At 42.8% G+C, this 105,238-nt stretch carries 91 protein-coding genes, 5 tRNA genes, 2 rRNA genes, 2 pseudogenes and 1 riboswitch; of the genes and pseudogenes, 68 read left to right on the top strand and 32 right to left on the bottom strand.

All coding sequences use genetic code 11. The features are described from left to right. The 6 genes from FTU71_RS05685 to FTU71_RS05660 form a co-directional block, all read left to right on the top strand. Positions 1 to 103 (top strand): 23S ribosomal RNA (locus tag FTU71_RS05685); the annotation flags it as partial. Positions 104 to 294: 191 nt separating this feature from the next. Next, positions 295 to 409: ribosomal RNA gene (gene rrf, locus FTU71_RS05680) — 5S ribosomal RNA — on the top strand. 283 nt (positions 410 to 692) lie between these two features. Then, positions 693 to 2,042: an MFS transporter gene (locus FTU71_RS05675; protein WP_096902259.1), complete on the top strand. Its 1,350-nt coding sequence runs from the start codon at positions 693 to 695 to the stop codon at positions 2,040 to 2,042. Between the two features lie 423 nt (positions 2,043 to 2,465). Continuing rightward, positions 2,466 to 3,674, top strand: coding sequence for an MFS transporter (locus tag FTU71_RS05670; RefSeq protein ID WP_180111636.1), 1,209 nt, complete (start codon positions 2,466 to 2,468; stop codon positions 3,672 to 3,674). Positions 3,675 to 3,868: 194 nt separating this feature from the next. Next, entirely contained in the window at positions 3,869 to 6,241 is a 2,373-nt protein-coding gene (locus tag FTU71_RS05665; RefSeq protein ID WP_180111634.1) for a YgiQ family radical SAM protein, read from the top strand. A gap of 345 nt (positions 6,242 to 6,586) precedes the next feature. Continuing rightward, on the top strand, positions 6,587 to 7,129 hold the full coding sequence (locus FTU71_RS05660) for a DUF2726 domain-containing protein (protein ID WP_004975614.1): 543 nt from the start codon (positions 6,587 to 6,589) through the stop codon (positions 7,127 to 7,129). 117 nt (positions 7,130 to 7,246) lie between these two features. Here the strand turns inward: FTU71_RS05660 and FTU71_RS05655 are convergent. The 5 genes and pseudogenes from FTU71_RS05655 to mdtD all read right to left on the bottom strand — a co-directional run bounded on the left by FTU71_RS05655 (position 7,247) and on the right by mdtD (position 12,475). Then, positions 7,247 to 7,603 (bottom strand): annotated as a pseudogene (locus FTU71_RS05655) (RidA family protein). A gap of 463 nt (positions 7,604 to 8,066) precedes the next feature. After that, positions 8,067 to 9,122, bottom strand: a complete 1,056-nt coding sequence (gene dinB, locus FTU71_RS05650; RefSeq protein ID WP_180111632.1) for a DNA polymerase IV — start codon at positions 9,120 to 9,122, stop codon at positions 8,067 to 8,069. Between the two features lie 45 nt (positions 9,123 to 9,167). Next, the gene (locus FTU71_RS05645) at positions 9,168 to 10,178 is read right to left on the bottom strand and encodes an MBL fold metallo-hydrolase (protein ID WP_179993468.1); all 1,011 of its coding nucleotides are present in this window, start codon (positions 10,176 to 10,178) and stop codon (positions 9,168 to 9,170) included. Positions 10,179 to 10,212: 34 nt separating this feature from the next. Beyond that, the gene (locus FTU71_RS05640; protein WP_180111624.1) at positions 10,213 to 11,004 is read right to left on the bottom strand and encodes a GH25 family lysozyme; all 792 of its coding nucleotides are present in this window, start codon (positions 11,002 to 11,004) and stop codon (positions 10,213 to 10,215) included. 79 nt (positions 11,005 to 11,083) lie between these two features. After that, positions 11,084 to 12,475 carry a multidrug transporter subunit MdtD gene (gene mdtD, locus FTU71_RS05635; protein WP_180111622.1) on the bottom strand — a complete coding sequence of 464 codons (1,392 nt, stop codon included), beginning with the start codon at positions 12,473 to 12,475 and terminating at the stop codon, positions 11,084 to 11,086. Between the two features lie 183 nt (positions 12,476 to 12,658). On the opposite strand from mdtD, the gene FTU71_RS05630 reads away from it, so the two are divergent. Next, positions 12,659 to 14,545, top strand: a complete 1,887-nt coding sequence (locus tag FTU71_RS05630; protein ID WP_180111621.1) for a choice-of-anchor I family protein — start codon at positions 12,659 to 12,661, stop codon at positions 14,543 to 14,545. 175 nt (positions 14,546 to 14,720) lie between these two features. On the opposite strand, the gene FTU71_RS05625 is transcribed toward FTU71_RS05630, so the two are convergent. Further along, on the bottom strand, positions 14,721 to 15,341 hold the full coding sequence (locus FTU71_RS05625; protein ID WP_218945609.1) for a TIGR00730 family Rossman fold protein: 621 nt from the start codon (positions 15,339 to 15,341) through the stop codon (positions 14,721 to 14,723). 124 nt (positions 15,342 to 15,465) lie between these two features. On the opposite strand from FTU71_RS05625, the gene FTU71_RS05620 reads away from it, so the two are divergent. The 7 genes from FTU71_RS05620 (at position 15,466) to FTU71_RS05590 (ending at position 24,272) form a co-directional block, all read left to right on the top strand. After that, positions 15,466 to 15,678, top strand: coding sequence for a hypothetical protein (locus FTU71_RS05620; RefSeq protein ID WP_165492541.1), 213 nt, complete (start codon positions 15,466 to 15,468; stop codon positions 15,676 to 15,678). Then, complete coding sequence (locus FTU71_RS05615; RefSeq protein ID WP_180111619.1) at positions 15,675 to 17,258, top strand: TerC family protein; 1,584 nt, start codon at positions 15,675 to 15,677, stop codon at positions 17,256 to 17,258. The genes FTU71_RS05620 and FTU71_RS05615 overlap by 4 nt, the downstream gene beginning before the upstream one ends. Positions 17,259 to 17,399: 141 nt before the next feature. Continuing rightward, positions 17,400 to 17,867 carry a YchJ family protein gene (locus FTU71_RS05610; protein ID WP_096902249.1) on the top strand — a complete coding sequence of 156 codons (468 nt, stop codon included), beginning with the start codon at positions 17,400 to 17,402 and terminating at the stop codon, positions 17,865 to 17,867. 65 nt (positions 17,868 to 17,932) lie between these two features. Continuing rightward, positions 17,933 to 18,577, top strand: a complete 645-nt coding sequence (locus FTU71_RS05605; protein WP_161419638.1) for a trimeric intracellular cation channel family protein — start codon at positions 17,933 to 17,935, stop codon at positions 18,575 to 18,577. A gap of 156 nt (positions 18,578 to 18,733) precedes the next feature. Continuing rightward, positions 18,734 to 20,053 (top strand): MFS transporter, encoded by a 1,320-nt coding sequence (locus FTU71_RS05600; protein ID WP_180062047.1) that lies wholly within the window; start codon positions 18,734 to 18,736, stop codon positions 20,051 to 20,053. A 174-nt stretch (positions 20,054 to 20,227) separates the two neighbouring features. Then, positions 20,228 to 22,447, top strand: a complete 2,220-nt coding sequence (gene parC, locus FTU71_RS05595) for a DNA topoisomerase IV subunit A (protein ID WP_096902245.1) — start codon at positions 20,228 to 20,230, stop codon at positions 22,445 to 22,447. Positions 22,448 to 22,595: 148 nt separating this feature from the next. Continuing rightward, positions 22,596 to 24,272, top strand: a complete 1,677-nt coding sequence (locus FTU71_RS05590) for an AMP-binding protein (protein WP_180111617.1) — start codon at positions 22,596 to 22,598, stop codon at positions 24,270 to 24,272. Positions 24,273 to 24,371: 99 nt separating this feature from the next. On the opposite strand, the gene FTU71_RS05585 is transcribed toward FTU71_RS05590, so the two are convergent. Beyond that, positions 24,372 to 24,752, bottom strand: coding sequence for a hypothetical protein (locus tag FTU71_RS05585; protein ID WP_004975646.1), 381 nt, complete (start codon positions 24,750 to 24,752; stop codon positions 24,372 to 24,374). A gap of 104 nt (positions 24,753 to 24,856) precedes the next feature. On the opposite strand from FTU71_RS05585, the gene FTU71_RS05580 reads away from it, so the two are divergent. Further along, positions 24,857 to 25,255, top strand: a complete 399-nt coding sequence (locus tag FTU71_RS05580; RefSeq protein ID WP_096902243.1) for an MAPEG family protein — start codon at positions 24,857 to 24,859, stop codon at positions 25,253 to 25,255. Positions 25,256 to 25,379: 124 nt separating this feature from the next. Beyond that, positions 25,380 to 25,916 carry an inorganic diphosphatase gene (gene ppa / locus FTU71_RS05575; protein ID WP_004975651.1) on the top strand — a complete coding sequence of 179 codons (537 nt, stop codon included), beginning with the start codon at positions 25,380 to 25,382 and terminating at the stop codon, positions 25,914 to 25,916. Between the two features lie 98 nt (positions 25,917 to 26,014). Here ppa and FTU71_RS05570 read toward each other — a convergent pair whose 3' ends face one another. Further along, positions 26,015 to 27,325 (bottom strand): OprD family outer membrane porin, encoded by a 1,311-nt coding sequence (locus tag FTU71_RS05570; RefSeq protein WP_179993473.1) that lies wholly within the window; start codon positions 27,323 to 27,325, stop codon positions 26,015 to 26,017. A 1,128-nt stretch (positions 27,326 to 28,453) separates the two neighbouring features. Here FTU71_RS05570 and FTU71_RS05565 point away from each other — a divergent pair. Further along, positions 28,454 to 29,206, top strand: a complete 753-nt coding sequence (locus FTU71_RS05565) for a TorF family putative porin (protein WP_026438393.1) — start codon at positions 28,454 to 28,456, stop codon at positions 29,204 to 29,206. A gap of 154 nt (positions 29,207 to 29,360) precedes the next feature. Here the strand turns inward: FTU71_RS05565 and FTU71_RS05560 are convergent, their stop codons facing one another. Both FTU71_RS05560 and FTU71_RS05555 read right to left on the bottom strand, forming a co-directional pair. Further along, the gene (locus tag FTU71_RS05560; RefSeq protein ID WP_180111615.1) at positions 29,361 to 30,848 is read right to left on the bottom strand and encodes a YifB family Mg chelatase-like AAA ATPase; all 1,488 of its coding nucleotides are present in this window, start codon (positions 30,846 to 30,848) and stop codon (positions 29,361 to 29,363) included. Between the two features lie 72 nt (positions 30,849 to 30,920). After that, positions 30,921 to 31,148, bottom strand: coding sequence for an accessory factor UbiK family protein (locus FTU71_RS05555; RefSeq protein ID WP_004975661.1), 228 nt, complete (start codon positions 31,146 to 31,148; stop codon positions 30,921 to 30,923). 276 nt (positions 31,149 to 31,424) lie between these two features. Between FTU71_RS05555 and glnK the strand changes: the two genes are divergently transcribed. The 7 genes from glnK to FTU71_RS05520 all read left to right on the top strand — a co-directional run bounded on the left by glnK (position 31,425) and on the right by FTU71_RS05520 (position 37,625). Then, positions 31,425 to 31,763, top strand: coding sequence for a P-II family nitrogen regulator (glnK, locus tag FTU71_RS05550; protein ID WP_004650081.1), 339 nt, complete (start codon positions 31,425 to 31,427; stop codon positions 31,761 to 31,763). 63 nt (positions 31,764 to 31,826) lie between these two features. Next, positions 31,827 to 33,236 (top strand): ammonium transporter, encoded by a 1,410-nt coding sequence (locus FTU71_RS05545; protein WP_180111612.1) that lies wholly within the window; start codon positions 31,827 to 31,829, stop codon positions 33,234 to 33,236. Between the two features lie 139 nt (positions 33,237 to 33,375). Next, complete coding sequence (nrdR, locus tag FTU71_RS05540; protein WP_096902237.1) at positions 33,376 to 33,834, top strand: transcriptional regulator NrdR; 459 nt, start codon at positions 33,376 to 33,378, stop codon at positions 33,832 to 33,834. 36 nt (positions 33,835 to 33,870) lie between these two features. Further along, complete coding sequence (gene ribD, locus FTU71_RS05535) at positions 33,871 to 34,974, top strand: bifunctional diaminohydroxyphosphoribosylaminopyrimidine deaminase/5-amino-6-(5-phosphoribosylamino)uracil reductase RibD (protein ID WP_136144443.1); 1,104 nt, start codon at positions 33,871 to 33,873, stop codon at positions 34,972 to 34,974. Continuing rightward, positions 34,971 to 36,263: a DNA adenine methylase gene (locus FTU71_RS05530; protein ID WP_180111610.1), complete on the top strand. Its 1,293-nt coding sequence runs from the start codon at positions 34,971 to 34,973 to the stop codon at positions 36,261 to 36,263. The genes ribD and FTU71_RS05530 overlap by 4 nt, the downstream gene beginning before the upstream one ends. 33 nt (positions 36,264 to 36,296) lie before the next feature. Beyond that, positions 36,297 to 36,956, top strand: coding sequence for a riboflavin synthase (locus FTU71_RS05525; protein WP_096902235.1), 660 nt, complete (start codon positions 36,297 to 36,299; stop codon positions 36,954 to 36,956). Positions 36,957 to 37,079: 123 nt separating this feature from the next. After that, positions 37,080 to 37,625: a VTT domain-containing protein gene (locus tag FTU71_RS05520; RefSeq protein ID WP_004975673.1), complete on the top strand. Its 546-nt coding sequence runs from the start codon at positions 37,080 to 37,082 to the stop codon at positions 37,623 to 37,625. A gap of 109 nt (positions 37,626 to 37,734) precedes the next feature. Here FTU71_RS05520 and FTU71_RS05515 read toward each other — a convergent pair whose 3' ends face one another. The 4 genes from FTU71_RS05515 to FTU71_RS05500 all read right to left on the bottom strand — a co-directional run bounded on the left by FTU71_RS05515 (position 37,735) and on the right by FTU71_RS05500 (position 40,616). After that, entirely contained in the window at positions 37,735 to 37,953 is a 219-nt protein-coding gene (locus FTU71_RS05515; RefSeq protein WP_096901968.1) for a hypothetical protein, read from the bottom strand. Positions 37,954 to 38,098: 145 nt separating this feature from the next. After that, positions 38,099 to 38,719, bottom strand: a complete 621-nt coding sequence (locus FTU71_RS05510) for a hypothetical protein (RefSeq protein ID WP_004975677.1) — start codon at positions 38,717 to 38,719, stop codon at positions 38,099 to 38,101. 48 nt (positions 38,720 to 38,767) lie between these two features. Next, positions 38,768 to 39,175 carry a DNA polymerase III subunit chi gene (locus FTU71_RS05505; protein WP_104852911.1) on the bottom strand — a complete coding sequence of 136 codons (408 nt, stop codon included), beginning with the start codon at positions 39,173 to 39,175 and terminating at the stop codon, positions 38,768 to 38,770. Continuing rightward, complete coding sequence (locus tag FTU71_RS05500) at positions 39,168 to 40,616, bottom strand: leucyl aminopeptidase (RefSeq protein ID WP_104853278.1); 1,449 nt, start codon at positions 40,614 to 40,616, stop codon at positions 39,168 to 39,170. Before FTU71_RS05500 ends, FTU71_RS05505 begins: the two co-directional genes overlap by 8 nt. Positions 40,617 to 40,774: 158 nt before the next feature. On the opposite strand from FTU71_RS05500, the gene lptF reads away from it, so the two are divergent. From lptF to FTU71_RS05480, 4 genes are all read left to right on the top strand, one after another. After that, a complete protein-coding gene (lptF, locus tag FTU71_RS05495) occupies positions 40,775 to 41,875 on the top strand; it encodes an LPS export ABC transporter permease LptF (RefSeq protein ID WP_004975682.1) in 1,101 nt (366 codons plus the stop codon). 1 nt (position 41,876) lies between these two features. Next, the gene (gene lptG / locus FTU71_RS05490) at positions 41,877 to 42,947 is read left to right on the top strand and encodes an LPS export ABC transporter permease LptG (RefSeq protein WP_004975683.1); all 1,071 of its coding nucleotides are present in this window, start codon (positions 41,877 to 41,879) and stop codon (positions 42,945 to 42,947) included. A gap of 145 nt (positions 42,948 to 43,092) precedes the next feature. Next, positions 43,093 to 44,640 carry a 2,3-bisphosphoglycerate-independent phosphoglycerate mutase gene (gene gpmI / locus FTU71_RS05485; protein WP_004975686.1) on the top strand — a complete coding sequence of 516 codons (1,548 nt, stop codon included), beginning with the start codon at positions 43,093 to 43,095 and terminating at the stop codon, positions 44,638 to 44,640. 24 nt (positions 44,641 to 44,664) lie between these two features. Further along, positions 44,665 to 45,828 (top strand): S41 family peptidase, encoded by a 1,164-nt coding sequence (locus FTU71_RS05480; RefSeq protein WP_004975690.1) that lies wholly within the window; start codon positions 44,665 to 44,667, stop codon positions 45,826 to 45,828. A gap of 49 nt (positions 45,829 to 45,877) precedes the next feature. Here the strand turns inward: FTU71_RS05480 and FTU71_RS05475 are convergent, their stop codons facing one another. The 3 genes from FTU71_RS05475 to FTU71_RS05465 form a co-directional block, all read right to left on the bottom strand. Further along, positions 45,878 to 47,311 (bottom strand): sigma-54 dependent transcriptional regulator, encoded by a 1,434-nt coding sequence (locus FTU71_RS05475; RefSeq protein ID WP_167845704.1) that lies wholly within the window; start codon positions 47,309 to 47,311, stop codon positions 45,878 to 45,880. 69 nt (positions 47,312 to 47,380) lie between these two features. After that, complete coding sequence (locus FTU71_RS05470; RefSeq protein WP_104852915.1) at positions 47,381 to 48,943, bottom strand: PAS domain-containing sensor histidine kinase; 1,563 nt, start codon at positions 48,941 to 48,943, stop codon at positions 47,381 to 47,383. Positions 48,944 to 48,983: 40 nt separating this feature from the next. After that, positions 48,984 to 49,619: a response regulator gene (locus FTU71_RS05465; RefSeq protein WP_104852916.1), complete on the bottom strand. Its 636-nt coding sequence runs from the start codon at positions 49,617 to 49,619 to the stop codon at positions 48,984 to 48,986. A gap of 215 nt (positions 49,620 to 49,834) precedes the next feature. Here FTU71_RS05465 and FTU71_RS05460 point away from each other — a divergent pair, with 215 nt between their 5' ends. Then, positions 49,835 to 50,926, top strand: a complete 1,092-nt coding sequence (locus tag FTU71_RS05460) for a serine hydrolase (RefSeq protein WP_131260992.1) — start codon at positions 49,835 to 49,837, stop codon at positions 50,924 to 50,926. 120 nt (positions 50,927 to 51,046) lie between these two features. Here FTU71_RS05460 and thrC read toward each other — a convergent pair whose 3' ends face one another. The 4 genes from thrC to xerD all read right to left on the bottom strand — a co-directional run bounded on the left by thrC (position 51,047) and on the right by xerD (position 55,630). Further along, the gene (thrC, locus tag FTU71_RS05455) at positions 51,047 to 52,186 is read right to left on the bottom strand and encodes a threonine synthase (protein WP_004975706.1); all 1,140 of its coding nucleotides are present in this window, start codon (positions 52,184 to 52,186) and stop codon (positions 51,047 to 51,049) included. 57 nt (positions 52,187 to 52,243) lie between these two features. Further along, positions 52,244 to 53,548, bottom strand: coding sequence for a homoserine dehydrogenase (locus FTU71_RS05450; protein WP_180111608.1), 1,305 nt, complete (start codon positions 53,546 to 53,548; stop codon positions 52,244 to 52,246). A 199-nt stretch (positions 53,549 to 53,747) separates the two neighbouring features. Then, positions 53,748 to 54,563, bottom strand: a complete 816-nt coding sequence (locus FTU71_RS05445; RefSeq protein ID WP_180111606.1) for a DsbC family protein — start codon at positions 54,561 to 54,563, stop codon at positions 53,748 to 53,750. Between the two features lie 149 nt (positions 54,564 to 54,712). Next, positions 54,713 to 55,630, bottom strand: a complete 918-nt coding sequence (xerD, locus tag FTU71_RS05440; RefSeq protein WP_004975712.1) for a site-specific tyrosine recombinase XerD — start codon at positions 55,628 to 55,630, stop codon at positions 54,713 to 54,715. 185 nt (positions 55,631 to 55,815) lie between these two features. On the opposite strand from xerD, the gene FTU71_RS05435 reads away from it, so the two are divergent. The 5 genes from FTU71_RS05435 (at position 55,816) to ftsW (ending at position 60,944) form a co-directional block, all read left to right on the top strand. Next, positions 55,816 to 56,076 (top strand): FeoA family protein, encoded by a 261-nt coding sequence (locus FTU71_RS05435; RefSeq protein WP_004975713.1) that lies wholly within the window; start codon positions 55,816 to 55,818, stop codon positions 56,074 to 56,076. Beyond that, on the top strand, positions 56,073 to 57,926 hold the full coding sequence (locus FTU71_RS05430; RefSeq protein WP_180111604.1) for a ferrous iron transporter B: 1,854 nt from the start codon (positions 56,073 to 56,075) through the stop codon (positions 57,924 to 57,926). Before FTU71_RS05435 ends, FTU71_RS05430 begins: the two co-directional genes overlap by 4 nt. A 32-nt stretch (positions 57,927 to 57,958) precedes the next feature. Then, positions 57,959 to 58,210, top strand: coding sequence for a DUF6587 family protein (locus FTU71_RS05425; RefSeq protein WP_004975717.1), 252 nt, complete (start codon positions 57,959 to 57,961; stop codon positions 58,208 to 58,210). A gap of 171 nt (positions 58,211 to 58,381) precedes the next feature. Next, the gene (murD, locus tag FTU71_RS05420) at positions 58,382 to 59,728 is read left to right on the top strand and encodes a UDP-N-acetylmuramoyl-L-alanine--D-glutamate ligase (protein ID WP_026438396.1); all 1,347 of its coding nucleotides are present in this window, start codon (positions 58,382 to 58,384) and stop codon (positions 59,726 to 59,728) included. A 19-nt stretch (positions 59,729 to 59,747) separates the two neighbouring features. Next, the gene (gene ftsW / locus FTU71_RS05415; protein WP_180111602.1) at positions 59,748 to 60,944 is read left to right on the top strand and encodes a putative lipid II flippase FtsW; all 1,197 of its coding nucleotides are present in this window, start codon (positions 59,748 to 59,750) and stop codon (positions 60,942 to 60,944) included. A 2-nt stretch (positions 60,945 to 60,946) separates the two neighbouring features. Here the strand turns inward: ftsW and FTU71_RS05410 are convergent, their stop codons facing one another. The 7 genes from FTU71_RS05410 to FTU71_RS05380 form a co-directional block, all read right to left on the bottom strand. Beyond that, positions 60,947 to 61,207 carry a zinc-ribbon domain-containing protein gene (locus tag FTU71_RS05410; RefSeq protein ID WP_168418384.1) on the bottom strand — a complete coding sequence of 87 codons (261 nt, stop codon included), beginning with the start codon at positions 61,205 to 61,207 and terminating at the stop codon, positions 60,947 to 60,949. A gap of 56 nt (positions 61,208 to 61,263) precedes the next feature. After that, positions 61,264 to 62,196: a tRNA glutamyl-Q(34) synthetase GluQRS gene (gene gluQRS / locus FTU71_RS05405; RefSeq protein WP_178865948.1), complete on the bottom strand. Its 933-nt coding sequence runs from the start codon at positions 62,194 to 62,196 to the stop codon at positions 61,264 to 61,266. A gap of 2 nt (positions 62,197 to 62,198) precedes the next feature. Continuing rightward, positions 62,199 to 62,726: an RNA polymerase-binding protein DksA gene (gene dksA / locus FTU71_RS05400; protein WP_004975725.1), complete on the bottom strand. Its 528-nt coding sequence runs from the start codon at positions 62,724 to 62,726 to the stop codon at positions 62,199 to 62,201. A 212-nt stretch (positions 62,727 to 62,938) separates the two neighbouring features. Continuing rightward, positions 62,939 to 63,745, bottom strand: coding sequence for a 3',5'-cyclic-AMP phosphodiesterase (gene cpdA / locus FTU71_RS05395; RefSeq protein ID WP_180111600.1), 807 nt, complete (start codon positions 63,743 to 63,745; stop codon positions 62,939 to 62,941). A gap of 10 nt (positions 63,746 to 63,755) precedes the next feature. Continuing rightward, on the bottom strand, positions 63,756 to 64,376 hold the full coding sequence (locus FTU71_RS05390; RefSeq protein WP_167845707.1) for an NUDIX domain-containing protein: 621 nt from the start codon (positions 64,374 to 64,376) through the stop codon (positions 63,756 to 63,758). Positions 64,377 to 64,453: 77 nt separating this feature from the next. Continuing rightward, the gene (thiC, locus tag FTU71_RS05385; protein WP_154321141.1) at positions 64,454 to 66,349 is read right to left on the bottom strand and encodes a phosphomethylpyrimidine synthase ThiC; all 1,896 of its coding nucleotides are present in this window, start codon (positions 66,347 to 66,349) and stop codon (positions 64,454 to 64,456) included. A gap of 102 nt (positions 66,350 to 66,451) precedes the next feature. Then, positions 66,452 to 66,599, bottom strand: a riboswitch (TPP riboswitch). A 99-nt stretch (positions 66,600 to 66,698) separates the two neighbouring features. Continuing rightward, complete coding sequence (locus FTU71_RS05380; RefSeq protein WP_180111598.1) at positions 66,699 to 67,763, bottom strand: hypothetical protein; 1,065 nt, start codon at positions 67,761 to 67,763, stop codon at positions 66,699 to 66,701. A 460-nt stretch (positions 67,764 to 68,223) separates the two neighbouring features. On the opposite strand from FTU71_RS05380, the gene FTU71_RS05375 reads away from it, so the two are divergent. From FTU71_RS05375 to FTU71_RS05365, 3 genes are all read left to right on the top strand, one after another. Beyond that, entirely contained in the window at positions 68,224 to 69,561 is a 1,338-nt protein-coding gene (locus FTU71_RS05375) for a TolC family outer membrane protein (protein ID WP_180111596.1), read from the top strand. 161 nt (positions 69,562 to 69,722) lie between these two features. Beyond that, positions 69,723 to 70,445 carry a phosphate signaling complex protein PhoU gene (gene phoU, locus FTU71_RS05370; RefSeq protein ID WP_180111594.1) on the top strand — a complete coding sequence of 241 codons (723 nt, stop codon included), beginning with the start codon at positions 69,723 to 69,725 and terminating at the stop codon, positions 70,443 to 70,445. A 587-nt stretch (positions 70,446 to 71,032) separates the two neighbouring features. Next, positions 71,033 to 72,184, top strand: a complete 1,152-nt coding sequence (locus tag FTU71_RS05365; RefSeq protein ID WP_180111592.1) for an IS4-like element ISAbe18 family transposase — start codon at positions 71,033 to 71,035, stop codon at positions 72,182 to 72,184. Positions 72,185 to 72,256: 72 nt separating this feature from the next. Here the strand turns inward: FTU71_RS05365 and FTU71_RS05360 are convergent, their stop codons facing one another. Together FTU71_RS05360 and argH are read right to left on the bottom strand one after the other, a co-directional pair. Further along, positions 72,257 to 72,529, bottom strand: a complete 273-nt coding sequence (locus FTU71_RS05360; RefSeq protein WP_026438236.1) for an oxidative damage protection protein — start codon at positions 72,527 to 72,529, stop codon at positions 72,257 to 72,259. Positions 72,530 to 72,542: 13 nt separating this feature from the next. Beyond that, positions 72,543 to 73,973, bottom strand: a complete 1,431-nt coding sequence (gene argH, locus FTU71_RS05355) for an argininosuccinate lyase (protein WP_180111591.1) — start codon at positions 73,971 to 73,973, stop codon at positions 72,543 to 72,545. On the opposite strand from argH, the gene FTU71_RS05350 reads away from it, so the two are divergent. From FTU71_RS05350 to FTU71_RS05205, 30 genes are all read left to right on the top strand, one after another. Further along, a complete protein-coding gene (locus FTU71_RS05350) occupies positions 73,964 to 75,118 on the top strand; it encodes a sensor histidine kinase (RefSeq protein ID WP_178318317.1) in 1,155 nt (384 codons plus the stop codon). The genes argH and FTU71_RS05350 overlap by 10 nt on opposite strands. Before the next feature lie 70 nt (positions 75,119 to 75,188). Then, on the top strand, positions 75,189 to 75,929 hold the full coding sequence (locus tag FTU71_RS05345) for a LytTR family DNA-binding domain-containing protein (protein WP_004975743.1): 741 nt from the start codon (positions 75,189 to 75,191) through the stop codon (positions 75,927 to 75,929). 122 nt (positions 75,930 to 76,051) lie between these two features. Continuing rightward, positions 76,052 to 76,972, top strand: a complete 921-nt coding sequence (hemC, locus tag FTU71_RS05340) for a hydroxymethylbilane synthase (RefSeq protein ID WP_096901970.1) — start codon at positions 76,052 to 76,054, stop codon at positions 76,970 to 76,972. A 21-nt stretch (positions 76,973 to 76,993) separates the two neighbouring features. Beyond that, on the top strand, positions 76,994 to 77,773 hold the full coding sequence (locus tag FTU71_RS05335; protein ID WP_004975746.1) for a uroporphyrinogen-III synthase: 780 nt from the start codon (positions 76,994 to 76,996) through the stop codon (positions 77,771 to 77,773). After that, on the top strand, positions 77,770 to 78,606 hold the full coding sequence (locus FTU71_RS05330) for a hypothetical protein (protein ID WP_004975747.1): 837 nt from the start codon (positions 77,770 to 77,772) through the stop codon (positions 78,604 to 78,606). The genes FTU71_RS05335 and FTU71_RS05330 overlap by 4 nt, the downstream gene beginning before the upstream one ends. Next, positions 78,607 to 79,800 carry a heme biosynthesis protein HemY gene (locus FTU71_RS05325; RefSeq protein WP_180111590.1) on the top strand — a complete coding sequence of 398 codons (1,194 nt, stop codon included), beginning with the start codon at positions 78,607 to 78,609 and terminating at the stop codon, positions 79,798 to 79,800. It abuts the gene before it with no gap. A gap of 9 nt (positions 79,801 to 79,809) precedes the next feature. Next, a complete protein-coding gene (locus FTU71_RS05320) occupies positions 79,810 to 80,241 on the top strand; it encodes a thioesterase family protein (protein ID WP_180006119.1) in 432 nt (143 codons plus the stop codon). A gap of 146 nt (positions 80,242 to 80,387) precedes the next feature. Further along, the gene (locus FTU71_RS05315; protein WP_180111589.1) at positions 80,388 to 80,714 is read left to right on the top strand and encodes an H-NS family nucleoid-associated regulatory protein; all 327 of its coding nucleotides are present in this window, start codon (positions 80,388 to 80,390) and stop codon (positions 80,712 to 80,714) included. A 162-nt stretch (positions 80,715 to 80,876) separates the two neighbouring features. Beyond that, complete coding sequence (gene gspN / locus FTU71_RS05310; RefSeq protein WP_178865960.1) at positions 80,877 to 81,617, top strand: type II secretion system protein N; 741 nt, start codon at positions 80,877 to 80,879, stop codon at positions 81,615 to 81,617. Beyond that, positions 81,617 to 82,456, top strand: coding sequence for a type II secretion system protein N (locus tag FTU71_RS05305; protein ID WP_180111588.1), 840 nt, complete (start codon positions 81,617 to 81,619; stop codon positions 82,454 to 82,456). The genes gspN and FTU71_RS05305 overlap by 1 nt, the downstream gene beginning before the upstream one ends. Before the next feature lie 59 nt (positions 82,457 to 82,515). Next, positions 82,516 to 84,771 carry a type II secretion system secretin GspD gene (gene gspD, locus FTU71_RS05300; protein ID WP_180111587.1) on the top strand — a complete coding sequence of 752 codons (2,256 nt, stop codon included), beginning with the start codon at positions 82,516 to 82,518 and terminating at the stop codon, positions 84,769 to 84,771. A gap of 69 nt (positions 84,772 to 84,840) precedes the next feature. Beyond that, positions 84,841 to 85,491: an FHA domain-containing protein gene (locus FTU71_RS05295; protein WP_168418402.1), complete on the top strand. Its 651-nt coding sequence runs from the start codon at positions 84,841 to 84,843 to the stop codon at positions 85,489 to 85,491. 62 nt (positions 85,492 to 85,553) lie between these two features. Then, positions 85,554 to 86,225, top strand: coding sequence for a phosphoglycolate phosphatase (locus FTU71_RS05290; protein ID WP_180111586.1), 672 nt, complete (start codon positions 85,554 to 85,556; stop codon positions 86,223 to 86,225). Between the two features lie 159 nt (positions 86,226 to 86,384). Then, positions 86,385 to 87,878 (top strand): anthranilate synthase component I, encoded by a 1,494-nt coding sequence (gene trpE, locus FTU71_RS05285; RefSeq protein ID WP_180111584.1) that lies wholly within the window; start codon positions 86,385 to 86,387, stop codon positions 87,876 to 87,878. Positions 87,879 to 87,976: 98 nt separating this feature from the next. Beyond that, a tRNA-Thr gene (locus FTU71_RS05280) sits at positions 87,977 to 88,052 on the top strand. 54 nt (positions 88,053 to 88,106) lie between these two features. Beyond that, positions 88,107 to 88,190: transfer RNA gene (locus FTU71_RS05275), tRNA-Tyr, on the top strand. Positions 88,191 to 88,226: 36 nt separating this feature from the next. After that, positions 88,227 to 88,302: transfer RNA gene (locus FTU71_RS05270), tRNA-Gly, on the top strand. Between the two features lie 14 nt (positions 88,303 to 88,316). Further along, positions 88,317 to 88,391 (top strand) — tRNA-Thr (locus tag FTU71_RS05265). A 148-nt stretch (positions 88,392 to 88,539) separates the two neighbouring features. Beyond that, positions 88,540 to 89,730 carry an elongation factor Tu gene (gene tuf / locus FTU71_RS05260; RefSeq protein WP_004975768.1) on the top strand — a complete coding sequence of 397 codons (1,191 nt, stop codon included), beginning with the start codon at positions 88,540 to 88,542 and terminating at the stop codon, positions 89,728 to 89,730. A 51-nt stretch (positions 89,731 to 89,781) separates the two neighbouring features. Further along, a tRNA-Trp gene (locus FTU71_RS05255) sits at positions 89,782 to 89,857 on the top strand. Positions 89,858 to 89,930: 73 nt separating this feature from the next. Next, positions 89,931 to 90,371 (top strand): preprotein translocase subunit SecE, encoded by a 441-nt coding sequence (secE, locus tag FTU71_RS05250; protein WP_004975769.1) that lies wholly within the window; start codon positions 89,931 to 89,933, stop codon positions 90,369 to 90,371. Between the two features lie 7 nt (positions 90,372 to 90,378). Next, positions 90,379 to 90,912, top strand: a complete 534-nt coding sequence (gene nusG / locus FTU71_RS05245) for a transcription termination/antitermination protein NusG (protein ID WP_004975770.1) — start codon at positions 90,379 to 90,381, stop codon at positions 90,910 to 90,912. 116 nt (positions 90,913 to 91,028) lie between these two features. After that, the gene (gene rplK / locus FTU71_RS05240) at positions 91,029 to 91,457 is read left to right on the top strand and encodes a 50S ribosomal protein L11 (RefSeq protein WP_004975771.1); all 429 of its coding nucleotides are present in this window, start codon (positions 91,029 to 91,031) and stop codon (positions 91,455 to 91,457) included. 3 nt (positions 91,458 to 91,460) lie between these two features. Next, positions 91,461 to 92,156 carry a 50S ribosomal protein L1 gene (gene rplA / locus FTU71_RS05235; RefSeq protein WP_004975774.1) on the top strand — a complete coding sequence of 232 codons (696 nt, stop codon included), beginning with the start codon at positions 91,461 to 91,463 and terminating at the stop codon, positions 92,154 to 92,156. 321 nt (positions 92,157 to 92,477) lie between these two features. Next, the gene (gene rplJ / locus FTU71_RS05230) at positions 92,478 to 92,984 is read left to right on the top strand and encodes a 50S ribosomal protein L10 (RefSeq protein WP_096902333.1); all 507 of its coding nucleotides are present in this window, start codon (positions 92,478 to 92,480) and stop codon (positions 92,982 to 92,984) included. Positions 92,985 to 93,032: 48 nt separating this feature from the next. Continuing rightward, positions 93,033 to 93,404, top strand: a complete 372-nt coding sequence (rplL, locus tag FTU71_RS05225) for a 50S ribosomal protein L7/L12 (protein ID WP_004975779.1) — start codon at positions 93,033 to 93,035, stop codon at positions 93,402 to 93,404. Positions 93,405 to 93,710: 306 nt separating this feature from the next. Then, positions 93,711 to 97,799: a DNA-directed RNA polymerase subunit beta gene (rpoB, locus tag FTU71_RS05220; protein WP_180111582.1), complete on the top strand. Its 4,089-nt coding sequence runs from the start codon at positions 93,711 to 93,713 to the stop codon at positions 97,797 to 97,799. A 158-nt stretch (positions 97,800 to 97,957) separates the two neighbouring features. Further along, positions 97,958 to 102,157, top strand: coding sequence for a DNA-directed RNA polymerase subunit beta' (gene rpoC / locus FTU71_RS05215; RefSeq protein WP_096902331.1), 4,200 nt, complete (start codon positions 97,958 to 97,960; stop codon positions 102,155 to 102,157). 151 nt (positions 102,158 to 102,308) lie between these two features. Next, positions 102,309 to 102,869 (top strand): hypothetical protein, encoded by a 561-nt coding sequence (locus tag FTU71_RS05210; protein WP_131260964.1) that lies wholly within the window; start codon positions 102,309 to 102,311, stop codon positions 102,867 to 102,869. 109 nt (positions 102,870 to 102,978) lie between these two features. Further along, positions 102,979 to 103,335, top strand: coding sequence for a DNA transfer protein p32 (locus FTU71_RS05205; RefSeq protein WP_096902329.1), 357 nt, complete (start codon positions 102,979 to 102,981; stop codon positions 103,333 to 103,335). Positions 103,336 to 103,437: 102 nt separating this feature from the next. Here the strand turns inward: FTU71_RS05205 and FTU71_RS05200 are convergent, their stop codons facing one another. Next, positions 103,438 to 104,289 (bottom strand): alpha/beta hydrolase, encoded by an 852-nt coding sequence (locus tag FTU71_RS05200; protein WP_180111580.1) that lies wholly within the window; start codon positions 104,287 to 104,289, stop codon positions 103,438 to 103,440. 208 nt (positions 104,290 to 104,497) lie between these two features. Then, positions 104,498 to 104,983 carry a DUF4442 domain-containing protein gene (locus FTU71_RS05195; protein WP_096902327.1) on the bottom strand — a complete coding sequence of 162 codons (486 nt, stop codon included), beginning with the start codon at positions 104,981 to 104,983 and terminating at the stop codon, positions 104,498 to 104,500. Positions 104,984 to 105,085: 102 nt separating this feature from the next. On the opposite strand from FTU71_RS05195, the pseudogene FTU71_RS05190 reads away from it, so the two are divergent. Further along, positions 105,086 to 105,238: pseudogene (locus FTU71_RS05190) on the top strand (IS982 family transposase); the annotation flags it as partial.

Raw genomic sequence — 105,238 nt, 5'->3', positions numbered from 1 at the left:
CCTCCTAAAGAGCCGTTGAAGACTACGACGTTGATAGGTTGGATGTGGAAGCATAGCGATATGTGAAGCTGACCAATACTAATTGCTCGTGAGGCTTGACTATACAACACCCAAACAGTTGGGGTTGTATGCTCAATCGATTCAAATCCAATCAGTCAATTCAGACTGATCTTGATTTAGTTAACGCTAAACAATAAAATTCAGACCCAATACAGCCCAATCTGTTACAGATTCGGAAAACGCAGTGCATCACCATCGTGAATAAGACCAATGCAAGTCTCCGTAAACAGTTGTGCTGGCGACCATAGCAAGAGTGAACCACCTGATCCCTTCCCGAACTCAGAAGTGAAACCTCTTCGCGCTGATGGTAGTGTGGGGTTACCCATGTGAGAGTAAGTCATCGCCAGCTCATTATTCTAAACACCCTCAACTCACGTTGGGGGTGTTTTTTTATGGATAAAATAAAATGTTAAGAATAATAATCACATTTTAATTTTGTAAAAACAACATTAAATCCATAATTAATAAAAGGATTTAGACTAATGTTGAATTTTTATTTCCCTTGTTTTGTGTGAAAGTTACAAAATCTACTTGAATAGCAAAGTGGACATGGATGACTGATAAAAATGAAAGTCTTCACTGTAAAAAACGCTATTTGAGTTCACTGAAACACAGCTCACAGGAGGTGAGGAATGGCACATCAAGCAATTAACGTGAATGATGTCATTGATCACGCAAAATTCAAACCATTTCATTTTAATGTCGTGGCATGGTGTCTACTGATCATTTTATTTGATGGCTACGACTTGGCAATTAATGGCGTTGTTTTGCCATTATTGATGGATGAATGGGGCTTGAGTGCTGTTCAGGCGGGGATGCTCGCGAGTACTGCATTGGCAGGTATGATGTTTGGCGCGATGATTTTTGGTTCTTTGGCCGATAAAATTGGTCGTAAGAAAGTCATCATGATCTGTATCGTTCTGTTTAGTGGTTTAACCTTTGCAGGTGGCTTCGCCTCTAATCCAACTGAGTTTGCGATTTTACGTTTCTTGGCGGGTTTAGGCATTGGTGGTGTAATGCCAAACCTTGTGGCCTTAACTTCTGAATATGCACCTAAAACCATGCGTAGCACCTTAGTGACTACTATGTTTAGTGGTTATGCTGTAGGTGGTGTAATGGCAGCCTTACTTGGCTCATGGTTTACCCCAAGTTTTGGCTGGGAAATCATGTTCTTTATTGCAGGTATCCCATTGTTTTTATTGCCTGTGATTTGGAAATTCTTGCCAGAATCTTTAACCTTTATTGTCAAAGAAAATAAGCAAGATCAAGCCCGTCCAATCGTAGCGCGTTTAGCACCAGATTTAAAAATTACCGAAGACACCACTTTTGAATTGTATCAGGTTGGTGTGCCTGAAGCTGCTAACGTGGTGAGCTTGTTCAAACGCGGTCGTGCAGTGAATACTTTATTGTTCTGGTTAGCGTTCTTTACTTGTCTATTAACCATGTATGCACTCAGCAGCTGGTTGCCAAAACTGATGATGGCGGCAGGCTATTCTATGGACAACAGCTTAATGTTCATGATGGTGATGAACGTAGGTGCAGTCGTTGGTATCGTGGGTGGTGGTATTTTAGCAGACCGTTTCCACTTAAAACCTGTATTGATGTTCTTGGGAATCATGGGTGCATTGGTGATGAGCCTCATGGGCTTCCAATCTAATCAATTCTTACTTTACATCTTAGTATTCTTGGCGGGTGCAGCATCTATTGGTTCACAAATGTTGTTGTATAGCTATGTGGCACAATATTACCCACTTGCGGTACGCTCAACAGGTATTGGCTGGTCATCTGCCATTGGTCGTATGGGTGCGATTGTGGGTCCAATTTTAATTGGCGGCTTATTGGGTATGAATTTACCTGCACACTTCAACTTTATGGCAGTAGGTTTGCCAGTGTTGATCACTGCAATTGCGGTTGCCTTGATTATGAGTGAAGATGAAGCTGAGCAAATTAAAGCAGGCAAAGCAGTTGCTGCCAAAGCTTAAACTTGTAATGTGCTAAGTTCAAAAGTCCTCAACCTTGTTTGGGGACTTTTTGATTACGGGGTGTGTAAATAGAAAGTGATGATAGATAAAGTTATATACTCAAGACACAGATAAAAAGAAACCCCATCATCCTGACGGGGTTTCTTTGTATTTCGTGTTTAGGTATAACTCCTGTCGTACCTCACGATCCTGGTGCTCAAACCTATTATTGTTGTTTTCTGTTTGGGAAACATCCTGTCTCCTTATGCTTTAAAGAATACCGTAAGCTCAAAATACTGCCTAGCCTCATTTTGCTTCAGTGCATGTAAGCAAAAACTGACAAAGTGATGAATGATACTGACGCTGTTTTTGAGCAAACGATAAAATACCGAGCTTATTTTTGTCCATAAACAGGCGTATACTGATTGCGTGATTGGAGTAAATATGTCTGATTTAGCTGCAGCATCTCATGTTCAGTATGGTACTAAGCCGTTTAAAGCCATTCTTTTTTCGTTGTTTCTAGCGGGTTTCGCTTCTTTTTCGACCTTGTACTGTGTGCAACCGATGATGCCAATTTTGGCCGATTTTTTTACGGTTACACCAACCCAAAGTAGTTTCCCGCTGTCATTTTCTACTGTGGCTTTGGCGATAGGTTTGCTTTTCACAGGTTTTATTTCAGATCGTTTTGGGCGTAAACCTATTATGGTTTTGGCTTTTTTTTTAGCTGCCATTTTATTAATTCTGAGTGCCTTACTTCCAATCTGGTCATTCTTTTTAACCACACGAATTTTTATTGGCATTGCTGTGAGTGGTGTAGCTGCGGTCGCCATGACCTATATTGGTGAAGAAATTCGACAGCAAGATATTGGTTTTGCTATGGGGCTGTATATTTCGGGTACGGCCATTGGTGGCATGGGTGGACGTTTAATTGCTGGGGTCTTGGTCGATTTTATTTCTTGGCAAGCGGCAACCTTAATTATTGGTAGTTTGAACTTACTGATTGCAATCACCTTTTATATGTTACTGCCCGCATCGAAAAATTTTACAGCGTATCCGATTCGCTTCTCGCGGTTTAGAGATGCTTTTGTTGCCAATTTGGCAGACCGTAAATTAAGAATCCTGTTTTTACAGGGCTTTTTGCTGATGGGCTGTTTCGTTAGTATTTTCAATTACATTAGCTATTATTTATTGGCTAAACCATTTGAGCTTTCTCAAGTTTGGATTGGGGTAATTTCAATTGCCTATTTGGCGGGTATTTACAGTTCACCACGCGCAGCAAGCTGGGGCAATCGTATTGGACGTGAACGTGTGTTGCCTATGGTGATTGTCCTAATGTTGATCGCATTATGGTTGATGTCGATTGCACATTTAGCCGTCGTATTGGCTGCATTGGTGCTATTTACCTTTGCTTTTTTTGCCGCACATTCTACTGCCAGTAGTTGGGTGTCGATTCAAGCACTGCAGTATCGTGCAGTGGGATCATCATTATATTTATTTAGCTACTACATGGGTTCAAGTTTGCTCGGCAGTGGTAGCGGATTGATTTGGGAACAATGGGGATGGTCTGGTCTGACATGGGTGATGACTGCAGTCTTGGGTGTGGCGCTTTATGGTGCGTGGCGTTTAAAGATTAAACCAACAGCGCTGCGATAAGCATTCAGGATTATTGCTTTAGGCTTATCCCTTTATGCTTTTCTTATTCAGATACCAACTTAGGATATAAAAATAGTTTGCTGATTTTGTGTGTTTTTTAATCAAGCAAGATGAATGGAATTCATGCTAAAATAGTCGGCTTTCATCTTTGATCGACTTTTGATCTTCCACTTCCCAGCCGAGAATTGCCAGCCATGTCTACTGCTTATACTGCTCAGACCGCACCCAAAGCGTTGTTTGATTACGACAAATATTGGGCGTCATGTTTTGAGCCTGCGCCATTTTTGCCGATGTCACGCGAAGAAATGGATCAGCTCGGTTGGGATGCCTGTGATTTTATTCTAGTTTGTGGTGATGCTTATATTGATCATCCATCTTTTGTATCGGGCGTGATTGGTCGTGTGCTTGAGGCACAGGGCTTTCGTGTCGGGATCATCGCCCAGCCAGACTGGACCAATGTGGAGTCTTTTCGGGTTTTAGGGAAGCCGACCATTGCTTGGGGTGTCACCGCGGGCAATATGGACTCGATGATCAACCGCTATACCGCAGACCGTAAAATCCGTTCTGATGATGCTTATTCGCCAGACAATCAGCCGAATAAACGTCCTGACCGTGCAGCTACGGTGTACTGTCAGCGTTGTCGTGAAGCCTTTCCAGATGTGCCTGTTTTACTGGGCGGGATTGAAGGCTCGCTACGTCGTATTGCGCATTATGACTATTGGTCGGACAAAGTTCGTCGCTCAATTTTAATGGATTCTAAAGCCGACTTATTGATGTACGGCAATGGCGAGCGTTCGATTATTGAAGTGATGCACCGTTTGGCCAAAGGTGAAAAAATCCACGAAATTACAGATGTACGTGGTACAGCATTTATTATCAATAAACATAACCGTGCGTCTAAAGCTCAATTTGTTGAAATTGCATCTAATGATGTAGACAGCGTAGGCCGCGTCGATCCAATCATCAACCCTTATGTGATGACCGAAGATTTAGACGGTTGTGAGATTGAAAAAGATAAGGGTAACAATCTTGCGCAATATCAAAATTTCCAGAAAGATCTGGTCAGCAATCCAATTGTGCGTGAAGGCGATCAGCTAGATGCGGATACTCAGATTGTTCAATTACAGCCTGCTTCTAAAGCAATTAAACACAAATTGCCGCCACGTGAATTGGCAGTGATTCGTTTACCCTCTTTTGAAGAGGTGGTGAATGATCCTGTGCTGTATGCGCATGCTAACCGTATTTTGCATTTAGAAACTAACCCGGGCAATGCGCGTGCTTTGGTGCAAAAGCATGGTGAACGTGATGTGTGGTTGAATGCACCGCCTATTCCGTTGACTACGGAAGAAATGGACTATGTATTCGATTTACCGTATGCACGTTTGCCGCATCCATCTTATGGCAATGCACGTTTCCCTGCTTTTGATATGATCAAGTTTTCGGTCAATATCATGCGTGGTTGTTTTGGTGGCTGTACTTTCTGTTCGATTACCGAACACGAAGGACGAATTATCCAAAACCGTTCTGAAGAATCCATTTTGCGTGAAGTGGAAAAAATTCGGGATACTGCGCCTGGCTTTACTGGCATTATTTCAGACTTGGGTGGCCCGACTGCAAATATGTACCGTTTGCATTGTAAAGACCCTGAAATTGAAAAGAATTGTCGTAAACCCTCTTGTGTATTCCCGGGCGTATGTCAAAACTTACATACCGATCATGCACCTTTAACCCAGTTATATCGTAAAGCGCGTGAACTGAAAGGTATTAAAAAAATTCTGATTGGTTCAGGTTTACGTTATGACTTGGCAGTGTTGAACCCTGAATATGTACGTGAATTGGTGACGCATCATGTGGGCGGTTATTTAAAAATTGCACCTGAGCATACCGAAAAAGGCCCATTATCTAAGATGATGAAACCAGGTATTGGTACGTATGACCGTTTTAAACAAATGTTTGATCGTTTCAGTAAAGAGGCGGGCAAAGAGCAATATCTGATTCCGTACTTTATTGCTGCGCACCCAGGAACGACCGATTACGACATGATGAATTTGGCGTTGTGGCTGAAAAAGAATGGTTTCCGTGCCGATCAGGTACAGACTTTCTATCCATCGCCAATGGCGACCGCTTCGACCATGTATTACACAGGTAAAAACCCACTGGCCAAAGTGGCGCGTTATACCGAAAATGTGGATATTGTCAAAGGCGAAAAACGTCGTCGTTTGCATAAAGCTTTCTTACGTTACCATGATCCAAACAACTGGCCGTTGTTGCGTGAAGCCTTAAAAGAAATGGGACGTGCAGATTTAATCGGGAACTCTAAACAGCACCTGATTCCAACCTATCAGCCGCAAGGCACAGATGGACAGTATCAAACGGCACGTAAGAAAAACTCGACTGTCGCGGGTGATTCACAAAAACGTACGGGGCAAAGTGGTAATCGTGCTCAGAACAGTAATCGTCCGAAGAAAGGGCAGATATTGACTCAGCACACAGGTTTGCCGCCACGTGAAACAGGTGAAAAACGTCCATTTTCACACAAAAAATCTAAGCCAAAATCGAAAGCTTAGTACTTGAAGTTAAGATCCATCAAAAGGCGCTGCAGCGCCTTTTTTGTTTGCTTTTCATTTCATCGGAATTGTCCGACAATCGAATCTGTTAAGCATTGCTTTGTTATTTTTTTGCATGCTATACAGTATTCGTATCTAATGATAAAAACACGCTTAGATGCTACAGCACTTAGACAAAAGGCAGGCTTGTGAAACAAAATTTCTGTTTCTATGATGGTTTTGTCAATGTTTCATGTAGTTTCTTAAATGGAACGTTTAAATATAAAAGCGTGTTATATACTGATTTGATGAAAAAATCGGCATGAAGCCGAAACAACTATAAAAAATGATTTTAAGGATTGAATTATGACCATTTATATTTTGATTGGGGTTTTGATACTGATTTTCTTTCTCTTGATGGCGGTTAAGGGCTTGGAAAATAGAGAAAAACCTCAGGACAGTGCACTAAAGCAACGTGCAATTTTTAACTTAAATGAACAGCTGACGTATACACGTTTGCAGGAAATTTTACCTCAACATATCATCTTGGCGCATGTGTCTTTTGATGCCTTGCTGACCACGAAATTTTCACGTACTCGACATAAATACCGCAATATGATGGCCGATTTTGTGGTGTTGGATGCCAATCATCAAGTTGTTGCAATTGTGGCTTTAGATGATTTGTTGATGTTGAAACGTAGCCGCAATGCACAATACCAAGATGAATTGCTGCGTTTGGCGGGTTATAAAGTGCTGCGTTATGAAGATGTGCCTGAATATCACGAATTACGCGAAGCTTTTGGGCAGTCATCGTCATCTTATGCAGATTTAGATGATTTGGATACTGCCTTAAAGAAGTATGATTTTTTAGCGCATTCTGTACGCCATAAAGTGAAGGTATTAGGCTAAACGCTTGCCGTTAAAGTCACTAGATAGACAATATGAATCAGCATGTCGCCATGACATGCTGATTTTTTTAATTGGCTGTGACTCTTGATTTAATCATGTCTATTTTACGTTGGGTTGCTATTCAGGTTTGACTGCAACCACAGTCATCTCAACCAAAACGTCAGGATGGTATAACTTGGCTTCTACGCAGGTACGCGGTAAAGCTTGTATATCTGCCACCCAAGCATCCCAAACTTGATTCATTGCGGCATAATCGCGCTCAATGTTTTTTAGAAAAATCATCACCGACATGATGTGACTTTTATCTGTACCCGCATCTGCCAGTAAACGATCAATCAGGGCAAGTGTTTATTGGGTTTGCCCCACAATATCTTGTTGTGTGTCTTCTGCCAGTTGCCCTGCCAAATGGACTAAATTTCCAGAAATTGCAATTTCAGAATAACGTTTTTGAATATGTAGACGTTGAACAGCCATTGGGTGTAATCCTCGCGCCAAGCGATTAGGTATAAAAAGCGTGAGGTATTATAGAGGCAGGCAAGCACGTGGAAAATATGCAGGCAGCAGTCTGCTTAAAATAAAAAGTAGTTGAATGGAAAATACGAGGAAAAGAGAGATGCGGTATTAAAGCGGCGAAGTGCCAAGCGCAGAGTTGTCCTGTAATCTTCGGATTTGATCGTCACGCCAATCACAGGACAAGTATGCCAAAAGTAATGGTGATTTTTGACATCTCAGCGTATGTACGGATAAATACATCGCGCGCATAGATTACTCTAAAAAGCACAACTGTGAAGGGTAAATTGTCTTATTTTTATTCTTTTGGCTGAAATTTATACAAAAGTTGGCTTTAGTATTCATCGGCAAGTATTGGCTAGGTATGTTTTATGTAGAGCGGGAAGTTTACCGCTTTAAAATCCGTGATATTTATGAGTTGTGATATTTACAGCAAAGATAGTTGTGCTTGCTCATCGGCAGGGCTGAGTTGATACAGACCGACCCCAATTAAACGGAATTGATCCTGTGCGGGAATATGCATTTCGTGAAGCAAAAGCTGCAGGACTTTTTCAAGATCATTTTTAGTTTCAAGAGGCTGTTTAAAACTTTTGCTATGTTGTAAGACCTGAAAATTTTTGAGTTTCAATTTGGCCGATACGCCACGTGCAACATATTGTTTTTTCACTAAACTGTGCCAAACCTGATCAATCAAGCTAGACCAGTAAGCTGCACATTCGGCTAAGTTTAAGTCATCATCAAAGGTGATTTCTTTGGAAATTTGCTGGCGCTCACGTTCTGCCTGCACAGGACGTTCATCAATCCCTTGGGCAAATAAAAACAGGCGTTTTCCATATTTGCCAAAATGATGAATCAACAGGTTTTCTTCAATGTGTTGCAAATCGCCCAAGGTATTTAAATTCAAGCTTTTTAATTTTTCCTGCGTGACTTTACCTACGCCTGGAATTTTCTTTAAGGGTAAGTCCTGAATAAACTGCTGCACTTGACTGGGTTTAATCACGCAAATGCCATTGGGTTTATGCCAGTCCGAAGCAATTTTGGCTAAAAATTTATTCGGTGCGACACCTGCCGAGGCCGTTAAACCTGTACTTTGAAAAATATCTGCCCGAATCCGCATTGCGACTTCAGTTGCACTTGGAATACCTTGTAAATTTTCGGTGACATCTAAATAAGCTTCATCTAAAGACAAGGGTTCAATAAGTGGTGTATAACGCTGAAAAATCTGATGAATTTGTGTGGAAACCTCACGATAGAGTGCAAAATTGGGTTCGAGTACCACCACCTGCGGGCAGCGTTTGCGGGCTTGTGCCATCGACATGGCAGAACGTAAACCAAACTCACGCGCAGGATAGGATGCCGCGGCAATCACAGCACGAGGATGATGCGAAGCAATCACCACAGGTAAATGCTGCAATTCAGGACGACTGTGCAGCTCAACAGAGGCATAAAAGGCATCCATATCAATATGAATGATTTTCCGCATGGCACAAACTAGATGAAGCGTTTAGATTTCAACAGTATCGCATGTTTAGGAAGTCGGTTGTAGCATCGGAGCAAGCGGATAAGGCGTGTTGCTATTCAGCAAAATCACCTGTGTCGATTGCTGTTCTGCATAGTCGATCAAACGCTGTAAACTCCGTGGGCTATGGTCGGCAATGCGGGGCAAAAACTCTAAAGGGCGCGCTAAAGGCTGGAAAAAATTATCCCAATGAATTGGAATCACGACACGAGGGCGCAACGTTTCCACAGTTTCATCTAAATAATGCTGTTGAAAAGCAACCGATTGTTTAGAGAGCTGTGCAATCCCTAAAAATAAAGTATCTACCTGCAAGTGTTGTAATTGTTTAGAAATCGCGCCTGTACTGGCTTTGACTAAAATGTTCTGTTCAGGATGCTGAATGTAATAATCAAAACTGCCGCCTTCTTTAAATTCATAAAAACGGGCAGGTAAGGACAATGGTTGTTGAATTTGTTCACCTAAATCATTATTCACAGCGGTGGCAGGGGTATGCTGTGATGGAATAGCCGTAATCTTAAACTTTCCAATCTGTATTGGTTGGGCAGGATTGACAAGGCTTAATCGAGATTCAGGAATTGCGGCACCACGGGCAATGTTCAAACTACTTTCTGAACCGATGATTTGACTGTGTTTGAGTTGCTGCGCCAAAAATGGCAAATCTAGCGTGTGATCATAATGCGAATGGGTGATCAAAATCGCACGTGTGCGTTGTAATTGATGCTGTTGAATCAACTTGTGCAATAAGGCTGGTTGGCTGTCTAACTTGTTCCACATGACTTGTGCAAGAGAGGGGCGACTAAAAAATCCATCAATCAGAATTTGGTTTTCACCATCATCAAACAATAGGGTAGATACGCCAAAATAATGTACTTTTAAGTTGGCATTTGCGGTTTTTGTTGAATATTGCCATGCGGAAAATTGTTCTAGTTTGCCTGCGGGTTGTAATAGGTAAAGCAGTGCGAATCCTGCACAAATGCTGAGCGTAAGAGCAGCCCAAAGCAGCCCTTTCATAATTTTCATGACGGTACTTTTTTATTGTGATGCAGCTATCTTGTTATTTTTTCTGGTTCGGTTCAAGTCTTGTGGGTTGAATTGCGTTGTCTGTTAAAAAATGCTGCCATTGTTTGGTATTGCCATAAAAAACATTTAGGTCGACTGGGGTGTGAATACCTTTTATTTGACCCTGATTGGTATGTTGCCAAAATAACCATTTTGGCTGACCTGCCAGTTGTGGTTTACCCTGATATTCTCTGACCCAAAGGGGTGTTTGCTTAAAGCTTTCAGTTAATACCATATTGTAAAAGGCTTTAGATACATAAAAAATCGGTTGTTTTTCATAATGTTGATATAGCGCATCATGCATGATTTGAATTTGGTGCAGTAACTGTTCTTTGCTATAGGTATTGATGCAGTTGCTGTCATACTCCAAGTCAATTACAGGTGGCAAACTGTCGGATTTTTTTGGAACAGTCGCAATAAAGTTTTCTGCCTGAATTGCTCCATCACGGCATAAGCGATAAAAATGATAGGCGCCGACCAAAAAGCCATGTTCACGGGCTTTGAGCCAGTTATCCTGAAATTTACGGTCTTTAAAATCGCCCCCTTCGGTGGCTTTTAAATAGACAAAGGCATATTTTTGTGGGGAAATTTTATGCCACTGAACATCGCCTTGATGATGTGACACGTCAAATCCTTGAATCGGATATTCTTCGGTTGCCGAAGGTTGTTGGCGCAACACACCCAAATACAATAAAATCGCCAAAACAGCACTGCCAAGCATCGCAATGGTCATACGATAGTGCGGTGTAAAAGCTGAGTTTTTAGCTTGATTGGACGGTTTGCGCATGTTGAAAAAGCTTCGCGGAGCAAAGTCATATCATAACGTGCAGTGCGGTGTAGCACCATGCGCTTTCGGTAATGGCGTTTTAAACAGCCGTGTGTTTGGGGATATTCCAAAACACTAAAAATGCCAAAATATTTAATACACCCAAACAAATTAAAGTGGCATGAAAGGCACTGACTAACTGTCCTGCGCCGTAATAGGCACTAAACATATTCACCAAAGTACCTGCCAATGCCACGCCAATACTCATCGACAGCATCATAATCATGGATAAAAAACTATTGCCGCTGCTGGCATCTTGTTGAGGTAAATCTTTGAGTGTAAAGGTATTCATACCCACAAACTGCAATGAATTAAGCATCCCAAATATAAAAAAATGCAAGGCACGTAACCAAGTCGCAGTTTCAGCAGTGGTCAGCGCAAAACTAGCAATACACGCCCCGACCAATAACGTATTGGTCAGTAAAAACTGCCGATAGCCAAAACGTTGAATTAAAGGCCGAATAATTGGTTTAGATACCAAAGAACCAAGCACAGTTGGAATCATCATCAAACCTGTGATAAATGGTTCAAAACCAAAAGCCACCTGCAGCATGATTGGCATGATAAAAGGCATGGCATTGCCCCCGAAGCGGGCAAAAAAGTTACCTAAAATACCAATCGCATATAAGCGATTTTTAAATAAATCACTGCGAAATAAGGCATTTTGATGGGTGTGAGCATGGCGAGCATAGCATGCTGCAGCAATACCACCAGCCAAGATTAACGCAAAATTCCAAAGCAGGTTATATTGTGGATTGGCAAAATTTTCGATGCCTAAAGATAAGCCCGCCATCGCCAAAACTAATAGGATAAACCCGAGAAAATCAAAGTTTTTAACTTCAGTTTCAGTCACATTTGGCATGGCTTTGATACAAATCCAACAGCCCAAGATGCCCATAGGAATGTTGATCAGGAAAATCCAGTGCCACGTGGCGACTTCGACCAACCAGCCACCCAGAGTTGGGCCAATTAAGGGGCCAATCAACCCTGCCAGACTCATCAGGCTCATGGCAGATAAAAACTGGGTACGTGGAATGATTTTTAACATCGCCAAGCGCCCGACAGGCAAGAGCAATGCGCCACCAATACCTTGAATCACCCGATAAAACAGTAATTCATTCAGACTCGCCGCAGCGGCACAACCCAAAGAGGCAAGGGTAAAAATGATAATCGCTGCAAAATAGGTATTGCGTACCCCAAAACGATCTGCCAACCATCCACTTAATGGAATACACGCTGCCACCGAGAGCACATACGCCACCACAACACTGTGCATCCGCAGCGGGTCTTCCTGCAGGCTATTCGCCATTGCAGGGATTGCTGTATTCACAATGGTGGTGTCGAGCGCCTGCATAAAAAAGCCAATTGAAACCAGAAATACCAAAAGTCGGTATTCAGGATGCAGGGCTTGATGGGTCGGTGTTTGGTTCATAACTCGGCAAAATGGGCATTTGGTCTAGTTTAAACCATTTTGCAATCTAACGGACTGCATCTGTAAAAACATGAAAAGTGTTCGAAAATTCAAGAAAATGCCATGAAATTGTCATTTATTTATCACCGATTATTCACTTTGAGTTTGTAAGTTGGGTGCATTTAGAAAAATGATGAGTAATTTATGAAAACGCAAATTTCTGCATTAATGTTGGCTTTATTGTCTGTGGGGATGGTGGGATGTAATGATAATAATGATCCTATCCCTGTAAAAGAAGAAGTGGTAGAAGCAACACCAACAACAATTAGTTTGGAGCGTTTAGGGGAATACGATGCACAAGTTTTTGGTGCGAGTGCTGCGGAAATTCCTGCTTATGATGCCCAAAGCAAACGCTTATTTGTTGTCAATGCGAAAAGTGGTGTGGTCGATGTACTGGATTTAAGCAACCCAAGTAAACCTGTTAAGCTGAATAGCTTGGATGCCAAGACTTATTTGGCGAATTCTGAAGTTAATAGTGTTGCGGTACATCAAGGTATTGTCGCTTTAGCCGTTCAGGCAACCCCTAAAACGGATAAAGGCATCGTGGCATTCTTTAAAGCCAAAGACCTGAGCTTTATCAGCAAAGTTGAAGTCGGTGCATTGCCTGATATGTTGACTTTTACCCCAGATGGTAAAAAAGTTTTGGTTGCCAATGAAGGTGAGCCAAATGAAGGCTATGCGATTGATCCAGAAGGTTCGATCAGTATTATTAATCTGACTGATATTAACAAGCCTACTGTAAAAACTGCAGATTTTCAGGCATGGAATACACGTAAGCAGGAATTGCTGGATGCGGGCGTGCGTATTTTTGGGCCAAATGCGACTGTCGCACAAGATTTAGAGCCTGAATATATTGCGGTGAGTGACGATGGTAAAACTGCTTGGGCAAGTCTACAAGAAAACAATGCTATTGCTGTGATTGATTTGATTCAAGACCAAGTGGTCGATATTTTCCCATTGGGTTATAAAAACTTTGGCTTAGCTGCAAATGCTTTAGATGCAGGTGATCGTGATTGTGTTGTTGGTAAGCAAGACTATAACGGTAAAACGATTACAGCCTGTGCTAAAAATGAGGGGATGATTAATATTCAAGCTTGGCCAGGCTTATATGGCATGTATATGCCAGATGCAATTGCGCAATATCAAGCCAATGGACAAAGCTACTTGGTCACTGCCAATGAAGGTGATGCGCGTGAATGGTTGGTTGATGAAGACTTATATTTTGGTACGGATGAAATAACTCAGGGTTATGCAGAAGAAATTCGTGTTAAACACTTATTCAATAATAAAGGCTTCAGTACCATGGGCGATTATGCAGCGCATTTACGTCTATTAAAGTCAGGGGTTAAAGGCGCAAAGCTTGATTCAAACGTATTTAAAGCATGTACCACTACAGATGCCAATGAAGTTTGTGCAGATAATTTAATTAAAGATTCACAATTGGGTCGTTTGACGATTACTTGGACGCAAGGTTACAAGAAAGATACAAATGGTGAGCCTGTGCTAGACAGCGATGGTTTCATGACCTATGACAAATTATATGTTTATGGTGGTCGCTCGTTCAGTATTGTAGATCCTAAAACCAAGAAAATTGTTTGGGACTCAAAAAATGACTTTGAACGTAAAGCTGCTAAATTATTTCCAGAATACTTTAATACCAATCATGAAAAATTAAGTGCAGATGATCGTAGTGACAATAAAGGTCCTGAGCCGGAAGGCATCGCTTTAGGTAAAATTGGTCAAAAAACCTATGCCTTCATTGGGTTGGAGCGTATGGGTGGCATTATGGTGTACGACATTACCCAACCGACTCAAGCATCATTTGTTGAGTATTTTAATGATCGTAAGTTTGGTGAAACCCATACATCGTTCGATGCAGAAGGTAATGCGGTTACAGTTGAAAATTCAAATCTCGGCCCTGAAGGTTTAATCTTTATTGCAGCCAAAGACTCACCTAACGGCAAGCCACTTTTGGTTGTGGGTAATGAAGTCAGCGGAACTACTGCTGTGTACCAAATCAAGCTTAACTAACAGTATTTCAAATACTGGAAATGTATGAAAGTTAAAAACGTATGACCCATTAAAGAGAGCACTTCGGTGCTCTCTTTTTTATGCTGTAAAACCAATGAACAGTGAATAAAAAAAGCGAGTCACCGACTCGCTTACTCTGCTATTTTCTATTGCTATGTCATGCAGCTAAAAAAGTTTAACCCACAAAATGAGGTGGAGCATCCAAATTCTTTAAAGCATTAATGATTTTATGGGAGTGGTTACACACGATCAGTTTAGCGCGGTGCTGTGGTGGTAAAAAACCTTCGTGCACCGCATGATCTAACTGCTGAATCAGCGCATCATAAAAGCCATTTACATTATATAAAATCATCGGTTTTTGGTGCTGATTCAATTGCCCCCAAGTGGCAATTTCCAAAATCTCTTCAAAAGTACCCAAGCCGCCTGGCAACGCCACAAAAGCACTGGCGCGATCTGCCATCATCGCTTTACGCTCATGCATGCTTTTGACTACGTGTAACTCGGTTAAATTACTGTGGGCAATTTCATAATCCAGCATAAATTCAGGAATTACTCCCACCGCTTGCCCACCATGTTGCACAACGGTGTCGGCAACCAAACCCATTAATCCAATACTCGCACCGCCGTAGACCATACCAAAGCCTTGCTCGGCCAGTTTTCTTGCCAGTTGTACTGCTTTTTCCTGATAAATCGGGTTATTGCCAGAGCGCGAACCACAGTACAATGCCACCAAAGGTTGAGAGGTTTGAGGAGATGGATTATTGATATATTGGGTCATTCTTAATTCGCTATTCATTTATTTTCTTCACCATAGCATGTTCTTTTTGTTGGCTCTAGCTTAGTGCTCAAATATGACAAACCCGTCAGTATGCAGTGTTCAATTTGCAAAGATTTGTGAAAGTGCTGCATTGACGTGGACGATGTCGCAAAAAGGGGATGAATCTGAGCGCAAACTTTCCTATACTCAAAGCTTGTCTGACAACTATAGAATCGTCATGGACAGTGGCAGTAGTCGCACCGAACGAATATTTTTAAATTACATGCTGTGCCAACCAGAGCAAGCAAACTTATCTTTTCAGTGTCATCGCCGTGTGGCACGTTTGACCCATGATATTCAGGAGAAGAGCGCATGATCTTTGAATGGATGTCTGACCCCGCTGCGTGGGTTGGGTTATTGACCCTGATCGTACTCGAAATTGTATTAGGCATTGATAACTTGGTGTTTATTGCCATTTTGGCAGAAAAGTTACCGCCAGAACAACGCAATACGGCACGGGTGGTGGGCTTGCTTCTCGCCTTGGGGATGCGCCTGATTTTACTCGCCTCTATCGCGTGGGTCGTCACTCTGACCCAACCACTGTTTCATATTTTTGAACATCCTTTCTCTGGACGTGACCTGATTTTACTGTTTGGTGGTGTGTTCCTGTTGTTTAAAGGCACCATGGAACTGCGCGAACGCATTGAAGGCAAACCAGCACTAAAAGAAGAAAACCCTGTGCACGCGACTTTCTGGATGGTGATTGTGCAGATTGTGGTGCTAGATGCGGTGTTCTCACTCGACAGCGTGATTACCGCTGTGGGCATGGTGCAGCATTTATCGGTCATGATGATTGCGGTGATTATCGCCATTGGCATTATGTTGTGGGCCTCTAAAGCGCTCATGGACTTTGTCAATAAGCATCCTACCGTGGTGATTCTATGCCTGTGCTTCCTGATGATGATTGGTTTCTCATTGGTGGTGGAAGGCTTTGGCTATCACATTCCAAAAGGCTATTTATATGCCGCCATCGGCTTCTCGGTGATGATTGAATTCCTGAACCAAACCATCCGCAGAAATCAGGAAAAAACCGTGACCACCACCGATTTACGCTACCGTACTGCTTCGGCTGTGATGCGGATGTTAGGTGGCAAAAGTCAAAATACGACAGAAAGCAGTCATATCAACGAAGATGTTTTGGCTACCCGCGCCTTTGCTGATGAAGTCTTTGATGCTGAAAATGGCGTCTATCACAGCGTGATGGTACAAGGAGTGTTGGGCTTATCTGAGCGTCCTGTAAAATCGGTGATGACGCCACGTCCTGAACTGGAATGGATTGATTTAGACGAAGATGATGCCTCAATTCGCAGCCAATTATTAAGTATGACCCATTCACGAGTGATTGTGGCACGTGGTGAACTGGACAATATCTCAGGCATTGTCTTAACCCATAAAGTCATGAATCAATACATTGAAACAAGTGTACTGGATTTTGAAACACATTTGCGTGAACCCGTGATTGTGCATGAAAATGCCCAAGTTTTGATGGTGATGGAGCAATTGCGTCAAGCACCGCTGCAAATGGCGATTGTGCTGAATGAATATGGCTCGATTGAAGGCGTTGCCACACCTATTGATATTCTGGAAGCAATTGCAGGTGAATTCCCAGATGAAGATGCTCTCGAAGCCAGTGCTGAAAGTTTGGAAGATGGCACATTATTGCTAGATGGTTCCATTGATATTCGTCACGTATCTTTATTATTAGGTCGTGATTTGGTGGATGAAAGCGAGCAATATTCAACTTTATCAGGCTATATTTTATTCCATTTGGGACGTTTGCCTGAAAATGGTGAGAAATTGCTTTCCGATGGTTATGTTTTTGAAATTGTGACCATGGATGGACATAAAATTGAAAAAGTGCATTTGATTCAGCAGGAATCTTCAAGCGCATCATAAACTGAACGCCAAACTGCATTTCAGTCTTGTGCTTCCGCTAAAATAGCCTGCATTGTCAGGCTGTTTTGGGGCTGTTGCAATTGCAAATATAGACGAAGTGTCAACAGACCCTATTATTGATTTAAATTTCTGGAATTTTCTATGCATCACTTGGCATGTCCGTGCGGGCAAGGTGATTATCAATACTGCTGCCAACCTTTACACGTAGGGCAGGCACATGCGGAAACTGCAAGCCAACTCATGCGTTCACGCTATAGTGCTTTTGCCTTACAACAAATTGATTATATTGTGCAAACCACTGCGCTAGGACAACAGGCAAGTCTGGATGTTGGCGCAATTGCAGATTGGAGCAAGTCGAATCAATGGTTAAAGCTCGAAGTGCTGAATAGCAATGAAAAGTTAGATAAAAGCCATGCCCAAGTTGAATTTAAAGCCCATTACCATGATGCTAAGCAGGCGCAAATTCACCATGAAATTTCCCATTTTGTGCAACATCAGGCACGCTGGTATTTTCTAGATCCGACCACAGGGCAACAGCCGACCATGAAACAGCCGTGTATTTGTGGTTCGGGTAAAAAATTTAAGCAATGTTGTGCGCAATTTTTATAACTTTATCTTGGTTTTTCGCTTATTATAACGCGCATCTATTGGCCTAGTGAAAGAAGGGCAAGTCCATGTTGTTGTTGGTCATTTACTTAATCGCGATTACCGCAGAAGCGATGACAGGCGCATTGTCTGCAGGGCGTCGCAGCATGGACTGGTTTGGTGTCACCTTAATTGCCTGTGTCACCGCATTGGGCGGTGGTTCGGTGCGAGATGTATTGTTGGGGCATTATCCGCTGACTTGGGTCAAACATCCTGAATATTTGGTGCTGACCTGTATTGCAGCTTTTATCACCATTTTAATTGCCAAATGGATGCGTCATTTACGTTCCATTTTCTTGGTGCTCGATGCTTTAGGCTTAATTGGTTTCACTATTATTGGTTGTCAAATTGCTTTGGAAATGGGGCATGGCTTTGTGGTGTCTGCCGTTGCAGGCGTCTTAACAGGTGTGTCAGGCGGGATTCTGCGTGATATTCTGTGTAATGATGTGCCTTTGGTGTTCCGCCGTGAGCTATATGCCAGTATTTCTTTTGTGTCCGTGATTTGCTATTGGTTGTGTATCAAAATCGGTTTATCACTTGAATTAACTGTGATCGCAACACTTATTTTTGGTTTTACCTTGCGTTTGATTGCGATTTATTTTGGCTTAGAAATGCCTAAATTTATTTATCAGGACGATGATGAACATTCAGCATCCTCTAAAGATGAAACCTAATTGGTTATAAGAATTGTATTGAATATCTAAATAGAAGCGAACCGATCACTAGATCGGTTTTTTAATGCTATCCACATCCTGTCAATTCATAGTATAAAAATACAACAGCAGTTGTGTTTTAGCCCATATCCTTTTAGCCAACTTAAAGAGTGTGTTATGGATTTAGTTTCGCGTGTGCAACGTCTACCCATTGGGAAATTTCACTATAGCCTACTGGTGGTGATTGGTCTGGGCTGGATGTTTGATGCCATGGATACAGGACTGATCTCCTTTATTTTGGCAAAAATGGCAGAAGACTGGAGCATGACCCCTGCCGAAAAAGGCATGGTGGTGTCGATTGGTTTTGTCGGAATGGCCATTGGGGCAGTCTTTTCAGGTGGTCTGGCCGATAAAATTGGACGTAAAACTGTATTTGCCACCACCTTGGTGATTTACAGTCTAGCTACTGCCGCTTGTGCCTTTGCACCGAATTTAACTTGGTTACTGGTCTTTCGCTTTATTGTCGGTTTAGGTTTGGGTGGGCAGCTTCCCGTAGCGGTGACGTTGGTCAGTGAATACATTCCTGCGCATGTGCGTGGGCGCTTTATTGTATTGCTGGAAAGTTTTTGGGGCTTGGGGTGGTTATGTGCGGCATTGGTTTCTTATTTTGTGATTCCAAAATTTGATTGGCATACAGCATTTTTAATCGGTGGTTTGCCTGCCTTATATGCCTTGGTTATCTGGAAAAAAGTCCCTGAATCTATCCCATATCTGATCAATCGTGGTCGCATTGCCGAAGCACACGCACTGGTACAAAAGTTTGAGCGTCAATGTGGAGTTGAGGTCATTGAACAGATTGAAGTTCAGCCTGTTGCCGCCAAACAGCATATTTCTTTTACTCAATTGTGGTCGGGACCATTTGCACGTCGTAGTTTAATGCTGTGGCTGATTTGGTTTGGCATTGTCTATTCCTATTATGGCATTTTCACTTGGTTGCCTAGTCTGTTGGTGCAGCAAGGCTACAGCATCGTACAGTCATTTGAATATGTGCTGGGCATGATTTTGGCGCAATTGCCCGGTTATATTGCAGCCGCTTGGCTGGTCGAAAAATTAGGCCGCAAAGCCACACTGGCAGGTTTTATTGGCATGTGTGCCGTATCGGCGTACTTCTTTGGTCAGGCGGATAGTGTGGCGATGATCATGTTCTGGGGCTGTTTGATGTCGTTCTTCAACTTGGGCGCGTGGGGGGTGCTATACACTTATACTCCTGAACAATATCCAACCAATATTCGTGCTTTTGGTTCAGGTTGGGCCTCGGCGATTGGGCGCATGGGCGGTATTGTCGCTCCAATGGTGGTCACGCACATGATGGTCATGCAAAATGGCTTTAGTTATGTCTTTATGATGTTTACCGCGGTTTTATTGGCCGTTGCTTTGGTGATTGTGGTGTTGGGTGAAGAAACCAAAGGCAGAACTTTAGAGTCGATAGGTTTGTAAAATAACCACCAGCCATCGTATATTTTGCATTGCTGTTTTTTATAAAATGAATATTTTTACGGCATAAGACACAAATTGTCGCAGAGCATCCCTACTAACTCTTGTGCAGGATGCTGCTGCGGCATAGCATAAGCCGATTGATACAAAAACAAATGATTTAGGACGACAGGTTTTATGACCAGCCTTGCGCATCATGCAACAGAAAACCGTTCCGTAGCAGAATTTACCGAACGTGCATACCTTAACTATGCCATGTACGTGATTATGGATCGTGCATTACCCCATATCAGCGATGGTTTAAAACCTGTACAGCGCCGTATTGTGTACGCCATGAGTGAGCTTGGACTCAAACACAGTGGCAAACCGAAAAAATCGGCACGTACCGTGGGGGATGTATTGGGTAAATACCATCCGCATGGTGATTCTGCTTGTTATGAAGCCATGGTCTTGATGGCGCAGCCGTTCAGTTATCGTTATCCATTTATTGAAGGACAGGGTAATTGGGGTTCACCCGATGATCCTAAATCCTTTGCGGCCATGCGTTATACCGAAGCCAAACTATCGCAATATAGTGAAGTGCTTTTGGCTGAATTGGGGCAAGGTACTTGTGACTGGCAAGATAACTTTGATGGCTCATTAAAAGAACCTGTCAATTTGCCTGCGCGTGTACCGAATATTTTGCTTAACGGCACCACAGGTATTGCCGTGGGGATGGCGACCGATATTCCACCGCATAACTTGCGTGAAGTGGTGAAAGGCACAATTGCCCTGATTCGCAACCCAAATTTAACCGATGAAAAAGTCGCAGAATATATTCCTGCACCAGATTTACCTACCAAAGCTGAAATTATTACCCCGCCTGAAGAATTGCTGAAAATGCAAAGTACAGGTCGTGGTAGTTACCGTATGCGTGCGGTGTACAGCATCGAAAAAAATGAAATCGTAATTACCGAATTGCCGTATCAGGTTTCGGGTTCAAAAATCATTACCCAAATTGCTGATCAGATGCAGGCGAAAAAACTGCCGTTGGTGAGCGATGTGCGTGATGAATCTGACCATCAAAACCCAACCCGTTTGGTGATTGTACTGCGTTCCAACCGTATTGATGCCGAAGCAGTGATGAGTCACTTATTTGCCACAACTGACTTGGAATCGAGCTATCGTGTCAATATGAACATGATTGGCGCAGATGGTCGTCCGCAGGTGAAATCGATTCGTCGTATTTTGCTGGAATGGATTGAGATTCGAAAAAATACCGTCACACGCCGTTTGCAATATCATCTCAATAAAATCGAAAAGCGATTGCACATTTTGGCAGGTTTGCTGATTGCCTATTTAGATATTGATACCGTGATTCGGATTATTCGTGAAGAAGATCATCCTAAAGCCGAGTTGATGGCGCATTTTGGTATTGATGAAATTCAGGCTGAAGCCATTTTGGAATTAAAGCTACGTCATTTGGCTAAGCTTGAAGAAATGGAAATTCGTCGTGAACAAGAAGAATTAGAAGCACGTGCTGCCATTATTCGTGAACAATTGGCGAATCCTGAATCATTGAAAAACTTAATTATCAGTGAGTTGAAAGAAGACGCGAAAAAATTTGGTGATGATCGTCGTTCACCGATTGTATTGCGTGCCGAAGCGACTGCAATTAATGAACAAGATATGCTACCTGCCGACCCTGTGACGGTGGTGTTGTCTGAAGCAGGCTGGATTCGTTGTGCCAAAGGGCATGAGGTCGATGCGGAAAATCTAAACTTCCGTGCGGGTGATCAATATCTCAGTCATGCACAAGGCAAATCCAATCAGCGCGTTTATATTTTAGATGATACCGGACGCAGTTATGCGTTGCCAATTAATAGCTTGCCTTCGGCACGTGGCTTGGGAGAACCATTAAGTTCAAAACTCGCTCCTGCCAGTGGCGTTGGCTTTAAACAATTACTAATTGCCGATGATGAAGCTGAAATTTTAGCAGCCAGCAGTAAAGGTTATGGTTTTAAAACACAGGCCAAACAGCTAGATACCAATGCCAAAGCAGGTAAAGCATTCCTGTCTTTGCCTGAACAATCGACAGTGATGAACTTGCAAATGATTGAACACGCGAGTCATGTTGCACTGCTCAGTTCAGCAGGGCGTTTACTGGTGATTGAACTGTCAGAATTGCCAATTTTGAACAAAGGTAAAGGTAATAAATTGATACAACTTGAAGAAAAAGATCAGTTGGTGTCTATGTTACCTTTAAGTTTAGATGAAGCAATTCAAGTATTTGCAGGACAGCAACAACTCAAACTCAAAGGTGACGATTTGCTGAAGTATGTGGCGAAGCGCGGCACGAAAGGTCAGCTCTTACCACGCGGTTACCAAAAAGCAAATAAACTGTTAATTCAAAGATAATACTAGCGTTTTTTAAGCAAAATACGTTATATATGGTTTGTATTCGTGAAAATGGATGCAATACGGGACATAAACAAGCAAAGAACGACGTCCTGTATTGAGAAAAACAGTTTAAAACTAAGGATTATTGATTGGAGAAATTGGCATTATGGAAAAGATTTGGTTTGCTGAATACCAAAAGACAGGGATTCCAGAAACTGTAGAACTGCCTGCAGAAAATACGTCACTCGTAGACATTTTTGAACGTAATTTCCAAAAATTTGGTTCACGTGATGCCTTTATCTTTATGGATAAGGTTTTAAGCTTTAGTGAACTAGAAGAAGCTAGCCGTAAATTTGCAACTTATTTACAAAGTTTAGGTTTGGCACCTGGCTCGCGTGTTGCGGTGATGATGCCGAACGTACTTCAATATCCTGTGGTTGCACTGGGGGTGTTCCGCGCAGGTTTAGTTTTGGTGAACGTGAATCCACTTTATACTTCGCGTGAGTTAGAGCATCAATTAAATGACTCTGGTTCTGAAGTTTTAGTGATTATTGAAAACTTTGCATCCGTTTATCAGGCGATTATTGGTAAAACCCCTGTGAAGCATGTGGTTGTTGCTTCTGTGGGCGATATGCTAGGTGCATTAAAAGGCACCTTGGTGAATTTTGTTTTACGTTCAGTGCGTAAGCAAATTCCTGCATGGAACATTCCGGGTCACGTTAAATTTAACGCAGCAATGTCTAAAGTGAGCCCAAGCAACTACAAACGCCCAAGCTTAACTTTAAGTGATACTGCTGTATTGCAATATACAGGTGGTACAACTGGGGTATCTAAAGGTGCAGAATTAACGCATCGCAACCTTGTAGCTAACATGCTGCAATGTGATGGTATTTTCCAAAGTAAATTTGGTGCGCAAGATGGTCAGCCAGATGACCGTATTTTCTGTGCATTGCCGCTATATCACATCTTTGCATTCATGGTGTGTGCACTTTACGGCATGTATAAAGGTCAGGCCAACGTATTAATTCCAAACCCGCGTGACTTACCTGCGGTAATGAAAGAATTGCGTAAATATCAGCCGACATTCTTCCCTGCAGTAAACACGTTATTCAATGCGTTAGTGAACAATGAAGAGTTTAAACAGCTCGATCACAGCAAATTGAAGATGGCGATGGGTGGTGGTATGGCAGTATTACCATCAACTGCTGAAGCATGGAAAAAAGTCACAGGCACCAACATTATTGAAGGTTATGGCTTGTCTGAGACTTCACCTGTGGCAACGGCTAACCCACCTACATCTGACGAATTTAGTGGTACCATTGGTATTCCATTGCCATTAACTGAAGTGGCTATTTTGGATGATGACGGCAATGAAGTTGCACTAGGTGAGCAAGGTGAAATTTCAATCCGTGGTCCACAAGTCATGAAAGGCTATTGGAACCGTCCAGATGAAACTGACAAAGTGATGATTAATGGTTTCTTCCGTACAGGTGACATTGGTGTCATGGATTCACGCGGCTATGTGAAAATTGTAGACCGTAAAAAAGACATGATTTTGGTATCAGGCTTTAACGTTTATCCATCTGAAATTGAAGAAGTGATTGCGAAGCATCCGAAAGTATTGGAAGTGGCTGCAATTGGTGTACCAGATGAAAAATCAGGTGAAGTGCCAAAACTGTTTGTGGTGAAAAAAGATCCATCATTGACCACAGAAGAAGTATTAGCATTCGCTAAAGAGAACTTAACTGGCTATAAACGCCCACGTTATGTGGAGTTTATGGATGAATTGCCAAAATCAAACGTAGGTAAAATTTTGCGTAAAGATTTGCGTAAGACTGCGTAATTCATTCTGCTCTGAAATAAAAACGCCCCTGAAAACTCAGGGGCATTTTTTATATGCTATAGAAAATAGATTGTTTCTTGTTCGATAAAGGCAAAAGTATTACTCTTTCATCAGCCAACGGTCAAAGTAACGACGCCCAACACCCACAATACCCAAGAAAATAAACATCGCACCAAATTGGCGGCTAAAACCTGATTGATTAAAACTGCCATAACTTAAAATATTATCAATTAAGCAATACACCACAATCACAATAATCCAGTGCCAGAGCGGTAAGCGCTTAATCCCTACCGCATAAAACGCCACCCAAAGTACAACGAAGGTAAAAATGGTCGACCATACGTTCATGTTGGCGCAAATCACCATCAATAAAAATGCCACAATAGGCAACACAATTTTTAAAACACGATCCACTCGCAGTTGATGTTGGCGCTGCTTTTCAAGTACATCTAACATTTCCTTTTGATCTGGGCTGACCATAATGGATCCTTTATACAATTGCTTAAAACATGCTATTTAACAAAATTTATTCAAGAAATGCCATGTTATGATAAGTTCTCAATACAGTTTATGAGAAAAAATTGATGCAAAGCATAAGTGGAATTGTTTATCTAATTATAATTGCTTGCTTATTGCCGTATGTCTTTGCTGTTGTCGCAAAAATGGCAGGCGGCTTTAAACGTGAAGATAACCAAAATCCACGTGAATTTTTAGCCAAAACCACAGGTTTTGCTGCACGTGCTAACGCTGTACAGCAAAACAGTTTTGAAAGCCTGCCTTTATTTATTGCTGCAGTGCTCATGGCGGAATATATGGTCATCCCACAAGTGGTGGTGATGATGTTTGGTATTGCTTATATTGTGCTGCGCATTATTTATGGAATTTGTTATTTAGCCAATTGGGCGACGCTGCGTTCAATTGTTTGGATGCTGTCTTTACTTTGTCCAATTTGTATTTTGCTGATGGTGATTAAACTGACCTGATCAAGTCATGTCTGAAAATATGTATTTTTGCCTTGCAGATGTATAATCGCGCAGTAATTCAGGACAGAAAACCGTTATAATTGACGCGGTTTTAAAAAGATTTAACTTGTTTAAGAGTGATGCTATGAGCTACAGCAATATCCCTGCGGGTAAAGATGCACCAAATGACATCTATGTGATCATTGAAATTCCTGCCAATGCAGCGCCAATCAAATACGAAATTGACAAAGATTCTGATGCATTATTTGTAGACCGTTTCATGGGTACAGCAATGTTCTATCCAGCGAACTACGGTTATGTGCCAAATACACTTTCATTGGATGGTGATCCGCTAGACGTATTGGTTGTGACCCCACACCCAGTAGAGCCAGGTTCTGTGATTCGTTGCCGCCCAGTGGGTAAATTGAACATGGAAGATGATGGTGGTATTGATGCGAAATTGGTTGCCGTTCCGCACGAAAAATTAACCCCAATTTATAAAGATGTTCAAGAATATACGGATCTTCCACCATTATTGATCAGCCAAATTGAACACTTCTTCCAACACTATAAAGACTTAGAACCAGGCAAATGGGTGAAGTTAAGTGGTTGGGAAGGTGCGGATGTTGCAAAACAAGAAGTATTGAACTCAATTGAAGGTTATAAAGCAGCAAATCCATAATTTGCGCTTAGCCTGCTAAGCTTTTATTTTAAAGCTGAGATAAAAAACCTGCACAATTTTTGTGCAGGTTTTTTTATTGGATTGGCTATTCTGAGAAATTAGAATAATTTCACAGGAATATCTAACCAGATACGCCATTCGTTTGTTGAGCCAATAGCATTACTGACATAATTTTCTTTCGCATTGTTATACGTATCGCTTGCACGTAAGTAAGAGTGACGTAAGCGTAAGCTTGCATCTTTGAATGCACCCGATTGAACCGTATATTTCACTTGGTTAAAGAATTCATGTTCTTCAGCTTGGTCGATAATTTGTGCTGGATTATTTATTTCGGCTACATCAATATCCCAACCATAAACGAATGCTGTTGTCCAGTTTAGACCTGGAAGACCATGGTTTTTAAAATTATAGTTGTACTGTAAGCCAACAGATTTTTCATCGTTACCATTAAAGTCGGATAAGTATGAGTTTGGTACATAAATGCTTTGTAGACCATCTTCGTTGTAAGCATAGTCGTAACCTATGTTGCCGGCATTATCTTGGTATGCAAGCATCAAATTGTGTGCGTCCCTGTTATAGCTTGCAGATACACCCCAAATCGAGTTAGTCAATTCTTCAGTTGCACTGCGTGGATCAGTGGTTGCTGCTCCAACTTTCCATTTGGTATTGTAACCCATTGCATCTAAAGTTACGCTCGCACCATTTGCTGTAGGGAGGCTATAATTCACATTCCCATAGTGACGATCTAATTTATCTTTAACTTCCACACCATAATAAGAAGTATTTACTTGGTCGTTAAACTTGTATTTCGCGCCCCAGAAAATAGCACTGTCCAAATTTTGTTGGTCTGAGCTGATGTCATTTGACCATTGGTTTTTAGTGAATTTACCACCGATTAACGTCAAGTCTTTAATTTCGTTACTTTCAATATAAAGACCAGTGTAGTACTCAGGGGTTAAGCGAGCAGTATTGCTTGCAATTACTGGAATTTCAGATACTTGTGTACCATATTTAGCTGTTGTGTTTGATACGCGTGCTTTGACATAAGCACCACCACGTGCCCAGTGGTCATAAGCAGAACCATCGTTGTGGACTGGAATCATTTGGTTGCCAGTATTTTTGTTTTCACCTAGTTTGAATGAAGCATCACCAATGATACCTGCACCAAAACCAACAATACCTTTAGTAAAGCCAGAATCTAGATTGATAATTGCTGTTTGAGCTGCAGAGCTTGTGTCGTTTGTTAGTCCATCTTTTTTATCACGATTCAAATAACCTGTACGGAATAAAACCGAACCGTTTGCGTCTTCTACAAAGCCTTTAGATTCACTTTGTTCGCTAGCAAATGCAGTTGAAACAAGCGCTGCGTTGATCAGCAACGCAAGTGTTAATTTTTTAGATTGCAGCATTGGGAGATGGCCTCATGCAGTAAATGTGTAGTTGAAACGTAGGCGAATTGTATCGCTATTTATGCGCGAAAATATCACTTTTAAAGCACTTATGACACTAAAGTTAAGCATTTTTTCGATAAACTGTGGGGTCATTAAAAATATCGACTTTTCAAAAGTTGAATAAATATTTTATTTTTTAGTAAAAACATAAACATATTTAAAACTTACTGAGTCACTGAAACATAGCCAAATACAGCGCATCTGCAACTTGTACATTAAAAATACAGTTTATTCAATTTTTCAACAGCTTGGTGTATGATCAAAGCGCATAAGGCACAGCATAAATTTTAAAATAGGGTGAAGTTTTTCCTGTGAAATGGTTATCTATGAAGTCGAATTTTGGGCAAGAGATAAGTGGGGAAATAAATTTATGAATCTTTATTTGAATTAAGAGTATAAAAATTACATTTTATTTAAGCTTTGAGTAATAGCTTTTGGCTATTACGGATTTCATGTGAAACATCGGTGTTAAGTTTTGGCATTACGATGAAAACAGAACTGTTTAAGCAGATATTTTATACATAACTTTTATATGGTCGTTGGCTTGCGAAAATTAAAATTGATCTATCGTTTTGGTCATTGAATTATTTTTGATGTGAAGATTGAAGTGTCGCGTCGTATATTGATGTCAAATTTTGGTGCAGAAATCTAGTGCAGTTTAGGACATGATTTCTGTCTGTTCACTGAGTTTTGATAGTTGATGGCGTAAGGATGAACAGAGGATAGGCATGACTTTCTATTTTTTGATCAGGATAGGCTTGTGATTCTTGACTGCACTTTTTTAGGTATGTGATTTAGCTTTATTGCTATGCAAGGATGCAAAAAATAATCATAGCACTGTGTAAATTCATGTTTAAAGTGCAGTGGTTATAAGACGAGTATTGATGCAAATCAAAATTCATTCCAATCAAAATAAAAAACACACTAAAAATAATTGATGTATAACAATAGTTTAAATTTATATCTATTGCTTTTAAACGTAAAATTGCTGTTCTGAATTTCATCGTTGGCATAGAGTTTGCAATTCCTTCATTGAGTCAAAAAAAATAGACAAAGGCATCTCATCCGATGCAGGGGGAATCTAAAATGAAATTCGTACTTCAAACACTTTCTTTGGCGATGTTCGCAGCCACATCAAGTCTCAGCTTTGCTGCAGAAAATGCGACAGGCATGTCGTTTAGCGGGACAGCAGCCTTAACCAGTGATTATCGCTATCGTGGTTTAACTCAAACCTTTAATGATCCCGCAGTGCAAGCAGGTTTTGCTCTCAGCCATGATTCTGGCGTGTATGCAGGCGTGTGGGGTTCCAATGTCGATTTTGGTGGTACGGCACATTTAGAGCTTGACCCTTATATGGGCTATACCACAAGCCTAGATTATTTTGCCAGCAAACCCATTTTGGATGTGGGTTTTTGGTATTACGCTTACCCAAGTGAGAGCGATTTAAACTGGCTCGAAGCTTATGCAAAATTAGGTTTTAGTGATGTTTTGTTTAAAGATGCCAGCTTATTAACAGCCATTAACTACAGTAATGATTTCTTAGGTGGTGACACCGATGCTTGGTATTTCAATGCCACTTATACCGCACCCATTGGAAGTACCGGCTTTTCTGGGGTTGCTGGATTAGGTTACACCCAAGCAGATGACTTTGATTTTGGCGGTGGAAAAGACAGCTATGTAGATTGGAAAGTCGGTGTAAGCTATAACTTTGCTTCAGTTGAAGGTTTATCTGCTGAATTGGCTGCTGTAGGAACTGATATTGATACCGATGGTTTTTCGCATGCGGCAAAGCGTGGCGTTGAAACAGGAGCTGTATTTACTTTAACTAAAGCCTTCTAAAGATACGGCTACGACGATAAATAAAAGCTCCAGTTAGGAGTGAAACTTAAAACAATAAAAACAACTCGCCCATTGTACAGGCATGGCAATGGGCTATTTTCATCTCTTAGACTTTTAATCAGATTCTTAATCGAACTCTTAATTAGACTTTCAATCAGGCTTCATGGGCACGATAAGACAGTGCTTCACTCAAATGTGGACTTTGAATCTGTTCACTTTGGGCTAAATCTGCAATGGTGCGTGCCACTCGTAACACCCGATGATACGCACGTGCCGATAAGTTCAAACGCTGCTGCGCAATGGCTAAAATATTTTGCGCAGTATCATCTAAATGTGCAAATTGCTCTAATTGTTTGGGACTGAGCGCCATGTTTAAACACTCTTGGCGTTGCAATTGTCGTGTATATGCTTGAATGACACGGCTTCGCACGGTTTCAGAATTTTCCACTGGTCGGGTATCCTGTAATTCATGTGCTTGCAGAGGTGGTACATCAATGTGTAAGTCGATACGATCCAACAACGGTCCTGAAATACGGTTTTGATAGCGTTTAATACTTTCTGCAGAACACTGACAGCGCACATCTTGATTAAAAGCATAACCACAAGGGCAGGGATTCATGGCAGCAATCAGTTGAAAGTTGGCTGGAAAGGTAATTTGCCGAGAGGCGCGGGAAATCACAATTTCTTTGGACTCTAAAGGTTGGCGCAGCACTTCTAACACTTTTTTATCAAATTCAGGCAATTCATCTAAAAATAAAACGCCTAAATGCGCCAAGGTAATTTCACCAGGTTTGGGATATGAGCCTCCACCGACCAAGGCTACAGCAGAAGCGGTATGATGCGGGGCGCGAAAAGGGCGCTGTCCAAACGTATGCGGGCTATCCGCCACAGAATAGATGCTGGCGACCTCTAAATTTTCCTGCATATTCAATGGCGGTAAAATACTGGAAAGTCGGGATGCCAGTAAGGTTTTACCTGTACCGGGTGGGCCTTTGAATAGCAATGAATGTCCACCAGCAGCTGCTATTTCCAAAGCACGTCGTGGGCGCAATTGTCCTTTAACATCGACTAAATCAAATGCGGAATGTGATAACTGTGGCTGGGCAATTGCGGTGACTTTATCTAAAGGCTGGCTTTGTGCCAAATGTTCGCAAACTTGTTTTAAATGTGTGGCGGCAAAGACTTCAAAGTCAGGCAATTGAGCAGCTTCTTGTGCATTTTGTTCAGGTAAAACCAAACAATGCTGTGCCTGTTGGCAGGCAATCGCAATACTGAGTGTACCTGTGGTAGGACGCAATTGACCATCTAAAGCCAATTCTCCAATAAACTCTAAACTTTCAGTGCTTTGTTCGGGCAATTGTCCCGAAGCAATTAAAATGCCTAAAGCAATGGCTAAGTCCAAACGCGAACCATCTTTGGGCAAGTCGGCAGGCGCTAAATTAATGGTCAGACGTTTGGTCGGAAATTGAAAACCACTGTTAATAATGGCAGAGCGTACCCGATCTTTACTCTCACGTACGGCAGCTTCGGCTAGACCGACAATGGTTAAAGAAGGTAAACCTTGACTCAGATGGACTTCGACTTCAATTGCAGGGGCGTGCAAGCCGAGCAGCCCCCGCGTATACACTTTGGCAAAAGACATTTTTATGATGATCCGTTTTGGTGCGTTATTTTTATAATGTTTGGTTTTTGTATTTATGCACTCAATTGGTGCTTATTTTTGGAGTTGAATTTTCTGTTCCAGTGCTTCAACCTGTTTTAACAATTCATTTAAACGTAAGTTGGCATTATTGAGCGCAGTACGTTGGCGGTCTAGCTCATCTTGCGAGACCAAATCCATTTTGGTGACCGCCTCATTGAGCAAAGCACGTAAATTATGTTCTAAATCTTTTTTAGGTTGTTCAACTTGTTCCAAAATGGCTTGTAATAAAGTTTCAATCATTGTTGTTTCCACAAAGATGGAGAAAATGGAGGCAGTGTAGCACTGGTCTTGAATAGACTATAGCATTTCAGACGAAATATGGATTTATTCGATGAGTAAAATCGTAAATCTTCTAGTAAATATGTCTATTTTTTGAAGATCAAAACCATATAAATGTATAAAATAAGGTATAAAGAAAACTCATGTCACGGTTTCTAATTTCCCCCGACCTTAGAACTTTGGCATGGAATTTGAACATAAAACCTTACTGGTGAATTAAGCCGAAGGAAAACAAACATGAAGCTCGTAACTGCAATTGTAAAACCCTTTAAATTAGATGATGTGCGTGAAGCATTATCTGAAATTGGTGTTCAAGGGATCACCGTAACAGAAGTCAAAGGCTTCGGTCGCCAAAAAGGTCACACCGAACTTTATCGTGGCGCTGAATACGTCGTTGACTTTTTGCCTAAAGTTAAAATTGAAATCGCAATTAGCGATGAAATGGTGGATTCGGTGATTGAGTCAATCACTCGTGTTGCTAGTACAGGCAAGATTGGTGATGGCAAAATCTTTGTGACTAACCTCGAACAAGTCATCCGTATTCGTACAGGTGAAACGGGTGCAGACGCTGTTTAAGAAAATGGCACGAAGTTTGCTGAGTACCTAATAACTCACAAAAACAAAGGTCGGGGGACACAAATGAAAAAAATGCTACTCGCGCTGAGTCTATCAGGCGCACTTCTTGGTGGTTCTGTTGCTTGGGCTGAAGAAGCCGTAACAGCCACCGCACCAACTTCAGATGTTGCAGTGCTTGAAACTGCCGAAACATCTCCTATCGAAACAACAAATGCAACAGAAGTTGCAGCTGTAGCAGAAGTCAGCACGCCCGAAGCTGCTGAACCTGAAGCTGTATTAGATACAGGCGATACCGCTTGGATTTTAGTTTCGACTGCTTTAGTTTTACTCATGACCATTCCTGGTTTGGCACTATTTTATGGCGGTATGGTACGCAAGAAAAACGTACTCAATACTATGGCTTATAGCTTTGTAGCAGCAGCCGTGGTCAGTATTGCCTGGGTGGCAGTGGGCTATAGTTTGGCTTTTGGTGAAGGTAATGCCTTTATTGGTGGTCTAGACAAAGTCATGCTGGCAGGCATTGGTACCGATGCGCTCAGTGGCAGTATTCCTGAAATTCTATTTGTGATATTTCAAATGACCTTTGCCATCATTACTGTGGCAATTATCAGTGGTTCAATTGCAGAACGAATGAAGTTTGGTGCCTTTGTTGCCTTTATCGCGATTTGGGTGGTCGTGGTCTACGCACCAATTACCCACTGGGTATGGGGTGGTGGTTGGTTAGGCAATGATGGTGCTCTCGACTTTGCTGGTGGTACTGTTGTTCATATTAACTCGGGTGTTGCAGGTTTAGTTGCTGCATACATGTTGGGCAAACGTATGGGCTTGGGCCGTGAATCTATGGCTCCGCACAACCTGACTTTGACTGTACTGGGTGCAAGTTTACTCTGGGTGGGCTGGTTTGGTTTCAACGGTGGTTCTGCTTTAGGTGCCAATGGTGCAGCGGGTTATGCCTTAGTTGTGACTCAAGTGGCAGCCGCAGCCGCAGCAATTGCATGGCTTGTAGCAGAAAAACTGGTACGTGGTAAAGGTTCTGTATTAGGTGCTGCATCGGGTGCTGTAGCAGGTTTGGTGGTGATTACTCCAGCAGCAGGTTTTGTGACTGTTGGTGGTGCATTAGCGATGGGTTTAATTGGTGGTGTGGTATGTTTCTGGGGTATTACTGCCTTAAAACGCGCCCTGAAAGCTGATGACTCTCTAGATGCCTTTGGACTACATGGTGTAGGTGGTATTGTTGGTGCAATTTTAACAGCCTTCTTTGCCAGCGAGTTTATTATGGGCGATACTGCACCAAGCAACTTGATGAGCCAACTTTGGGTGCAAGTTGAAGGTGTGTTAGCGACCATTGCTTACTCTGCTGTACTGACTTTCATCATCTTAAAAGTAATTGATCTAACCATTGGTATTCGTGTGGCTGCAGAAGATGAGCGTATGGGACTCGACTTAAGCCAACATGGTGAACGTGTAGAATAATCTAGACAGTACATAATCAATATATTGTGTAAAACAGCCCTTCGGGGCTGTTTTTTTTCTATATGTTGCGTAAAACTCTACAAAGTTTGGAATTTTTGCTACACTGCATTTTCATTCAAATTTGTGCAATTAAACCGCTATGCATTGTCCATTTTGCAACACTGCAGACAGTAAAGTGATTGACTCACGTTTGGCGGCAGAAGGCTGCCAAATTCGCCGACGTCGTGAGTGTATTGGCTGTGGTGAACGCTTTACCACCTTTGAAAGTTATGAAGTGGTTATGCCACGGGTGATTAAATCCGATGGTAAAAGTGAGCCTTTCGATGAAGCCAAGTTACGTCGTTCGTTAATGCATGCTTTGCAAAAACGTCCCGTGACCCAAGAGCAAATTGAAACGGTACTCAGTGACATCCAACTGCAAATTCGCCGTTTGGGAGAGCGTGATGTGAAATCACGTACCATTGGTGAGGTTGTTATGCAGGCTTTATTTGCATTGGATCATGTTGCTTATGTACGTTTTGCCTCGGTGTATCAAGACTTTCAGGATGTCGAAGCATTCCGTCGCCAAATTGAACAAATGCAGTCGCGTGAGCAATAAAGCGCAATGCCATCATCTATTCCACAGCAACCATCCATGATTGAACTCAATACTGACGCGCAACCCGATGATCTTTTTTGGATGCGTCGTGCCATTGAACTGGCACGTTTGGGGCAATACAGCACCAAGCCAAATCCGAACGTGGGCTGCGTTATTGTTAAAGATGCCCAATTATTGGGCGAAGGTTTCCATCCACGTGCAGGACAGCCACATGCCGAAGTCTTTGCCTTGCGTCAGGCCGCTGAGCAGGCGAGGGGTGCAACCGCCTATGTGACTTTGGAGCCTTGTGCACACTATGGGCGCACACCACCATGTGCTAAAGCCTTGGTCGATGCAGGCGTGGTCAAAGTGGTAGTCGCTTGTCCAGATCCAAATCCATTGGTGGCAGGTAAGGGCGTTCAAATTTTAAAAGATGCGGGTATTCAGGTTGATGTCGGTGTGGCAGAAGCCGAAGCGCGTCAGTTAAATTTAGGCTTTTTAAAAGCCATGGCTACGGGCGTGCCCTATGTGCGTTTAAAAGTAGCTTCAAGTTTGGATGGTCGCACGGCAATGGCTTCGGGTGAATCCAAATGGATCACAGGCACGGCTGCACGTGCCGATGTGCAGCATTGGCGGGCAATTTCTGCTGCAGTATTAACGGGGATCGACACGGTACTGGCCGATGACTGTCTGCTTAATGTACGCCATTTAGAGGGTGTAGATGACATCCACAGCGTAGTACAACCCAAACGGATTATTTTAGATCGCCAAGGTCGTTTGCCTTTGAGCGCACAAATTTTGCAGCAGCCTGAAACGGTGATGGTGATGGGACCGTATCGTGCAGAGTTGGCTGCTTTGGGCGTGTTACAATTGGAACCGCAACCTTTAGCCACCTTACTTGCCCAATTGGTACAGCAACATCAAATTTATGATGTGTTGGTTGAAGCGGGTGCAACCTTATCGACCGCTTTCTTACAGGAAGGTTGGGTCGATGAAGTGATCAGCTATGTGGCACCTACATTGTTAGGGCGCTCGGCTCGTGCCATGTTTAATGCAGAATTTGAACAGATGGCAGAGCAACTTCGATTTAAACTTTGCGATGTCACTCAATTGGGTGATGACGTGCGCCTTAGGTTAATTCCTTCTCAAGAGACACTATGAGTTCAGAGTCAACGGTTTATCACAAACGTCGCCATGCGGCACGCACCACTGATGAATACTTATTCCATCAGTTAGTGCCTTATTTGGGCAATAAACGCCGTTTACTGCATCTGATTTTAGAAGCACTTGAACAGACAGGAACGCTGCATCCTAAAAATGGTCGTGCGCCAATTTTTGCCGATTTTTTTGCAGGTTCAGGAGTGGTATCACGTTTGGCGCGCCAAAATGGTTATCGGGTGATTGCCAATGACTGGGAACCGTACAGCCATGCCTTAAACCATGCGATTTTGGCCTGCACTGAAGCACCTGCGTTTAAAGAATTAGGTGGCTATCAAAAAGCCATTGATTATTTGAACCGTTTGCCTGAAGTCAAAGGCTGGGTGACGCATAACTTGTGCCCGCGCAATGACGAAATTTATGACCCAAGTCGTGACCGTTTATTCTTTAAACGTCGTAACGGCATGCGCATAGATGCGATTCGTCAGCAAATTGCCACGTGGCAAGCGCAGGGCGCCATTGATGATGTCGAGATGTCGGCATTGTTGGCGCCGTTGTTGTACTCTGCCAGTTTTGTCAGCAATACCAGCGGGGTGTTTAAAAGCTTCCACCATGGTTGGGGCGGTAAAACTAAAACTGCACTAGAACGAATTGAATCGTTATTGTGGCTCACTCCAAGCCGTTTTTGTGAAATTGGCGAACCGAATAAACCTGCTGCAGAAATGTGGTGTGTCGATGCACAGCATCTTGCCAATCAAATGAGTGGTTTTGAGGTGGATGTGGCTTATTTAGACCCCCCATATAACCAACATGCTTATAGCAGTAACTATCATGTGTTAAATGCCTTAACCTTGTGGGATCAGGTCGATTTACCAACCCCAGACACCAAAGGCTTTAAAAGTGGTATTGACCGTGCATGGCGCAAAGAACGTCCAAGTCCATACAACTCATCTAAGTACGCCAAAGAGGCGTATGAAACCTTATTGGACACCATTAATGCACGTTTTATTCTGACCAGTTATTCTACCGATGGTAATATTAGTGCCACAGACTTGTTGCAAGCCAATTTAAAACGCGGTCGAGTGACGTTATTGACGCAAGATGTTCCGCGTTATCGCGTGAGTAAGCAGCGTCAGTCTGAACGTGCGCGCGTGCTGGAATTTATTGTGATTACCGACACCCATGCCAAATCAGGCCCACCAATCCGTCAGTTGCTGGGTCAGTTGTACCATTTTGCAGAATTGGGCGGTGTCGATACCTCAGGGGTGAGTACCCAGCTGGCCTTGTGGTAAGCCCACCTTAATGAACACATTAGAGAAAGAATTATGTTTACAGGCATTATTGAAAGTTTAGGTAAAGTGGAAAGCCTGCAAAGTGTGGGCGGTGATGTACGTTTGCGTATTCAGACAGATTTAGATATGTCAGATGTGCATTTGGGTGACTCGATTGCCACCAATGGTATTTGTCTAACCGTGATTGAGTGGGGCGATAACTGGTATGCGGCAGATGTGTCGCGTGAAAGTCTGAACCGTACCACTTTAGGTACATGGAAAGTCGGTCAACCTGTCAACGTTGAAAAGGCCATGCTGCCAACCACACGTTTTGGCGGGCATATCGTGAGTGGGCACGTAGATGCTGTGGGTGAAATTACCGTGGTACGTGAAGATGCGCGTTCGATTTATTATGAAGTGACTGCACCTGCAGAAATTGCCAAATATTTGGCAGAAAAAGGCTCAGTGACGGTAGATGGCATTAGCCTGACTATTAACCATTTACGTGGCAGCATCATCAGCCTAAATTTAATTCCGCATACGGCAGAACGCACCAATATTGGTACGTGGAAAGTCGGCAGCAAAGTCAATTTAGAAGTGGATGTATTGGCACGCTATATTGAGCGTTTGCTGTTGGGTGATAAAGCTGCAGAAACTACGCAGCAATCTAAAATTAGCATGGAATTCTTGGCTGAAAATGGCTTTTTAAAATAAGCACAGAGCCGAATGAAATTTAAACAGTCTGATTGAAAAATTAGACTGTTTTTTTGTTTTTAGGGATAATTAAAAAGATAAAGATGTTTTTTTCATCATAAACACCCCTTTGGTTTAATGTAGATGATTGATTTTTTAATGAATTTGGAACACTGGCTGCCATTATTACTCGATAATTATGGTCTGTGGATCTATGCCATTTTGTTTCTGATTATTTTTGCAGAAACAGGTTCTGTGTTCATGTTCTTTTTACCAGGCGATAGTTTGCTGATCGCAATTGGTGCCTTGTGTTCCACCACCGATGTGGTGCATTTGCACTATATGGGGATTTTACTTTTTGTCGCTGCGGTCTTGGGATATAGCGTCAACTATTACACTGGACGAATTCTAGGGGTGAAGTATTTTCATCAACATTCACGTTATTTCAAACCTGAATATATTGTCAAAACCAACCATTATTTTATGAAACATGGTGGCAAAACTATTTTAATGGCGCGTTTTATACCGTTTGTTCGTTCATTTGCACCATTTGCTGCAGGGTCAGGGCACATGCCTTTGGCGACCTTTAGTTTTTATAATGTGGTGGGTGCTGCCGTATGGATTTTTTCTTTAATGGCAATAGGTTATGGCTTGGGTAATATTTTGTCTTGGTTGGGTGATTGGATTTAAATTCCTCATTTTTTCTATTTTCTTATTCTAAATCCACCGCGATAACTAAAAAAGTGGATTGATGGCCACAAAAAAAGCCCACCGTGTGGACTTTTGATATTGTTCAGTTTTAGTGTTTGGTGACAATTAATTCTGTGCCACCCAAGCGCGGGCTAAAAGTATCGTTACTTTGAATTGAAAACTCACCCTTTTCCGCTTCTTTAGACAAGTACATGCTTAATGATTGGAAATCTGCACGACTGATCCATAAATCCTGAGCACGAATACTCCACTGTTCGCCCGCATTAAGATGGTCGATTTTGCCTGAAATTTTCGTCAAGATATCCATTTGAAACCCATGATTACAAAAGTCATTTAAAGGAGATAAAAGTTGAGAATTCAACTTTTTCTGGATGACTATCATGTGACAAAATTATTTCATTTTGATGACATTGGGCTTAAGACTTTGGGCTAATTGGGGATAAAAAGTAAAATTATTCTTTAGAAAAATTTGAATTTTTTAAGATATAGTCAATTTCTTCTTGGGCTGCAGCATGTAGTCGCGCACGAAAGATCGTTACCGCCTGCTCAATTTGAGTTTCGGCTTCTAGCTCTAAACGCAAACGTACACTTTCAAGTTCAGAAACAATTTGATCATCACTTACCGCAGTTGCGGCTTGATTAAAAGTCACTGCAGGTAATTCAGGATTTTGCTCATAACGTGCAGTATAGTTTGAAATTTCCTGATCCAGACTTTGACGCATCAACTCAAGTGCTTGAGTTTGTTCTGCAAAGCGTTGCGCTTCATCTTGCTGTAGCTGTGCAGCATAAGCGGCTTGTTCTGCACGTTGCTGTTCTAATTTGAGTTCGAGTGCCAATTGGCGACGTTGCCGTGCTTCTTCAATCAAACGTGCTTTCAGGTCAGCATAGGCTTGTTCAATTTTTTCCTGTGATTGTTGCTGAGCGCGCTGATCTTCTGCAATCCAGTTGTGTAATTGCGTTTCAGGTTGCAAGACCTCACAAATTCGATGCAGATCATCCATAAATGTCTGGCGCACAGCCTGAGGCGCGGTTAACCAGCGCTGTTTAAAATCTGAGCCGACATTTAAAGTCACCGCATCTCTCCTTATTTTGAGCAGTATTTTTAAAAAAACGTTTTAAAATTAAAGCTTAAACGTCTGTGGTTCTATGCCCAAACGTCGATATTGTTTAAATTTTTCACGTCCAAGCACTTTAGCTGCTTCGTGATTTTCAATAATCTCAATAATGTGACTAAATTTTGCATAGGCTTCAAGTGCCTGACTGTTAAAATTAAACACAATCCAGTCCGATTGCTGCGGTAATTCGGCAGAAATACATACGCTGGCCTGTGTTTGGTTAATGCCATGCGGAATAAAACTGCTGGCATCAAAACTCCACAGACGCTCATCCAATGTTTGCTGTAACTCTGGGTCAGGGCAATGCAACCAAATGCGCGCCTGCTGCCGCAGTATTTTGCGGCATAAACGGCAAGTGCTTTCCACTTGCCGTTCAGGACTTTTTTCAAACAAATAAAAGCTGACTTTAGCCATTATTGCCTGCACGTTGTGCGAGGAACTGCATCAATAACGGTACAGGACGACCTGTTGCGCCTTTATTGCTGCCTGAATTCCATGCAGTGCCTGCAATATCTAAGTGTGCCCAGCGGTAGTCACGAGTAAAGCGTTGCAAGAAGCACGCTGCGGTAACTGAACCTGCTTTAGGACCACCAATATTGCCAATATCGGCAAATGGTGAATCCAGTTGTTCTTGGTAATCGTCAATCACGGGCATACGCCATACACGGTCAAATGCGGTGAGTCCCGCAGCATCTAATTCCGCCGCAAGCTCATCATCTGGGGTAAACATGCCTGTCAGTACCGAACCGAGTGCAACCACGCAAGCGCCTGTTAAAGTCGCAATATCAATCACCAAAGCAGGGTTGAAGCGTTTCACATAGGTTAGGGTATCGCACAGCACCAAACGACCTTCGGCATCGGTATTTAAAATTTCGATGGTTTGACCGCTCATACTGGTCACTATATCACCCGGGCGAGTAGCTTTGCCTGATGGCATGTTTTCTGCTGCAGCAATCGTACCGACCACATGGATAGGTAAACGTGCTTCACATAGCGCGCGCATGGTGCCTAAGACTGAAGCAGAACCACACATATCAAATTTCATTTCATCCATCCCTAAGCCAGGTTTGAGTGAAATGCCGCCTGTATCAAAGGTGATGCCTTTACCAACCAATACCACAGGTGCTTCATCACGCTGTGCTTGGTATTCGAGGCTAATGATGCGTCCTGGACGGTCTGAACCCTGACTGACTGCAAGGAAAGCACCCATGCCCAATTCCGCTATTTCTGCTTCATCTAAAATGGTGACTTTGAGTAGGTCTGGATATTCTGCCGCAAGTGCTTGGGCTTGTTCTGCCAAATATTCAGGGAAACAAATGTTGCCCGGACGGTTGCCCAAGTCACGTGCCATGTTTTGACCCGATTGCATGGCTTCAATCAATTGAAGTTGATCTGCGCTGAGTGGGCTGTTATTGGCAATGAAATGGATTTGTTCAAGCTGAAATTCATTCTTTTTGCTTTTGTATTCATCAAAAGCATAGGCTGCTTGGGTCAGGCTGAGTGCAAATACATAATGCAGCTCGCTAGGCAGGGCAGACAAGTCAATGCTGATCTGTTTAAATTTTTTTTGTGAAGATTTGATAATGCTTTGTGCAATTTTTGCCAGCTTTGCGGCTGGTAATTCTTCGGTTTTACCCAAACCGATCAGGTTGCTATTGGCGCATTCAGCAACGCTAGCCACCAAACTTAAACTTTCATTAAAGCCTGCTTTAAATTGTGTCGCTTGAATAATGCTGTCTAAATCCTTGATTTGATAAGCAGCAGTTGCCTGTGGCACCTGTTCTGCAGCCACTAAAATTGACAAAGATTCACTCGCGCTGTGTTCTTGGAATGCGGGACTTAAGCTAAATTTAATCACTGGATTTTATGCCTATCTAAATGTGCAAACTATGCAACCATTGAAACATTTTTATGCGTCGAGTTTCAATGTATAACAAGGCGATAGGTTTTATATTTTCAACATTCAGGTAAACTAACGCGAATTGGATTCCCTCACATTTTGGAAGAAATAATTTGATTATTCGGCGTTATTTGGTCAAGCAAGTTGTGTCGACATCCTTGGTTGTGATTGCCTTACTGACTTTGATCATGATGGGTGGTCGCTTGATCAAGTATTTTGGCGTGGCGGCACAAGGGCGTTTGGATGCGAGTATTTTATTCAGCATCATTGGCTATCGCTTGCCTGAATTCTTGACGCTGATCTTACCTTTGGGTTTCTTTATTGGCTTGATGTTGGTATTTGGTCGTTTATATGTCGACCATGAAATGGCAGTGCTCAACAGCAGTGGCGTGAGTCGGCATCAATTGGCACGTTTATTGGTGCCAATGACGCTGGTATTTCTAATTGTCCAAGGCTTTTTAATGCTGTGGGCATCACCGTGGGGATTGCGTCAGTTTGAAGCATTGACCACCAGTCAGGCGGTACGCACAGGTTTTGATTTGGTGCGACCCAAAGAGTTTATTTCTTCAGGGCCATATACCATTTACGCAGGTGATCTATCTGAAGATCGTAAAAACCTGAAAGATATTTTCTTCTATCAACGTGCAGAAAAAGCAGGTCGTCCTGATGTCATGATTCTGGCAAAAGAAGCGACACGGGTAGAGCTGGAAAATGATCCTGCCAATGTGGTGGATTTGGTCGAAGGGCGTCGTTATGAAATATTTCCGGGCACAGCCAAATATTCACAGGCAGAATTCCAAAGTTATCGTTTACGTTTAGAGAATGACAAAGAAGCTAAATTTGAAAGTGCCGAAGTAGAAGCCTTAACCACCTCGCAACTTTGGAAAAACCGTGCAGACCCTGTGGTCGCAAGTGAACTGGGATGGCGTATTTTTGTGCCTTTTGCGATTGTGGTGGCGTTGTTTTTAGCCGTGGCATTGTCAGAAGTTAGTCCGCGTCAGGGGCGTTATTTAAAACTGTTTCCTGCCTTGTTAATTTTCGCCAGTTTGATTGTGGCGCTCATGGCGGTTAAAACCCGTATCAGCAAACAAGAAATGGGCATGATTGCTTATCCGTTGGTGTTGTTGGCTTATGCGATTGCGGCAGCCTTGTTCTCACGTAAACAAAAACTAGCACCTAAAATTAAGCAGCAAATTCAGCGAGTGAGGTCTTAAGATGTTGGCACGTCGTATAGTTGCAAAACACGTCACCAAGACCACTGCACTGGCTATGTTTGGTGCAACGGCAATTTTGTCTGGTTTGCAGGTGTTGTTTACCTATTTAGGCGAATTGGGTTCACTCAATGAAAACTATAGTGCATGGCAGGCATTGCTGTATGTATTGTGGGGTGCGCCAAATTATCTCTATGAAATTTTGCCGATTTCTGCCTTGATTGGCGCAGTGTTAGGCTTGGGTACGTTGGCATCCAACAGCGAATTGATTGTGATGCGTTCTGCAGGGATTAGCCTGTGGCGTATTGTGGGATGGGTGATTCGTTCCGCCATGGTATTGGTACTGCTGTCTTTTGTGCTCAGTGAATGGGTGATTCCATACACCAATGAACAAGCCAAAAGTGTTAAAAGTCACCGTAGCGTCGCTGAGCTGGGTGAAGTTCGTGGCTATTGGTCGCGCGAAGGCAATCGTTTTATTTATATTGACTACGCCAATGCCCAAGGGCAGCTCAAAAATGTACAAGTGGTCGATTTTGATGATAATTATCGCTTGCGTGGTACATTGTCTGCAGATCAGGGACAGTTTGTTAAAGACGGTAGTTGGTTGCTCAATCAAACTGAACAGATGGATATTTTGCAGGCGGGCAACGCGACTTTAGCTAAAAACAGCGAACAGGCTTTGGCTTTAGCATTGCAACCGAAATATGTGCACATGGTCACCATCGACCCTGAAGATTTATCCCCAAGTCAATTGGTCAGTTTCATGAGTTATATGCATGAATACAGCCAAGTACCCAAAACCTACCAACTGGCGTTCTGGCAAAAACTTGGTGCACCCTTTGCGCTGATTGCTTTGGTGGTGATTGCTTGCTCCTTTATTTTTGGGCCGTTACGTCAGCAATCTATGGGTTTCCGTTTGGTGATTGCTTTATTTGTCGGCTTAACCTTCTTTTATTTACAGGATTTCTTGGGCTATGCCAGCTTGGTCTATGCACCATCGCCTGCGTGGTTCGTATTTATTCCTATTATTCTGATGTTTGTCATCGGCGGTTACTTACTGCATCGTGCGCGTTAAGTGCGGGCCGATGCTGCTGCTTTTTCCGTATGATTGGGTAAACCTATCTGAATCAGTGGCGGAAACCATCTTCTGAACATAGAGTCTTGACGCAAAATTCGTTAAGATAGCATGATTAATTTGTAGACGAAAAAGAGTATTGATTATGGCGGATGCAACTGCTGGCAAAATCCCTCACGTATTGGTGATTATGGATGGTGTGGGTCATCGCGAAGCGGTCGAAGACAACGCGTTTTTAGCAGCGAAACGACCAAATTTGACTGCTATGCAGGAAAAGCATCCGCATGGTTTGATCTCTGGTTCAGGTGAAGATGTGGGCTTGCCAGATGGTCAAATGGGTAACTCTGAAGTTGGTCACATGAACTTGGGTGCAGGACGTGTGTTGTACCAAGACTTTACCCGTATTACCAAAGACATTCGTACAGGCGCTTTCTTTGAACATGAAGTGTTGGTCGATGCGGTAGAAAAAGCCAAAGCAGCCAACGGTGCAGTGCATCTGCTTGGTTTATTGTCTGAAGGCGGTGTGCATTCGCATGAAGATCATATCGTGGCGATGGCAGAATTGGCATTAAAACGTGGTGCAAAAGTTTATCTACATGCCTTTTTAGATGGCCGTGATACGCCACCAAAAAGCGCGCAGCCTTCTTTGGAAAAACTGGACGCATTATTTGCACAATATCCAAATCAAGGTCGTATTGCCAGCCTGATTGGTCGCTACTATGCGATGGATCGTGACAACCGTTGGGATCGTGTAGAACAAGCCTATCGTCTACTTACCGAAGGTGAGGCAGTACGCACTGCGGCAACTGCGGTTGAAGGCTTGGCAGCGGCTTATGCGGCAGATGAAAGCGATGAGTTTGTTAAAGCCACCCGTATTGGTGAAATTGCCAAAATTCAAGATGGCGACAGCGTGGTGTTTATGAACTTCCGTGCTGACCGTGCACGTGAATTGACCAAAGCCTTTGTGGAACAGGATTTTGCTGGTTTTGAACGTAAAGTTGTGCCGCAATTGTCTAAATTTGTGATGCTGACCCGTTATCAAGCCAGCATTGCTGCGCCAGTGGCGTACATGCCAGAAGATTTGAAAAACTCGATTGGTGAATATTTGTCAGACTTGGGCAAAACACAATTGCGTATTGCTGAAACTGAAAAATACGCACACGTGACGTTCTTCTTTAGTGGTGGTCGTGAAGATGAATATCCGGGTGAAAAACGTATCCTGATTCCATCGCCAAACGTAGCAACCTACGACTTAAAACCTGAAATGAGCGCTTATGAAGTGACTGATGAACTGGTTGCAGCCATTAATTCAGGTGAATATGATTTGTTGGTGGTGAACTATGCCAATGGCGATATGGTCGGTCATACTGGTGTGTTTGATGCAGCTGTCAAAGCAGTGGAAGCAGTAGATACCTGTTTGGGTCGTGTCTATGAAGCGGTGATGGCGAAACAAGGTCACATGATTATTACAGCTGATCATGGTAACGTCGAGCAAATGCAAGACTATGACAGTGGTCAGGTACATACTCAGCACACCACTGAATTGGTGCCATTCATTTATGTAGGCCCAACTCAGGCCACCATTTTGGAAGGTGGTGTGTTGGCAGATGTTGCACCAACTTTATTGAATTTGATGCAATTGCCAGTGCCAGCAGATATGCAAGGTCGCAACTTAATTCGCTTACAGGCATAACCCTCGATACAGGTAGATGATGGAATGACGGCTCACAAAATTTATGCGGTTGTGTTGGCAAGCGTGTTGTGTGCCAGTCATTCGAGTGTTTGGGCTGCGCCAGATTGGGAGTTAGATGGCCCTACACTACAACAGGACTATGTCGATGTGCCTGTAGAGTCGATACAGGAATTTGTGCAAATCTATGGCATTGTCAAAGACAACTATGTGACTGAAAAAAGTGATGATGCCTTGTTTCAGCAAGCCATTCGTGGCTTGGTGAGCGGTTTAGACCGTTATTCACGCTATTTAACTGCTGAAGAATATAAACAACTTTTACAATATACCGAAGGCGACTTGGCCTCGGTTGATTTTACTTTGCGCTATGACGCTGCCCAGCAACATTGGGTCATTCAAAATTTAAGTGCCAATGCCGACTCGGCTAAACAAGGGCTGAAGAATGGCGACAGCCTATTTAAAATTGATAACCAAGAACTGAAAAAGCTGAGTGCAGATCAGGTCAATAACCTGCTCACAGGCTCAGTGGGATCGACTGTAAGCGTACAACGTGCAGCCAATCAGCCTGAAATTATGTTGGTACGCAACAAAAAAGTAGAAACCGATATTCAGGCGCAGATGCTTTCTAATCAGGTCTTGTTGTTAAAAGTACGTGTGTTTCAGCAAGACACCGCCAATGAAATTAAACGCTTAATTGAAGAACATAGCACGCCACGCTTAAAAGCCGTATTGATTGATCTGCGTAATAACCCAGGAGGCTTACTGTCTGCTGCGGTGGAATCTGCCGATTTATTTTTAAATCAGGGTGTGATTGTATCGACCAAAAGTCGTTCTGAAGGCGATCAACAATTTCAGGCGTTACCTAGCTTTGAATTTCAAAATTTAAAAGTCGGAGTACTGATTAATCATCGCTCTGCATCTGCGGCAGAAGTCTTTACTGGTGCTTTAAAAGACCATTCACGCGCTTGGGTGATGGGCGAAAAAAGTTATGGCAAGGGGGTGGTGCAAAAGCTGTTCCCACTTAGCGATGGTGCTGCCTTACAAATGACGGTTTCGCATTATTACACCCCACGCGAGCAAATGATTGAAGGGGTTGGGATTCAGCCGAATCAGCAATATATTCAAAGTCCTGAAATGAAAGAAGAGGCTTATCTTGAGCATGTGGCAGATTTACTGCTGAGCCGCCGTTAAGTCTCATCTGAGTAACACGTATTTTTAGACAGTCTTCATTGTTTAGCGTTTACTCATCTTCAGTATCTAATCCAAACTTTTTCAGACGATAGCGCAAAGAACGGAAAGACATGCCCAATTTTTTTGCTGCCAACGTACGGTTCCAGTGGGTCAGGTGCAGCGCATTCAGTAAAATGTCTTTTTCTACTTTTTCCAAGTAGGCTTCTAAACCTTCTTCAGGCAGTTTGCGTCCTGTCAGCAATACATCTGTCACGATCTGCTGTGGTGTTTCTGCTGTAGGTTGTGGTTCAGTGGTTGCTGTATTGCTCATACTGAATTGGCGCAAGGGTGCGGTTTGTAAGTGTTTGAGATCAATAACATCATCATCACTCAGGGTAATGGCACGTTCAATAATATTGCGTAACTCACGCACATTACCTGGATAGTACTGTTCTAATAAAAATTGCTGGGCACGAGGTGTCAGTTGTTTGGCAGGAATGTCCCATTCTTGTGCAACTTTTTGAATGAAGTGGTCTGCCAATAACAGAATATCTTGTCCACGTTCACGCAAGGCAGGCAAGACCAAATCCATCACGTGAATACGGAAGAATAAATCCTGACGGAAACGTCCTTGCTGAACCAAACTTTCTAAGTCCTGATGACTGGCGCTGATCACTCGAAAATCGACATCAATTTCACTATCTGAACCCACAGGACGGATGCGCTTTTCCTGAACGGCACGCAGCAGTTTGACTTGCATGCTCAGTGGCAGTTCGGCAATTTCATCTAAAAATAAGCTGCCACCATGTGCAGATTGAATCAGACCTTGTTTGTCTTGAGTCGCTCCTGTAAAGCTACCTTTTTTGTGTCCAAATAGCTCGCTTTCCATGAGTTCGGTGGGGATTGCACCACAGTTAATTGCAATAAATGGTCCTTCGTTGCGGTTACTTAAACGGTGAACCAAATTGGCGACAACTTCTTTCCCCGTACCTGATTCGCCTGTAATAAATACAGGCGCTTGCGAGCGCGCAATTTTTTTGATGGTGCTGCGCAATTGCTGAATAGGCAAAGATTGCCCAATCAACATTTTATATTCAAGCTGATCTTGGCTGTGATGATCGGTGGTGTCGAAAGGTTTATTCAGTGCTTTTTCAAGGAGTTGCTGTAAATGTATTTGATTGACAGGCTTGCTGACAAAGTCAAATGCACCTGCTTTTAAAGCAGCAATCGCAATATCCATATTACCGTAAGCGGTCAATACGGCAACAGGTACATTCGGATATTGTTCGGAAATCCATTCAACCAGTTGCAAGCCATTGCCATCGGGCAGGTTTAAGTCGGTTAAGCAAGCATCGTACTGATGTTCTGCCAATAATTGCTTGGCTTGTGCTAAACGATACGCGACATGGGTTTGAATCCCCATACGTGCCAAAGTCATCTGCATGAGGGTACAAAGGTCTTCTTCGTCATCGACCAATAAAACCAAAGGTTGAACAGCGTGCATATTTTCCCCAAAACCACACAAAATTAAATCAAAACCACAGCAACAAGATTGATCCAATATCAATCGCGTTTATTCAATGGCACGTAGACATTTCATCCTGAAACATGCGCCTTGTTCTTGTTCTACATAGCTCAGCTTGGCTTGATTCGCCTCGCAAAAACTATGCGATAGATACAATCCTAAACCAGTTCCATTGATTTCGGTACTGAAAAATGGCTGGAACAGATAGAGGAGATCTTGACTGGCGACACCTGCACCAAAATCCCGCACATCAATATAAATATAAGTTGTTTGCGGGTAGACCGTAATCTCAATGGGCTGCTGTGCAGCATTGTGTCGAATGGCGTTACGAATCAGGTTAATCAGCACTTGGCGAAACTGTGATTCATCAAACTGGATGCTCAGTGGTTCGGTCAGTGTAAGCTGAATTTGACTCGCTGCATCAGGTAAATCTTCCTGAATGAATTGTGGCAAAAATTGATTGAGCTGAATCGCGACAGGCGTGGTTTGTTTATTTTTGACCATACTCAGCGTGTCGTGAATAATCTTATCAATCCGTGTCGCTTGTTTGCTGATCATGTCCGACAGCAATTGTTGCTGTGCAGCATCACTGCCTGTAAATAAATTGTTGGCTTGTACAATGGCTGCCAACGGGTTGCGAATTTCGTGCGCAATACTGGCAGAGAGTTGTCCTAAGGCGGCTAATTTGAGTTGCTGGACTTGCTGATTGATTTTACGTCCATCCTGCAGCGCCAATAAAGTCAGCGTTTGATGTGGCACTTTGAGTTTTTGTACCTGAATATGCACATGAAAATGACTTAGTTGCGACTCGAATTGAAATTTTTCTCCATCTTGCAATTGATCAAATTTGAACAGATCAAATAAATCGGGCTGAATTTTATACAATGGATAGGTCGCGTGCGCATATTTAGGATGAATCCCCAACAGATGACAGGCTGCAGGGTTGCTGAGGACGACATAGCAATTTTCATCTAAAACCAAATAGCCCATTTCGGTTTGTTCTAAAATATAACGGTTGATATTTTGTAGGCGGTTTAATTCCAAAGATTGCGAAAAATTTAGATTTTCTAAAATTTGGAAACGCCGTACTGCAATACGTCCACTGCCATAAACCACCCAAAATAAAAATGCCAATAGCGCACTTTGACCAATATTATTTAGCGATGAAAAGTCCAGCAAACTCCCAACAAAGTGTTGGTAAATCACCATAATCATCGCGATGAGGGTAATGGCTAAGGCTTTACGATTTTGCAGCAAGAGTGATGCTGCAAAAATCGTGATCGCAAACAGCAGACTTAAATATAAATTAGGGCCATCGCTGGCAAAAGTCAGGCTACTGAGCGCGATAATATCGACTGCAAAAAACAGGGTCAGTTGTTGCGTGCTTTTAAAAGGAATATATTTATAGCTGATCAGTTGCAGGCAGCTAAAAATAAAATAGCAGACCAAGGTGTATAGATATAAACCCGGGTGCTGATATTGTGTGCCAAGCTGCTGAAAGGTGAGTAGGGTAATCAGCAGCAAACAAAAGGCAATCAGCAGTCGGTAAGTACCATACCACATGCCAAGATGATACTGATTTAACTCAGAATGTTGTTTTAAATCTGGCATATCGTAAAGGTCTTATTTGTGCATCAACAGCGTTGAAAATTTAGGGTTTAATCAGTCCATAACGAATGGCAAGGTGAGTCAGTTTGACATCACTATCAATATTTAATTTTTCAAAAATACGGTAACGATAGGTATTTACGGTTTTTACACTGACAAACAACTTATCGGCAATTTCCTGTGCGCTAATACAATTCACCACCATCATCGCCACTTGCATTTCACGTTCTGAAAGACTATCAAAAGGCGATTGTTGTGTGTCAGATAAGTATGAACTTGCCAGTTGTTCGGCAATGTCGGCACTGAAGTATTTACCGCCCTGCATGACTTTTTTAATGGCACGTACCATTTCACTGACAGGTGCGCCTTTGGTGATATAGCCTTTTGCACCTGCTTTCAGCAATAAAGAAGGGTAGGGTTCTTCTGCCAAACCACTCACCGCCAAGACCTTAGTGTCTGGTGCAGTTTGCAATAGACGACGTGTGGTTTCTACGCCTCCAATCCCAGGCATGTTCACATCTAACAACACCACATTGGGATGATGCTGACGCACTAAGGTAATCGCTTCTTCACCCGATTCAGCTTGTCCAATCACCTGCACATCGGTATGGTCTTCGAGCATACGGCAAATCCCAGTACGTACCAATTCATGATCGTCGACTACTAAAACTGTGATCACCTACACTCTCCCTTTGAAAAAATCATCTTTTTTGTTACATAAAGCAAAATTAGCTTGCAATGAAACGACAAAATTAGCAATGCTATTCTTAATCTAGAATGAAAAGTTCTGCACAATATGGTGTCAAAAACGATTCATTGTTGTATTTTTAAATGTAAGGCATATTTGAGGTAATACGCAAATGTATCTTACCTCCCTGAGTTGAGTAAGCAGTCGTGAAAAATTCTAAGAAGTCGTTCATGCATGTGCTGGTCGCATCTATGATGTTCAGCCTAAGTTCTGTCAGTTTTGCTGAACTTGTCATCAATCCTTCCTCTGGGAGCGACGGTCAGGCGACCTTAAGTTGGTCTTCGGAGCAAGCCGATCAATTCTTAAATGGTGATCTGGAAAGTACCAGTGCGAGCGCTCAGGCTGCGCCAGAGAGCTATGTTGCTGAACCTACTCCGCCAGGTTCAACGAAAATTACCACTACAGTGCGTAGTAGCAATGGTGTTGCACCTGCTTCCACTGCGCCTAAAACAGTCCGTATTTTAGATACCTCTGCTTATAGCAACCAACCATCAGTTAATGCACGTGCGGCTTTGGTGATGGATGCGCAAACAGGTGAAGTGCTGTATAGCAAAAATACCAATGTGGCATTACCTATTGCATCTGTGACCAAGGTGATGACTGCCGTGGTGACTTCTGATGCACGTTTGAATATGTCTGAACAAATCACTTTGCAATCGATTGATTTTGCAGGTGCAGCAGGTAAAAACTCAAGCTCAACTTTGCGTGTGGGCGACAAGTTAAACCGTGCCGAAGCGTTACTGTTTGCATTAATGAAATCTGAAAATCCTGCAGCAGCAGCGTTGGCACGTACTTATCCAGGTGGGAAAAATGCCTTTGTAGCCGCAATGAATGCTAAAGCGCGTGAATTGGGCATGCATTCTACCCGTTTTACCGAAGCAACAGGCTTAGACCCACGTAATGTATCTTCTGCGCGTGATTTGGGTATTTTGGTCAGTACCGCTTCGCAATATGGTTTGATTCGCCAATTCTCAACCACGCCAACCTATGACTTTAACTTGGGTTATCGTGTTTTAAAATCTAACAATACCAATGCACTGGTACGTAATGGTGGTTGGAATATTAATCTGTCTAAAACAGGCTATATCAATGAAGCAGGGCGTTGTGTGGTGATGCATACCACTTTGAATAACCGTCCTGCAGTGGTGGTGCTTTTGGGTGCAGATACTTCACAAGCACGTACCAATGATGCAACTCGCTTAATGAGTTGGGCAAGCCAGTTACCTAAACGTATTTAAGAGCACATTCAGCTTGGAGCGTTGAGTTATCAATCGTATGACTCAACTTCCGTTAAAGTTGCATGATTCCAAATACAAAAAAACCTGCTAATGCAGGTTTTTTTGATCACGATTCAAAACTTACATGTTTGAAAGGATAGAGTCTTTTACTTGTTGCATTGTAGCATCAATAGAGAGCATCACCGCATCTGCACATTGTTTCATTGCAGTGTCAGGATCTTTCAGACCGTTACCTGTTACGGTACATACAATCACAGAACCTTCTTTGATTTTACCTGCTTTGATGTCGCGCATTGCACCACCAATAGACGCAGCAGATGCAGGCTCAACAAATACGCCTTCATACATTGAAAGCATGCGTTGTGCTTCTAAGATTTCAGCATCAGTTAGCTCATCAAACCAACCTTCTGAATCGCGTACAACGGCTTTGGCATGGTTCCAGCTTTGTGGGTTACCAATACGAATTGCAGTTGCAACAGTTTCAGGGTTTTCTACAGGCGCACCACGTAAGAATGGCGCAGCGCCAGACGCTTGATAACCCACCATGATTGGGCGGCCTTCAGGGTTTGGACCTGTGAATTTGTCCGTTGCTGCGTCATAGACCACTTGCTCGAATTGATCGGCAGATTGGTTGGCAACCGCTTCGGTATAACCCATCCAGTGTGCAGTAATGTTGCCTGCGTTACCTACAGGTAAGCAGTGGTAATCTGGGGCACGACCTAACTCATCTACAATTTCATACGCAATGGTCTTTTGACCTTGTAGGCGGTAAGGGTTGATCGAGTTCACAATGGTCACAGGTGCTTGGTCAGCAACTTCTTTAACTAGACGCATACCATCGTCAAAGTTACCGCGGATTTGCATGGTGATGGCACCGTACATCATCGCTTGTGCCATTTTACCCATGGCAATTTTGCCTTCAGGAATTAAAACGAATGCTTTGATGCCTGCACGTGCAGCATAGGCAGCAGCAGCAGCAGAAGTATTACCTGTAGATGCACAGATAATGGCTTTTGAACCTTCTTCAACTGCTTTAGTAACTGCCATGGTCATACCACGGTCTTTAAATGAACCTGTCGGGTTTAAGCCTTCATACTTCACATAAATTTCAACATCTTTACCAATAATGCGTGGAATATTCTCAAGCTTAATCAGTGGCGTGTTTCCTTCGCCTAGAGAGATTGCACGTGTGGTTGCAGACACTGGTAAACGGTCACGATAACGGTCAACTAAACCAGTATAACGATTGGCATTCGACATGATGATGTTCCAATTGTGTGTAGAGCTTGGCAAGGGGAAATACTCCCCTTCACCCGATTAATTATCAAGCGATTCTAAACGAATTCGTACAATTTCGCCATGAATGGTTGGCAAAGCTTGAATTTGTTGTAACGCTTCATCCATTTTTGATTCTTGAACTGGGTCAGTCAGAATCACGATAGGAATAAGGTCTTTTAAGCGTGATTGTTGCATGATGGCATCAATACTGATGCCTGCACGGCTTAAGATGGTGGTTACATCGGCAAGAACACCAGTTTGGTCTTCAGCATTAATACGGATGTAGTAGCCAGTGGTCATTTCTTCACGGCTTAGAATTGGCAAGTCGGTTAATGCTTCAAATGCCAATTGTGGAATCGTACCTGCACCATCTTCGGTATATGAAATATCACGGACAATATCAACGACATCTGCAACTACTGCAGAGGCTGTTGGGCCTGCACCTGCACCTGCGCCATAATAGAGCGTTGGACCAACCGCATTGGCTTGTACCAAGACCGCGTTTTTCACGCCATTAACATTGGCAATCAATTCTTCTTCAGGAATTAAAGTTGGGTGAACACGCAATTCAATACCTTTATCGGTACGACGGGCAATCCCCAAGTGTTTGATGCGGAAACCGAGTTCTTCGGCATATTTCACATCTTGTGCGGTCACTTTGCCAATACCTTCGGTAAAGACTTTGTCAAACTGTAGTGGAATACCAAATGCACATGAAGCCAAAATAGTCAGTTTGTGTGCAGCATCAATACCTTCGACGTCAAAAGTCGGATCGGCTTCGGCATAGCCTAATTCTTGTGCTTCTTTCAGTACGTCTTCAAATGCACGACCTTTTTCACGCATTTCACTTAAAATGAAGTTGCCTGTACCGTTGATGATGCCTGCCAACCATTCAATTTTGTTGGCAGCCAAACCTTCACGGATGACTTTAATAATTGGAATACCACCTGCAACCGCAGCTTCATAGGCAATTTGTACGGCATTGTCTTCAGCTGCTTTAAATAGCTCATTGCCGTGTTCTGCAAGTAGGGCTTTGTTGGCTGTCACTACTTGTTTGCCGTGCTTCATGGCTTCCATGATCACGTCATAAGCAGGGTGAATACCGCCCATCACTTCAACCACCACGTCTACATCGGGTTGACGGACAATGTCCATCAAGTCGGAGCTTTGCTTGACCGATTCAGGCAAGTTTAGGTCAGGACGCGGACGACGTGTTCCCACATAAGTGATTTCAATTTCACGACCGGTGCGACGTCTAATCTCAGCAGCATTTTCTTTTAATAGTTTAAGGGCACCACCACCCACAGTACCAAGACCGAGGATTGCCAGACGAACTGGTTTCACGTCACACTCCATATTTTAATAACTTTAAGCAAGCCTAGATCATAGCTAAAAAAACGCGCTGACTCTAGGGCAGATCTCACTTATCTTCACAGTATAAAAAAAAGTAAAATAACGCATAAAAAATCGTTATTTATATTGGCTTCATAGATGCTACGTCTTGGTGTATTGGGATGATGCAGCATCCACAGATCCGCTATTTTTATTTGTCTAAGCGCTTGATCAATTCAGCGGTAGACAGATAGCCGCCTAAATATACGCCTTCGGCATTATAAATCGCAGGTGTGCCATTGACGCCCATATTTAAGCCCAATTGATACTGAGCACGAACAGGGTTTTTACAGTTGGCAGGTGCAATTTGTGCGCCATTCATGACCTGATTAAAGGCAGCGTGACGATCTTCGCTACACCAAATTGCTTCCATAGCAGGCATGTGCTGTTCACCACGCGGCCAAGCAATGTAACGGACTTCAATGCCTTTACCATTCATTTCATCCATTTGTTCATGTAGACGATGGCAATATGGACAGCTGACATCGGTAAATACATAAATGACGTGTTTGGTTTTGCCTTTGGCAGGGAATACCAATAAATCTTCCTGTTTTAATTCAGCAAAAATTTTCTTGTTCACGCCTGCTTGCAGGTTTTCACTGACGTTATGCAGTTCTTTGTCACCTAAACGGATCACATCGCCCTGAATAATGTATTTGCCATCACTGGTGGCATAGACCGATGACATGCCTTCAAGACTCACCCAAAATAAATTTGGGACTTCCGTGGCTTTAATGTCGGTAATTTTGGCGTTGATACCTGAAGTTTTAAAATGTTGCTGCAAGGTTGTACTTAAACGCTGTTGTGCATTGCGTTCAATTAGGGTTGATGCTTCACCCGTTGCAGGCGCACTGGCGGTGAGTGTGGTTTGCTTTTTATCTTCATTGTTTGCATTTGAACATGCGGTGATTGCAAAAGCACTTGCCAGTGAACAGGCAATCAAAAGTGTCGAGCGGGTAAATGTCATAAACAACCCTTTCTTGTTGGCATAAAAAATAGAGCGTTAGCATAACAAAAAATATTCGTGATCGTTAGGGGTTGTTGCCATTTCATAAATGGCTTACGTTCATAGATGAAGTGTCAACAGACCCTATGCTTCTACGTCGTTTTTGTTTTTTAAGCCCGTGGATGATGCTGGGCATGCAATTGCTGCATACGGATTTGTGCGACGTGGGTGTAGATTTGTGTGGTGGATAAATCACTGTGCCCGAGCAGCATTTGTACCACGCGTAAATCTGCCCCATGATTGAGTAAGTGTGTGGCAAAGGCATGTCTTAACGTGTGTGGCGATAACTCGGCTTGAATGCCTGCTTGCAGGGCATAGCGTTTAATGGCATACCAAAAATTTTGTCGGCTCATAATGCCGCCATGCACCGTTAAAAATAGATAATCGGTAGCACTTTTATACAGTTGCGGACGCGACTCGGTTAAATATTTTTCTATCCATTCACAAGCGACTTGTCCCATAGGCACCAAACGCTCTTTATTGCCTTTACCTACAATTCGTAAATAGCCTTGTTTTAGGTTGATTAATTCTAAACGTAAATTCAGCAATTCCGTCACTCGTAAACCGCAAGCATATAAGACTTCAAGCATGGCGCGATCTCGTAATCCGAGTGCAGTGTTGATGTCAGGAGCGTGAATTAAGGCTTCAACATCGGCTTCAGATAAATCTTTGGGTAAGGCACGACCTAATTTTGGGGTTTTATGCGCAGCAACAGGGTTGTCAGAGCGCAGTTTGTGCTCTCTTAAAAATTTATAAAAAGAACGCAGTGCAGACAGGCAGCGTGCAATAGAGCGGGGGCTTTTTTGTTGTTTGGTGAGTTCGATGAGTACATCTGAAATATCGTCATGATTCCATTCAGGCATGGGTTTGCTGACATAGTCACTGCATTGAATTAAATCGGACAGATAGGCATTGCGGGTATGCGGGCTGACACTTTGCGCGATTAAATCGTTGCGATAGCCTTCCAAAAAGCTCAAAGCTTCTGGAATTTGTATTGCAGCAGGAATACGAGGTTTTTTGTTCAGCATAGGAATCACAGACGAAATCACAAAATTAATTGAGAAATTCGATAATAAGCAGCGTTATTTTCTACTCTAATCCAATTCAGCAAGGCTGTCGATGTGATATAAAGCATTTAAATGTAAGTCGACCTTATTTGTTAATTGTTCTCATTTGCATGTTATAATATGCAAAATGGTATAGGAATTTCACGGTGCGTTTGTCAGAACTTAAAGCAAAACAAACAGCCATCATCCGTCAGGTATTACGTACCGCCGATGGTGGAACATCCCTTAGTGACTTGGTGGCAAACCGCTTAGAAACACTGGGTTTTGTGCCGGGTACGCAGGTGCAGGTGATTACCAAAGGTATTTTTGGTGGTGATCCAATCCTGATTCAAGTGGGATTTACCCGTTTTGCTTTGCGCAAAGTAGAAGCTGAACGCATTGAAATTGAACAAGGGGTGTCCGCATGAGCGATGCCTTACGTATCGCACTTGTAGGGAATCCAAACTGCGGTAAAACATCTTTATTTAACCATTTGACAGGGACACGTCAAAAAGTTGGCAACTACGCAGGCGTGACCGTAGAGCGCAAAGTGGGTCAGTTCAACTTGCCTTCGGGGCAGGCGGTACGTGTACTGGATTTACCAGGTACATACAGCCTAGAAGCCACCAGCCCAGATGAAGCCATTACCCGTGATGTAGTACAGGGCAAAATTGCTGAAGAAGGTCAGCAAGATGCATTTTTGTGTGTGGTCGATGCGACTAACCTGAAACTGCATTTAGGTTTGGTGCTGGAAATGATTGAGTTGGGACGTCCAATTTTATTGGTGCTCAATATGATGGATGAAGCGCGTCGTCGTGGCATGCAAATCAACACACAAAAATTGTCTGAGCGTTTGGGTGTACCTGTGGTGGAAACCGTGGCAGTGCGTGATTCAGGTATTCAAAACTTAATGCATGCCTTAGATCAGGGCAAATTTGCTGTTCCGCAGACAGAATTGACAGGCTTAACAGGCAGTCAGCATCAACGGATTCAAACCATTTTGCATGATGTGGTGCACTTTGTGGATCAAGAAGACAAACGCTCCGACTTCCTCGATAAAATCTTTTTACATCCTGTATTCGGCTTAGTCAGCCTTGCGGTGATGATGTTTGTTGTCTTCCAAGCGGTATTTGCTTGGGCTGCACCGTTTATGGATGGCATCGAAAGTTTATTTGGCTGGCTAGGCGAAGTGATTGGCGAAAACATTAGCCATCCCTTGCTAAACAGCTTGATTGTGGATGGCATTATTGCGGGCGCAGGCGGTGTGGTAGTGTTCTTGCCACAAATTCTAATTTTGTTCCTGTTTATTCTGATTTTAGAAGAATCGGGCTATTTGCCCCGCGCTGCATTCCTACTAGATAAGCTGATGTTTAGTGCAGGCTTGAGTGGTCGTGCCTTTATTCCTTTGTTGTCCAGTTTTGCCTGTGCAGTTCCAGGGATTATGGCAACCCGCAGCATTGCTGATCCACGTGATCGTTTAACCACGATCATGGTTGCGCCATTGATGACTTGTTCCGCACGTTTGCCAGTATATGCCTTATTGATTGCGGCGTTCATTCCAAATCAAACCGTTTGGGGCATGTTTAATTTACAAGGTTTGGTGTTATTCGGTCTTTATATGGCGGGTATTTTAAGTGCCTTGGGCGTATCGTTTGTGCTCAAATTTTTACAAAAAGACAAATCTGAACACGTGTTGTTAATGGAATTGCCAAGCTACCGTTTTCCAGACCTAAAAAGTGTATGGATTGGTTTACTGGATCGCGCCAAAATTTTCTTAAAGCGTGTCGGTGGCATTATTTTTGCGCTGTCTATTTTGCTATGGTTTTTGTGTACCTTCCCACAACCGCCAGAAGGCGCGACCATGCCTGCGATTGATTACAGCTTTGCAGGGATGTTGGGGCATGTGTTACAGCCAATTTTTGCACCCATTGGTTTTAACTGGCAGATTGTAATTGCTTTGATTCCTGCCATGGCAGCACGTGAAGTAGTCGTGGCAGCATTGGGTACAGTCTACGCCTTGTCTGCAGTTGATGAAGATGCCATGTCCGAAGGTTTGGCCGCTTTAATTAGTGGTGGTGAACTGGGCTGGTCATTGGCAACGGGTTTATCGTTATTGGTGTGGTTTATTTATGCACCGCATTGTTTGGCAACTTTAGCAACGGTAAAACGCGAAACAGGATCATGGCGTACGGTCAGTATTATGACCTGCTATCTATTTGGTTTGGCTTATTTCATGTCATTCCTGACTTATCAAACGGCATCGTATTTGTTGGGTTAAGGCACATGCCTGACCTACAGGAGTAGATGAACATGGTTGAAATTTTAATTGTTGCTGCATTGGTACTGTGGAGTGCTGTAGTAGTCTTTAAAAAAGTCTTTCCCAAGACTTCTGGCGCAGTTTTTCTAAAACTCTCCAATTTCTGTACTGAAAAAGGCTGGCATGGCTTGGCCAAATGGCTAAAACCTGCAGCCGCGGCAGGCTGTGGCGGCAGTTGTGGTTGTGATTCTCAAGATCAACCCGCAGAAAAGAAAGTTGAAGTTCAAGCGGTGAAGTGGAAATAGGCTTGTTTATTCACTTTAGCAATATTCTTTTTAAAAACCGTCTGCAATATGACGGTTTTTTTACGCACTGACACAAAAAAACTGCAGGAACTGCAAACAGAAAAAGCATTCAAAACAGCAAAGTGCTACTATTTTGTCTGTTTCAAAATTAGCGCACAAAATGGGGCAAAAATGTTAATACAACGTGGTGGATTAAAAGTCGTTGCAGGACTTGGTATTTCTGGTGTTGCAGCCGTTAATTTTTTACATCATCAGGGTTACCGCGTTGCTGTGACAGATTCTCGCCCCACACCTCCAGGGCATGACCAAATTCCTGCCGAAGTAGAAACCCGTTTTGGTCAGTTTGATCAGGATTTATTGTTGTCTGCGGAAGAAATTGTGATTAGCCCAGGGCTAGATCCAAAACTCCCTGAAATTCAGGCTGCGATGGCGCAGGGCATTCCTGTGGTGAGTGAAATTCAGATTTTACGTCGTGCGACCGACAAACCTATTGTGGCAATTACAGGGTCTAATGCGAAAAGTACCGTTACCACACTGATTGGTTTAATGGCAGAGCAGGCAGGTAAAAAAGTCGCGGTAGGTGGAAATTTGGGACGCCCTGCGCTGGATTTGATTAAAGATGATCCTGAACTGTATATTTTAGAACTCTCCAGTTTTCAGCTAGAAACCACCTCGAATTTAAATGCAGAAGTGGCGGTAGTGCTGAACATGAGTGAAGACCATTTAGACCGTCATGGCGATATGCTCGGTTATCACACCGCCAAACATCGTATTTTTCAGGGTGTGAAAAAAGTGGTGTTTAACCGTGATGATGCTTTAAGTCGTCCGTTAGTGCCAGATCAAACCCCTATGCAAAGTTTTGGCTTAAATGCGCCTGACCTAAACCAATACGGCTTATTAAAAGATGATGATGGCAGCATGTGGTTGGCACGTGGGCGTGAGCGTTTATTAAAAAGCACCGAGATGTATATTCAAGGCACACACAATATTGCTAATGCATTAGCGTGTTTGGCATTGGGTGAAGCCATTGGTTTATCTATGCACAGCATGCTGGAAACGCTGAAAACCTTTAAAGGTTTGGAGCATCGTTGTGAATTCGTCAAAGAATTACATGGGGTGCGTTATTATAATGACTCCAAAGGAACCAACATCGGTGCAACTTTGGCAGCTTTAGATGGCTTGGGTGCAGCAATTCAGGCACAAGGCGGTAAGGTTGCGATTATTTTAGGTGGGCAAGGCAAAGGGCAGGACTTCACTGCGCTACGCCAATCATTGCAACAATATGCCAAACTGGCAGTGTTGATTGGTGAGGATGCTACGAAAATTGAAACAGCAGTTGCGGGAACAACCCAACTCTTAACTGCAGATACCTTGCAACAAGCAGTTGAAATCTGCCAACAACATACACAAGCGCATGATGTGGTGTTATTGTCACCTGCATGTGCAAGTTTTGATATGTTCTCGGGCTATCCAGAACGTGGTCACAAGTTCGTTGCTTATGTCAACGCACTGGTATAACAACAATAAGGTGTGAGATATGGCTGGCTTTGCTCAGACAACAATCAATAAACTCAATCAGGTCTATGAGCGCTGGTTACCCAAACTGCCAGCGGAAGTGAATGTACGCAATGTACTGATTTTTAGCGTACTGGCGCTGTTATGTATTGGTTCAATCATGGTGGCATCGGCTTCGATGCCTTATGCCGAGCGCATGCATGAAAATGCTTTTCACTATGTTTTCCGCCATGGTATTTCGATTGTGGTGGCCTTGGTTGCTGCTTTTGTTGTGTATAAAGTGCCGCTGAATACATGGTTTAACAATACCTTTTTTCTGTGGATTGTCACCATTGCCTTATTGATTGCAGTTTTGGTTGTTGGTACTGAGGTTAATGGCTCTAAACGCTGGATTCGGGTTGCAGGATTTACCTTACAAGCCTCTGAAGTCGCCAAAGTCATGATGGCCATATTTACTGCAGATTATGTGGTGCGACGTGCTGAAGAAGTGCGTAACAATATTAAAGGCTTGGTACGTCTTGCGGTGATTATGGCCGTGACCGTTGGTTTGGTGATTGCAGAGCCAGATTTAGGGGCTACTGTGGTGATTGCCTTGACCATGCTGGGCGTCTTCTTTTTGGCAGGTGCACCGTTAATTCAGTTCGGGATTGCCTTCGGGGCAATTATTGCCGCCTTTGTGTTTTTAGTGGTGTTCGAGCCGTATCGCTTTGAACGCTTAATGTCGTTCTCAAACCCGTGGAATGACCCTTTGGGTGTTGGCTATCAGTTATCTAACGCTTTAATGGCATTTGGTCGTGGTGAGTGGGTTGGTGTAGGTTTAGGGCACAGTATTCAGAAAATGTCCTATTTACCAGAAGCGCACACAGACTTTATGTTGGCTGTGTTGGGTGAAGAGTTCGGCTTTTTGGGTATTTTTGTGGTGATCAGCCTGTCTTTTGCGATGCTGGTTTCTTGTATTAAAATTGGTCATCGTGCCCTAAAAAACCAATATTTACGTGCAGGCTATTTGGCGTATGGAATCAGCATCATCTTCTTGTTGCAGATTATGGTGAATGCGGGCATGAATATGGGCATGTTGCCAACCAAAGGTCTGACGCTACCATTCATTAGTTATGGTGGTTCATCTTTGATTATGTGCGCAGTCATGGTGAGTCTAATTCTGAAAATTGAAGCCTCGACCCATGAAACCAATCCAAGCCGTGAAGAATCTAGTTTCTAGTCTTAAGCTTCTAGATTCATCTCTTTAGCAGAATTCGGCTGAGCATGGTTTAGCACCATGCTTGGCATTTCAGTTCCACAATGTAAACACTTCACCGTAGCATTCTGCTGTTTCGACACAGGAAAAAGTGGAATAAAAAATAAAGAAAAATATTGCCGCCGTTGTCTTAATTCATATCTGCTGTGGGTACGACAAACAGGACAAGTAAACTGATTGCTTTCCACGACTTTGGTTTTCGGCCCTACACCAAAAATAAAAAACATAGATGCTTCTGCCTAAATCTGCGAATGTGACTTTGAGCATAAACGAATCTGGAATTTTATAAGTAGCAACCGTGTAACGTAGTACCTACAGGAATACGAGATACATCCCATTGTTGAATGCCTTGCTGCAACATACGTGCTGGCGTGTCGAGGACAATAGGGGGCTGATTTAGCGCAGTAAACGCAGCCTGTAGCAATTGTGGGGCTTGGGTTGAGTCTAAAGCCTGAGCAAGGTTTTGTTTAGACAGTTTCTGTCCTTGCGCATTCATGGCCAAAGGCAAGTGCATATAATTAAGGCGTGGGTAGCCTAACAATTGCCCCAAATAAATTTGTCGTGCAGTGTTGTCCAGCAAATCTGCCCCACGAACTACATGCGTGATGCCTTGCAAATAGTCATCCACCACTACCGCCAATTGATAGTTGATAATGCCATCGCGCCGTTTCAATACAAAATCTCCCAAGTCCTGCGCTAGGTTGGAACATTGTTGACCTTGTAAACGGTCTTGAAAGCAGATGTCCTGATCGTTCACTTTGACGCGAATGGCTTGTTCTACAAAATCTAGCCCTAGATTGCGGCAGGTCCCTGCATAAATATGATTAGAGCCAAGCATTTTGCGGGTGCATTGACAGGCATAGACTAAATTTTGTTGCTGTAACTGTTGCAATACGGCTTCATAAAGCTCAAGATGATCTTTCTGGAAAATAATTTCAGCATCAGGTTCAAATTGAAAAGCATCTATGCAGCGCAAGATATGGCTTTCACTACCTGGGTAGATGCGAGGAATATCGGTATCTTCAATGCGGACGAGCCATTTGCCGTGCTGAGCTTTGGCATCACAATAACTGGCTACTGCGGTAATGAGTGAGCCAAAATGCAAAGGGCCGGTTGGCGATGGCGCAAACCGACCTGTGTAGCGAGTGAGCGAAACATCGTTTCGCTGCTGCTCAAGCTCCGAACTGTGTTCGGCTAGGAAATTCTCAACAGTCACGATTAACCGTTGTTTTGCTTCTCTTTGATCTCTGCCAAAGTTTTGCAATCAATACATAACGTTGCAGTTGGACGCGCTTCTAAACGACGTAAACCGATTTCGATACCGCAAGTTTCACAGAAACCATAGTCATCGTTTTTAATCGCTTCAATAGATTGTTCAATTTTACGAATCAATTTACGTTCGCGGTCACGAGTACGCAACTCAATTGCAAACTCTTCTTCTTGAGTCGCACGGTCGTTGACATCTGGCAAGGCTGTATTTTCGTCTTGCATAGTGTTTAAAGTGCGGTCAACTTCTGACATTAACTCTTCTTTCCACGCCATGAGAATTTGACGGAAATGCTCGAGTTGTCCTTCAGACATGTATTCTTCATTTTTTTTAGGCTGATAAGGTGCAATACCAAATAAGCTAGCTGTAGAACCGCCCTCTAAAGCCTTTGGCTTTGCCTTACGCACGCGTTTTGTAGCTTTTTCTTCTACAAGATCTGTTTGTTCGTCCAAGACTTGATTTTGGTTGTCATTCGCCATGTAGGGCATTCCTCATCATATGCGTACGATTGGTACGCGAAAAATATGGTGATATGCAAGTGTTTTTATCCACTCCCAAAGAACAATATTCGATCTTCGGGGGACGTCATCATATAGACTTTTTTTGATTATGGATAGTCTTTGATGTTTGGATGTGTTATCGCATTTTTCGTTGAAGGCATAAAGTAAAGCAAAAGAAATAAAATGAAAAGTTAATAACCTGAAATTTCAAAATTTATTTGTTGCACGATATGCTCAACCCGATGCACCTGAGTGCTAAAACTGCCATCTGCATTCAAATGTAACACACGGTAACCCGGGGCTTCTGTACCTAAAGCAAAGTGTTGGCTGTGTGGTTTGAACTGCACGCAGGTCGATGGGGTTGAGTAAAACTGAATCCCTTGCCATTCATTGAGTGAGTCCTGATGCACATGACCACACAGCACCAGTTTGACGTGACTGTGCCGCGCCAATACATCAATTAATTCTTCAGTATTTTTTAACTTGTGCTGATCAATCCAGTGTGAATGCATATCAAAAGGATGATGATGACAGGCAATGATCACATGCTGATGCGCATGTTGCTGTAAAAGCTGATCTAACTGCTGTAATTGTGCTGCGTCCATCCAGCCATCAATCCGACCTTTAACCGCAGTATTCAGTAAAATGACACTCCAATTGCCCAACTCAATTGCATGAACTTGATTGGACTGTAAATGGAATGGAAAAACCGCGGCATCATCATGATTGCCCGGAATCTGGAAATGCGGCGTATTCAAAGTCTGCATAAACTGCAAATAACGCTGATAGGTTTCAGCAACAGGGATTTGTGCTAAATCGCCTGTATGGAAAATAGCATCGAGCTGCGGATATTGTTGTGTAATATCCTGCATGACCGCATGAAAACTGTGTTCAGGATTCATGTGTACAAACTCTAAATCATCCTGATCCATGAGATGTGTATCTGAAATTTGTACAATGGTCCAGCGTTGCTGATGATTGTTTGAGAATAAAGTCATGCCTGACCCCTTAGACATCCTTCACGGTTTTAATTTGTTGTTGTAACCATTGCAATGCCATAATGACAGGTGCGTTCTTTAGCCGACCATTGGTCAGTAAGTCAGGAATGTCCTGATAATCAATAATATGTAGTTGGATGTTTTCTCCCTCATCTGGCATTCCAAAAACGCCACCTTCCTGTGGTAGCGTGGTATTCGCACTATATAAGTGGAACAGCTCTGCGCATGCACCTGCAGATGGATAAAAACTGAATAAATGTTGTAATTCTTTTAATTCACAGCCCGATTCTTCCAAAGCTTCACGACGAATGCAGCTTTCAGGTGATTCATTACCATCTAACACGCCTGCAATCACTTCGAGTTGCCAAGGCGAGTCGCAATCATCAATTGCACCAATACGGAATTGTTCAATCAGGGCAAATTTTTGTTGTGCTGCATCATAAATGAGTACCCCAGCCGCTTCAGGGCGTTGAATGAGTTCACGCTGAAGGACTGGGGTATAGGTGGTTTGATTAAACAAGCGATGGCTCAGGCTGACTTTCTCAACCTGAATAAACCCGCGATACAGGTATTCACGCTGGTGAATCTGTGCATCGTGTTGACCATAAGTTGCTTGTTGAATAATCTTCATAAACTCTCATCAGGATGAGCAAAGCATAATTTCATCCTAACTGAGATTTGATTGAATACAAACGCTTTTTAAACAATTTATAGCTTATGGTACAATTTTTGACCATGTTCCTGATAAGCGGTTTTCATGGCTTTGAGACCTGATTCTACCTCTGCATCTGCTTGCTCTGTCTTGTTCGCAGCATTTTGATTTTGTGCATAATCTCTCACATTTTGGGTGATTTTCATGGAGCAGAACTTCGGTCCACACATTGAACAGAAGTGTGCAGACTTATGCGCTTCTTTTGGCATGGTTTCATCATGCATGCTGCGAGCGGTATCTGGATCAAGGCTCAGGTTGAACTGATCTTCCCAGCGGAATTCAAAACGTGCTTTAGACAGCGCATTGTCACGGGCTTGTGCACCTGGGTGACCTTTGGCAAGGTCGGCCGCGTGGGCTGCAATCTTATAGGTGATGATACCATCTTTGACGTCTTTTTTGTTTGGTAAGCCTAAGTGTTCTTTAGGTGTCACATAGCACAGCATTGCTGTACCGTACCAGCCAATCATCGCTGCACCAATGGCAGAGGTTATGTGGTCGTAGCCTGGGGCAATATCAGTAGTTAATGGGCCAAGTGTATAGAATGGTGCTTCTTTACAGACTTCAAGTTGCAAGTCCATATTTTCTTTGACCATGTGCATTGGCACGTGTCCTGGGCCTTCAATCATCACTTGCACATCATGTTCCCAAGCACGGTGGGTCAATTCGCCCAAAGTACGCAGCTCACTAAACTGTGCTTCATCATTGGCATCTTGAATACAACCTGGACGTAAACCATCACCCAAGCTGAACGATACGTCATAAGCCTTCATGATTTCACAGATTTCATCAAAATGTGTGTACAGGAAGTTTTCTTCGTGGTGTGCCAAACACCACTGTGCCATGATTGAACCACCACGTGACACAATGCCTGTTAAGCGGTTAGCCGTGAGGGGTACATAACGCAACAACACCCCTGCGTGAATGGTGAAGTAATCCACCCCTTGCTCTGCCTGTTCAATCAGGGTGTCTTTAAAAATTTCCCAAGTGAGGTCTTCGGCAATGCCGTTTACTTTTTCTAGTGCCTGATAAATAGGTACAGTACCAATTGGCACAGGCGAGTTGCGGATAATCCATTCACGGGTTTCATGGATGTTTTTACCTGTCGATAAATCCATGATGGTATCTGCACCCCAACGGGTCGCCCAAGTCATTTTTGCGACTTCTTCATCAATACTTGAACCCAGTGCCGAGTTACCAATATTGGCATTGATTTTGACCAAGAAGTTGCGACCAATAATCATCGGCTCACATTCTGGGTGGTTAATGTTGGCAGGGATAATTGCACGGCCTTCAGCTACTTCCTGACGTACAAATTCAGGTGTGATTTCAGTCAGATTTTTAGCTCCAAAGTTTTGCCCCGAATGCTGACGCATATCGACACCTTCGCGTTGGCGTTGGTTTTCACGAATGGCGATATATTCCATTTCAGGGGTGATGATGCCTTGTTTGGCATAGTGCATTTGGGTGACGTTTTTACCAACTTTGGCACGACGTGGCTTTTGAATATGGGCAAAACGAATCTCTGCAGTGCGAATATCGCGTAAACGCTCTTGACCAAATGCCGAGCTGAGGGTTTCTAGTTTTTCGGTGTCTTGGCGCTCTTCAATCCAACTGTCGCGGATGTTCGGCAAGCCTTTATTCAGATCAATTTCTACATTTGGATCGGTATACACACCAGAAGTGTCATACACCATGAGCGGCGGATTGTGCTCACCGCCTAAGCCTGTTGGGGTGTCGGTCAGTTCGATTTCACGCATTGGCACCTGAATGTCTGGGCGTGAGCCTTGAATATAGACTTTTTTCGATGCTGGCAAAATGCGGGTTAAATCTTTGGCATCTTGCTCGTGTTGAGCAGAAATGTCAGCAGGGGATAGATTCGTTAATTGGTTCATTGCAATGATCCTGAAGAATGAAATCAACGAATCAAGCACGACCAAAAACATTGCAATTGAGTTGTTGAGACTTTAATAGTTCAACATTAACCGTGTGGCTGGGTTTTTAGGTGGCTTGATTCCTACGCAGGTTTTAACCTGATCAGGTTCAACGGTACTTGGGTTTACAGCTTGGTTTGCAGATTTTAGGCTACAAACTCAGCATGGACACAATCTCAGCGAGGAATTACTCGCGCTCCGTCAAGCTGTATAAATAGTAGCACGTTGTTGGTATAAAAGCAGGCTTCGCGCGGCTTTTATTCTTTGATGCCTAATGACAAGTATTTGAGCTTTAAGCGACTTTGGATAATTAGCGAGTAATACAAACGGCATCACTAAAACAATCGCGTTTTGCATGGATGGAGATGTTCTTTAAATTTAAATATTGATGCAACTGTGCATGTACTAAAGCATCATCGCCATATTCACGCTGTTCACGTGCAGTGGGCTGTGCTGCAATTTCAGTGAGTCGTTGTTCACTGCTCATGTGTAAAAAGGCAAGGAATTTACGCGCTTGCTGTGCTAAGGGAGATTTTTGCAACTTTGCCAGTTTTTTAATTTCAAATAATACGGCAGGTTGGATACTGTATTCATCGACATAATCCTGAGAAACAGGACTGTTGACTGTGCCTTTAAACAGCAGCAAGGCATACACTTCGGCTAGATAACGTGCATCCCGTATAAAGTGACTTTTAGGATAACGCTGCACGTAATCTTCCCAAAATAAGGCGCGTTCAGTCAAATCGGCAGCATCAAGGGTGAGTCCACCATCACGCAGGCTGTGCTGCATATTGTCATTGGCCATTCTTTCAATAAAAATCTGCTCGGCATCGGGCATATAAGGTGCAAAAATAATTGCTAAATATTGCGGACTGCGTCGGTATGCAAGCTTGCTTGCACCTGCATCATGCAGTTCTAAGTAGGCTTGTCCTTTGTGTTTCAATAAATACTGATCACGCGCAGCAAATTTTTCAAAATGACTTTGCTGAATGGTGGGGTGTTGAGCCATATCAAACGCGTGTTGTTCAAACGCTAATTGTTCTGTAGCACTGCGTTCTACATGCAAAAAGCGTTGATACATTTGGGTGGAAAGGTCGAGCAATTTTAACTGTTCTGCTAAAGGCAACAGCGGCAAACAGACTTTTAAGTCCTGATTGATCTGCTCTAAGGCAAATGTGGTGCGGGTATTATCAATTTGCTGCATGTTGTGCTGAATGTTGTCACACATTTGGGTTAAATCTACAGGCTCACTGGCACTGGTCTGCACCTGTGGCGGCTCAGGTACAGGCGGAGTATCCGAGTTTTGGCAGGCGAGTAAACCTAAGCAACTGCTAAGCAGTATGATCAGTTTACTCATGCGAAAAAATTTAACCATTACAGCAATTCAACATAAAAATTGATTGGTCATTGAAGGTGATCTCTAAGTGTCAATCCATCATGAGAAAAGTGGTACAAACATACGTCATCAAACAAAAATTAAGCATTGCCAAAAAGTAGAATTTCCAGACCATTCGTACGATGCAGACGGTTTGTAGAAATACACTTCATTGCACAACTAGGGAGAGTGCTCATTGTAAGGTCAAATAGCCGCAAGAAATTGTAGTATTCTGCTAGAGTTTGGTTACATGGTTGTGATGTGAAGCTGAATTGTGAAGCCTGTGTAAGCAGAGGTTTTTTTGAGTTAGCGTTTATGCAATGAATTGAAATAAAATGAAAATTAATGCAATGTAATGAAACTCATACGGAAAAAATGCAAATAAGCTTTAGTATGTGCAGAGTAAAAAGAACATGCAATTGGATTGATGAAATCGCAAAAGTGGGTTGTTAGAAAAACAATGAAAAAAATCGTTTTGAGTCTGAGTTTATTGTGGGCAAGTTCAGAGGCATTTGCTTTAGATTTGCTGCAAGCCTATGCACGTGCTCAACAGAACGACCCGAATTGGCAAGCGCAGCAATTGCAGTATCAAGCCGATCAACTGAATTTAGGGATTGCCCAAGGTAATTTACTGCCAACAGTGACCTTGTCTGGCAATATCACCCGTAAAAGTCAGGACATGAGTCAGGTTAATATCGCAGACTTTCCTAGTGACATGCTAAACAGTGCATCATCCACTTCACGTCAAGTGGCTTTAACTGCGCGTCAGCCATTGTTCCGTTGGGATGCTTGGCAAGCGTTAAAACAAGTTAAAACCTCTTTGAGCTTGAGCGAAGTGACTTTGCGTTTACAACAGCAACAACATATTTTGAATGTGTCTGAAGCTTATTTTAATGTGTTGCGTCAGCAGTCTTTAACCACCGCCTATTTACAAGAAGAAAAAGCCCTGCTGGAACAGCTTAATATGATGAATGCCAAACTGCGTGAGGGTTTGGTGGCTAAAAGCGAAGTCAGTGAAGCCAGTGCGCAATATCAAAATGCACGTGCCAATCGTATTGCGACGCATGTGCAACTGGTGTTGGCACAAGAACAATTGGCACAACTGATTGGCCCGTATCGGGAAAATTTGGCAGTACTGCGTGATGATTTTCAATTTCAGAAACCCGTACCAGAGCGTCTAGAAGATTGGGCACAGTTGGCCCAACAGCAAAATCTAGCCATTTTACAGGCCCGTTTACAGCGCCAATATGCTGAAGACGCACGTCGGGTTGAGCAGGCTGCGCGCTATCCACAAGTTGAGGCCGTTGGCAGCTATGGCTATGCCAAGCAAAGCCCTGAAAGTGTGATGTCACCTGATGGTCAGTTTGATCAGATTGGGGTTGAGATGAACTGGAACGTGTTTAGCGGTGGGCGTGTCAGTAAAAATGTGCAAAAAGCCGCAGTGCAAGTTCAAAAATCGGAAGCTGAACTGGATGCTGCAGTTCGCAAAGCCCAAACCGATGTAAAAAAAGCATATTTACAAGTAGAAACGGATCAGGCCAAATTGCAGGCACGCCAAGCAGCGATGAATTCTGCAGACTTGGTGGCACGTGCCTCGAAAGCGCAATATCAAGAAGGTTTAAAAACCATGGTGGATGTATTGCTGGCACAGCGTAATGCTTTTTCGGCTAAGCAAGATTATCTCAATGCACAATATGATTATTTAAATCATATCTTGCAGCTTAAAGCTGCGGTGGGACAATTAACCGAACAAGACTTGCAGGAAATGAATGCTTGGTTGGTGCAAAAGTCATCGTAACATGGGCTCACTAAGAAAACCGAAATGCAGGATTGTTGTTTAAAGACAGAAACGATCAGACTTTAGAGTTTGGTGAGAAAATGTCATAAAAACGTCATCATTGCTGTGCTTTAATATTGAATCATTGCGTCAGTCTATCCTTTTGTTGTGGAGAGTATTCCTTGAGTACGAATAATCCTGTGTTAAGTCACCATATTTCTTCTCAGTTCAATGAAGATTTGCAGGATGTAAATACCAAATTTATGACCATGGGTGGTTTGGTAGAACAGCAGGTTGCCAATGCGATTCATTCACTCTTGGATACTGATGCAGCGTTGGCGGTAGAAGTGCAATTCCAAGATAATGTGGTTAACCGCATGGAAACCGAAATTGACGAAGCCTTAACTTTGATTTTGGCACGTCGTCATCCTGCAGCCATCGACTTGCGTATGGTCATTGCCATGTCTAAAGCCAATACTGATTTAGAGCGTATTGGCGACGAAGCTGCAAAAATTGCACGTATTGCCCAAAACTTATGTGAGGAAGGCGGTTCGCCACGGGGTTATATGGAAACCCGTCATATTGGCAACCAAGTACGTGTCATGATTCATGATGCATTGGACGCTTTTGCACGTTTAGATGTAGATCAGGCCTTACGTGTATTATTGGCCGATGGGGATATTGACCGTGAATATCAATCTGCAACTCGTACTCTGATGACCTATATGATTGAAGACCCACGTCATATTTCACGTGTAATCAATGTGATGTGGGTGTTGCGTTCATTGGAGCGTATTGGTGACCACGCACGTAATATTTCTGAACAAGTCATCTATATGGTGAAAGGTTTTGATGTGCGCCATACCAGCGTTAAAGAAATTGAAGAAAAAGTACAGGAACGCTAAGTTCTAGTTACTTTTAAGTCTTAAAGCCTCATCTGATGATGGGGCTTTTTTTATGCCACTATTTTTATTGTCCGAATTTCTTTGAGAGTAGAAGCTGGTATATTTTGAAAAATTTTGGGCAAAAAAAATCCCAGACTTTGGGGGAAATCTGAGATTGAAATCGGGGATATTTATTATAGTAAGAGACAATTGCTTATCTCCTTGCAAATAAGTATAGGAAAAGCCAGCACGATAATCATGTGCTTTATTGTAGTGGAATGTAGCGTTTTATATACAAATGTATTTTGGAATTACATTGTTATTTGTGTGATTTATTTTTTATGATTTTATTTTAAATCATTGCTAAGCTACTATTTTTAAGGTTTAAAGATGTGAATGTTCATCTTTGAAAAATCAGCAACAGCTTTCACTTTTTGAATCTTCTTTCAGTTGTTTTGCTGCATGGCTGTAGGTCATGCAAAAAAGGCATAAAAAAGAGCCTTACGAAGGCCACTGCTGTCCCATAGTTTGCTTTAAATAAAAAAACCTGAGTCCTAACAGTTAAAATATGAGTGCAAACAAACACTTTAACGACCAGGATTCAGGTTTTGTCACATCAGAATACCGTATTTCATGAGCTAATTAAACCTGTTGTGCGACAGGATTTTGAACAACTTGCTAAAGTACACCATGTTGGACAGAAATTTAGAGCGGCTTCCCGGTGGGATCAGTTTATTGCCATATTGATGTCTCAATTCTCTTGTAGGCAAAGTCTGAGAGATATTCAATCCAATTTGGAGTGCCAACAGGAAAAGCTAAGTCATCTCGGAGCAAAGTCTATTCCCCGAAGCACGCTGGCACGAATCAATGAGCAGCAGCCTGCTACCTTGTATCAACAGCTATTTTACAAGTTGCTTAAATACTATGAACACTCAAAAGTAGCTCATAAATTTCGCTTTAAGAATCCCTTGTATTCCTTGGATGCCAGTCATATTGACATGTCGCTTTCCTTATGTGAATGGGCCAAAGTTCACGACTCAAAAGCCAGCATGAAACTCAGTATAGGATTGAATCACAGCAATGATATTCCTGAGTTTGTTGCAGTTGAAAATGGCAAAGAAAATGACATGGTACAAGGCCGCAAATTCCAGTTTCCTGCTGGCAGCATTGTAGTTTTTGATAAAGGCTATGTCGATTACCAATGGTATGCAAATCTGACTGCTCAAAACATTGGATTTGTCACACGTTTTAGGCCTAAATCTGTGTATCAGGTGATCCAGCAACATCCAGTGCTTGAATCCAAAGGTATTCTAAAAGATGAAACCATTCAGCTGAATAGCGCACATGCCCTAAAAAGAAAAGCCCCAGTGTTAAGAAGAATTGAATATAGAGATCAGCAAAGTGGCAAGCACTTTAGCTTTCTCAGCAATAACTTTCATTTAGCCGCCTCCACCATTGCGGCGATTTATAAAGATCGTTGGAAAGTTGAGCTGTTCTTTAAGGCGATTAAGCAGAATCTCAAATTAAAAGCGTTTCTAGGCCGCAGCAGGAACGCAATTCAGACACAAATCTGGATTGCGATGATCGCCTATTTATTGGTGAGTTTCGCTCGACATTTAGGAAAAACAGGTTGGACAGTTCAACGTTTACTCAGAATAATTCAAGTGAATTTGTTTGAAAGAAGAACTTTAAAAGCTTTATTTTCACCCGATAAAATACCCATAAAACAAGAGGAAGCTCAAATGAGCTTCCTCTTGTGAAAAATTGTGGGACAGCAATGTTACGAAGGCTCTTTTTTATATTGGTTCTTGATGTTTAGAATACAGGCGAAATTAGTTTTGAGGTTTTAAACCTTCAGCAACTTCTAAGCTAGCATCATTGTTCAAAAACTTCTCACGCTGTTCTTCAAGAAACTTTTTCGCATCGGCTTCAAACACATTTAAACGCTTTTCGTTAATGAGTGTAGTTTGGTGTTTGAGCCATTCTTGCCATGCCTGCTTAGACACGGTTTCAAACAGTTCCTGACCTTTTGCACCTGGAAATGGCGCAAAATCCATCGCATCCATTTCCTTTTGATATTTACGACAAAACACTTGTTTAGACATAGCGACTTCCCGGTTAGGCATAAAGTTGGGCAAGACGTGTTTGAGCACGTTCAATTGCTGCAGCGACTTGTGCAGGTGCAGTACCACCAATATGATCACGTGCATTTACAGAAGCCTCAAGGGTCAAGGCTTTTTCAAATACATCGGCTTGAATCAAATCAGAGAATTGTTGTAATTGCGCTAAGCTCAGTTCAGACAAGTCTTTACCTTCTTGAACACCTAAGGCTACGGCTTTACCTACAATTTCATGCGCATCACGGAATGCTACGCCATTTTTCACCAAGTAATCGGCAAGGTCGGTTGCGGTAGAGAAACCACGCAATGCTGCTTCACGCATTTCTGCAATATTTGGTACTAAGGCAGGAATCATGTCGGCAAATGCCATGAGTGAGCCACGTACCGTATCAATTGCATCAAATAAAGGTTCTTTGTCTTCTTGGTTGTCTTTGTTGTAAGCCAAAGGCTGACCTTTCATCAGGGTTAATAGGCTCATTAAATCGCCATAGACACGACCTGTTTTGCCGCGCACCAATTCAGGTACGTCTGGGTTTTTCTTCTGCGGCATAATGGATGAGCCTGTGCAGAAACGGTCTGGAATATTCACAAACTTAAATTGTGCCGATGTCCATAAAATCAGCTCTTCAGACATGCGTGACAAGTGCATCATGATTAACGATGCAGCAGCGTTAAACTCAATTCCGAAATCACGGTCTGATACAGCATCTAGCGAGTTTTCAGATACGGCTTCAAAGCCCAATAATTCTGCGGTAAAAGCGCGGTCAATTGGGTAAGTGGTACCTGCCAAAGCGGCAGAACCTAAAGGCATACGATTAACACGTTTGCGGCAGTCAATTAAACGCTCAGAGTCACGTACCAACATTTCAAACCACGCCATAAGGTGATGACCAAAAGTCACAGGCTGTGCGGTTTGTAAATGAGTAAAACCAGGCATAATGGTGTGGGTGTTTTTGGCTGCCAAGCTTAAAATGCCGTATTGTAATTTTTTTAATAATTCTAAAATGGCATCAATTTCGTCACGGACATACAAACGAATATCGGTTGCCACCTGGTCGTTACGGCTACGACCTGTATGTAATTTTTTACCTGTAATGCCAATACGTTGAGTAAGGCGTGATTCGATGTTCATGTGCACATCTTCAAGGTCAATACGCCATTCAAATTGACCTGCTTCAATTTCAGCCTGAATGGTATTTAAACCTTGAATAATATCGTCACGCTCTTCAGTCGTAAGTACGCCTACTTTGGCAAGCATCGTTGCATGCGCAATTGAGCCAGCAATATCTTGTTTATAAAAGCGTTGGTCAAATTGAACAGATGCTGTAAATTCAGCAACAAAAGCATCAGTCGCTTCAGAGAAACGACCGCCCCACATACCCGAAGTTTGGGCTTGTGACGGATTTGAGGAATTAGAAGATGTGGTCATATCGGCTCAATAAAGTAAAAAGCGGTGATTTGGACAAGAGTATAACAAATTCAGATTCACTTGCCGAAGAACAAGCCAATCAAACTTATGCTGATACGCAGGCAGAACAACATGAGCTGTATTTTTTTACGAAAATAGGACGTTGGCAATATCTAATTGAATTATTTATTGGCAGTAATGCCTTGGCAATGGTTTTGGCACTGGCTGAAGCACAAGGTTGGCACGGCTTAAGTTTTGCTCGGGTGCTGCAATACGTACTCTATATCAATTGGGTGGTGTTGTGTTTTGCGGCCTTGGTGGAGTTTTTTCAGGCGCGTTTTTTACGCATGGGCTTGAGTTTATCTTTTTTGGTCAGTTTTTTGCTGCTGCAAGGCATCGTGTTGCTGACCACGCTCAGTTTAAATACCTTGTTGCATTTTGGGCAAAACTTTCATCTACAGCAGTTTGGTATAGATGATCTGTTACATGGCGTTGGACTGCATTTGAGTTATGGCGTGTTATTGGGCGCATTTTGCTTTCGTTATATTTATGTACGTGAACAGGCGATTCAGCAACGGCATAGTGAATTACAAGCGCGGGTACATGCCATGCAGGCGCGTATTCACCCACATTTTTTATTCAACAGCCTCAATAATGTGATTAGTCTCATTGCCATAGATCCCGATAAAGCCGAGCAAATGTTGCTCAATTTGTCGCGTTTATTTCGTGCCAGTTTGCAAGAATTAAAACTGGTTAGCCTGAAAGATGAGATCGAACTTTGCCAGCGATATTTAGACATAGAACAAATTCGTTTAGGCGAGCGTCTGACCGTGGAATGGAAAATTGAACAACCGCAACTGCTCAGTCAGGTACAAATACCCTTATTAACTTTACAACCCTTGTTAGAAAATAGTATTTTTCATGGAGTTGAAAAAGTTTTAGCAAAGAGTACGATAAGTATATTGATCGAAATATTGCAAAACCAAGTCAATATTGTCATTACAAATCCGTATGTCAGCGATAAAATAAATTTAAGACAAGGACACGGTATCGCGCTACAAAACGTGAAACAGCGTTTACAGGCTTATTATGGGCGCAGTGTCGCTTTTCAAAGTTATGCGGGGAATGGTATGTACACGACGGTGTTGCAATATCGCTATAAATAAAAAAACTTGTGATTGTTCTGATTTTTCTTAACTTGATAAAAATAAAGTATTCAACTGAAAAGGAGGGGAAATGGACATCCTAATTTGTGATGATGAGCCTCTGGCAAGAGAGCGATTATCACGTTTGGTCACTCAATTGGGGCATCATGTGGTGGCAACGGCAGCTCATGGGCAACAGGCGATTGAACTGGCAGATGAACATCAGCCGGATGTCATATTATTAGATATTCAAATGCCGGGAATGGATGGTTTAAGTTGCGCTCAACATTTGCGTGAGCTTGACCCAATGCCAGCCATTGTGTTTTGTACCGCCTACGATGAACATGCACTCGAGGCATTTAAGTCCAATGCGGAAGGCTATTTGTTAAAACCTATTATGCAACAGGAATTGCAACAGGTTTTAGATCATTTAACAAAACTCACGCAAGCGCAGATGAGTCATTTAAAACAAAAAGAAAATATGGACGAATTAAAAATAAAACGTCACCAAATCGCGGCGAAAACCTATCGCGGTGTAGAATTGGTGCCAATAGAAAATATCTACTATTTTTTAGCTGATCAGAAATATGTCACTGTGCGTCATAAAAATGGCAGTGTCCTGATTGATGAAACGCTGAAAGATTTAGAAACCGAGTTTGGTGATCAGTTTATTCGGATTCACCGAAATGCCTTGGTCTCGATTCAGTTTTTGGAGGGGCTAGAAGTGGTCAATTCAGGACAGTATCAGGTACGTTGCCGTGAGCTAGATGAGCGTTTGGCTGTTAGCCGACGACATTTGCCTTTATTGCGAGAACGCATCCAAAAACTCTAATTTGTCAGCATCATCGCAGATGAATACGCAACAGATTGATAAATCGGTAAAGAAATAGACTTGCATTTTTAGGGGATCAGGTTAAGTTTAGATGAACTTATTTATCTTGCTTAGCCACTATGATGAAAACCCTGAAAATTGCAACTCGACAAAGCCCGCTTGCGTTATGGCAGGCTGAACACATTCGTGCCCGCTTAGAGGCGATGCATGCCGATTTAACTGTTGAGTTGGTGACCTTTGTCACGCAGGGCGATAAAATTTTAGATACCCCATTGGCAAAAATTGGGGGGAAGGGCTTATTTGTCAAAGAATTAGAAGCTGCCTTAATGGATGGGCGTGCCGATTTAGCCGTACATTCTATGAAAGATGTACCCATGGCATTGCCTGAAGGTCTGAGCTTGGCGGTCATTTGTGAGCGTGAAGACCCACTCGATGCCTTTGTGTCGAATCACTATGCCAGTTTTGCAGATTTACCACAGGGCGCTAAAGTTGGAACCTCAAGCTTGCGCCGTAAATGCCAAATTTTAAAAGCACGTCCAGATTTAGAGATTATTGATTTACGTGGCAATGTGGGTACGCGCTTGTCTAAGCTAGATGATGGTCAGTATGACGCGATTATTTTAGCCAGTGCAGGATTAAAGCGTTTGGGCTTGGCAGAGCGTATTCGTCATACCATTCAGCCTGATGTGAGCTTACCTGCCGTTGGGCAAGGGGCTTTGGGTCTGGAATGTCGTAGCCAAGATCAGGCGGTGTTGGATTTAATTTTGCCGTTAATGCATGCCGAAACCAATGTCTGTGTACGTGCCGAACGTGCTTTTAATGCCTACTTGGAAGGCGGTTGTCAGGTGCCAATTGCAGGCTACGCAACTTTGCAGAATGGTCAGTTGCAGATTGAAGGTCGTGTTGGTAGTGTCGATGGGCAAACCATTCTTAAAGCTGTGCAATTTGGCGCACCTGAACAGGCTGAAATGCTAGGTGAAGAATTGGCAAAAGCTTTATTGGCACAGGGTGCGGGCGAATTACTCAAAGCCCTGTATCAATAATTCATATTGCACCAGAAGCCCATGCTCTTCATTAATACCCGACCTCAAGATCGTGCAGAGGCCTTAACTCAGGCTTTGCAACAACAGCATATTGAGGTCATTGATTTGCCCTTGTTGCAGCTTTCTGCACAGCCGTGGTCGGAGCAACTGGCTAATTTATATGCCCAGTTGCCTCACACGCATATTATTGTGGTGGTTAGTCCGACTGCTGTCGATATTGGGATGCAATATTTAGCCCGAAGCCAAATATCATTGCAGGATTTGCAGCATATACGTTGGGTGGCTGTGGGTGAGAAAACAGCAGAAGTTTTACGTGGATATGGTCTTTACAGCGAAGTCCCGCAGGTTGAAACTTCCGAAGGGATGCTGAGTTTGCCGTGTTTGCAAAATTTGAAAGTCGGCACACACATTGCCTTTTGGCGTGGCGAGGGCGGACGGCAATTTATGATGCAAACACTGCTTGATCAGGGGATGCAGATCCATAATTTTGTATTGTATCGGCGGGAGTGTCCTGCCAGTTCTATTGAAAAAATGCAGGCAGTACGCGCACGTTTAATACAATCTTCAGAATTTATCATGATGATCAGCAGTGAAGCCAGTTGGTTAAACTGGCTAAGCTTAATTCAGCGGGATTTCGATCTACTGAACAAAGGTCATTATTGGGTATTGGGTGATCGTTTAGAGAAAATTTTGCTCGATTATCAAACGCAGCATCATACAAAATATAACGTATTCAAGTTGACCCATTTAAAAACAGAATTAATATTGCAGCAAATGATGCGCATGCAAGGAAAACTATGAAAAAACTGGTTGTGATAGTGGTGTTGATCGCTTTGGTCTGGATCGTCAAATTAAGTTTTGATGTGATGCAAATTTCAGCGCAACAACAGCAACTCAGTCAAAGTTTGCATCTTGCAGAAAAAACCAATGCCAATTTAAATGATCAGTTGGTGGCTTTGCAGCGCCGTAATTATACCCAAGATGCGCCAGAACAGTCCGCAGTATCCAGCGCTGTGCAGCAAGAAGATGCGATTCAACCAGTAGATATGGTGGCGCAGCAATTGGACTTGGTGGAATTTTCCTTACAACAACAACAGTTTCACTATGCGACTGAAAAGCTAGCTCATTTAGACCGTGAGTTAAACGAATATGCTTTAGCTCCTGCTTTGAAACAAAGTTTGCACCAAGTTGTTCAGCAAGATCAGAAACAAATTCAACAATTTATAACAACACGTGATGCGCAATATCAACAAGTAAGTCAGTTATTGCAGCAATTAGATCAACAATTAAAACAGCAAGCTCAACAACCTGAGCTGAACCCTGCCGATGTCGATGATCGTTATTTTTGGCAAAAATGGCTGAGTATTGAATCTGCCAAGCAACCTGCGACACAGTTGATGCAGCGCCAGATTATTTTAAAAGAAGCACAATTGCGTCTATTGCTGGCTCGACAAATCTTTATACAAGGTCAATATGTGCAATATCAACAAGAAGTGAACGACATTATTCAGTTATTACAACAATTGCCTGATCAGAAAGCACAGCAATTGGTTCAGCAATTAGAAAAAATTAAAAATTTAAATATCGTTCCAACGCCAAGTTTAAAAACACGTGCTTTATTGGGGGCGGTATAAATGAAACAGATTTTACTCGCCTATGTGGTGGTCAGTATTGTACTGGTCGCTTTGCTGAGCGTACTGAGTTATGGGCATGGTTCAGGCTATGTTTATGTGTATTGGCGTGAGTGGCAATTACAAACCAATATCTGGTTGCTGTTGTTCTTTTTCTTATCCATCAGTGTTTCGTTGCAAGTGTTATGGTTGCTGTTAAAACGCTATTTTAGCCGTGAGCAGCGTAAAGTCGAAACGGTATTTAATTTTAAAAACCTACATCCTTATGAGCAATTGGCAGTCATTTGGTTATTAGATGCTGCTGAGGATCAGCACCAATTTGTCCGACAAGTCTTTGCCCAGTCAGGTTTGCTGAAAGGGGTGATGGAAGCACGTATGTATTCCATTCAGCAGCAATATCCACAAGCCTTGGCAGCTTTAAATCAAAGCAGTGCTGCAGCTTTTGAATTGGCAGAAATTCAGCGTATTGAAATTTATTTGGCGCAGCAGCAACCTGAACAGGCTTTAACCCATTTAGAGTTTCTAAATCAGCATGAATTATCGCCATGGTTATTTAAAGTTAAAACGGCATATCAAAAGCGTTTAATTGATTTGTGGGGGCAATTTGCTACGCAATATCCTTGGCATTATTTGCGTTCGACTAAATATGGCCATTTAGATGCCGAAAAAAAACAACAATGGCTAACCCAATTACTGATTCAGTTTGAGCAGGTAGATGCAGAAAACTTACAGGCATTGCAGCAGCGCTATTTAGATTTAGGTGAACAAATTTTTAGCCAAAGTTATGCGATTCAGGTGTTGTGGCTGAAAGTACTTTCACGTTTGCCTGATATGACGCAACAGCATGAACAGTTAGCTGTACATTTGTTGAGTGAACAATTTAATCAGGAAGTGTTTTATTTATGGTTCCAGCAACAGTTGTTAAAACAACAGCCTGATTATGTGAAAATTGAACAACAAATAAATATCTGGGAACAGAAATACCCTGCATTACCTGTATTTAGTTTTGCCAAATGGCATATTTTTACAGCAACAGAACGCTATTCAGAGGCAGAGCAATTACTTGCTTTATATCCTGAACATGTATTAATGAGTTATTTAAGGGTTAAATCTAATTTAAAAGATCAGCCTGAATTATTAAAACAGTTAAATTTAATCTTTGAAAATAATTCTAATTTTGTCGAAATTAAAATTTAAAGGTGAGTTGTGTTAACACTATCAGATTATCCTATTATTTTTGAGCAACGTGTCGCATGGGGTGATATGGATGCTTTTGGGCATGTCAATAATGTGGTGTATTACCGTTATATTGAAAGTGCGCGTTTATATTATTTAGACCATTTAAAAATTTTACAGCAAGATGTTTTGACTGTGATTGCCTCAAATCAGTGCAAATATATACGTCCTGTGGTTTATCCTGATATTTTAAAAATTGGCGTTCGGGTAGAAGAATTGCGTAATAGTGCCATGCGTATGCATTATTTAATCCACAGTGAAGCACAGCAAATGGTGGTGGCAGAGGCAGATGCGGTGATTGTATGTGTAGATCGCGTCAATATGCAAAAAACCTTAATCCCTGAAAATGTACGCGCGGGTATTCATAAAATAGAAAAAACCGTACAGCATATTCTTGATTAAATCTTAATAATCAGTTCATAATATGTCCGACTGTTATTTATATGTAGAGTAGTAGATTTTTTATTGACGCTTCGGTTTGATAAAAATAGAATGAATCTGCTTAATTTAATAACTGAATATAAAAAAGCATAGTTTTTGGAGTAAGTATGATGCCCGATATTAGCAATTTATCTGTTGAAGAGTTAAAGCGTTTACAAGCTGAAGCTGAAGCATTAATTGCCACGAAAAAAGATCAAGCAATTGAAGATGCCTATAATCAAATTATCGCAATTGCAGATGGTTTAGGTTTAAGCATTGAGAAAATTCTTGAAGTTGGCGAAAGCAAACGTAAAAAAAGCCCACGTAAAACAGTAGAGCCACGTTATCGTAGCAAAACTAATCCAACAGATACTTGGACGGGTCGTGGTAAACAACCACGCTGGTTAGTTGCTGAATTAGAAAAAGGCGCGAAACTTGAAGATTTTCTAATCTAAGCTTCATCAATTTGTCATTGAGTTGACTTAGAGTTCAAAAACCAAGCAATACGGCTTGGTTTTTTTATCTGTATCAATTGGCGATGCCGAAAAAGTGTGCATAATGTGTGAGTGTTATAAAAAGTCATTCATAGAAAAATTAGTAAGGTTGGTCGTGGTGGCATGATAAAGAAACCCAAATACATCACGTGGTGGATTTTCGCCCTCATTGCATTTTTGATTTTTGTGTTATTACAAATTCCTGCAGCGTGGTTGATTTCAAAATTTTATAAAAACAACCAGACTTTACATAATGTCAGTGGCAACATTTGGCAGGGGCAAGCCGACTGGCAAAAAGGACAATTACGTGGCACTTTAAACTGGAATACGCGCCCTTTAGATTTGGTACTACTGCGTGTTGCTGCCGACGTAGAAGTGCACAGCGGCAATACACAATTGGAAGGCATAGTTGCTTATCGTTTTGGCACGATTTTACTGCAATCACTCGAAGGTCAAATTGCGCCTGAGACTTTAAAAAGTGTTGTGGACTGGCAATGGCCGAGCAATGCGATTCAACTTAAAGACGTTCATTTAAATTTCAAAAAACAACAAGGTTTTGCAAAGTCAGAAGGACAAATACAGTGGGCAGGGGGCGAGTTGCTGTATCGTTTTGCACAGCGCCAAGACCGCATGAATATTCCTGCTTTAAAAGGCAGTTTGTCTGACGAAAATGGTAAATTGATATTCGATATTCGAGATCAACGCGAACAGAAAATGGTGAATATTGCACTGGATCAGAATTTGATGCTGGATGTGCAACTCACCCAACGTTTGTTGATGAATATTGCTTCTTATGAAGGTAAGGCAGGGCTAGATACTTATGTCATCAGTACCCGTCAGCCTTTACTGAAAGGAGGCTTTTGATGCGTGATTTTTCAGAGCGTTGGGCCAACTTAGATTGGAAGCAAGTAGACCGTGTTGCGCCTGTATTATTAACCCTGCTCATTTTGTATTTGTGCTGGAAACTGGCGAGTTTATTTTGGCTGGTGCTTGCACCGCCGCAGGCTATGCAGGTAGATCGGGTAGAATTGGGCTCACAGCAACCACAGATTCCAAATATTTCATCATTTGCGCTATTTCATGAGGTTGGGCGTACCGCTACAGTAGACGATCAATTAAATATGACTTTGCAAGGTGTTGTTGTTGGACAACCGAGTCAGTTCTCATCGGCCGTGATTAAAGTGAATGATGTCGCTGAGCGTTACCGTGTGGGAGATGTGATTGATTCTAGTCAGTATCAATTGGCAGAAGTGTATTGGGATCGGGTGATATTACGTCATAGTAGTGGTGCCACGCGTGAGATATTGTTTAAAGGGATCGAAAATGGTTTAAATCAACCCATTGCCCCATTGATTTCCAGTGGCAATGCGCCCGCAATGGTTTCCCCAACAGCGCCTGCACAACCGAATAATGCAATTGGACAAGCAGTGCAGCGAATTCAGGAAGACCGTGAACAATATTTAAAAGAAATGGGAGTTGAGACCAATACAGGCAACGGTTATGAGGTAACCACACGGACTCCCGCAGCGTTAAGAAATAAACTAGGCTTACAACCAGGTGACCGTATTTTGTCTTTAAATGGGCAGAGTGTTGGGCAAGGGCAAAACGATGCACAGTTATTGGAACAGGCGCGTCGTGAAGGTCAGGTGAAATTAGAAATAAAACGTGGTGATCAGGTGATGACCATACAACAAAATTTTTAAATGAATCGGCATGTTGAACAATGCAGAGGCATATTTAGGGTTAGGAAACACAGTAGATTATGGCTTTATTGAATCATGAGCGTCCATTTTGGGCATTACTGGCTGCTGCACCGCTTGTTGCAATGGTGAGTACTGCAAGTCATGCGCAAACCTGGAAAATTAATTTACGTGATGCGGACTTGACTGCATTTATTAATGAAGTGGCCGATATTACGGGCAAAAACTTTGCGGTCGATCCACGCGTGCGTGGCAATGTCACGGTGATTTCCAACAAAGCCTTAAATAAAAATGAAGTCTATGATCTGTTTTTAGGGGTGCTGAATGTCAATGGTGTGGTCGCCATTCCATCGGGCAATACCATTCGTCTTGTACCTGACAGCAATGTCAAAAGTTCAGGGATTCCCTATGACGGCCGTCAAAATGCACGTGGCGATCAAATTGTGACACGCGTGATTTGGCTAGAAAATACCAATGCCAATGACCTGATTCCTGCTTTACGTCCGCTCATGCCACAGTTTGCACATTTGTCTGCAGTGGGCGGCACCAATGCCTTAATCGTGTCAGACCGTGCCAGCAACATTTACCAGCTAGAAAGCATTATCCGTAATTTGGATGGTACTGGGCAAAATGACATTGAAGCGATTAGTCTACAGTCTAGTCAGGCAGAAGAGGTTATTGGTTTGCTTGAATCGATGAGTTCGACAGGGGCAGCCAAAGATGTGAAAGGCTCTCGTGTGCGCATTGTGGCAGACAACCGCACCAATCGAATTATCATTAAAGGTGACACTGCAACCCGTAAACGCATTCGTCAAATGATTGAAATGATGGATGTGCCTGCCGCAGATCGTTTGGGCGGCTTAAAAGTTTTCCGTTTGAAGTATGCCAGTGCACAGAATTTAGCGGAAATTTTGCAAGGTTTGGTGTCGGGGCAAGCAGTCAGTAGCAGTTCTGGTTCAAATAACAACAGCAGTAATAATAGTAGTACAAGCAACCTGAGTAACAACAATAACAATACGGGCAATTCATCTACAATCTCCACCCCAGGTATTAATTTGGGCGGTAGTTCAAATAGTAATCATCAAAACAACATCACCAGTTTTAATGGCAATGGGGTTAGTATTATTGCCGATGGTTCGCAAAATGCCTTGGTGGTTAAAGCAGACCCGCAACTGATGCGTGAAATTGAATCGGCCATTCAGCAGCTAGATACTCGCCGTCAACAGGTGTTGATTGAAGCTGCGATTATTGAAGTAGAAGGCACTGATGCTGATCAGCTCGGTGTGCAGTGGGCGCTGGGAGATTTAAGCAGCGGCATTGGCTTGATTAACTTTGACAATATCGGTGCCAGTCTGAAAAATGTTGCGGCAGGCTATTTGACAGGTGGTGCAGCAGGTGCAGGTAGTGCGATTGGTGCAGGTACATCTTTGGTTTTGGGTGATTATCGCGAAAGTCGTGATGGTTCACGCAAGCTCTATGGTGCGATGATTCAGGCGTTGAAAGAAAAAACCAAATCCAACTTATTGTCTACGCCATCTATTGTGACCATGGATAATGAAGAAGCCTATATTGTGGTGGGTGAGAACGTTCCCTTCGTAACGGGTTCATTATCCACCAATGGCGGAGTGGCAAACCCATATACCACCATTGAGCGTAAAGATGTCGGGGTGACTTTAAAAGTTGTGCCTCATATTGGTGAAGGTGGCACACTCCGACTTGAAGTGGAACAAGAAGTGTCTGATGTCAAAGCCAATAAAGGTCAGGCACAGGATTTGGTAACCAGTAAACGTGCCATTAAAACTTCTATTTTAGCAGAGCATGGGCAAACTATTGTCTTGGGTGGTCTAATTTCAGATAACTCAATTTACAGTCGTCAAGCTGTGCCAGGCTTAGGTGCGATTCCAGGGCTTGGGCGTTTATTCCGTTCCGATGGTCAATCCAATCAAAAGCGTAATCTCTTGATATTTATCCACCCGACTATTGTGGGTGATAGTCAGGATATTCGTCGTATTTCGCAGCAGCGCTATAGTCAATTGTATAGTTTGCAACTGGCCATGGATGCCGATGGTAGCTTTGCCAAATTGCCTGAAAATGTCAGTGATGTTTATCAGCAGCGTTTGCCTGTATCTCGGGTTGCACCACAAGCAGGGGTGTACCAAACGCTGCCATCGGCTGTGCCTGCCAACCGTACGGCAACGGTGACTACACCTGTTGCAATTGAGCCTGTGGTACAACGTCAAAGCGTGGCATTGCCGCAGCAGGAAGTGAGTAAAACCAAAAATACGGTTACCACAACCACAATTCGTGCTACACCTTAATCGTATCCTGCACAGATTGTGGTTAAGGGCATGTTATGATGTTGCCAAATCACACCAGAGAAATTATTTATGACTTGGAAAATACAAGCAATTAGCGGTGAATTTACTGGCCAGGAAATTAGTATCGACCGTGATATGTTGGTGGGACGCCATCAAAGTGCAGATTTGGTGCTGCAATCGGCGGAAATTTCACGTAAACATGCGGCTTTTTTAGTGAAAGACCAAGCACTTTACGTGCAAGATTTAAACTCCTCGAATGGCACTTTTGTGAATGATTTGCGCATTGCCGATGAAACCTTGCTTAAAGAAGGCGATATTGTGCAGTTTGCTAGCCTGAAGTTCTCTGTGTTTGCACCAGCCGTTGAACTTGAACATGCTGCAGATGTGGCAGAAACGGCAGAAAAAGTAACCGAAGCTACAGAGAAAACAGCTGCACAGCAAATGAATGAGCAAGGCATGCCCGAATTGAATCAGCGTGACAGTTCGGTGCAATTAAACCGTGATGGGATGCCACAAGGGGTTGCTGTACCTAAGCCAGCACCAATTCCAGAGGGTGTCGATATTCATGCGGTTCAGGCTGAACCTACTCCAGTTGCGGTAGAGCAGCCTATTTCTCGTGTGGAACAAGAGAGAGAACAACAAAAAAATGCATCTGTTGGCTTAATTTCACTAATCGTGTTGGTGATTTTAGCTATTTTGGCATGGGTATTGTTTAAATAAGCGACCTTTGCTTTACAATCAGGGCATGCAATCGCATGCCTTTGTCAATTTAGGGGGGAATGATGTCTATTGCTCAGCTCGATACACGCCAAGTTATTTTATTCGACCTTGATGGAACGCTAGTAGATTCTGCCACAGACTTATACCGTGCCATGAACATGAGTTTGAATGCACTGCAGTTACCTTTAGTGACTCTAGAGCAAGTACGTACTTGGGTTGGAAAGGGCACTGCTGTTTTTTGTCATAGCGTGTTGATGCATTTAATGGGGGTTGTGCATCCCGAGCAACATCAACAGCTCTTGAATACCTTTTTAGACATTTATAATGCGGAACCGTGTATCGACACGCAGCCTTTTGCAGGCATTATTGAGTTTTTGGATTGGGCAAAAGCACAGAACAAAACTTTGGTTTGTGTGACCAATAAACCAGAACAACCTGCACGTGCCATTATCGAAGCCTTAGACATGCAAAATTATTTTGATGATGTGATTGGTGGAGACCGTTTTGAAGAGCGTAAACCACATCCGCGTCAATTGCTGCACTGTGTCGAACATTATCAGGTTGACCCTTCGCAAGTGTTAATGATTGGAGATTCTTCCAATGACGTAGAGGCTGCGCGTCGTGCGGGTATTGATTGTATTGTAGTCAGCTATGGCTATAATCATGGTGAATCCATTGCCGATTGTCAGCCACAACAAATCGTGGATAATTTAACTGAATTGTTAAGGATGTGAACCTTAACAATTCATAATTCAACCCAAACCGCTATAAAGGATATCAATATGAGTCAGGCTGTCATGCCCATATTTCGATGGCGACACTAGTCAGAAACGCAAATCATTCTTCACTTCGTCTTATCGAAAAAATTAGTGTATCGAAATAGGGAGCTTCACATGACCACTCAGACTCAATTTGAACAACTTAAAACTGCGGGCTATAACCTGATTCCTGTATATCGCCAACGTCTGGCCGATACCGAAACGCCATTGTCAGTATTTGCACGTTTGAAACAGCATCAACAAGCCTATTTGTTTGAATCTGTAGAAGGGGGCGAAAACTGGGCACGTTATTCTATTATTGGTTTGGGTGAATCTACTGTTTTTTCCTGCAATGCAGGCGAGTTAACCATTCAACATGCAGATGGTTCAGTAGAAAAACAAAACTGTGCACAGCCTTTTCAATATATCCGCGATTTTCAAGCGCAGTTTAAAGTGCCTACACAGGCCGATTTACCCGAATTGCCAAGTTTTACTGGTGGCTTAGTTGGGTATTTTGGTTACGATGCGGTTCGTTATATTGAGCCACGTTTGAAAAATGTGCCGACAGCAGACCCTGTCGGTTTGCCTGATATTTGGATGATGCTGTCTAAAACAGTCATCGTGTTTGATAATTTAAAAGATACCCTGTTTTTAATTGTGCATGCCGATGCAGCACAGGCAGATGCCTATAACAAGGCACAACAGCAGCTCGATGCACTAGAAGAAATTTTAGCAACGCCGATTAGCTTAAAAGCACAAAAGCATACACCGCCACATTTTGAATCACTCACAGGCAAAGAAAAATTCTTGGCGACCATTGATACCGTCAAAGAATACATCCGTGCGGGCGATGTTATGCAAGTGGTGCCTGGACATCGTATGGTTTCAGATTTCGATGGTGAACCTTTACAGGTTTATCGTGCCTTACGTCACCTTAATCCATCGCCGTATTTGTTTTTGGTGCAGGGCAAAACCTTGGCTGACGACCAACCGTTTCATATAGTCGGTTCATCACCTGAAATTTTATCGCGTTTGGAAAATGGCATTGCAACCGTGCGCCCTTTAGCGGGTACACGTCCACGTGGCAAAACCAAAGAAGAAGACTTGGCTTTGGAACAAGACTTACTGTCAGATGAAAAAGAAATCGCTGAACATTTAATGCTGATCGATTTAGGTCGTAATGATGTTGGACGTATTGCCAAAATTGGTAAAGTGCAAGTCACCGATCAAATGGTGATCGAACGTTATTCGCATGTCATGCATATTGTCTCCAATGTGCAGGGTGAAGTGCGTGATGATGTAGATGCTTTGGATGTTTTTCAGGCAACCTTCCCCGCAGGCACGCTTTCAGGCGCACCAAAAATTCGTGCTATGGAAATTATTGACGAAGTTGAGCCTGTAAAACGTGGCGTTTTCGGTGGTGCTGTTGGTTATTTAGGCTGGCATGGCGAAATGGATATGTCGATTGCCATTCGTACCTGTGTAATTCGTGAAAATAAGGTCTATGTGCAGGCAGGTGCAGGCTTGGTTGCTGACTCAAATCCTGAATCTGAATGGAATGAAACCCAAATAAAAGCTCGCGCAGTGATCAAAGCGGTTGAATTATCATCAAATGGATTGATTTTATGAGTTTTTAACGGTTTTTTTGAAAAAAACACTTGCACGAATTTCAAGTTTTGCTAAACTGCACACCGTTCCGATACGAAACGTACGAAACACTAAGAAACGCCGGCATAGCTCAGTTGGTAGAGCAACTGACTTGTAATCAGTAGGTCCACAGTTCGAATCCGTGTGCCGGCACCATCTTAGAGAGTTTAAATCGTGAAGTAAAGAACGAACACTGAGTAAGTGTGAAATGGTGGGATTCCCGAGCGGTCAAAGGGAGCAGACTGTAACTCTGCCGCGTAAGCTTCGAAGGTTCGAATCCTTCTCCCACCACCATTAACTTCGATAGAAGTGGTAATTACCAACATAGATGCGGGAGTAGCTCAGTTGGTAGAGCGGCAGCCTTCCAAGCTGCATGTCGCGAGTTCGATCCTCGTCTCCCGCTCCATCGAAGGATTTGTCGCTCTTATAGCTCAGTGGTAGAGCACTCCCTTGGTAAGGGAGAGGTCTCGAGTTCAAATCTCGATAAGAGCTCCAGATACAGTTTAGCGATTATTCGCACAAGATTTTCAAAAAGCAGGCTTATTAGTCTGCTTTTCAAGTATTAGGTGTCTAGTTTTTTAGGCGATATGTCGGGGCAGAGTTTTACTCAGCATTGTGTTCGACGTAAACGAGGAAGATGAACATGGCTAAGGCTAAGTTTGAACGTAATAAGCCACACGTTAACGTGGGCACAATCGGTCACGTTGACCATGGTAAAACAACTTTAACAGCTGCGATTGCTACAGTATGTGCACGTAAGTTTGGTGGTGAAGCGAAAGATTACGCTGCTATCGACTCTGCACCAGAAGAAAAAGCACGTGGTATTACAATTAATACTTCTCACGTAGAATACGATTCTCCAACTCGTCACTACGCGCACGTAGACTGCCCAGGTCACGCCGACTATGTTAAAAACATGATCACTGGTGCTGCTCAGATGGATGGTGCGATCCTTGTTTGTTCAGCGACTGATGGTCCAATGCCACAAACTCGTGAACACATCCTTCTTTCTCGTCAGGTAGGTGTACCTTACATCATCGTATTCTTAAACAAATGCGATATCGTAGACGACGAAGAGTTAATCGAATTAGTTGAAATGGAAGTTCGTGAACTTCTTTCTACTTACGACTTCCCAGGCGACGACACTCCAGTAATCCGTGGTTCAGCACTTGCTGCACTTAACGGTGAATCAGGTCAATATGGCGAAGATGCTGTAGTTGCTCTTGTTGAAGCGCTTGATACTTACATCCCAGAGCCAGTACGTGCAATCGATCAAGCATTCTTAATGCCAATCGAAGACGTATTCTCTATTTCTGGTCGTGGTACAGTAGTAACTGGCCGTGTAGAAACTGGTATCGTGAAAGTAGGCGAAGAAGTTGAAATCGTTGGTATCAAAGACACAGTTAAAACAACTGTAACTGGCGTAGAAATGTTCCGTAAACTTCTTGACGAAGGTCGTGCGGGCGAGAACTGTGGTGTTCTTTTACGTGGTACTAAGCGTGAAGACGTACAACGTGGTCAAGTACTTGCTAAGCCAGGTACAATCAAGCCACACACTAAATTCGATGCGGAAGTATACGTACTTTCTAAAGAAGAGGGTGGTCGTCACACTCCATTCCTTAACGGTTACCGTCCACAATTCTATTTCCGTACAACTGATGTAACTGGTGCAATCCAGTTGAAAGAAGGCGTTGAAATGGTAATGCCAGGTGACAACGTTGAAATGTCAGTAGAATTAATCCACCCAATCGCAATGGACCCAGGTCTACGTTTTGCGATCCGTGAAGGTGGTCGTACTGTAGGTGCGGGTGTTGTTGCTAAAGTAACAGCATAATTATAGAATGTGTTAAACAGGTCGAGAGCTTTGGCTCTCGTTCTGTTTTGTAGGTCAGTAGTTCAATTGGTAGAGCGTCGGTCTCCAAAACCGAATGTTGGGGGTTCGAGTCCCTCCTGGCCTGCCACTTTTTTTAAAAAAGCTTGATGTCGGCTAATCTAGTCATATAATAAGTCGCGAATTCTACGACGAGTACAAAAATGTCGAATGATAAATCGCGTGACGCATTAAGCGACGCGCCAATCCCTCAAAGAAATAATTCTGCTGAAGTTGTTCAATCGAGTTCTCCATTAGACTACGTGTTGTGGGGTATCGCTTTGATTTTATTCATCGCTTCGATGATGGTGAATCAGCATCTTCCTGCGTATTGGGCACCAGCCAATGATATTTGGGTGCGTGTTGGGGTAATTTTGGCTTGTATCGTTGTGGCTTTAGGTTTATTATACGCCACCCATCAAGGCAAAGGCTTTGTTCGTTTGCTTAAAGATTCACGTATTGAGTTGCGTCGAGTCACTTGGCCTACTAAACAGGAAACTGTAACAACGTCATGGCATGTATTGATTGTTGTGGTAGTCACTTCAATTGTATTGTGGTGTTTTGACTATTTGTTAGGCTGGGCAATCAAGTTAATTATCGGGTAAAAGAGCTATGAAACGTTGGTACATTATTCATGCCTACTCAGGTTATGAAAAACAAGTGATGCGTTCGCTTAATGATCGAATCCAGCGTAGCGCTGTTGCCGATAGCTTTGGTGAAGTCCTTGTTCCTACCGAAGAAGTGGTAGAAATGAAGGATGGTAAGAAACGTAAGTCAGAGCGTAAGTTCTTTCCAGGCTATGTATTGGTTGAAATGGAAATGAACGATGAAACTTGGCACATTGTTAAAGAGTGTCCAAAAGTTTTAGGTTTTATTGGTGGTACAGCAGAAAAGCCTGCCCCAATTACGCAAAAAGAAGCTGACGCGATTCTTGCACGTGTACGCAATACTGGTGAAGCACCTCGTCCGAAGACGATGTTTGAACCAGGCGAAGAATTACTTGTGATTGATGGTCCATTCACCGACTTTAAAGGCGTGGTGGAAGAAGTTCAATACGAGAAGTCACGTTTAACGTTGACAATTAATGTATTTAATCGACCTACTCAGGTTGAGCTGGAATTTCGTCAAGTCGAAAAATCCGTTTAAGTTTGAGTGGTTGGAAAACGCCCGATTTATTATGAATCGGGCATTGTTGTTGTAACGGTATCGTTACTTAAAATATTGGGGAGCCTGGCGGCGTTTGTACCCAGAGGTAATTTGAAATGGCTAAGAAGATTGACGGCTATATCAAGCTGCAAGTTCCAGCTGGTAAAGCGAATCCATCTCCACCAATTGGTCCTGCATTAGGTCAACGTGGTGTTAACATCATGGCATTCTGTAAAGAATTCAATGCTGCTACACAAAAAGTTGAACCAGGTTTGCCAATTCCTGTAGTGATCACTGTGTACAACGACAAGTCGTTCACATTCATCATGAAAACTCCTCCTGCTGCAATTCTTCTTAAGAAAGCTGCAGGCATTCAAAAGGGTTCAGCTGTACCTAACAAAAACAAAGTTGGTAAGTTGACTCGTGCTCAATTAGAAGAAATCGCGACTACTAAAGAACCAGATTTAACTGGTGCTGATTTAGAAGCACGTGTGCGTACCATTGCTGGTTCTGCACGTTCTATGGGCTTGGATGTGGAGCTATAAGATATGGCAAAGTTAACTAAACGTCAAAAAGCCATTGCTGCTGCTGTAGAAGCAAACAAAGTTTACACTTTGGAAGAAGCAGTTGAAGTTCTAAACAACCTTCCTGCTGCTAAATTCAAAGAATCTTTGGATGTTGCGGTAAACCTAGGTGTTGACCCACGTAAATCTGATCAGGTTGTTCGTGGTGCGACTACACTTCCTGCAGGTACTGGTAAAACTGTACGTGTAGCTGTTTTCGCTCAAGGTGCTGCTGCAGAAGCTGCTAAAGCTGAAGGCGCAGACGTAGTTGGTTTCGACGACTTAGCTGAAAGCATTCAAGCGGGTAACCTTGACTTTGACGTTGTGATTGCAGCTCCGGATGCAATGCGCGTAGTAGGTAAGTTGGGTACGATTCTTGGTCCACGTGGCTTAATGCCAAACCCTAAAGTGGGTACTGTAACTCCTGACGTTGCGACTGCAGTTAAAAATGCAAAAGCAGGTCAAGCGCGTTACCGTGTAGACAAAGCGGGTATTATCCACGCTGCGATTGGTCAAGTTGGCTTTACTGCTGAAGCAGTTCGTTCAAACGTTGAAACCTTAGTTGCTGACTTGAAAAAGTTAAAGCCTGCAACTTCTAAAGGCGTATACATCAAAAAGATCACTTTGAGCTCTACTATGGGTCCTGGTCTTGTTATTGATGTACAGAACGTTTCTAACTAAGTCTGACTTAGAAAGAATTTTAAAGTCCTGAAAAGTCTCCTTCTCCCTCTGGGAGAAGGTCGGGATGAGGGTTAAACCTCTCCCTAACCCTCTCCTAGCAGGAGAGGGGGACATTCAGGCGGACTTTGAATTGGTAAATGAGAATTTATCAGCGTCAAAGACCTCAGGCGAGAGTAGTTTTATGCTGCTTTCTTAATCTTCCAGCCTGGGTAGACGCGGTGGTGTGATTTATTCCTCCTCCGCGTGTAAGTTCAGCAATGAATTTACGAATTGGGAGTGTGCTTCACGTAAGCACATAAATCACCGTTAGGAGGTTTTACAATGGCTCTTCTTATCGAAGACAAAAAACAGATCGTAGCAGAAGTTAACGAAGTTGCTTCTAAAGCGTTCTCTGCTGTTGTTGCTGACTATCAAGGTATGAGCGTTGAGCAATTAACGGCTCTACGTGTTGAAGCGCGTAAATTAGGTGTTACTACACGTGTTGTACGTAATACTTTGGCTAAACGTGCTTTTCAAGATACGCAATTCACGATCTTGAACGACAACCTTGTTGGCCCAACAATTTTAGCTTTCTCAACTTCTGAAGACGACATGGGTGCAGCTGCACGCTTGTTCGAAGAATTCGCTAAAACGAATAAAGCATTTGAACTTAAAGCTGCTGCATTTGACGGCAAACTTTATCAAGGTGCTGAAGTTAGCGTAATTGCGAATCTTCCGAACCAAGAAAAAGCGCTTACTATGCTTGCAAACGTTCTTCAAGCTCCTATTTCGAAATTGGGTCGCCTTATTACTGCGCTCAAAGAGAAAAACGAGTCAGAAGCTGCATAAGCTTAAATTTATTTCCACACCATTCAATTTCCATTTGGAGTTATTCTCATGGCTTTAACTAACGAAGAAATCTTAAACGCAGTTGCTGAAAAAACTGTTCTTGAACTTGTTGAACTTATCTCTGCTTTCGAAGAGAAATTCAATGTATCAGCTGCTGCTGTTGCTGTTGCTGCTGCTCCAGGCGCTGGCGCTGCTGCTGCAGAAGAGCAATCTGAATTCAACGTTGAGTTGACTTCTTTCGGTGCGAACAAAGTTGCTGTAATTAAAGCAGTTCGTGAAGCTACTGGCCTTGGTCTTAAAGAAGCTAAAGACATCGTTGAAGGCGCTCCTTCAGTGATCAAAGAAGCTGTTTCTAAAGAAGAAGGTGAAGAGCTTAAGAAGAAACTTGAAGAAGCTGGTGCTACAGTTACACTTAAGTAATCTTAAGGGGAGTCGATTTTTTATAATCGACTCCAAAAAATGGCTGATGGCTCTTGGGTCATCAGCCTTTTTGCGTTACAATTATCGGCTCGATTTTTGTTTGAATGATGGGAAAACCATCGAAAACAATATAAATCAATAAAATCAAACGCTTACCAATATTTTTCCACATTTAAAAATATTGTTAAGCGTTTTAATACCACTAAAAATTGCAGCATTTGTAAAGAGTGGTGGCCATATCGGCCTGCGTAATTCCTTCTAAACCCGTTCTGCAGGCGGGTTTAGTTTACTTTCCGAGGACTCCAGATGGCATACTCATATACCGAAAAGAAACGGATCCGTAAGAATTTTGGTAAATTGCCCCAAGTAATGGATGCACCGTACTTGCTTTCGATTCAAGTCGACTCGTACCGTACTTTCCTTCAAGATGGCAAAACTCCAAAAAGCCGCGAAGATATCGGTCTCCAAGCCGCATTTCGTTCAGTTTTTCCTATAGAAAGTTATTCTGGCAATGCTGCTTTAGAATTTGTTGAGTATAGTCTTGGTAAGCCTGAGTTTGATGTACGTGAGTGTATTCTTCGCGGCTCAACTTATGCGGCACCAATGCGCGTAAAAATTCGTTTGATCATTAAAGATCGTGAAACGAAATCAATCAAAGATGTGCGTGAGCAAGAAGTCTACATGGGCGAAATGCCATTGATGACGGATAACGGTACCTTTGTGATTAACGGTACTGAGCGTGTAATTGTTTCTCAATTACACCGTTCACCAGGCGTGTTCTTTGACCATGATAAAGGTAAGACCCACTCGAGCGGTAAAGTGTTGTATTCAGCACGCATTATTCCTTACCGTGGCTCATGGTTAGACTTTGAATTCGATGCCAAAGACCTCGTTTATGTGCGTATTGACCGTCGTCGTAAATTGCTTGCGACTGTAGTGTTGCGTGCATTGGGCTATAGCAATGAACAAATCCTAGACTTGTTCTTTGAGAAAGTACCTGTCTATTTAGACATGGGTAGCTACCAAATTGACCTTGTCCCAGAACGCTTACGTGGCGAAATGGCACAATTTGACATCACTGATACTGACGGCAAAGTGATTGTTGAGCAAGGTAAACGCATTAATGCGCGTCACGTACGTCAAATGGAAGCAGCTGGTCTTGAGAAGCTTTCAGTTCCTGATGAGTACTTGTACGAACGTATTACTGCAGAAGACATCCAGCTAAAAGATGGCGATGTGATTGCTGCAAACACCTTGTTAAGCCATGAAATCATGGTGAAACTTGCAGAAGGTGGTGTTAAACAATTTAACATCCTATTCACCAATGACATCGACCGTGGTTCGTTCATTGCGGACACCTTACGTGCAGATACAACTGTTGGTCGTGAAGATGCTTTGGTAGAAATCTACAAAGTGATGCGTCCAGGTGAGCCACCGACGAAAGAAGCCGCTGAAAATCTGTTCAATAACTTGTTCTTCTCTTCTGAGCGTTATGATTTATCGCCAGTAGGTCGTATGAAGTTCAACCGTCGTTTGGGTCGTCCTTACGAAGTGGGTACAGATCAGAAATCACGTGAAGTTGAAGGTATTTTGTCTAACGAAGACATTACCGATGTACTTAAAACATTGATCGAAATCCGTAACGGTAAAGGTGAAGTCGACGATATCGACCACTTGGGTAACCGTCGCGTACGTTCAGTGGGCGAGATGACTGAAAACCAATTCCGTGTTGGTTTGGTACGTGTTGAGCGTGCTGTAAAAGAGCGTTTGTCACAAGCTGAAACAGACAACCTGTCTCCGCAAGATTTAATCAATGCGAAGCCAGTGGCTGCTGCAATCAAAGAATTCTTTGGTTCAAGCCAATTGTCTCAGTTCATGGACCAAAACAACCCGTTGTCTGAAATTACCCACAAGCGTCGCGTATCTGCGCTTGGTCCAGGTGGTTTGACACGTGAACGTGCAGGCTTTGAGGTACGTGACGTACACCAAACTCACTATGGTCGTGTGTGTCCAATTGAAACGCCTGAAGGTCCAAACATTGGCTTGATCAACTCGCTTTCAGTTTATGCCAAATGTAACAATTTTGGCTTTTTGGAAACGCCATACCGTAAAGTGGTTGATGGTCGTGTAACTGATGACGTTGAGTATTTATCTGCAATTGAAGAAGTAGGTACTGTGATTGCACAGGCCGACTCTGCAGTAGATAAAGACGGCAACCTGTCTGAAGAGTTCGTTTCTGTACGTCACCAAGGTGAATTCGTTCGTATGCCTCCTGAAAAAGTGACGCATATGGACGTATCTGCACAACAGGTTGTATCTGTAGCAGCATCACTGATTCCGTTCCTTGAACACGATGACGCCAACCGTGCCTTGATGGGTTCGAACATGCAACGTCAAGCGGTTCCAACTTTAATTGCCGACAAGCCACTTGTTGGTACAGGTATGGAAGCCAACGTAGCGCATGACTCAGGTGTATGTGTGATCGCGAAACGTGGTGGTCGTATTGAATATGTTGATGCGTCACGTGTGGTGATTCGTGTTAACGAAGAAGAAATGATCGCAGGTGAAGCAGGTGTGGATATCTACAACCTGATCAAATACACGCGTTCGAACCAGAACACTTGTATTAACCAAAAAGTTTTGGTGAAGATGGGTGATAAGGTTGGTCGTGGTGATGTATTGGCTGACGGCCCATCGACTGATGGCGGTGAGCTTGCGCTTGGTCAGAACATGCGCGTTGCGTTCATGACTTGGAATGGTTATAACTACGAAGACTCGATCTTGCTTTCTGAGCGTGTACTTCAAGAAGACCGTCTAACGTCGATTCACATTCAAGAATTGTCATGTGTTGCACGTGATACCAAATTGGGTGCTGAAGAAATCACAGCTGATATTCCAAACGTAGGCGAAGCTGCACTGTCTAAATTAGACGAGTCAGGTATTGTTTATATTGGTGCTGAAGTGACTGCGGGCGATATCCTTGTAGGTAAAGTAACACCTAAAGGTGAAACGCAATTAACACCTGAAGAAAAATTACTTCGTGCAATCTTTGGTGAAAAAGCGGCTGACGTTAAAGATTCATCGCTTCGCGTGCCATCAGGTACTAAAGGTACAGTGATTGACGTTCAAGTGTTTACCCGCGATGGTCTTGAAAAAGACGAACGTGCGCAAGCAATTGAAAAAGCACAGTTAGATGCATATCGCAAAGACTTGAAAGAAGAATACAAAATCTTTGAAGAAGCTGCACGTGAACGTATCATCCGTTTATTGAAAGGCCAAGAGTCTAACGGTGGCGGTACAACCAAACGTGGCGACAAGCTTTCTGAAGATATGTTGTCAGGCTTGGCTTTAGTGGATTTACTTGAAATTCAACCAAGTGATGAAGCGATTGCTGAACGCCTAACGCAAATTCAAACCTTTTTGAAAGAGAAGAGCTTTGAAATTGATGAGAAATTTGCTGAGAAGAAACGTAAACTTTCTACAGGCGATGAGCTCACTACAGGCGTGTTGAAAGTTGTTAAGGTGTACTTGGCTGTTAAACGTCGCATCCAACCGGGTGATAAGATGGCGGGTCGTCACGGTAACAAAGGTGTTGTATCTAACATCTTGCCAGTAGAAGACATGCCGCACGATGCTAACGGTGTACCTGTTGACATCGTATTGAACCCACTAGGTGTACCATCTCGTATGAACGTGGGTCAGATTCTTGAAACACACTTGGGTATGGCAGCCAAAGGTTTGGGTGAGCAAATTGACAAGATGCTCAAACAACAACGTGAGATTGCTGAACTACGTGCGTTCCTAGACAAGATTTATAACAAAGTGGGTGGCGAGCAAGAAGATCTTGACAGCTTAACTGATGATGAAATCTTGGTGTTGGCTGGTAACTTGCGTGCAGGTGTTCCATTGGCTACTCCAGTATTTGATGGTGCTGAAGAAGGTCAAATCAAAGAATTGCTTGAACTTGCTGAATTACCACGTTCTGGTCAGACCGTATTGTATGATGGACGTACAGGCGAGAAATTCGACCGTCCTGTGACTGTAGGTTATATGTACATGCTCAAACTTAACCACTTGGTGGATGACAAGATGCACGCACGTTCTACAGGTTCTTACTCACTTGTAACGCAACAGCCGTTAGGTGGTAAGGCACAATTCGGTGGTCAGCGTTTCGGTGAGATGGAAGTCTGGGCACTTGAAGCATACGGTGCTGCTTATACGCTGCAAGAAATGCTCACTGTGAAGTCGGATGACGTTGAAGGTCGTACCCGTATCTATAAGAACATTGTAGATGGTAACCATTATATGGACCCAGGTATGCCTGAATCGTTTAACGTATTGACCAAAGAGATCCGTTCTTTAGGTATCAACATTGAACTGAAAAATGGTGACTAAGCATCTCCATTAAATCTCCCTAAATCCCTCTTTATAAAAGAGGGACTTTTCCCCCTTTGAAAAAGGGGGATTAAGGGGGATTAAAACTCAGTTAAAAAACAATATTTGTGACCCAGTTGGGCTGTGAAAACCAAGCGCCCAGCACACGGAGAAAAAAATTGAAAGACTTGCTCGATATCATGCGCAAAAAGACGGATTCAGACGGTCATGCTCCAGTAGAGTTTGATCGCATCCGTATTGGTCTTGCGTCACCAGAAATGATTAAGTCATGGTCTCACGGTGAAGTTAAAAAGCCAGAAACCATTAACTATCGTACGTTCAAACCAGAACGTGATGGTTTATTCTGTGCCAAAATTTTTGGTCCAGTAAAAGATTACGAATGCTTGTGTGGTAAATACAAGCGTATGAAATACAAAGGCGTCATTTGTGAAAAATGTGGCGTAGAAGTAACGACTGCAAAAGTTCGTCGTGAGCGTATGGGTCACATCGAACTAGCTTCTCCAGTTGCACACATTTGGTTCTTAAAATCACTTCCGAGCCGTATTGGTCTATTGTTAGACATGACTTTACGTGATATCGAACGTGTATTGTATTTTGAATCTTATGTGGTGACTGACCCAGGTATGACACCATTTGAGAAATACCAACTTCTCAATGACGAAGAATACTTCAATGCTTTAGAAGAGCATGGTGATGAATTCACAGCGAAAATGGGTGCTGAAGCGGTTCAAGATTTGTTGAAAGACATCGATCTTGAAGCTGAAATTGCGCGTTTACGTGAAGAAATTCCACAAACAACTTCAGAAACTAAGCTGAAAAAAGCATCTAAGCGTTTGAAGTTGATGGAAGCGTTCAAAGAGTCGAACAACAAGCCAGAATGGATGGTGATGAATGTACTGCCTGTACTTCCACCAGACCTTCGTCCGCTTGTACCACTTGAAGGTGGTCGTTTCGCGACTTCTGACTTGAACGACCTTTACCGTCGTGTGATTAACCGTAACAACCGTTTGAAGCGTCTTCTTGACCTTGCAGCGCCAGACATCATCGTACGTAACGAAAAACGTATGCTACAAGAGTCTGTTGATGCCTTGTTAGATAACGGTCGTCGTGGTCGTGCAATCACAGGTTCAAACAAGCGTCCGCTTAAATCTTTGGCAGATATGATCAAAGGTAAGCAAGGTCGTTTCCGTCAAAACTTACTTGGTAAGCGTGTTGACTATTCAGGTCGTTCGGTGATTACCGTTGGTCCAAACCTACGTTTACACCAGTGTGGTCTTCCGAAGAAAATGGCACTTGAACTGTTCAAGCCATTCATCTTTGCAAAATTACAAGCTTCAGGTCAAGCAACCACCATTAAAGCTGCGAAGAAAATGGTTGAGCGCGAAACCCCAGAAGTTTGGGATGTACTTGCATCTGTAATTCGTCAACACCCAGTGATGTTGAACCGTGCGCCTACACTTCACCGTTTAGGTCTTCAAGCATTTGAACCGATCCTGATTGAAGGTAAAGCCATCCGTTTACACCCACTCGTTTGTGCTGCGTTCAACGCTGACTTCGACGGTGACCAAATGGCGGTACACGTACCATTAACACTTGAAGCGCAATTAGAAGCGCGTGCGTTAATGATGTCGACCAACAACATCTTGTCTCCTGCGAACGGTGAGCCAATCATCGTACCATCTCAGGACGTTGTCTTGGGCTTGTATTACATCACGCGTGATGCAATCAATGCCAAAGGTGAAGGCATGGTGTTTGCAGATACGCACGAAGTAAACCGTGCATTGGCAACAGGTCAAGTTGACTTACACGCTCGCGTAAAAGCACGTGTACACCAAACCGTAATCAATGAAAATGGTGAGCGTGAGCAACAAACTATTGTTGTAGATACGACACCAGGTCGCTGCTTACTTTGGGAAGTCGTCCCTGAAGGTTTAAGTTTCGAGCAAATTAACCTAGAGATGAACAAAAAGAACATCTCAAAGTTAATCAACTCTTGCTACCGTAAATTAGGTCTAAAAGACACGGTTATTTTTGCAGACCAATTGATGTACTTGGGCTTCCGTCAAGCGACACGTTCAGGTGTTTCTGTGGGTATGGAAGACATGGTTATTCCACCACAAAAACAAGCAATTATTGAAAAAGCAGAAACTGAAGTTCGTGAAATTGAACAACAGTTCGAGCAAGGCTTCGTAACTGCGGGTGAGCGTTATAACAAAGTGGTCGATATTTGGGCACGTACCAACGACCAAGTTGCTAAAGCGATGATGGACAACTTGTCATTCACAACTGTGAAAAACAAACAGGGTGAAGACGAGAAGCAAAAATCATTCAACTCGATCTACATGATGTCGGATTCAGGTGCGCGTGGTAGTGCGGCACAGATTCGTCAGTTGGCGGGTATGCGTGGTTTGATGGCGAAACCAGATGGTTCGATCATTGAAACGCCAATTAAAGCGAACTTCCGTGAAGGTTTGACGGTACTTCAGTACTTCATTTCAACTCACGGTGCGCGTAAAGGTTTGGCCGATACCGCATTGAAAACAGCGAACTCAGGTTACTTGACACGTCGTTTGGTTGACGTTGCACAAGACTTGGTAATTACTGAGCCAGATTGCGGTACTTATGGCGGTTTAGTGATGACACCATTCATTCAAGGTGGTGATGTCATTGAAAACCTTGGTACGCGTGTATTAGGTCGTGTAACTGCAGAAGATGTGAAGAAAGCGGGTTCAGACGAAGTTATTCTGCCACGTAACACACTCATTGATGAAAAACTTGCTAACTTCTTAGAAGAGCAAGGTGTCGATGAAGTAAAAGTACGTTCAGTGGTATCTTGTGAATCGACCTTTGGTGTATGTGCGAAGTGTTATGGTCGTGACCTAGCACGTGGTCACTTGGTGAATCCAGGTGAATCTGTGGGTGTAATGGCTGCTCAATCGATTGGTGAGCCAGGTACACAGTTAACCATGCGTACATTCCACGTGGGTGGTGCGGCAAGCCGAACTTCTGCAGCCAATAGCGTACAAGTGCGTAACAAAGGTTCAGTACGTTTCCATAACGTGAAAACTGTACAACACGCTAAAGGTCACTTGGTATCTGTTTCACGTTCAGGTGAAATTGGTATTGCCGATGAGTTAGGTCGTGAGCGTGAGCGTTATAAACTGCCATACGGTGCGTCAATCTTGCTCAAAGATGGCGAAGCGGTAGAAGCTGGCGGTATTGTGGCGACTTGGGATCCACACACGCATCCACTTGTGACCGAAGTTGCGGGTAAAATCCGTTTCAGCCAAATTGCTGATGGCGTGACTGCAACCTCGAAAACTGATGATGCAACAGGTATGACCACAGTTGAAATCTTGCCAGTGACTTCACGTCCTGCGTCAGGTAAAGACTTACGTCCTGCTGTGGTATTAGACACTGTGGATGGTGGCGAACAGTTCTACTTCTTGCCACAGAACACGATTCTTTCTGTCCGTGATGGCGAAAATATCGGTGTGGGTGACGTTATTGGTCGTGTACCACAAGAATCTTCACGTACTCGTGATATTACCGGTGGTTTACCACGCGTTGCAGACTTATTTGAAGCACGTAAACCAAAAGAGCATGCGATTCTTGCAGAAGTGTCAGGTATCGTGAGCTTTGGTAAAGAAACCAAAGGTAAGAACCGTTTAGTGATTACACCAGATGATGGCTCTGAGATTTACGAAGAGTTGATTCCAAAATGGCGTAACATCAACGTGTTTGAAGGTGAGCATGTGAACCGTGGTGAAACCATTTCTGATGGTCCACAAAACCCACATGACATCTTACGCTTGAAAGGTGAAGTGGCATTAACCAACTACATCGTGAACGAAGTTCAAGACGTTTACCGCTTACAAGGTGTAAAAATTAACGATAAGCACATTGAAGTCATCGTGCGTCAAATGTTGCGTAAAGTTGAAATCACCGATGGTGGCGATACGAGCTTCATCAAAGGCGAACAAGTGGATTACATTCGCGTGGTACAAGAAAACCAAGCTGTACTTGCACAAAACAAGTTCCCAGCGAAGTTTGAACGTCAATTGATGGGTATCACCAAAGCATCGCTTTCAACAGACTCGTTCATTTCTGCTGCATCGTTCCAGGAAACTACACGTGTGTTAACTGAAGCGGCTGTAACAGGTAAAGAAGATGATTTACGTGGCTTGAAAGAGAACGTTGTTGTGGGTCGTTTGATCCCAGCAGGTACGGGTCTTGCTTACCACTTAGAGCGTCGTCGTCAAGAAGCTGAAGCTGCTGAATTGGCATTAGTGAATGATTTCTCTGATGTAGATCAAGCATTAAGCCAAGCATTTAGCGATGAATTTAACGATCTCTAATTCGTTTTAAAGCATCATTTAAAGACGCCTTTCGAGGCGTCTTTTTTTTGCCAACGTTTTAGTTGCATATTTTGCTTTAATAAAGCCGCAATATTGCATATAGTGAATTAAGAACAATTTAAAAATATCAAGAAAACTAAGGGGATAGCTTATGCAATTTAGAGGACTGACACTGTGTTTATCGGCAATGCTACTGAGTGTGTCTGTTTCGGCTGCACCAATGCCAAACAGCATTGTGGTGAAAGACAAAGCCATTGTGCCTATTCTAAAAACTGAAGTGATTCGTACAGTGACAGGTGAAAAGCCTATACGCCATGTAGAAGCCACGATTTTTGAAGTGAGCAATCAGGGTAAAGATATTGTGGCAAAGGAAGTTGTTTTTGATGATGATCAAGCACAGTTTTCAGAGAAACAATTGGGTATTCCTGTGATTCAAAAAGGTGGGGTGATTGTACCAACCTCAAAAATTGAGTTGAATAAAACCCTAAAGCAGGATGGTAAAGTCATTTCTGAAGTGAAAACGATTGATGCAGAAGGCATGGAATATAAGCAGGGGCAGGCGCCAATTCATCGCACATTAAAACTGGATCGGGTCAAAACGCCTGAAAGCAAAGAAACAGTTTCTCATGCTGTGTTTACTGAAGATGGTAAAACCACACGTGATGTGGTGGTAGTTGAAGAAGAGGGTACAGAATCCTTTATGATGCCTTAAGCATTTTACAGAAATACTCATATCTTACTGTGCTTGGTAACAGATTTTTCAAAGTTGATGCCGCAAGATGCACTACGCTTAAAATCAACAACAGCGGGGAGACATCGCGATGAAAAAAGTATTTAGCGTATTGGCAGTTGCAACTGTATCGACCATGTTAATGGCGGGTTGTGAGAGCATGAGTTCAAATGACCAACGTATTGGTGCAGCAGCATTAGGCGGTGCCGTTGGTGGCGCAGCGGGTAACAGCGTAGGTGGTAGTGTTGGTGCAGCAGCAGGCGCAGGTGCAGGTGCAGCAGTTGGAAGTAAAACCCAAGATGGTTCTAACCGTAACGCAACCTATAGTGGAATTGGCGGTGCGATTGGTTCAATTTTAGGTAAAGAAGTGATAGGTGGTAATGCAGGCGCTGCAATCGGTGGTGCTGTTGGTGGTGGTGCTGGTGCAGCCATCGAGCAAAAGCGTTAATCTGAATACGAACAGCCATGCCATCCTACTGAAGTATTTATATTTCAGTACATCCAACGCAGAGTCTTATGATTCTGCGTTTTTTATGCGCTAGCTGAAAAATTAATGCGTTTGGATAAATTGATTGACTGCTTGAGTATAAGCATTATTTTGTCCCAATGACTTGTTGATTTCAGCATGTGAAAGTCGGACAGGCAATAACTGGGTTTGAGTTCCGAATTTCTGTGCTTGTTGAATAAATTGTCGAGCTTGAGTACAGGGTTGATCTGCACGGATGGTTGAGCACACCGCGAGAAATGCAGGTAAAGCTTGATGTAGCTGAGCTATCGGAGAAAGGGCTTTCCAGTTGGAAGGTTGATCATCAAAGGCTTGATCATAAAAACGTGCATGACGTGTTTGCATTATCTTTTCTATATCATAAGCCGCGCTATCTAAAGCAACTGTAGCACGCCAAGGCTGTGGCTGGGGTGCCAGCCAATGGGGGCGAACGGTTAATAGACTGACCAGGTGTGCGCCCGCAGAATGTCCCATCAGCACCAAGCGTTTTGAGTCAGCATGCCAATGCGGTGCCTGATTTTGGATATAAATAAGCGCTTGGGCGATATCCTGAGTTTGCTGCTGTACGGTCACATCTGGAACTAATCTATAGTTGATAGACACAAAAATCCAGTTTTGTTTGGTCCAGTAACTCAGCTTATTTTTGACCACAGCAGCATGATTTTTATCACCCATTTTCCAAGCACCGCCATGGACCATCATCATGAGCGGGGCTGGTGTTTGATCTGTGAGTACTTTGGCAGGGAAATAGACATCCATCACTTGTTGAGGATGAGATCCATAAGCCACATTTTTCAAAGTCTGGACTTTGGTAAATGTATTCGGCACCAAAGCATGGAGGGATGTCGATGAATAGAAACAAAGTAGGGAAAAGATTGGCACAAGATTTTTTTTCATTTTAATGATCCTTTAATTTTAAATACTATCAATGTTCATAATTTTTATGATCCACTGATGTATCAACAGTAATACGTTAATTAATTCATACCTGCTCAAAAAGAGTAGAGAAGTTTGTCGGTGACATTGATCTTTTTGTCTTTTGATTAAAATAATATTACCAACAACGCAGAATCATTAGATTCTGCGTTTTTATGTGAGCTAAAAATTACGTTGCTACGGCTTTGGGCTTTTTACGTCGGATATATAACGTTTTATGCACTTCTGCAATTCGTACACCTGATTCATCGACAATATTGAGCGTATATTGACGTGTCAGAGGCGCATAGTCTTCTGCGATCTGTTTGATTTCCTCGACTTCAGCGGCACTCAGGCGAATATCGGCATACACCGTACTGCGTCCTGGGGCGAGGAAATGAATCGTTGCCGCTTTATCCCAAACAATATATGTTGAACCCAAGTGATGCATCAGAATGAGCATATAAAATGGATCGACCATGGAATAGAGGCTGCCGCCAAAATGTACGCCGACAATATTTTGATTTTTGCGGGTGAGTGGCATTTTGACACGGACATGGTGGTTGGCTAAATCGATTTGATCAATTTCAATACCTGCACCGCGATAGGGTGCATAACGATTTAAAAAATATTTAGAAATAAGTGGAATACTTTGTAGTTTTTTAAGCAGATTCATATGATTTTAACTAACCCGAATTACGGATAAGAAAAGCCCTTGAAAAAAAGGTAGTTAGAGCCATTTAGAAAGTTACGACACAACCCAAAGGCTCTAACTACCATGTACGATTTTACAGAAATTTTTTGTATTGTTGATGATTTTTTCAAAAAATTTGAACCCATCTATTGGCAATTTCTCAAGCAAGAAAACAAACGTCAACGTATCAGACAAGCAACGCTATCTTTATCAGAAATTGTGGCTATCTCCATCTAC

Origin of the sequence: Acinetobacter sp. YH12136, from assembly GCF_013418545.1 — a bacterium.
In the GTDB taxonomy this organism is placed as follows: Bacteria; Pseudomonadota; Gammaproteobacteria; order Pseudomonadales; family Moraxellaceae; genus Acinetobacter; species Acinetobacter towneri.
Note: the sequence above shows the minus strand (reverse complement) of the source record. Positions and strands in the feature narration are given on the sequence as shown.

What these genes read in the sequence shown, in the direction of transcription:
- FTU71_RS05410 (WP_168418384.1), bottom strand. Translation starts at nt 61,207, where the DNA reads ATGTTTTTTATTTTTGGTGTAGGGCCGAAAACCAAAGTCGTGGAAAGC.
- FTU71_RS05205 (WP_096902329.1), top strand. Translation starts at nt 102,979, where the DNA reads ATGAAAAAAGTATTTAGCGTATTGGCAGTTGCAACTGTATCGACCATG.
- FTU71_RS05350 (WP_178318317.1), top strand. Translation starts at nt 73,964, where the DNA reads ATGTGGTCATATCGGCTCAATAAAGTAAAAAGCGGTGATTTGGACAAG.
- lptG (WP_004975683.1), top strand. Translation starts at nt 41,877, where the DNA reads ATGTTGGCACGTCGTATAGTTGCAAAACACGTCACCAAGACCACTGCA.
- hemC (WP_096901970.1), top strand. Translation starts at nt 76,052, where the DNA reads ATGAAAACCCTGAAAATTGCAACTCGACAAAGCCCGCTTGCGTTATGG.
- parC (WP_096902245.1), top strand. Translation starts at nt 20,228, where the DNA reads ATGACCAGCCTTGCGCATCATGCAACAGAAAACCGTTCCGTAGCAGAA.
- FTU71_RS05670 (WP_180111636.1), top strand. Translation starts at nt 2,466, where the DNA reads ATGTCTGATTTAGCTGCAGCATCTCATGTTCAGTATGGTACTAAGCCG.
- FTU71_RS05290 (WP_180111586.1), top strand. Translation starts at nt 85,554, where the DNA reads ATGTCTATTGCTCAGCTCGATACACGCCAAGTTATTTTATTCGACCTT.
- FTU71_RS05200 (WP_180111580.1), bottom strand. Translation starts at nt 104,289, where the DNA reads ATGAAAAAAAATCTTGTGCCAATCTTTTCCCTACTTTGTTTCTATTCA.
- FTU71_RS05645 (WP_179993468.1), bottom strand. Translation starts at nt 10,178, where the DNA reads ATGAAAATTATGAAAGGGCTGCTTTGGGCTGCTCTTACGCTCAGCATT.
- FTU71_RS05505 (WP_104852911.1), bottom strand. Translation starts at nt 39,175, where the DNA reads ATGGCTAAAGTCAGCTTTTATTTGTTTGAAAAAAGTCCTGAACGGCAA.
- FTU71_RS05480 (WP_004975690.1), top strand. Translation starts at nt 44,665, where the DNA reads ATGACGGCTCACAAAATTTATGCGGTTGTGTTGGCAAGCGTGTTGTGT.
- FTU71_RS05425 (WP_004975717.1), top strand. Translation starts at nt 57,959, where the DNA reads ATGGTTGAAATTTTAATTGTTGCTGCATTGGTACTGTGGAGTGCTGTA.
- FTU71_RS05315 (WP_180111589.1), top strand. Translation starts at nt 80,388, where the DNA reads ATGATGCCCGATATTAGCAATTTATCTGTTGAAGAGTTAAAGCGTTTA.
- FTU71_RS05380 (WP_180111598.1), bottom strand. Translation starts at nt 67,763, where the DNA reads ATGGTTAAATTTTTTCGCATGAGTAAACTGATCATACTGCTTAGCAGT.
- FTU71_RS05565 (WP_026438393.1), top strand. Translation starts at nt 28,454, where the DNA reads ATGAAATTCGTACTTCAAACACTTTCTTTGGCGATGTTCGCAGCCACA.
- FTU71_RS05390 (WP_167845707.1), bottom strand. Translation starts at nt 64,376, where the DNA reads ATGAAGATTATTCAACAAGCAACTTATGGTCAACACGATGCACAGATT.
- FTU71_RS05525 (WP_096902235.1), top strand. Translation starts at nt 36,297, where the DNA reads ATGTTTACAGGCATTATTGAAAGTTTAGGTAAAGTGGAAAGCCTGCAA.
- murD (WP_026438396.1), top strand. Translation starts at nt 58,382, where the DNA reads ATGTTAATACAACGTGGTGGATTAAAAGTCGTTGCAGGACTTGGTATT.
- cpdA (WP_180111600.1), bottom strand. Translation starts at nt 63,745, where the DNA reads ATGACTTTATTCTCAAACAATCATCAGCAACGCTGGACCATTGTACAA.
- FTU71_RS05555 (WP_004975661.1), bottom strand. Translation starts at nt 31,148, where the DNA reads ATGATTGAAACTTTATTACAAGCCATTTTGGAACAAGTTGAACAACCT.
- FTU71_RS05475 (WP_167845704.1), bottom strand. Translation starts at nt 47,311, where the DNA reads ATGCACGCTGTTCAACCTTTGGTTTTATTGGTCGATGACGAAGAAGAC.
- FTU71_RS05580 (WP_096902243.1), top strand. Translation starts at nt 24,857, where the DNA reads ATGCAAAGCATAAGTGGAATTGTTTATCTAATTATAATTGCTTGCTTA.
- trpE (WP_180111584.1), top strand. Translation starts at nt 86,385, where the DNA reads ATGACCACTCAGACTCAATTTGAACAACTTAAAACTGCGGGCTATAAC.
- FTU71_RS05615 (WP_180111619.1), top strand. Translation starts at nt 15,675, where the DNA reads ATGATCTTTGAATGGATGTCTGACCCCGCTGCGTGGGTTGGGTTATTG.
- rplA (WP_004975774.1), top strand. Translation starts at nt 91,461, where the DNA reads ATGGCAAAGTTAACTAAACGTCAAAAAGCCATTGCTGCTGCTGTAGAA.
- FTU71_RS05335 (WP_004975746.1), top strand. Translation starts at nt 76,994, where the DNA reads ATGCTCTTCATTAATACCCGACCTCAAGATCGTGCAGAGGCCTTAACT.
- secE (WP_004975769.1), top strand. Translation starts at nt 89,931, where the DNA reads ATGTCGAATGATAAATCGCGTGACGCATTAAGCGACGCGCCAATCCCT.
- FTU71_RS05210 (WP_131260964.1), top strand. Translation starts at nt 102,309, where the DNA reads ATGCAATTTAGAGGACTGACACTGTGTTTATCGGCAATGCTACTGAGT.
- dinB (WP_180111632.1), bottom strand. Translation starts at nt 9,122, where the DNA reads ATGCGGAAAATCATTCATATTGATATGGATGCCTTTTATGCCTCTGTT.
- FTU71_RS05610 (WP_096902249.1), top strand. Translation starts at nt 17,400, where the DNA reads ATGCATCACTTGGCATGTCCGTGCGGGCAAGGTGATTATCAATACTGC.
- FTU71_RS05660 (WP_004975614.1), top strand. Translation starts at nt 6,587, where the DNA reads ATGACCATTTATATTTTGATTGGGGTTTTGATACTGATTTTCTTTCTC.
- FTU71_RS05515 (WP_096901968.1), bottom strand. Translation starts at nt 37,953, where the DNA reads ATGGATATCTTGACGAAAATTTCAGGCAAAATCGACCATCTTAATGCG.
- rplJ (WP_096902333.1), top strand. Translation starts at nt 92,478, where the DNA reads ATGGCTCTTCTTATCGAAGACAAAAAACAGATCGTAGCAGAAGTTAAC.
- FTU71_RS05620 (WP_165492541.1), top strand. Translation starts at nt 15,466, where the DNA reads ATGTCGCAAAAAGGGGATGAATCTGAGCGCAAACTTTCCTATACTCAA.
- FTU71_RS05590 (WP_180111617.1), top strand. Translation starts at nt 22,596, where the DNA reads ATGGAAAAGATTTGGTTTGCTGAATACCAAAAGACAGGGATTCCAGAA.
- FTU71_RS05545 (WP_180111612.1), top strand. Translation starts at nt 31,827, where the DNA reads ATGAAAAAAATGCTACTCGCGCTGAGTCTATCAGGCGCACTTCTTGGT.
- gspD (WP_180111587.1), top strand. Translation starts at nt 82,516, where the DNA reads ATGGCTTTATTGAATCATGAGCGTCCATTTTGGGCATTACTGGCTGCT.
- FTU71_RS05430 (WP_180111604.1), top strand. Translation starts at nt 56,073, where the DNA reads ATGAGCGATGCCTTACGTATCGCACTTGTAGGGAATCCAAACTGCGGT.
- FTU71_RS05305 (WP_180111588.1), top strand. Translation starts at nt 81,617, where the DNA reads ATGCGTGATTTTTCAGAGCGTTGGGCCAACTTAGATTGGAAGCAAGTA.
- rplL (WP_004975779.1), top strand. Translation starts at nt 93,033, where the DNA reads ATGGCTTTAACTAACGAAGAAATCTTAAACGCAGTTGCTGAAAAAACT.
- FTU71_RS05530 (WP_180111610.1), top strand. Translation starts at nt 34,971, where the DNA reads ATGAGTTCAGAGTCAACGGTTTATCACAAACGTCGCCATGCGGCACGC.
- FTU71_RS05675 (WP_096902259.1), top strand. Translation starts at nt 693, where the DNA reads ATGGCACATCAAGCAATTAACGTGAATGATGTCATTGATCACGCAAAA.
- gpmI (WP_004975686.1), top strand. Translation starts at nt 43,093, where the DNA reads ATGGCGGATGCAACTGCTGGCAAAATCCCTCACGTATTGGTGATTATG.
- FTU71_RS05345 (WP_004975743.1), top strand. Translation starts at nt 75,189, where the DNA reads ATGGACATCCTAATTTGTGATGATGAGCCTCTGGCAAGAGAGCGATTA.
- thrC (WP_004975706.1), bottom strand. Translation starts at nt 52,186, where the DNA reads ATGTCGAATGCCAATCGTTATACTGGTTTAGTTGACCGTTATCGTGAC.
- gspN (WP_178865960.1), top strand. Translation starts at nt 80,877, where the DNA reads ATGATAAAGAAACCCAAATACATCACGTGGTGGATTTTCGCCCTCATT.
- nrdR (WP_096902237.1), top strand. Translation starts at nt 33,376, where the DNA reads ATGCATTGTCCATTTTGCAACACTGCAGACAGTAAAGTGATTGACTCA.
- FTU71_RS05665 (WP_180111634.1), top strand. Translation starts at nt 3,869, where the DNA reads ATGTCTACTGCTTATACTGCTCAGACCGCACCCAAAGCGTTGTTTGAT.
- FTU71_RS05640 (WP_180111624.1), bottom strand. Translation starts at nt 11,004, where the DNA reads ATGCGCAAACCGTCCAATCAAGCTAAAAACTCAGCTTTTACACCGCAC.
- FTU71_RS05600 (WP_180062047.1), top strand. Translation starts at nt 18,734, where the DNA reads ATGGATTTAGTTTCGCGTGTGCAACGTCTACCCATTGGGAAATTTCAC.
- FTU71_RS05330 (WP_004975747.1), top strand. Translation starts at nt 77,770, where the DNA reads ATGAAAAAACTGGTTGTGATAGTGGTGTTGATCGCTTTGGTCTGGATC.
- FTU71_RS05470 (WP_104852915.1), bottom strand. Translation starts at nt 48,943, where the DNA reads ATGCCAGATTTAAAACAACATTCTGAGTTAAATCAGTATCATCTTGGC.
- FTU71_RS05195 (WP_096902327.1), bottom strand. Translation starts at nt 104,983, where the DNA reads ATGAATCTGCTTAAAAAACTACAAAGTATTCCACTTATTTCTAAATAT.
- dksA (WP_004975725.1), bottom strand. Translation starts at nt 62,726, where the DNA reads ATGGCGAATGACAACCAAAATCAAGTCTTGGACGAACAAACAGATCTT.
- glnK (WP_004650081.1), top strand. Translation starts at nt 31,425, where the DNA reads ATGAAGCTCGTAACTGCAATTGTAAAACCCTTTAAATTAGATGATGTG.
- ribD (WP_136144443.1), top strand. Translation starts at nt 33,871, where the DNA reads ATGATTGAACTCAATACTGACGCGCAACCCGATGATCTTTTTTGGATG.
- tuf (WP_004975768.1), top strand. Translation starts at nt 88,540, where the DNA reads ATGGCTAAGGCTAAGTTTGAACGTAATAAGCCACACGTTAACGTGGGC.
- FTU71_RS05375 (WP_180111596.1), top strand. Translation starts at nt 68,224, where the DNA reads ATGAAAAAAATCGTTTTGAGTCTGAGTTTATTGTGGGCAAGTTCAGAG.
- mdtD (WP_180111622.1), bottom strand. Translation starts at nt 12,475, where the DNA reads ATGAACCAAACACCGACCCATCAAGCCCTGCATCCTGAATACCGACTT.
- FTU71_RS05570 (WP_179993473.1), bottom strand. Translation starts at nt 27,325, where the DNA reads ATGCTGCAATCTAAAAAATTAACACTTGCGTTGCTGATCAACGCAGCG.
- ppa (WP_004975651.1), top strand. Translation starts at nt 25,380, where the DNA reads ATGAGCTACAGCAATATCCCTGCGGGTAAAGATGCACCAAATGACATC.
- FTU71_RS05625 (WP_218945609.1), bottom strand. Translation starts at nt 15,341, where the DNA reads ATGAATAGCGAATTAAGAATGACCCAATATATCAATAATCCATCTCCT.
- xerD (WP_004975712.1), bottom strand. Translation starts at nt 55,630, where the DNA reads ATGCTGAACAAAAAACCTCGTATTCCTGCTGCAATACAAATTCCAGAA.
- thiC (WP_154321141.1), bottom strand. Translation starts at nt 66,349, where the DNA reads ATGAACCAATTAACGAATCTATCCCCTGCTGACATTTCTGCTCAACAC.
- FTU71_RS05585 (WP_004975646.1), bottom strand. Translation starts at nt 24,752, where the DNA reads ATGGTCAGCCCAGATCAAAAGGAAATGTTAGATGTACTTGAAAAGCAG.
- FTU71_RS05630 (WP_180111621.1), top strand. Translation starts at nt 12,659, where the DNA reads ATGAAAACGCAAATTTCTGCATTAATGTTGGCTTTATTGTCTGTGGGG.
- ftsW (WP_180111602.1), top strand. Translation starts at nt 59,748, where the DNA reads ATGGCTGGCTTTGCTCAGACAACAATCAATAAACTCAATCAGGTCTAT.
- FTU71_RS05295 (WP_168418402.1), top strand. Translation starts at nt 84,841, where the DNA reads ATGACTTGGAAAATACAAGCAATTAGCGGTGAATTTACTGGCCAGGAA.
- rpoB (WP_180111582.1), top strand. Translation starts at nt 93,711, where the DNA reads ATGGCATACTCATATACCGAAAAGAAACGGATCCGTAAGAATTTTGGT.
- FTU71_RS05520 (WP_004975673.1), top strand. Translation starts at nt 37,080, where the DNA reads ATGATTGATTTTTTAATGAATTTGGAACACTGGCTGCCATTATTACTC.
- FTU71_RS05360 (WP_026438236.1), bottom strand. Translation starts at nt 72,529, where the DNA reads ATGTCTAAACAAGTGTTTTGTCGTAAATATCAAAAGGAAATGGATGCG.
- FTU71_RS05445 (WP_180111606.1), bottom strand. Translation starts at nt 54,563, where the DNA reads ATGACATTTACCCGCTCGACACTTTTGATTGCCTGTTCACTGGCAAGT.
- nusG (WP_004975770.1), top strand. Translation starts at nt 90,379, where the DNA reads ATGAAACGTTGGTACATTATTCATGCCTACTCAGGTTATGAAAAACAA.
- FTU71_RS05605 (WP_161419638.1), top strand. Translation starts at nt 17,933, where the DNA reads ATGTTGTTGTTGGTCATTTACTTAATCGCGATTACCGCAGAAGCGATG.
- argH (WP_180111591.1), bottom strand. Translation starts at nt 73,973, where the DNA reads ATGACCACATCTTCTAATTCCTCAAATCCGTCACAAGCCCAAACTTCG.
- FTU71_RS05325 (WP_180111590.1), top strand. Translation starts at nt 78,607, where the DNA reads ATGAAACAGATTTTACTCGCCTATGTGGTGGTCAGTATTGTACTGGTC.
- FTU71_RS05560 (WP_180111615.1), bottom strand. Translation starts at nt 30,848, where the DNA reads ATGTCTTTTGCCAAAGTGTATACGCGGGGGCTGCTCGGCTTGCACGCC.
- rplK (WP_004975771.1), top strand. Translation starts at nt 91,029, where the DNA reads ATGGCTAAGAAGATTGACGGCTATATCAAGCTGCAAGTTCCAGCTGGT.